Annotated in this window: 96 protein-coding genes and 1 riboswitch (2 of these 97 cut by a window edge); of the genes, 50 read left to right on the top strand and 46 right to left on the bottom strand. The window is 69.1% G+C overall.

Annotated features, from left to right (window positions below):
• Positions 1-299, bottom strand: the 5' portion of a protein-coding gene (locus OG300_RS25290) for a multifunctional oxoglutarate decarboxylase/oxoglutarate dehydrogenase thiamine pyrophosphate-binding subunit/dihydrolipoyllysine-residue succinyltransferase subunit (protein WP_405485528.1). Its footprint begins 3,457 nt before the window's first position; the window shows 299 of its 3,756 coding nt (coding positions 1-299); its start codon is at positions 297-299; its stop codon lies off the left edge, out of view.
• Between the two features lie 112 nt (positions 300-411).
• On the bottom strand, positions 412-4,128 hold the full coding sequence (locus OG300_RS25285) for an ABC transporter ATP-binding protein (protein ID WP_405485527.1): 3,717 nt from the start codon (positions 4,126-4,128) through the stop codon (positions 412-414).
• Positions 4,129-4,311: 183 nt separating this feature from the next.
• Here OG300_RS25285 and OG300_RS25280 point away from each other — a divergent pair, with 183 nt between their 5' ends.
• Positions 4,312-4,851, top strand: a complete 540-nt coding sequence (locus OG300_RS25280) for a VOC family protein (RefSeq protein WP_405485526.1) — start codon at positions 4,312-4,314, stop codon at positions 4,849-4,851.
• Positions 4,852-4,860: 9 nt separating this feature from the next.
• Here the strand turns inward: OG300_RS25280 and OG300_RS25275 are convergent, their stop codons facing one another.
• The 3 genes from OG300_RS25275 to OG300_RS25265 form a co-directional block, all read right to left on the bottom strand.
• Positions 4,861-5,649, bottom strand: a complete 789-nt coding sequence (locus OG300_RS25275) for a hypothetical protein (protein WP_405485525.1) — start codon at positions 5,647-5,649, stop codon at positions 4,861-4,863.
• Positions 5,650-5,758: 109 nt separating this feature from the next.
• Positions 5,759-6,742 carry an ABC transporter ATP-binding protein gene (locus OG300_RS25270; protein ID WP_405485524.1) on the bottom strand — a complete coding sequence of 328 codons (984 nt, stop codon included), beginning with the start codon at positions 6,740-6,742 and terminating at the stop codon, positions 5,759-5,761.
• Positions 6,739-7,455, bottom strand: a complete 717-nt coding sequence (locus tag OG300_RS25265) for a hypothetical protein (protein ID WP_405485523.1) — start codon at positions 7,453-7,455, stop codon at positions 6,739-6,741. Before OG300_RS25265 ends, OG300_RS25270 begins: the two co-directional genes overlap by 4 nt.
• 172 nt (positions 7,456-7,627) lie before the next feature.
• On the opposite strand from OG300_RS25265, the gene OG300_RS25260 reads away from it, so the two are divergent.
• Both OG300_RS25260 and OG300_RS25255 read left to right on the top strand, forming a co-directional pair.
• Entirely contained in the window at positions 7,628-8,467 is an 840-nt protein-coding gene (locus OG300_RS25260; protein WP_405485522.1) for a helix-turn-helix domain-containing protein, read from the top strand.
• A 5-nt stretch (positions 8,468-8,472) separates the two neighbouring features.
• A complete protein-coding gene (locus OG300_RS25255; protein WP_405485521.1) occupies positions 8,473-8,895 on the top strand; it encodes a VOC family protein in 423 nt (140 codons plus the stop codon).
• A gap of 3 nt (positions 8,896-8,898) precedes the next feature.
• On the opposite strand, the gene OG300_RS25250 is transcribed toward OG300_RS25255, so the two are convergent.
• Positions 8,899-9,924, bottom strand: a complete 1,026-nt coding sequence (locus OG300_RS25250) for a glutathione S-transferase family protein (RefSeq protein ID WP_405485520.1) — start codon at positions 9,922-9,924, stop codon at positions 8,899-8,901.
• Positions 9,925-10,017: 93 nt separating this feature from the next.
• On the opposite strand from OG300_RS25250, the gene OG300_RS25245 reads away from it, so the two are divergent.
• Together OG300_RS25245 and OG300_RS25240 are read left to right on the top strand one after the other, a co-directional pair.
• A complete protein-coding gene (locus OG300_RS25245; RefSeq protein ID WP_405485519.1) occupies positions 10,018-10,812 on the top strand; it encodes an enoyl-CoA hydratase/isomerase family protein in 795 nt (264 codons plus the stop codon).
• 319 nt (positions 10,813-11,131) lie between these two features.
• Complete coding sequence (locus OG300_RS25240) at positions 11,132-12,370, top strand: class I adenylate-forming enzyme family protein (protein ID WP_405485518.1); 1,239 nt, start codon at positions 11,132-11,134, stop codon at positions 12,368-12,370.
• A gap of 35 nt (positions 12,371-12,405) precedes the next feature.
• Here OG300_RS25240 and OG300_RS25235 read toward each other — a convergent pair whose 3' ends face one another.
• Entirely contained in the window at positions 12,406-13,140 is a 735-nt protein-coding gene (locus OG300_RS25235; RefSeq protein WP_405485517.1) for a tyrosine-protein phosphatase, read from the bottom strand.
• 492 nt (positions 13,141-13,632) lie between these two features.
• Between OG300_RS25235 and OG300_RS25230 the strand changes: the two genes are divergently transcribed.
• The gene (locus OG300_RS25230) at positions 13,633-14,115 is read left to right on the top strand and encodes a TetR family transcriptional regulator (RefSeq protein WP_405485516.1); all 483 of its coding nucleotides are present in this window, start codon (positions 13,633-13,635) and stop codon (positions 14,113-14,115) included.
• A 76-nt stretch (positions 14,116-14,191) separates the two neighbouring features.
• A complete protein-coding gene (locus OG300_RS25225; protein ID WP_405485515.1) occupies positions 14,192-15,367 on the top strand; it encodes an amino acid deaminase/aldolase in 1,176 nt (391 codons plus the stop codon).
• A 46-nt stretch (positions 15,368-15,413) separates the two neighbouring features.
• Here OG300_RS25225 and OG300_RS25220 read toward each other — a convergent pair whose 3' ends face one another.
• Positions 15,414-19,082 carry an AAA domain-containing protein gene (locus OG300_RS25220; RefSeq protein WP_405485514.1) on the bottom strand — a complete coding sequence of 1,223 codons (3,669 nt, stop codon included), beginning with the start codon at positions 19,080-19,082 and terminating at the stop codon, positions 15,414-15,416.
• Between the two features lie 330 nt (positions 19,083-19,412).
• Here OG300_RS25220 and OG300_RS25215 point away from each other — a divergent pair, with 330 nt between their 5' ends.
• Both OG300_RS25215 and OG300_RS25210 read left to right on the top strand, forming a co-directional pair.
• Positions 19,413-20,279: a class I SAM-dependent methyltransferase gene (locus tag OG300_RS25215; protein WP_405485513.1), complete on the top strand. Its 867-nt coding sequence runs from the start codon at positions 19,413-19,415 to the stop codon at positions 20,277-20,279.
• A gap of 159 nt (positions 20,280-20,438) precedes the next feature.
• Positions 20,439-21,161: an alpha/beta hydrolase gene (locus tag OG300_RS25210; RefSeq protein ID WP_405485512.1), complete on the top strand. Its 723-nt coding sequence runs from the start codon at positions 20,439-20,441 to the stop codon at positions 21,159-21,161.
• 26 nt (positions 21,162-21,187) lie between these two features.
• On the opposite strand, the gene OG300_RS25205 is transcribed toward OG300_RS25210, so the two are convergent.
• Together OG300_RS25205 and OG300_RS25200 are read right to left on the bottom strand one after the other, a co-directional pair.
• A complete protein-coding gene (locus OG300_RS25205; RefSeq protein ID WP_405485511.1) occupies positions 21,188-21,829 on the bottom strand; it encodes a phosphoribosyltransferase in 642 nt (213 codons plus the stop codon).
• 109 nt (positions 21,830-21,938) lie between these two features.
• Entirely contained in the window at positions 21,939-22,769 is an 831-nt protein-coding gene (locus OG300_RS25200; protein ID WP_405498668.1) for a carbon-nitrogen hydrolase family protein, read from the bottom strand.
• 233 nt (positions 22,770-23,002) lie between these two features.
• On the opposite strand from OG300_RS25200, the gene OG300_RS25195 reads away from it, so the two are divergent.
• A complete protein-coding gene (locus tag OG300_RS25195) occupies positions 23,003-24,796 on the top strand; it encodes a DEAD/DEAH box helicase (RefSeq protein ID WP_405485510.1) in 1,794 nt (597 codons plus the stop codon).
• A 94-nt stretch (positions 24,797-24,890) separates the two neighbouring features.
• Here OG300_RS25195 and OG300_RS25190 read toward each other — a convergent pair whose 3' ends face one another.
• Positions 24,891-25,715, bottom strand: coding sequence for a hypothetical protein (locus tag OG300_RS25190; protein ID WP_405485509.1), 825 nt, complete (start codon positions 25,713-25,715; stop codon positions 24,891-24,893).
• A 176-nt stretch (positions 25,716-25,891) separates the two neighbouring features.
• On the opposite strand from OG300_RS25190, the gene OG300_RS25185 reads away from it, so the two are divergent.
• The 3 genes from OG300_RS25185 (at position 25,892) to OG300_RS25175 (ending at position 29,540) form a co-directional block, all read left to right on the top strand.
• Complete coding sequence (locus OG300_RS25185) at positions 25,892-27,061, top strand: acyl-CoA dehydrogenase family protein (RefSeq protein ID WP_405485508.1); 1,170 nt, start codon at positions 25,892-25,894, stop codon at positions 27,059-27,061.
• A 9-nt stretch (positions 27,062-27,070) separates the two neighbouring features.
• Positions 27,071-28,195, top strand: a complete 1,125-nt coding sequence (locus OG300_RS25180) for an acyl-CoA dehydrogenase family protein (RefSeq protein WP_405485507.1) — start codon at positions 27,071-27,073, stop codon at positions 28,193-28,195.
• Between the two features lie 211 nt (positions 28,196-28,406).
• On the top strand, positions 28,407-29,540 hold the full coding sequence (locus tag OG300_RS25175) for a hypothetical protein (protein WP_405485506.1): 1,134 nt from the start codon (positions 28,407-28,409) through the stop codon (positions 29,538-29,540).
• 7 nt (positions 29,541-29,547) lie between these two features.
• Here OG300_RS25175 and OG300_RS25170 read toward each other — a convergent pair whose 3' ends face one another.
• A complete protein-coding gene (locus OG300_RS25170; protein ID WP_405485505.1) occupies positions 29,548-30,039 on the bottom strand; it encodes a hypothetical protein in 492 nt (163 codons plus the stop codon).
• Positions 30,040-30,339: 300 nt separating this feature from the next.
• On the opposite strand from OG300_RS25170, the gene OG300_RS25165 reads away from it, so the two are divergent.
• The gene (locus OG300_RS25165; RefSeq protein ID WP_405485504.1) at positions 30,340-30,588 is read left to right on the top strand and encodes a hypothetical protein; all 249 of its coding nucleotides are present in this window, start codon (positions 30,340-30,342) and stop codon (positions 30,586-30,588) included.
• A gap of 98 nt (positions 30,589-30,686) precedes the next feature.
• On the opposite strand, the gene OG300_RS25160 is transcribed toward OG300_RS25165, so the two are convergent.
• The 4 genes from OG300_RS25160 to OG300_RS25145 form a co-directional block, all read right to left on the bottom strand.
• Positions 30,687-31,613 (bottom strand): hydroxymethylglutaryl-CoA lyase, encoded by a 927-nt coding sequence (locus tag OG300_RS25160; RefSeq protein ID WP_405498667.1) that lies wholly within the window; start codon positions 31,611-31,613, stop codon positions 30,687-30,689.
• Between the two features lie 14 nt (positions 31,614-31,627).
• Entirely contained in the window at positions 31,628-32,839 is a 1,212-nt protein-coding gene (locus OG300_RS25155) for a CaiB/BaiF CoA transferase family protein (RefSeq protein ID WP_405485503.1), read from the bottom strand.
• Positions 32,840-33,109: 270 nt separating this feature from the next.
• Complete coding sequence (locus OG300_RS25150) at positions 33,110-34,075, bottom strand: TauD/TfdA dioxygenase family protein (protein WP_405485502.1); 966 nt, start codon at positions 34,073-34,075, stop codon at positions 33,110-33,112.
• 105 nt (positions 34,076-34,180) lie between these two features.
• Entirely contained in the window at positions 34,181-34,951 is a 771-nt protein-coding gene (locus OG300_RS25145) for a deoxyribonuclease IV (RefSeq protein ID WP_405485501.1), read from the bottom strand.
• 301 nt (positions 34,952-35,252) lie between these two features.
• Here OG300_RS25145 and OG300_RS25140 point away from each other — a divergent pair, with 301 nt between their 5' ends.
• The 5 genes from OG300_RS25140 to OG300_RS25120 all read left to right on the top strand — a co-directional run bounded on the left by OG300_RS25140 (position 35,253) and on the right by OG300_RS25120 (position 43,501).
• Positions 35,253-37,103, top strand: a complete 1,851-nt coding sequence (locus OG300_RS25140; RefSeq protein ID WP_405485500.1) for a serine/threonine protein kinase — start codon at positions 35,253-35,255, stop codon at positions 37,101-37,103.
• A 113-nt stretch (positions 37,104-37,216) separates the two neighbouring features.
• On the top strand, positions 37,217-38,971 hold the full coding sequence (locus OG300_RS25135; protein WP_405485499.1) for a protein kinase domain-containing protein: 1,755 nt from the start codon (positions 37,217-37,219) through the stop codon (positions 38,969-38,971).
• Between the two features lie 128 nt (positions 38,972-39,099).
• Positions 39,100-39,885, top strand: a complete 786-nt coding sequence (locus OG300_RS25130) for an ABC transporter ATP-binding protein (RefSeq protein ID WP_405485498.1) — start codon at positions 39,100-39,102, stop codon at positions 39,883-39,885.
• Between the two features lie 5 nt (positions 39,886-39,890).
• Complete coding sequence (locus OG300_RS25125; protein ID WP_405485497.1) at positions 39,891-42,416, top strand: ABC transporter permease; 2,526 nt, start codon at positions 39,891-39,893, stop codon at positions 42,414-42,416.
• A gap of 71 nt (positions 42,417-42,487) precedes the next feature.
• Positions 42,488-43,501: a PHP domain-containing protein gene (locus OG300_RS25120; protein WP_405485496.1), complete on the top strand. Its 1,014-nt coding sequence runs from the start codon at positions 42,488-42,490 to the stop codon at positions 43,499-43,501.
• Here the strand turns inward: OG300_RS25120 and OG300_RS25115 are convergent.
• The 5 genes from OG300_RS25115 to OG300_RS25095 all read right to left on the bottom strand — a co-directional run bounded on the left by OG300_RS25115 (position 43,491) and on the right by OG300_RS25095 (position 52,638).
• The gene (locus OG300_RS25115; protein ID WP_405485495.1) at positions 43,491-45,050 is read right to left on the bottom strand and encodes a protein kinase domain-containing protein; all 1,560 of its coding nucleotides are present in this window, start codon (positions 45,048-45,050) and stop codon (positions 43,491-43,493) included. The genes OG300_RS25120 and OG300_RS25115 overlap by 11 nt on opposite strands.
• Before the next feature lie 82 nt (positions 45,051-45,132).
• A complete protein-coding gene (locus OG300_RS25110; RefSeq protein ID WP_405485494.1) occupies positions 45,133-46,293 on the bottom strand; it encodes a VWA domain-containing protein in 1,161 nt (386 codons plus the stop codon).
• The gene (locus OG300_RS25105; protein WP_405485493.1) at positions 46,290-48,581 is read right to left on the bottom strand and encodes a DUF5682 family protein; all 2,292 of its coding nucleotides are present in this window, start codon (positions 48,579-48,581) and stop codon (positions 46,290-46,292) included. The genes OG300_RS25110 and OG300_RS25105 overlap by 4 nt, the downstream gene beginning before the upstream one ends.
• Entirely contained in the window at positions 48,578-49,678 is a 1,101-nt protein-coding gene (locus OG300_RS25100) for an AAA family ATPase (RefSeq protein ID WP_405485492.1), read from the bottom strand. The genes OG300_RS25105 and OG300_RS25100 overlap by 4 nt, the downstream gene beginning before the upstream one ends.
• The gene (locus OG300_RS25095) at positions 49,675-52,638 is read right to left on the bottom strand and encodes a DUF5691 domain-containing protein (protein ID WP_405485491.1); all 2,964 of its coding nucleotides are present in this window, start codon (positions 52,636-52,638) and stop codon (positions 49,675-49,677) included. Before OG300_RS25095 ends, OG300_RS25100 begins: the two co-directional genes overlap by 4 nt.
• A 261-nt stretch (positions 52,639-52,899) precedes the next feature.
• On the opposite strand from OG300_RS25095, the gene OG300_RS25090 reads away from it, so the two are divergent.
• Both OG300_RS25090 and OG300_RS25085 read left to right on the top strand, forming a co-directional pair.
• Positions 52,900-53,037 (top strand): hypothetical protein, encoded by a 138-nt coding sequence (locus OG300_RS25090; RefSeq protein WP_405485490.1) that lies wholly within the window; start codon positions 52,900-52,902, stop codon positions 53,035-53,037.
• A gap of 35 nt (positions 53,038-53,072) precedes the next feature.
• Entirely contained in the window at positions 53,073-53,354 is a 282-nt protein-coding gene (locus OG300_RS25085) for a SelT/SelW/SelH family protein (protein ID WP_405485489.1), read from the top strand.
• Between the two features lie 7 nt (positions 53,355-53,361).
• On the opposite strand, the gene OG300_RS25080 is transcribed toward OG300_RS25085, so the two are convergent.
• Positions 53,362-53,583, bottom strand: coding sequence for a zinc ribbon domain-containing protein (locus OG300_RS25080; RefSeq protein ID WP_405485488.1), 222 nt, complete (start codon positions 53,581-53,583; stop codon positions 53,362-53,364).
• Positions 53,584-53,729: 146 nt separating this feature from the next.
• Between OG300_RS25080 and OG300_RS25075 the strand changes: the two genes are divergently transcribed.
• Entirely contained in the window at positions 53,730-55,265 is a 1,536-nt protein-coding gene (locus OG300_RS25075; RefSeq protein WP_405498666.1) for a carboxylesterase/lipase family protein, read from the top strand.
• 13 nt (positions 55,266-55,278) lie between these two features.
• On the opposite strand, the gene OG300_RS25070 is transcribed toward OG300_RS25075, so the two are convergent.
• The 3 genes from OG300_RS25070 to OG300_RS25060 all read right to left on the bottom strand — a co-directional run bounded on the left by OG300_RS25070 (position 55,279) and on the right by OG300_RS25060 (position 58,844).
• The gene (locus tag OG300_RS25070) at positions 55,279-56,574 is read right to left on the bottom strand and encodes a cytochrome P450 (RefSeq protein WP_405498665.1); all 1,296 of its coding nucleotides are present in this window, start codon (positions 56,572-56,574) and stop codon (positions 55,279-55,281) included.
• Positions 56,575-56,676: 102 nt separating this feature from the next.
• The gene (locus OG300_RS25065) at positions 56,677-57,393 is read right to left on the bottom strand and encodes a TIGR03089 family protein (RefSeq protein ID WP_405485487.1); all 717 of its coding nucleotides are present in this window, start codon (positions 57,391-57,393) and stop codon (positions 56,677-56,679) included.
• A complete protein-coding gene (locus OG300_RS25060; RefSeq protein ID WP_405498664.1) occupies positions 57,381-58,844 on the bottom strand; it encodes an LCP family protein in 1,464 nt (487 codons plus the stop codon). Before OG300_RS25060 ends, OG300_RS25065 begins: the two co-directional genes overlap by 13 nt.
• 191 nt (positions 58,845-59,035) lie before the next feature.
• On the opposite strand from OG300_RS25060, the gene rfbD reads away from it, so the two are divergent.
• From rfbD to OG300_RS25045, 3 genes are read left to right on the top strand one after another with little or no spacing between them, the layout of a single operon-like run.
• Positions 59,036-59,911, top strand: a complete 876-nt coding sequence (gene rfbD / locus OG300_RS25055; RefSeq protein ID WP_405498663.1) for a dTDP-4-dehydrorhamnose reductase — start codon at positions 59,036-59,038, stop codon at positions 59,909-59,911.
• Positions 59,912-59,922: 11 nt separating this feature from the next.
• Entirely contained in the window at positions 59,923-60,843 is a 921-nt protein-coding gene (locus OG300_RS25050) for a glycosyltransferase family 2 protein (RefSeq protein WP_405485486.1), read from the top strand.
• A 42-nt stretch (positions 60,844-60,885) separates the two neighbouring features.
• The gene (locus OG300_RS25045) at positions 60,886-61,977 is read left to right on the top strand and encodes a sugar phosphate nucleotidyltransferase (RefSeq protein WP_405485485.1); all 1,092 of its coding nucleotides are present in this window, start codon (positions 60,886-60,888) and stop codon (positions 61,975-61,977) included.
• Between the two features lie 140 nt (positions 61,978-62,117).
• Here OG300_RS25045 and OG300_RS25040 read toward each other — a convergent pair whose 3' ends face one another.
• Positions 62,118-62,552, bottom strand: coding sequence for a DUF4267 domain-containing protein (locus tag OG300_RS25040; RefSeq protein ID WP_405485484.1), 435 nt, complete (start codon positions 62,550-62,552; stop codon positions 62,118-62,120).
• 90 nt (positions 62,553-62,642) lie between these two features.
• Here OG300_RS25040 and OG300_RS25035 point away from each other — a divergent pair, with 90 nt between their 5' ends.
• The 4 genes from OG300_RS25035 to OG300_RS25020 all read left to right on the top strand — a co-directional run bounded on the left by OG300_RS25035 (position 62,643) and on the right by OG300_RS25020 (position 66,400).
• Positions 62,643-63,221 carry a TetR/AcrR family transcriptional regulator gene (locus OG300_RS25035; RefSeq protein WP_405485483.1) on the top strand — a complete coding sequence of 193 codons (579 nt, stop codon included), beginning with the start codon at positions 62,643-62,645 and terminating at the stop codon, positions 63,219-63,221.
• Positions 63,222-63,296: 75 nt separating this feature from the next.
• The gene (locus OG300_RS25030; RefSeq protein WP_405485482.1) at positions 63,297-64,778 is read left to right on the top strand and encodes a phytoene desaturase family protein; all 1,482 of its coding nucleotides are present in this window, start codon (positions 63,297-63,299) and stop codon (positions 64,776-64,778) included.
• A gap of 147 nt (positions 64,779-64,925) precedes the next feature.
• On the top strand, positions 64,926-65,945 hold the full coding sequence (locus tag OG300_RS25025; RefSeq protein ID WP_405485481.1) for an alpha/beta hydrolase: 1,020 nt from the start codon (positions 64,926-64,928) through the stop codon (positions 65,943-65,945).
• A gap of 53 nt (positions 65,946-65,998) precedes the next feature.
• A complete protein-coding gene (locus OG300_RS25020; protein WP_405485480.1) occupies positions 65,999-66,400 on the top strand; it encodes a DUF3052 domain-containing protein in 402 nt (133 codons plus the stop codon).
• Between the two features lies 1 nt (position 66,401).
• Here OG300_RS25020 and OG300_RS25015 read toward each other — a convergent pair whose 3' ends face one another.
• The 5 genes from OG300_RS25015 to OG300_RS24995 all read right to left on the bottom strand — a co-directional run bounded on the left by OG300_RS25015 (position 66,402) and on the right by OG300_RS24995 (position 71,871).
• Positions 66,402-67,328, bottom strand: coding sequence for a cation diffusion facilitator family transporter (locus tag OG300_RS25015; protein WP_405485479.1), 927 nt, complete (start codon positions 67,326-67,328; stop codon positions 66,402-66,404).
• A gap of 108 nt (positions 67,329-67,436) precedes the next feature.
• A complete protein-coding gene (gene manA, locus OG300_RS25010) occupies positions 67,437-68,672 on the bottom strand; it encodes a mannose-6-phosphate isomerase, class I (protein WP_405485478.1) in 1,236 nt (411 codons plus the stop codon).
• Positions 68,672-69,856 carry a tobH protein gene (locus OG300_RS25005; RefSeq protein ID WP_405485477.1) on the bottom strand — a complete coding sequence of 395 codons (1,185 nt, stop codon included), beginning with the start codon at positions 69,854-69,856 and terminating at the stop codon, positions 68,672-68,674. Before OG300_RS25005 ends, manA begins: the two co-directional genes overlap by 1 nt.
• A 73-nt stretch (positions 69,857-69,929) precedes the next feature.
• Positions 69,930-71,306 (bottom strand): phosphomannomutase/phosphoglucomutase, encoded by a 1,377-nt coding sequence (locus tag OG300_RS25000; protein WP_405485476.1) that lies wholly within the window; start codon positions 71,304-71,306, stop codon positions 69,930-69,932.
• Between the two features lie 184 nt (positions 71,307-71,490).
• Entirely contained in the window at positions 71,491-71,871 is a 381-nt protein-coding gene (locus tag OG300_RS24995) for a DUF3499 domain-containing protein (protein ID WP_405498662.1), read from the bottom strand.
• A 183-nt stretch (positions 71,872-72,054) separates the two neighbouring features.
• Here OG300_RS24995 and OG300_RS24990 point away from each other — a divergent pair, with 183 nt between their 5' ends.
• Complete coding sequence (locus tag OG300_RS24990) at positions 72,055-72,534, top strand: metallopeptidase family protein (RefSeq protein WP_405485475.1); 480 nt, start codon at positions 72,055-72,057, stop codon at positions 72,532-72,534.
• Positions 72,535-72,590: 56 nt separating this feature from the next.
• Here OG300_RS24990 and OG300_RS24985 read toward each other — a convergent pair whose 3' ends face one another.
• Entirely contained in the window at positions 72,591-72,851 is a 261-nt protein-coding gene (locus OG300_RS24985) for a WhiB family transcriptional regulator (RefSeq protein WP_405498661.1), read from the bottom strand.
• 556 nt (positions 72,852-73,407) lie between these two features.
• Between OG300_RS24985 and cofD the strand changes: the two genes are divergently transcribed.
• The 4 genes from cofD to OG300_RS24965 all read left to right on the top strand — a co-directional run bounded on the left by cofD (position 73,408) and on the right by OG300_RS24965 (position 77,197).
• Complete coding sequence (gene cofD, locus OG300_RS24980; RefSeq protein ID WP_405485474.1) at positions 73,408-74,406, top strand: 2-phospho-L-lactate transferase; 999 nt, start codon at positions 73,408-73,410, stop codon at positions 74,404-74,406.
• The gene (locus tag OG300_RS24975; protein WP_405485473.1) at positions 74,403-75,791 is read left to right on the top strand and encodes a coenzyme F420-0:L-glutamate ligase; all 1,389 of its coding nucleotides are present in this window, start codon (positions 74,403-74,405) and stop codon (positions 75,789-75,791) included. The genes cofD and OG300_RS24975 overlap by 4 nt, the downstream gene beginning before the upstream one ends.
• 103 nt (positions 75,792-75,894) lie before the next feature.
• Positions 75,895-76,413, top strand: coding sequence for an NUDIX hydrolase (locus OG300_RS24970; protein WP_405485472.1), 519 nt, complete (start codon positions 75,895-75,897; stop codon positions 76,411-76,413).
• A gap of 85 nt (positions 76,414-76,498) precedes the next feature.
• Positions 76,499-76,670, top strand: a riboswitch (FMN riboswitch).
• A gap of 80 nt (positions 76,671-76,750) precedes the next feature.
• Positions 76,751-77,197 carry a 6,7-dimethyl-8-ribityllumazine synthase gene (locus tag OG300_RS24965; RefSeq protein ID WP_405485471.1) on the top strand — a complete coding sequence of 149 codons (447 nt, stop codon included), beginning with the start codon at positions 76,751-76,753 and terminating at the stop codon, positions 77,195-77,197.
• A gap of 191 nt (positions 77,198-77,388) precedes the next feature.
• Here the strand turns inward: OG300_RS24965 and OG300_RS24960 are convergent, their stop codons facing one another.
• Positions 77,389-78,756 carry a cation:dicarboxylate symporter family transporter gene (locus OG300_RS24960; RefSeq protein WP_405485470.1) on the bottom strand — a complete coding sequence of 456 codons (1,368 nt, stop codon included), beginning with the start codon at positions 78,754-78,756 and terminating at the stop codon, positions 77,389-77,391.
• A gap of 154 nt (positions 78,757-78,910) precedes the next feature.
• Between OG300_RS24960 and OG300_RS24955 the strand changes: the two genes are divergently transcribed.
• From OG300_RS24955 to ahcY, 4 genes are all read left to right on the top strand, one after another.
• The gene (locus OG300_RS24955; protein WP_405485469.1) at positions 78,911-80,467 is read left to right on the top strand and encodes an ATP-binding protein; all 1,557 of its coding nucleotides are present in this window, start codon (positions 78,911-78,913) and stop codon (positions 80,465-80,467) included.
• A complete protein-coding gene (locus OG300_RS24950; protein WP_405485468.1) occupies positions 80,464-81,156 on the top strand; it encodes a response regulator in 693 nt (230 codons plus the stop codon). The genes OG300_RS24955 and OG300_RS24950 overlap by 4 nt, the downstream gene beginning before the upstream one ends.
• A 193-nt stretch (positions 81,157-81,349) precedes the next feature.
• Positions 81,350-82,507 carry an alkane 1-monooxygenase gene (locus tag OG300_RS24945; RefSeq protein ID WP_405485467.1) on the top strand — a complete coding sequence of 386 codons (1,158 nt, stop codon included), beginning with the start codon at positions 81,350-81,352 and terminating at the stop codon, positions 82,505-82,507.
• 116 nt (positions 82,508-82,623) lie between these two features.
• Positions 82,624-84,099: an adenosylhomocysteinase gene (gene ahcY, locus OG300_RS24940; protein WP_405485466.1), complete on the top strand. Its 1,476-nt coding sequence runs from the start codon at positions 82,624-82,626 to the stop codon at positions 84,097-84,099.
• 100 nt (positions 84,100-84,199) lie between these two features.
• Here the strand turns inward: ahcY and OG300_RS24935 are convergent, their stop codons facing one another.
• Together OG300_RS24935 and OG300_RS24930 are read right to left on the bottom strand one after the other, a co-directional pair.
• Positions 84,200-84,475, bottom strand: a complete 276-nt coding sequence (locus tag OG300_RS24935) for a hypothetical protein (RefSeq protein WP_405485465.1) — start codon at positions 84,473-84,475, stop codon at positions 84,200-84,202.
• Positions 84,476-84,554: 79 nt separating this feature from the next.
• A complete protein-coding gene (locus OG300_RS24930) occupies positions 84,555-85,646 on the bottom strand; it encodes a glycerophosphodiester phosphodiesterase (protein WP_405485464.1) in 1,092 nt (363 codons plus the stop codon).
• A gap of 81 nt (positions 85,647-85,727) precedes the next feature.
• Here OG300_RS24930 and OG300_RS24925 point away from each other — a divergent pair, with 81 nt between their 5' ends.
• The 8 genes from OG300_RS24925 (at position 85,728) to OG300_RS24890 (ending at position 94,560) form a co-directional block, all read left to right on the top strand.
• Positions 85,728-86,375, top strand: a complete 648-nt coding sequence (locus OG300_RS24925) for a dTMP kinase (protein ID WP_405485463.1) — start codon at positions 85,728-85,730, stop codon at positions 86,373-86,375.
• Positions 86,376-86,453: 78 nt separating this feature from the next.
• Positions 86,454-87,131, top strand: a complete 678-nt coding sequence (gene mtrA / locus OG300_RS24920) for an MtrAB system response regulator MtrA (RefSeq protein ID WP_033090495.1) — start codon at positions 86,454-86,456, stop codon at positions 87,129-87,131.
• Positions 87,128-89,035, top strand: a complete 1,908-nt coding sequence (gene mtrB, locus OG300_RS24915; protein WP_405485462.1) for an MtrAB system histidine kinase MtrB — start codon at positions 87,128-87,130, stop codon at positions 89,033-89,035. The genes mtrA and mtrB overlap by 4 nt, the downstream gene beginning before the upstream one ends.
• Complete coding sequence (lpqB, locus tag OG300_RS24910; protein WP_405485461.1) at positions 89,032-90,831, top strand: MtrAB system accessory lipoprotein LpqB; 1,800 nt, start codon at positions 89,032-89,034, stop codon at positions 90,829-90,831. Before mtrB ends, lpqB begins: the two co-directional genes overlap by 4 nt.
• Before the next feature lie 15 nt (positions 90,832-90,846).
• Complete coding sequence (locus OG300_RS24905; protein ID WP_405485460.1) at positions 90,847-91,491, top strand: ComF family protein; 645 nt, start codon at positions 90,847-90,849, stop codon at positions 91,489-91,491.
• A gap of 246 nt (positions 91,492-91,737) precedes the next feature.
• On the top strand, positions 91,738-92,412 hold the full coding sequence (gene hpf / locus OG300_RS24900; protein ID WP_405498660.1) for a ribosome hibernation-promoting factor, HPF/YfiA family: 675 nt from the start codon (positions 91,738-91,740) through the stop codon (positions 92,410-92,412).
• Between the two features lie 223 nt (positions 92,413-92,635).
• Positions 92,636-93,928, top strand: a complete 1,293-nt coding sequence (locus tag OG300_RS24895; RefSeq protein ID WP_405485459.1) for an acetyl-CoA C-acyltransferase — start codon at positions 92,636-92,638, stop codon at positions 93,926-93,928.
• A gap of 200 nt (positions 93,929-94,128) precedes the next feature.
• Positions 94,129-94,560, top strand: coding sequence for a hypothetical protein (locus OG300_RS24890; protein WP_405485458.1), 432 nt, complete (start codon positions 94,129-94,131; stop codon positions 94,558-94,560).
• Positions 94,561-94,586: 26 nt separating this feature from the next.
• Here the strand turns inward: OG300_RS24890 and bluB are convergent, their stop codons facing one another.
• The 6 genes from bluB to OG300_RS24860 all read right to left on the bottom strand — a co-directional run bounded on the left by bluB (position 94,587) and on the right by OG300_RS24860 (position 101,674).
• Positions 94,587-95,306, bottom strand: coding sequence for a 5,6-dimethylbenzimidazole synthase (gene bluB / locus OG300_RS24885; RefSeq protein ID WP_405485457.1), 720 nt, complete (start codon positions 95,304-95,306; stop codon positions 94,587-94,589).
• 74 nt (positions 95,307-95,380) lie between these two features.
• Positions 95,381-96,634 (bottom strand): fatty acid desaturase family protein, encoded by a 1,254-nt coding sequence (locus OG300_RS24880; protein ID WP_405485456.1) that lies wholly within the window; start codon positions 96,632-96,634, stop codon positions 95,381-95,383.
• A 95-nt stretch (positions 96,635-96,729) separates the two neighbouring features.
• Entirely contained in the window at positions 96,730-98,229 is a 1,500-nt protein-coding gene (locus OG300_RS24875; protein ID WP_405485455.1) for a fatty acid desaturase family protein, read from the bottom strand.
• Between the two features lie 133 nt (positions 98,230-98,362).
• A complete protein-coding gene (locus OG300_RS24870; RefSeq protein ID WP_405485454.1) occupies positions 98,363-99,523 on the bottom strand; it encodes a ferredoxin reductase in 1,161 nt (386 codons plus the stop codon).
• A 161-nt stretch (positions 99,524-99,684) separates the two neighbouring features.
• Positions 99,685-100,200 carry a DUF6912 family protein gene (locus OG300_RS24865; protein ID WP_405498659.1) on the bottom strand — a complete coding sequence of 172 codons (516 nt, stop codon included), beginning with the start codon at positions 100,198-100,200 and terminating at the stop codon, positions 99,685-99,687.
• Positions 100,201-100,252: 52 nt separating this feature from the next.
• A complete protein-coding gene (locus tag OG300_RS24860; RefSeq protein WP_405485453.1) occupies positions 100,253-101,674 on the bottom strand; it encodes a WS/DGAT/MGAT family O-acyltransferase in 1,422 nt (473 codons plus the stop codon).
• Between the two features lie 485 nt (positions 101,675-102,159).
• Here OG300_RS24860 and secA point away from each other — a divergent pair, with 485 nt between their 5' ends.
• The 3 genes from secA (at position 102,160) to OG300_RS24845 (ending at position 108,333) form a co-directional block, all read left to right on the top strand.
• Positions 102,160-104,985, top strand: a complete 2,826-nt coding sequence (gene secA / locus OG300_RS24855; RefSeq protein WP_405485452.1) for a preprotein translocase subunit SecA — start codon at positions 102,160-102,162, stop codon at positions 104,983-104,985.
• Positions 104,986-105,262: 277 nt separating this feature from the next.
• Positions 105,263-105,502, top strand: a complete 240-nt coding sequence (locus OG300_RS24850) for a hypothetical protein (protein WP_405485451.1) — start codon at positions 105,263-105,265, stop codon at positions 105,500-105,502.
• Positions 105,503-105,714: 212 nt separating this feature from the next.
• Positions 105,715-108,333 (top strand): AAA family ATPase, encoded by a 2,619-nt coding sequence (locus tag OG300_RS24845; protein WP_405485450.1) that lies wholly within the window; start codon positions 105,715-105,717, stop codon positions 108,331-108,333.
• A gap of 27 nt (positions 108,334-108,360) precedes the next feature.
• On the opposite strand, the gene OG300_RS24840 is transcribed toward OG300_RS24845, so the two are convergent.
• The gene (locus OG300_RS24840; protein ID WP_405485449.1) at positions 108,361-108,678 is read right to left on the bottom strand and encodes a hypothetical protein; all 318 of its coding nucleotides are present in this window, start codon (positions 108,676-108,678) and stop codon (positions 108,361-108,363) included.
• Between the two features lie 563 nt (positions 108,679-109,241).
• Between OG300_RS24840 and OG300_RS24835 the strand changes: the two genes are divergently transcribed.
• Entirely contained in the window at positions 109,242-112,049 is a 2,808-nt protein-coding gene (locus tag OG300_RS24835; protein ID WP_405485447.1) for an AAA family ATPase, read from the top strand.
• 42 nt (positions 112,050-112,091) lie between these two features.
• Here OG300_RS24835 and OG300_RS24830 read toward each other — a convergent pair whose 3' ends face one another.
• The 4 genes from OG300_RS24830 to aroA form a co-directional block, all read right to left on the bottom strand.
• Positions 112,092-112,616: a nitroreductase family deazaflavin-dependent oxidoreductase gene (locus OG300_RS24830; RefSeq protein ID WP_405485445.1), complete on the bottom strand. Its 525-nt coding sequence runs from the start codon at positions 112,614-112,616 to the stop codon at positions 112,092-112,094.
• 26 nt (positions 112,617-112,642) lie between these two features.
• Entirely contained in the window at positions 112,643-113,032 is a 390-nt protein-coding gene (locus OG300_RS24825; protein WP_405485443.1) for a YbaB/EbfC family nucleoid-associated protein, read from the bottom strand.
• A gap of 182 nt (positions 113,033-113,214) precedes the next feature.
• Positions 113,215-114,252: a ribosome small subunit-dependent GTPase A gene (gene rsgA / locus OG300_RS24820; RefSeq protein ID WP_405498658.1), complete on the bottom strand. Its 1,038-nt coding sequence runs from the start codon at positions 114,250-114,252 to the stop codon at positions 113,215-113,217.
• On the bottom strand, positions 114,253-115,343 hold the 3' portion of the coding sequence (aroA, locus tag OG300_RS24815) for a 3-phosphoshikimate 1-carboxyvinyltransferase (protein WP_405485441.1). It continues 178 nt past the right edge of the window; the window shows 1,091 of its 1,269 coding nt (coding positions 179-1,269); its start codon lies off the right edge, out of view — the gene reads right to left on this strand; the stop codon is at positions 114,253-114,255.

Below are 115,343 nucleotides of genomic sequence, written 5' to 3'. Positions count from 1 at the left end.
TGCGGGGCTCGAACCTGCGCGGGCGCCGGGGCGGGCGCGACAGCGGCAGGGGCGGGAGCCGGAGCTGGGGTGGCGGCGGGGGCAGGCGACGCAGCGGCGGGTGCCGGAGCGACGGCCGCGGCCGTCTGGCTGTTACCAGTCTCGGCTGTGTTCTCCGGCGTGTAGTCCGCCAGGAACTCGTGCCAGCTTTCATCGACCGACGAGGGGTCTTGCTTGTACTTCTGGTACATCTCGTCGACGAGCCACTGGTTCTGTCCGAACTGGGATGTTGAGCTGCTCACAGCAGGTGTTCGCCTCATTTCGTTCTTCGCGCTGCGACGTTTGTGACGTGCCCGGCACGGGTAATCGGCGGATGCGCGCCGATGCGCCCTCTCTGAGGATATGCCCACCCCTGTTCACCAACGGGCATGGCTACCACCGAGCGGACACATTCTCGCGTGACGACTCGTCCTCGTTCGAGAATATTCCTTCCATCGCCCGTGCCGCAGCCCAGAGCCGGGAGTAGGCCCCGCGCGTCGCCAGCAGTTCTTCGTGCGTTCCGATTTCGGTGATGCGGCCGCGCTCCACGACGGCGATCCGATCGGCCTGCGCGGCCGTCGCCAGCCGGTGCGCGACGATCACGGAAGTTCGCCCGCGCGTTACCGATTCGCTCGCTACCAGCACCGATGCCTCGGCGGCCGGGTCCAGCACCGCGGTGGCCTCGTCCAGTAGCAGCAGGTCCGGACCCACCAGCTCGGCGCGGGCCAGCGCGATGAGCTGCCGCTGCCCGGCCGAGAGACCGCGTCCGCGTTCGCCGACCGCCTGCCGCATTCCGCGCGGTAGCGCGGTGATGGTTTCCAGTGCGCCCACCGCCGCGGCCGCCGCCCGGATCTGCGCGGCGGTGGCGTCCGGTTTCCCGAATGCAATGTTGCTGGCGATATCGCCGGTGAACAGGTGAGCTTCCTGAGGAACCACACCCAGCCGGGAACGGAACTCGGTGAGCCGATAGTCGCGAATATCCACGCCGTCCACCGTGATTGCGCCGTGATTCCCGTCACCAGCGGCCCGCGGCATGTCGTAGAGCCGGGCCAGCAGTTTCACGATGGTCGACTTGCCCGCGCCGGTCTCGCCGACCAGGGCCAGGCTGCCGCCCGCCGGAATGCTCAGGCTCACGCCGTCGAGTGCCGGTTCCCGGGCGCCGGAGTACCGGAAGCGGACGTCGTCGAAGACGACCTCGCCGTTCAAGCGGTCCTCGATGCGGACCGCGTCGGCCGGATCCGGGGCGATGGAGGACTTCGTGCGCAGCAGTTCCCCGATGCGCCGCAACCCGACCCGGGCCTGCTGGTAGCCGTCGAAGAGCTGCGAGAGCTGCATGATCGGGCCGAACAGCAACTCCAGGTACAGCACGAACGCCACCAGCGTGCCCGGCGAGGTGCTGCCGTGCGCGACCGCCCAGGCACCCGTGAACACCACGGTCGCCAGCGCCAGATCCGCCCACATGCCGACGAAGGCGAAGAACAGCGCGATGGCGCGCTGTGCCCGCATCCGGCTGACCCGGAAGTTGTTCGAGTACCCGGCGAAGCGGGCCGCGGAGGCCGCCTCGTGCCGATTCGCCTGCACCGCACGCAGACCCGCGACGTTCTCGGCGAAGTCGGCATTCACTGTGGCCGAATGTTCGCGCGCCGCACTGTAGGCGGAGTCGGAGATCTTGCGGAACCACCAGGTGGCCAGCAGCAGCGGCGGCAGCGTCACGAACACCACCAGCGCCAGGTGCACATCGATCACCAGCAGCGCCACCGCGATGCCGACCACGCTCAGCAGCGCGATCAGCGCGTCGGGCAGGCCGGTCTGCAGGAAGGTCGAGAGCGCGTCGATGTCGGTGGTCATCCGGGTCATGATGCGGCCGGACAGTTCTCGCTCGTAGAAGTCCAGTCCGAGCCGTTGCAGATGCGCGTAGCTGCGCACCCGCAGCCCGAACAGCACCCGTTCCCCGGCGCGGTTGCTCCACACCAGCGAGGTCGCGGCCACCACCCAGCCCACGACCACCAGCACGACGCCCATGGCGGTCGCCCACACCAGTGCTCCGGCATCGTGTTTGCCGACCCCGGAGTCCACCGCGTACCGCACGATCGACGGGAAGCCCACGCCGACAACGGCGTTCACCGCCAGCAGCAGGATGGTCCCGACGACCAGCCACTTCACCATGCCGAGCGCCCGCAGCAACCGGAATCCGGGATCGGGCTCCCGCAACTCCGCCGCGTCCATCCGGGGCTGTTCGGTGGCCGGTGGCAGGTGCCCCAGCACCCGCCGAACTTCTTGCGGCGTATCGCGATCCGGTTCGTCGTTGACCGATCCCGCTGCCGCCGAACCGGTTTCGAGCAGCTCGGGTGAGCCGGTCGCGGTGGGGCCGCCGTCCAGCTGCTCCAGCTCGTCGATCGCGTTCGGTAGTGCGTCCGGGGCGGGCAGGCGGATGACCCGGTCGGCATGCGCCAGGGTGGATTCGCGGTGCGCCAGGATGAGGGTGGTGCGACCGGAATCGGTGGGCAGAGCGTCGAAGATGGCGGCCTCGGTGACGGCGTCCACCGCGGAGGTGGCGTCGTCGAGGACCAGGATGCGCGGGTTGGACAGCAGGGCGCGGGCCAGGGCGATGCGCTGGCGCTGACCGCCGGAGAGGGTGAGCCCGCGTTCGCCGACCACGGTGTCGTAGCCGTCGGGCAGGGCGGCGATGAAGTCCTCGGCGGCGGCCTGTTCGGCGGCGGCGCGGATCTCCTTCTCGGTGGCGTCGGGACGACCCAGGGCGATATTGGCGGCGATGGTGTCCGACAGCAGGAACGCGTCGTCGAAGACCACGCCGATCGCGGACCGCAGGTCGGCGGCGCGCAGCTCGGCGATGTCGACGCGGGAATCCTTGCCGTACAGGCTGATCCGGCCGGAGTCGGGGGAGTAGAAGCGGGGCAGCAGCAGGCTCAGCGTGGACTTGCCGGAACCCGCCGGGCCGATGACGGCCACCGTCTCACCGGGCGCGACCCGCAGGTCGAGATCGCGCAGCACCGGGCGCCCCGGCTCGAAACCGAAACCGAGGGCATCGATTTCGATGCCGAGCGGACCCTCCGGCAGCGCCACCGGATGCTCCGGGTCGATGCGTGCGGGCGCGCTGTCGATGACCTGGTTCACGCGCTCGGAGGCGGCGCGGGTCAGCTGCGCCATCACCACCACGTACGACACGATCCGGGTGGAGTTGGTCATGGTGCTGACGTAGGAGACGAAGGCCAGGAAGGTGCCCAGCCCGATCGAGCCGTGGAAGGCGAGGAATCCGCCCGCCGCGATCACCGCGACCAGGCCCGCCTGCGGAATGGCATTCAGCGCAGGGCTGAATCCGGCGTCGATCTTGGCGGCCCGCATGCGTTCGGCGAACAGCTTGCGGCCGTGCTGCTCCAGCACGCTGACCATCCGGGCTTCCTGGCCGAAGCCCTTCACCACGCGCACGCCGGTGACGGTCTCCTCGACATGCTGGGCCAGATCGGCGGCCCGCTGCTGCGCCGACCAGGTGGCCGCGTAGAGCCGCGGCCGCACCCGGTAGACGACCAGCGCCAGCACCGGGACCACGATCAGCGCGGCCAGCGCCAGCGGCGGTGACAGCCACAGCATGACGCCCGCGGCGAGCACGAATTGCAGTGCGGCGACGGCCGACCACGGGCCCATCGACAGCAACCCCTGCACCAGGGTCAGGTCACTGATCGAGCGGGAGATCACCTGCCCGGTGCGCAGCGCGTCCTGTCCGCGCCCGTCCAGGCGCTGCAGCGCGCCCAGCAGATCGACCCGGAGTTCGTGCTGCACATCCAGGGCCAGCTGCCCGGCCAGCATGCGGCGGCCGAAGGAAGCCAGGAACCGCCCGATCGCCAGCACCGCGAGCCCACCGGCCACCGCGGCGATGATGCCGGTGTTCCCGGCGGTAGCGCCGTCCAGGGCCTTCTTGGCGAGCAGCGGCCCGGTCACCTCGACCACCGCGCCCAGCACAATGGCCGCGGCCAATCCGGCGAGCATCCACGGATGCCGCCTACATCGCTCCCACAACCGCCGCAGCCATCCGCGCGCGGCGTCCGACTCCACCGGTTTCACCATTGCCTCGTTCACATCGCTCGAACTCATCGCGCTGAACAACGATCACCCCACCCCCTGTTTGTTCCCGCCCGTGCCGGTGGCTCCCCGCGCCACCGCTGTCCAGTCTCCCCGCCGTCCGTATCCAGTCTCCCCGGGACGCCGCCTTGTGTCCCGTGCCGAGGCATGATCGGCTGGGGTTCGCACCCCTCCTCTCGTCGAAACGGAGTCGCCATGCCGATTCAGCGCCTCAACCACGCCGTCCTGTTCGTCTCCGATGTGGAACGTTCGGCCGCCTTCTACAGCGACGTGCTGGGTTTCCGGAAGCTGCCCGGCGGCTTCCCGGGCGCGGTGTTCCTGCAGGCCGAGGGGTCGGCCAACGACCACGATCTGGGCCTGTTCCAGTCGCCGGATCCGTCGGTGCCGCATCGCACCGGCCTGGTCGGGCTCTACCACCTGGCGTGGGAGGTGGACACGCTGCGCGAATTGCAGCGGGCCCGCGAGGCGCTGACCGCGGCGGGCGCGCTGACCGGCGCGTCGGATCACGCCTCCACCAAGGCGCTCTACGCCGCCGACCCCGACGGCATCGAATTCGAGGTCTGCTGGCTGGTTCCCGACAGCGCCGTCGAGGCGGAGCTGGCGGCCATGACGGTGCCCAGCGCTCCCCTGGACCTGCCCGGCCTCATCGAGAAGTACGGCGCCGACACCCCCGGCGGCCCGCGAGTGGACCACGAGGTGTGGCAGCGGGTGTTCGCCGGTAAGACCGGAAACTGAAGCGCGCGTTCAGAGTTCGCGAGAGGTGAGCGACCACCAGGCGGCCGCGCCCGCCGCCGCGGCCCACAGCAGCAGGATCGCCGCGGCGGCCGGTGACGGCGCGAAGAAGTTGCTCTTGGCATAGCGCCCGGCACTGAGCGCGGCCACCGTCGAGGACACCGGCAGGATCGCCGCGATGCCGCCGAATCCGATGGCGCGCGCGGTGATCCACACCAGCGGCTCCAGAATCGCGAGTCCGGCCACCGCGGCCAGCGCCTGCACCGGCGACCGCAGCACGAAGCCGAGGGACGCGCCGATCACGCCCCAGCACAGCGCCGCGACGGCCAGCCCGATCAGCACCCCGGCGAAGCCGCCGTCCATCGGCACCTTCGAACCGCCGGACAGTCGCATGCCGGCCCCGCCGAGCAGCTCCATCACCAGCACGGTGCCCAGCGAGAACCCGCCCGCCACCGCCAGTTTCGAGCCGAGCAGCAGATTGCGGTCGGGCGTGTACAGCGATCCGAGCGCCATCGACCCGTACCGGTACTCCGAGCCGATCCCCAACGCGCCGAAGGCGGCGGACCCGGCCACCGCCAGCACCAGTGCGGTGCCCACCAGCGGCACCGCCCAGCCGCCCGCCGCGCTGAATCCGTTCTCCTTGCCCACACCGGGCTGATATCCGAACCCGAGTGCCGTGAACGCGATCACCCCGGCCAGCACCACCACCGCGGCGATCAGCCAGTTGGTCCGCACCGAAGTCACCGCGCGCACTTCGGAATTCGCGGCCCGGGCCACCACCGGCGGCACAGTGCGGATCATCGAGCGTCCTTTCGTCGAAACCTCGCCGGTCCGTGGCCGTCACAGCGGTACGCCGGAATCACCTTCGCGCGCTTGCCGTTCCGCACGGGCCCGGTGCGCCGGTCGAGAGTCACCGCCGGGCCCCGTAGTGGGCCGGGGCGGCGGTGCCGAAGATGACCTGGCCGGGCGCGGCGGGCGGAGCCGGTTGCGCGGGGGTCGCGCCGCGGGTGAGCGCGGCGAGGACCTGGTCGGGGTGGATGTGCTCGGCGCCGACCTCGGTGAGCTGCACGCGCGCGGTGGCCGCGGCCGATTCCAGTTGGGCCGCAGTCACTTCGGCGATGGCGAGGCGGCCGTCGGGGCGCATCACAGCGTCGGTGACGCCCTGCGCGGCCAGTGCGGTGGCGAGCGCGATCGGGCTGGTGGATTTCACCAGCGTGCGATCGGGATGGTTGCGGCGCAGCCGGGCGGGACTGCCCTGGAAGACGATGCTGCCCCGGTCGAGGACGATGAGCTCGTCGGCGACCGGGAGCACGGCGGCGAGGGTGCGCGAGGTGAGCAGCACGGTGCCGCCGCGGCGGGCGTGGGTGCGCAGATACTCGAACAGCCAAGCGGTTTCGGGTCCGTCGAGTCCGGCGGCCGGATCGTCGAGCACCAGCAGCGGGGGCTCGCCGAGCAGGGCGACCGCCAGCGCCAGCCGGGTGCGCATGCCCTCGGTGAGGGATCCGATGCGCTGATCGGCGACCGAGTCGAGCCGGACCAGGGTCAGCAGCTCCTCGACTCGGCTGTCGGAAACGCCTGCGGCACAGGCGTATACACGCAACTGCGCCCGCACCCGGCGGGTGGGGTGCAGGCCGCGCGGTTCCAGCATCGCGCCGAGCACCTGCCGTCCGGCGCGCGCCCCGGAGCCCGGCCCGCCGACGCTCGCGGTGCCGGAGGTGGGGGTGAGCAGGCCGAGCAGCATGCGCAGCACCGTGGTCTTGCCCGCGCCGTGCGGGCCGACCAGTGCCGCGATCTTGCCCGCGGGCACCACGAAGCTGACATCGTCGACGGCGGTGACGGTTTCGAAGCTCTTGCTCAGTCCGCCGACCGCGAAGGCGAGCGCCCGGCTGCTCACTGCGGCGTCTTGCGGATCGGGGCTTCCACCGCGGGCAGCGGGTCGGCCTCGATGATCAGCGGCTGCGGCCAGTAGGCGGGCGGCGCGCCGAAGGCCTTGCGCGCGTTGTCGACCACGTTGCGGCCCAGCGCCCGATTGCCGAATCCGCCGATGGCAGCGCCGATTCCGGCCGGAATGATCTTGCCGACCATGAGCGCGCTGCGCTTGGCGATGAACCGCACCAGGAACTGCTTGAGCAGCGAATCGTTCATGGCGTTGATGCCGGGAGCCTTGGCGGCCATCAGACCGCCCCAGTTCTTGGCGGAGTGCCCGACGCTCTTCTGCACGATCTCCATGCCGCTCTCGCCGAGCACCACCGCCAGCACCAGGGCGCGGCGGCGTTCCTTGTCCTCGGGGGCGACGCCGTGCACGGACGCCACCGCGAGGGTGAACACCGCGGAAGCCTCCAGGAAGAACGCGGTCTCCGCGCTCATGGCAGCGAGCGCGGTCACGGTGCCGACGCCCGGGACGGCCGCGGTCGCGCCGACCGCGGTGCCGGAGCCGGTGACGGTGTTGAGGTAGAGCTTCTCGATGCGGGTGATGATCTGGGCGGGCGACTCGTCGGGATGCCCCTGCCGCAGCTTCTCGACGTATCTGGCGACTGCCGGAGCCTGCACCTGCGCCCCGTTCTCGAGCAGCGAGACGACCGCTTTCTCGAACCCGGACTTGAACATCGACACTCCTGCTCCTCGTGCGGTCTTCCGCTCCGAACTCTATGGCACCCGGACAACGATTCGCGAGATACGCCGGTTCCGCACGTGACGAGCGACAACCCGGACCCGACGGTCCCTTGCGGGGGTGAGCGGCGGGGTCCCATACCGGACAAGATCGGCCTAGGCTCAGAGTGTGGCTGGCGTGTCCGAAGGCGCGTCGGGGATCCCCGACCCGCGATTGCGCGCATACGTCCTCGGGTACGAGGGCTACCTGCTGCACGGCTTCGAACCCGGCACGCATGTGGGCATGCCCGCGTCGGTGCTCACGGTGATCATCACCATCGGTGAGTCGATCGAGGTGCCGGTGTCCTCGCATCCGGAGCAGGCGGGTGGGTGCTGGGAGATGCTGGCCAGTGGATTGACGGTGAATCCGGCGACCATCGCGCACAACGGGTTTCAACACGGTGTGCAGCTGGGGTTGACGCCGCTGGGCTGTCGCGCCCTGTTCGGCATCCCGGCCGCCGCGCTCGGCTCCTGGATCGTGGATCTGGCCGATGTGCTGGGTCCGCGCGCCAAGGAGTTGCGTGAGCGCCTGGAATCCGCGCCCACCTGGCCGCGACGCTTCGCGGTGATCGACGAGATCCTGCTGCGGCAGGTGGATCCGGTGCACTGGGATCCGGAGCTGACCCACGCCTGGGCGCTGCTGTCGGGTCCCGATCCGGCGGTGCGGGTGGGTGCGGTCGCCGAGGAGATCGGCTGGAGCCGTAGGCATCTCGGTCAGCGTTTCCAGGCCGAGTTCGGCATCACCCCCAAGGACGCCGCCCGCATCGCCCGTTTCGAACGTTCGCACCGCATGCTGCGCAACCCGATGGTCCCGGTGCTGGCCGAGGTGGCGGCCGTCGCGGGCTACTACGACCAGGCCCATATGGCCCGCGAATGGCGCGATCTGGCGGGCATGCCGCCGTCGGTCTGGTTCGAGCGCGAGGAGTTCCCATTCGTCCAAGACCCGCCGGGGGCCGACGCGGAAGGCTGAGTGCCATGACCGATTCGAAAACTTCAGCACCCACCGGAACGACAGTCGTCTGGCCGACCCTGGTCTACCGGGATCCCAAGGCGGCGATCAGTTTTCTGGAGCAGGCCTTCGGCTTCGAGACCGTGGCCTGCTACGAGAACGGCGAGACCGTCGCGCACGCCGAACTCGCCTGGCCGGGCGGCGGCGGGATCATGCTCGGCGGTGTTCGCGAGGACTCCGCGCTGGCCTGCCAGCCGCCCGGCGCGGGCTCGGTGTACATCGTCACCGCCGAACCCGACGCCCTGTATGCCCGCGCCCGGGCGGCGGGCGCGAACATCACCAAGGAACTCACCGACGAAACCGATTACGAGTCACGCGGTTTCGTCTGCCGCGACCCCGAAGGCGTCTATTGGAGCTTCGGCACCTACGGGGGCGAGCGCGCGGCGTGAGGCTCAGTCCGCCCCGTGTCCGGCCGGGACGCGTTCGGCGGACGGCGGCGGCCCGGGCGGGGTGCCCTTGCCGAAGGGGTTGCCGCCCAAGGCTTCCCGGCCGTGCGGGGTGAGCCAGTTGCCGAGCTCGGGCCCCTTCGGGACGATCCGGGTGGGGTTTATGTCGGTGTGCACGATGTAGTAGTGCTGCTTGATCTGCACGAAGTCGGTGGTGTCACCGAAGCCGGGGGTCTGGAACAGGTCGCGGGCGTAGGCCCACAGCACGGGCAGTTCGGTGAGCTTGTCGCGGTTGCACTTGAAGTGGCCGTGATACACCGGATCGAAGCGGGCCAGCGTGGTGAACAGCCGCACGTCGGCCTCGGTGATGGTGTCGCCCACCAGGTATCGCTGGGTCGAGAGTCGTTCGCTGAGCCAGTCCAGCGCGGTGAAGAGGCGGTCGTAGGCGGCGTCGTAGGCCGCCTGGTCGCCCGCGAAGCCGCAGCGATAGACGCCGTTGTTGACCTCGGTGTAGACCCGCTTGTTGACGGTGTCGATCTCGGCGCGCAGATCCTCCGGATACAACGCGGGCGCGCCCTCGCGGTGGTATTCGGTCCACTCGCTGGAGAAGTCGAGGGTGATCTGCGCGTAGTCGTTGGTGACGACCTCCCCGGTCCGCTCGTCCACCACGGCGGGCACGGTGATGCCGCGCGGATAGTCCGGGTACCGCTTCAGGTAGGCGTCGCGCAGGAAGTGGATGCCCAGCACCGGATCGACTTCGCCGGGGTCGAGATCGAAGGTCCAGCTGCGCTGGTCGTGGGTGGGGCCGCAGAGTCCCAGCGACAGCACGGATTCCAGTCCGAGCAGTCGCCGCACGATGAGGGTGCGGTTGGCCCACGGGCAGGCCCGCGCGGCCACCAGGCGGTAGCGGCCGGGTTCGACGGGATAGCCGTCGCGCCCGTCCGCGGTGATCCGCGTGGTGATGTAGTTCGTGTCCCGCTTGAATTCGCCCGGCTCGACGTAGCTGCCCGGCTCGGTTTTCGAGGTGGTCACGGAGTCCATCTTGCCCTGTCCTCCGGCCTGCCGGAGTTTGGAACATTCATCCGGGTCTGTCCCAAATTGCGACGGCCTAATAGATTCAGCGGCATGACTGACTCGAAGCCCACCCGGCTGGAACGCATCGTCACCGACGGGGGAGCGGAGGCGGCGGTGCTGACCATCGCCCACCCGCCGCTGAACCTGTTCGACAAGGCCCTGTTCGAGGCGCTGGCCGTGGATTTCGCCGAGCTGACCGCGAATCCGCCGCGCGCGCTGCTGCTGCGCGCCGAGGGCAAGCTGGTCTCCGGCGGCGTCGACGTGCATGTCTTCGACGGCCTGTCCGAGGCGCAGGGCGCGGACCTGTGGCGCGACCTGTTCGCCCGCATCATCCATCCGATCGAGGCGCTGCCCTGCCCGGTGATCTTCGCGGCCCACTCGCTGACCCTGACCGCGGCCTTCGAGATCGCGCTGGCCTGCGACATCATCCTGGCCGCGCCCAAGGCCAAGTTCGGCCTGGTGGAGACCGTGGTCGGACTGACCCCGTCGATGGGCGGCCCGCAGCGGCTGGCCGAGCGCGCGGGCTCCGGGCGCGCCCGCGAGTTCGTGATGACCGGTGACCTGTACGACGCCGCCACCATGGCCGACTGGGGTGTGGTGAACGCGGTACACGAGGATGTCGACACCGCGGCCCGCGCGCTGCTGGCCCGGCTCGCCGACGGCCCGACCAAGGCGCACGCGGCCACCAAGCAGATCATCGAGGGCTGGCGCTCCGGCGGTGTGGCGCACGCGGATTCGATCACCTCGGAGGTATCCGGGCAACTGTTCGGCACCGAAGACCTGAAGAACGCGGTGCGGAGCTTCCTCGAGGTCGGTCCCGGAAAGGCCACGTACACAGGCAAGTAGGCGGCAACCGGACGGTCGCCGCACCCGGCTTCGGGCGTGGCGACCGGTCTCCGGGCGTGTCGAGCCCCCTACCTGCACGGGGGTATTGCGGGGGTGGAACGAGACTGTCCGGCCGCGAATCTCGGCGCCGTAATGCGAAACGCACGCCGAATCCGACGTTTCCGCAGGTTCGGTCGGGGGAACCCCGGCTGCACGGGGTAACGATCTGTTTCTCCGGGGTCAAAGCCTGACAACCGTTTGCCGACAATCCGCCCAAGTCTGTGATCTGCATCATATAGTCACTCATGCCTGGCAGGGCTTCGAGGCACTCGGAGGGACGATGTCGCAGTTACTCGTGGAATATCCGCACTCGCGAAACGGCCGGTGCGACAACCCCCTTGCGCGCGGCGCGGACGGCGTCCTGCGCTACGGCAACCTCACCCCCGCGCTCACCGAACTCCTGGACATCCAGGTGCACACCCATGCCGCGCGCGAGGCGGTCGTCGAGATCGGCGGCCCCCGGCTCACCTATCGCGAACTCTGGTACTCGGCCTCGCGGATCGCGGGCGGACTGCAGGAGCACGGCATCGGTTACGGCGACCGGGTGGCGGTGCGGATGCCCGTCGGCGCGCGCTGGGTGCAGGCGTTCCTGGGCGCGCTGCTCTCCGGTGCGGTGCCGGTGCTGGTGCACGACGGCCTGCCCGACGCGGTCGCCGATCGCGTACTGCGCGATGCCAGTACCGATTTCATCCTCGACGGCGGCGGCCGGGCGGCCGGCTACCGGGGTCCGCTGCCCGACGGCGCGGCCTTCATCGACGACGGCGCGTCCCTGGGCGAACTCGCCCTGCTCTGCTACACCAGCCCGGGTTCCGAAACCGGCCCGCGCGGAGTCGAACTCACCAACGAGAACCTGCTGTCCGCGATCTGCTCGATGACCGGTGCGCTGAGCCTGCCCGGTGACGGCCTGCGCAATCTGGTCCTCGCGCCGCTCGCACACGCCAGCGGCTGCGTCGATCAGCTGCTGCCGACCTTCGCGGTGGGCGGCACCGTGGTGCTGGCCCCCGACCCGGCCGCGGTGCCGGAAACCCTGGTGGCCGAACGCATCGACATGGTCTCGGCGACCCCGCGCATCTTTGCGGGGCTGCTGCCGGAGCTGGCCGGGCTGCGCGTGGAGCAGGTGCGGCAGCTGTGCAGCGCGGGCCATCGCGCCGAGCTGGCCGCCGCAGGACCGGCCGCGGTGGACTCGGTGTCCGACACGCTGCGCGAGGTGTTCCCGTCGGCGCGGCAGTGGTCGGTGTGGGGCGCGACCGAGACCTCCGGCATCGGACTGGCCCGCGACGACGATTCCGCCGCCCGCGATGTGCTCGGATTCGCTTTCGGCGGAACCGAACTCGCGCTCTGCGGCCCGCACGCCGCCACCGGTCACGGCGAACTGCTGTGCCGCGGGCCCAATGTCACCCGCCGCTACTGGAACGACCCGCAGACCACCGAATCCAACTTCACCGGTGCCTGGTTCCGCACCGGCAATCAGGTCAGCATCGACGGCAACGGGCTGGTCCGGCAGGCTCCGGCCACCTGAATCAGGTTGCCGGGCAGCCGTTTCGAGTGATCGCCTCAGCCGACCAGTCGGGTCCGCAGCGCCGCGCGCTGTTCGGGATCGATGCCGACCTCGGCCAGATAGCCCTCGATGTCGCCGTACATCTCGAGCATGGAGGCGGTGGCCGACTCCAGGTACTCCGGGCGCACGCCGAGCAGATCGTCGGAGAGCTCCTCGTTCGACTCCTCGGTCATGAAGGAGCGCAGCGTCGGGACGGCGTCGTTGCTGAGCAGGTAGTCGGCGTAGATGTCTTCCTCGGTGACGTCCACGGCACGCAGCAGGGTCGCGACGGCCCAGCCGGTGCGGTCCTTGCCCGCGGCGCAGTGCACCAGGGCGGTGCCCTTCAGCATCGAGTCGGCGAGGGCCTTGATGGCGGCGTGCGCCTCGGGCATGGCCGGGAAGGCGCGGTAGACGCCGACCATGTGGCTGGCGGCGGTGGTGTGGCGGCGGGCCTCGTGCGGCGGGGTCTCGCCGATGTTGGGGTCGAAGGGGGTGACGTGCAGCCGCACCCCGTCCGGGACCACGTCGTGGCCGATGAAGTCGATCTCCTTGTAGCCGCGCAGGTCGTGGATGTCGGTGAGGCCGAGCTCGGCGAGGGTCGCGATGCCGTTCTCATCGAGGCGGCTGAGCTGGGCGGACCGTAGCAACACGCCGTCGCGGACCGTGGATCCCGCGGTGGTGCGGGCGCCGCCCACATCACGGAAGTTGAAGGTGCCGGAGATCTGGAGTTGGTCGTGGCGCGCTGAAGTCACCCGCTCAGGCTATAGCCGGGCGGGTGTCTCGATGGTGTCGTCGTTGGATCGAACCGGCGAATTCCGGGCGATTGCCCCGCTCAGTGGGACGGTGGCGCCGGATCGGCGGCCGGAATCTCGATCGTGCGATTCGAAGGCCGCAACGCGGGAGCGGCCGGACGGATTGTGTGTCCTCCCGCACAGTCGCTGTCTTTGCCGAGTGTGAGCTCCGTAAAATACCGCACGGTCCTAATGTTGTCTTTACCGGGCGATACTGCAATTCGGTCGTTCCTATTCGATCGCGGCCCTGTTCCGATTAGGTAACAAAACAATCTTCAGGTACGGAACTGGCCAACAAAGCTGGTTGCGAAGCCAGAAAACGACGTAGCATTGATACCCGTTGAACGGGTACGCCTTGTCTTGTCCTGCTGGGAAGATCAGCGCTGATCTGCAGCCCGTTGAGCGAGCCGCGCAGGCGAGGTGCGCGAGTTCTTTCGCCAAAGGGAGTCGTCGTTGAGCGCAAGTGGAGAAATCACCCAGGTCGGACTACGTCCGGCCATGATCGAGGCCATCGAGAAAACGGCCGGATCGCTCGACTTCGGTGGTAGTCGTGCTTTGCGAATCCTGCTGCACGCGGGTGTCAGTACGTTGTGGCCGATCTTGAAAGCCTCACCGGACAAGCAGATTCGCGCCTATGAATCCACCCTGGCGCTATTGCGGCAACGCTGGGAGAACCAGGCCGCCTGTGTACCCGATCCGGTGGCCACGGCCATGTTCCGCAATCTCGACGCCGATGTGACGGCCTTCCTGGAGCTGTGCGCGCGCCGCTCCGGAACCCAGTGGCTGGAGCCGGTGGATGCCATCGCCGCCTATCTGCTGGCGGTCATTCAGGGCATGGTGCTGCGCTGGCTGGCCGACTGCGACGACGAGATCTCACTCGTCGTGCTCGACGACCTGGTCTCGTACCTGTCCACGAAGGCGGTGGAGGGCGCCTGAGCCGCCGCCGAACCCGGTCGAAGAAATAACCGTCGCAATACTGGACGGGTGACCAAATAAGTGATCGAATGAAGGCGTGACGGATTCGTCGACGATCACCGCATTGCACGCTGCCACGGCCGACCTCGACCCGCCGCTGGCCGCCGTGGACCTCGCCGCCCTGCGCGCCAATGCCGCCGATCTGGTGCGCCGCGCGCGCGGCATCCCGATCCGGGTGGCCAGTAAATCCGTGCGCTGCCGCGCGGTCCTCGAAGAGGTGCTCGGCAGCGGGCTCACCGCCGCCGGCGGCTTCGCCGGAATCATGGGTTACTCACTGGCCGAAGCCATCTGGCTGGTGCGCCAGGGGGCCCGCGACGTGCTGCTCGGCTATCCCACCGCCGATCGCCACGCGCTCGCGACGCTGGCCGCCGACCCGCTGCTGCTGGACTCCATCACCCTGATGATCGACGACGTCGATCAACTGTCCTTCGTTCGCGCCGCCCTCGGCAGCGAAAAGGCCGCTCCCCGAGTGTGTGTCGACGTGGACGCCTCGCTGCGGATCGGCCCGCTGCACCTCGGTGTGCGCCGCTCACCGATCCGCACGCCCGAGCAGGCCGCCACCGTGGCCGCCGAGGCCGAGCGCCGCGGTTTCCGCGTCGTCGGCGTGATGACCTACGAGGCGCAGATCGCGGGCCTGCCCGACACCAATCTCGCTGTGCGCCTGGTGAAGAAGGCGTCCGCCGCCGAGATCGGCAAGCGCCGCCGGATGGTGGTGGAGGCGGTACGCGCGGCCGTCGGCGAACTCGAGATCGTCAACAGCGGCGGCACCGGATCCATCGAGGTCAGCATTGCCGATCCGAATGTCACCGAGGTGACCGCCGGATCCGGGCTGTACCTGCCGACCCTGTTCGACGGCTACCGCAATCTCGCGCCGCGCCCGTCGATGTACTTCGCGCTGCCGGTGCTGCGGCATCCGGCCCCGGGCATCGCCACCGTCTTCTCCGGCGGCTACATCGCCTCCGGCCCGGCCGGTGCCACGCGGGTGCCGAAACCGGTGTGGCCCAAGGGTTTGAAGCTGATCGGCACCGAAGGGGCGGGCGAAGTTCAGACCCCGCTCACGCATGCCGACGGGCTGAACATCGGTGACCGCGTGTGGTTCCGGCACGCCAAGGCCGGTGAACTCTGCGAGCGCTTCACCGACGTGCAGCTGGTCGACAACGGCGCTCGCACCACCGTGCCCACCTATCGTGGCGAAGGCCAGTGCTTCGGCTGATCGGCCAGTAGCCCGACGTCCTTCGCTGCCCGAAAACCGGTGCGGCTCAGACCCGATCGAGTTGCAGCACGGCCGCCAGATCGTGCAGCTCCGCCGACGTGGCGGGCAGGTATTCGGTCAGCAGCGGTGACCGCACGATGATCGCCGACCACATGGCCCGCGAGATGGCGGCGGTGAGCCAGTACCGCGACAGCAGCGAGCCGATGCCGTGCGGGGCGTTGTCGGGCGCCGAGGTGGTCATCGACACCAGCACCACGGCCGCCTCGCGACCCTGGAAATGATCGGGCGTGCCGACCAGCACGTCCTCGATCCGGGCCCGCGACAACAGGGTTCGGATGCGCGCCACCTGTGCGTGATACGGCGCGACCACCAGGATGTCGTGCGGGTGCAGGCGGCGGGTGACCGCGCCGGTGTGCCAGGGCAGCCCGAGCAGGGTGCGCACCTGCCGGACGATCTCTCTTGCCTCCTCGGCGGATTCGGTGCCGTTGCCGTGATGCTCGACCGCGATCGTCTGCACGCCCGGCGGGATGCCGTCGAGTTCGCGTGCCAGGGTGACGGTTTCGTTGGAGCGCAGCCGATTGTCGTAGCGCAGCCGCGAGATCGGGCCGCACATGCGCGGATGCATGCGCCAGGTGCGGTCCAGGAAGTAGCCGTGCGCGGCGGGCAGGGTGCGGTGCGCGCCGAGCAGGCGGCCCAGCACCGATTCGGTGATCGGTTCCGGATGGGTGCCGCGCGCCGACGGCGGCGCCGGATCGCCGACCAGCAGCAGATTGCGGGCCGACACGGCCACCGCCATCGCCTCGGCCAGCGGGAACTTCCCGGCGTCGAGGATCACCAGCAGGTCCAGGCTCGCCCGCCCGATGCGTTCGGGATCGGCGAAATCGCCCGAGAGTCCGCCCACCACACAGCCGTTCACGGCATTGTCCAGGAAGCGCGGGTAGCGGCCGGGCTCGATGGGCAGCCACTCCGGAGCCACCGAGCGGGCATCGGACTTGGCCACCAACTCCGGCAGCACGCCGACCTGCACCACCGCGTCCAGCACATGCTCGACCACGTGATGCGAGCGCGCCACCACACCGACCCGCCACCGGTGGCGGGTCACCAGTCGTTCGACGGCGCGGGCGGTGGTGTCGGTCTTGCCGGTGCCGGGCGGACCCTGCACGGCCACATAGGAATCGGCGAGTTGCAGCACGGCGGCGGTGACCGCGGCCGCGTGATCGCCGAACACCTCCGGCAGCGCGGTGCCGGAGCGCAGTCGCGGCGGGCGACGGCACAGGATGTCGAACACCGCCGCCTCGGGCACCTGCGGCAGGGTCACCAGCAGCTGATGTGCGGTGTCCTCCAAGGCTTCCGTGAGCCGCACGTGCTGTGCGGGCGGGCAGGGGGCCATCGCGGTGGGCAGTTCGGCGTACGGTTCGCAGCCCTCCGGCAGCATCTCCACGATCCGGACGGCGTCCTCGAAGGTGTTGTCCAGCGCGCAGCCCAGCACGGTCGCGGCGGCGATCGCGCGCTGCCCGGGCGCGGCGATCATGCCGGGCACCGGCCGGTCGTAGAGGGTGAGCACCGGGGTGCCGGGCGGGGGCGTGCTGCCGGTGCCGAGCCGCCCGGTGAGTGTCAGGTAGCGGCGCATCGGCAGCTGCCCGGCCAGATGCCAGTCGGTGTCCACCGATCCGGCGTCGGCGACCAATACCCCTGCGGTGTCGGCCCATTCGGCGACCGGATGGTCGAGGCGGTCGTCGTGCGCCCAGCGCAGCGGCCGTCGTTCGCGCCGGTGATAGCCGAGGGCCGCGGCGGTGAGCCCGGCCGCCACCTGCGCGTCGCCGCGGTCGGGGTCCTCGCCCTCGGCGAATTCCCGCAGGGCGGCCTCGATTTCGTCGGGGCCGGTCTCGGTGTAGTCGTAGGACCAGCGTCGCGCGGGCCGCACCCCGTGCTGGGCGGCCAGGTCCAGCAGCCAATCCCGCAGGCGCAGTACGGCTTCCGCGCCGTGCTCGGACTCCTCCTGATTCGGCGGCAGCTGATGCAGATCGTAGGAGCGTTCCCCGACCACCAGCGCCGCCCGCACCACCGGGTACAGATCGGCGACGGCGGGCAGCAGCTCGGCCACCACGTCCTCACCCTCGCTGTCGCGTTCGCCGATGCCGTTGAGCAGTGAGCGCAGGTTCCCGCGATAGTGGTGGATGCGCAGATCCGGACACTCCCGCTGCTGCGCGGTCAGGAATTCCAGCAGGGCGTCCGCGTCGTCGCGCGGCTGCGGCGGACGGCTGCCGGTGCGGTCGCCGAGCGCGCGTCGGGCACGAATCACGAAGGTGCGCACCGTCTTCGCGGAGCGAGGCAGCGCGGGGGCGGGGACGAAACCGAGCGAAACGGTGGACACGTCCGGGCCGGGCGCCTCGGCGGCCGACATCACGGTGCATCCGGCCGGCTCGCCGGTCTGGGCCGAAGTCGTTGCCGCCGTGCCGGATTCGCCACGAGCGCCGTCCGGGTCGCGATGGTCCGCGGCGGAGTCGGTCGCGATCCGGACTTCCTCGGCCGCCGCGGGGCGCGAGTCGGTACCGCCGTACGTTTCGCCGGTGCCGCGGTGCTCGGTGGCCGGCCGCTGTTCGCGGCTGCCGAACCGGCCGGAACCGCCACCCGCCACCCGGATGTTGACGATGAGATCGCCGGGCGCGGAGTAGCTTTCACTGTCGTGCGGGGCCGGGATCACGCTGACGAACAGGTCGCCCGCGGTGGGTGCGGGCAGCGCCGAGAGGGCGGCGGCGTCGACGAGCGCGTGCACGGGGCGGGCGGTGCGCTCGCGCAGGATCTGCAGTTCGGCTTGGCGGCGCAGCACGGTCAGCGCGGGGGCCGGGACACCGGAGACGGCGGCCTCGGAGACGGCGAGGCGATCCAGGGTGGTGACTCCGGCATCGCGGAGGTGAGCGCGGGTGGCGGGCCGCATGCCGGCCACCAGCAGCAGGTCGCGCCGGGATTCGAGTTCGGCGACGCAGGTGGGGCAGTGGCCGCAGGCCAGGAAGCGGCGGTCGCCCCACTGCACCGGCAGCAGTTCGCCGAGCTTGGTCTCGACGATCAGGTCCAGCCGTGCGCGCCGGGCCCGGTACACCACGGCCGCGTCGGCGAGGGTGTGGGTGGCGGGCGCGCCGTCCTGCCATAGGCGGGCGTGCGGGGCGGACTGGAAACCATTGTGCCGCAGGGCCTCCGCGGTGGCCGCCAGCGACAGCAGGGTGTCGATGCCGCCGGTGCGGGTCGCCACCCCGGCGGTCAGGTAGTCGTGGGTCTCGGGCGCGTGATCGCGCAGCAGGAAGTCGCAGCGGGCCGCGAAGTCGCCGTCCAGCACCACCGCGCCCGCCACCGCGTCGGCGTTCGCGCGCAGGGCCGCGAGGGTCTGCTCGTGGGCGGCGCGCACCGCCGCGACGGCATCGCGCTGCGCGTCCTCGCTCAGTTCCCGCGACTCGTCCAGGGCGGTGAGAACGGGGCGGGGGAGCCGCACGCGGACGACACCGGCACCCCAGCGGTCGCGCAGATCCGCCAGCCGCTGCTCGATCCGATCCGCGAACCGGTAGTCGACGGGATCCCCGGGGCGCGGGTCGGAGGTACGGGCGTGGCTGCCGTTGGACGCGGGCTCGGGCGCGGACACCAGGCCCACTTCGGCGTCGAGTGCGCGCAGCAGCGCGAACTCGCAGCGCGCGGCCGACACCAGGTCACCGGTGCTGCACACGACACGATCACCGAACAGAATCAACCGCGGCCCTCCTGTGTCTCGCCGCCGACACCCGCACCCGGCCGGGGCGTCGTTGCGTGGCCGAGTCGCGCCATAGCGTAGTGACTGGTGGGCGCGCGGTGTGTTGCCAGGTGCACCCGTCGCCCACCCCGGGATGCCGGGAAACCGTCGCACGTCAGCGCGGTTTCGCGGGCGATGTTGGGGGACAACACGACTCGCGTCCGCCGGTGCGGGCACCCGCCGGAGTGCGGCCGGTCGACGATGAGAAATCGCCTCGCGATTCCGGCGTGTCGCCTAATAGGGTGGGGGAGAAGAAGGGAGTCCCACGTGCAGAACGGTGGACCCAGCCGAACCGCCCTCGGCGCCGCCCGCTACCGGGCCGACCATCAACGCCTCGACGCCGCCCGGGTCTTCGCCGACCCGCTCGCCATCGCGGTCGTCGAGCCCGACAACGACCCGCAGGGCGGGCTCACCGGCGCCCGCACGCAGGCCGGTGACTACCTCGACGAGGACGCGCGCCGCCGCATGCGCATGTTCATCGCGGCCCGCTCCCGCTACGCCGAGGACCGCCTCGCCGACGCCTACCGCGCGGGCATCCGCCAGCTGCTGATCCTCGGCGCGGGCCTGGACACCTTCGCCTACCGCAACCCGCATCCGGGTCTGCGCGTCTTCGAGATCGACCACCCCGACACCCAGGTCTGGAAGCGAAAGCGTCTGGCCGACACCGGTATCGAGATCCCCGGCACCGTCTCCTACCTGGCCGCCGACTTCGAGCGCGACACCCTCGCCCAGGTGCTGGCCGCCGGTGACGTGAACCCGGAGCAGCCCGCCTACGTGATGTGGCTGGGCGTCACCGTGTACCTGACCGGTGAGGCCATCGACGCCACCCTGGGCACTCTCGGCGGGCTCGGGCCCGGCACCGAACTGGTCCTCGACTACGGCGTCCCGTTCACCGCGGTCACCGCCGAACAGCGCGCGGCGGTCGAGGTCCGCGAACGTCGCCTGGCCGCCATCGGCGAACGCTGGATCAGCTACTTCACCCCTGACCAAATGGCCGCGAGATTGGCCGCGGCCGGATTCACCGCCGCCGAGGACCTGAGCGCGGGCGCGGTCGCCGCCCGCTACCTCGGCGACCCGTCACCGGCCGACCGCCCCGGTCCACGGTTGGTCCGCGCGGTGACCCACCGGGCCTGACCCGATCACACTCGACGGCGTCGGATGCTTGGTTCGGTCCGGTCTCACAAAGTGCGATCGACCTGCCCGAATCCGGTCCGGTGCCAACCGGTTCGTCCTACTCGCGGGTTCGGTGAATCGAGCACCTCGCTCGCGGTCCGCGGCTGCGAGAATCTGCCGATGCCTTATCTAGCGGGCGCTCGCGGCCGCCTTCATTACCGTCATTGGCAGCTCGACCGCCCGCAGGCCGTGCTCGCTCTCCTCCCAGGGGTCGGCCAGCACAGCGGCCACTATCACCGCTTCGCCCGGGCGCTCGCCGCCGCCGATATCGAATTGTGGGCGCTGGACACCTCCGGTCACGGCCTCAGCGAAGGGGATCCGGAACGTCCGGGCATCCTCGCCGAACTCGCGACCGACGCCGGGAACTTCCTGGACCAGGTGCGCACGCGTGCCACCGCCCCGCTGTTCCTGATGGGCCACTCGCTCGGCGCGGCCACCGCCCTGGCGGTACTGCGCGAAGCCGAGCCCGGCGACTACACCGGCCTCGTCCTGTGCGGCACTCCGCAGGCCGTCCTGGAGGGTCGCTCCCCGAAGTCCGCGCGGGGCGCGGCGCCCTCGAATCCCGTTCGCACCCGGACACTTTCCCGCGCGAACGCCACCCTCGCCACCGAGAACGAATCGGACTGGCCCGGCCCCGCCCTACCCGCCGGGCTCCCGGTGCTGATCGTGCACGGCGCCGACGACCGCCGCGCCCCCATCGACCCGGTACGCGCCTGGGCCCACCAGGTCTCCGCCGAATTCCACCTCCAACCCGACGCCGGCCACGACCTGCTCCACGAGCCGGGCTACGCGGCGGTCACCACCCTTGTCGCCGACTGGATCGACACCCGCACCCACGGCTGAAACAGTCCAGTCCCCTTGGCAGCGAATCATTCCTGCTGTCGGGCGGCGTCGAGTATCGCCACCACCTCGGCGTCGTCGAGTTGGTGGAAGTCCTGGTAGGCGCCGCCGACGCCGCTGAGTTCACGCGGGACCAGCGGGCACACCACCTCGTCGGCGAGGAGGGTGCGGATGCGGTGCAGGGCCTCGACCGAGGAGACCGGGACGGCCACCACTATGCGGCGGGGTTCGTGGCGCCGGGCGATCTTGCAGCCCGCGGCGACGGTCGCGCCGGTGGCCATGCCGTCGTCGACGATGAGCACGGTCCGGTCCTGCAACGCGATGGGCGGCTGGGTGCGCAGCACGCGGCGGCGGCGTTCCAGTTCGGTGCGTTCGAGGATCTCGACCTCGGCGAGCTGGTGGACGGTAACGCCGGTGTGCCGCACCACATCTCGATTGAGGACCCGCACCCCGTCCTCGCCGATCGCACCCATGGCCAGTTCCGGCTGCCACGGCACACCCAGTTTGCGGACCAGCAGTACGTCGAGGTCGCCGCCGATGAGTTCCCACACCGCGGCCGCCACCGGTACGCCGCCGCGCGGTAGTCCGAGCACCAGGGGATTCGCCGCGCGCAGGTGCTCGAGCATCGCACCCAGCGCGCGCCCGGCGGCCCCCCGATCCGGATAGGTCATTGCCACCCAGTCTAGTTCCGCCGGTACCGAAAAAGCCCAGCTCGCAGCGGTTCGCACCCCGCGATCGAGCCCGACGGATGGTGTTGCACGAGCTGGAACCGAGCCCGGGCTATTCGCCGCGAATGGTGTAGCGGCGCAGCGACAGGCTCGGATTGGTGGCGCGGACCTCCGCCAGATGCGCCAGATCGACGCGGGCCGTGGCGATGCCGGGCTGGTCACCCAGCTCGGCCAGCACCGCACCGGTGGGGGCGATGATCATCGACGCGCCCGAGCCGCGCGGCGCGGCCTGGTCGGCGGCGGCCACGTACATGGTGTTCTCGATCGCCCGCGCGCGCAGCAGCGTCGTCCACTGATCGACCTTGCCGGGCCCGGGAATCCACTGCGCGGGCAGCAGCAGCACATGCGCGCCCGCGGCCGCGACACGCCGAATGCCTTCGGGGAAGCGCAGATCGAAGCAGGTCTGCATGCCGAACACGACACCGTCGACGGTGAAGGTCTGGGCCTGATCGAGCGCACCGGCCAGCAGCACATCGGATTCGCGCGAACCGAACGCGTCGTAGAGGTGCACCTTGCGGTAGACGGCCGCGAACTCCGCGCCCGGGGTGGCGGCCACCAGCGTGTTGTAGACGTGCTCGCCGTCCGCCCGCTCGACCACGCCCGCCACCACGTGCACCCCGAATTCCGCGGCGATGCCCCGCAACCCCGTGACGAACGCGCCGGTGAGCGGTTCGGCGGCGGCCAGGGCCCGCTCATCGAGGCGTTTGGTCGCGAACATGGCGTATTCGGGCGCGAGGACCACCTTCGCTCCGAGTTCGCTCGCCGCCTTCACCTCCGCGCGCAACGCGGTGAGATTGGCCACGGTGTCGGTGTGCGGCGCGAACTGCACGACGGCCACGTCCACCGCCGCGGCCGGACCCGGTTCGGCGAGTGTCGCGGCCAGCTCCGCGGCCTCGGGGACAGCGGCGGCCAGCGCTCCCGAGCTGCCCGGTTCGACGGTCCCGACACCCCCGGTGACGTAATTGCGCACCGGCGGGACTTCGGTGTGCGCGAGCCCGGAAGGCGGCGTCGGAGGTGTCGGAAGGGTGGGCGCGGGCGGGTTGTCCGGATGCACGACCCCCAGGGTATTCACCCGATGGTCGGGCCGACAGCTAGCAGGCAGTAAAATCACTGGCAATGAGCACCTCACCGGCCGACAGCGATCCCACTGACGACGAGAGGGACGCTACCGGCCCGTCCTTCGCCGAACTCGGCCTCGATGACCGCATTCTGCGGGCCATCGCCGATGTCGGCTACGAATCGCCGTCGCCTATTCAGGCCGCGACGATTCCGCCGCTGCTGGCCGGCCACGATGTGGTCGGGCTGGCGCAGACGGGCACCGGAAAGACGGCCGCGTTCGCCATCCCCGTGCTGATGGGCATGCACGGCGGCGGCAAGGCGCCGAAGGCGTTGGTGCTGGCCCCGACTCGTGAGCTGGCGATCCAGGTGGCGGAGGCGTTCGGCCGGTACGCCACCCATATGCCCGGAACGCATGTGCTGCCGATCTACGGCGGCCAGAACTACGCGGTCCAGCTGTCGGGTCTGCGGCGTGGCGCCCAGGTGGTGGTCGGCACCCCGGGTCGCGTCATCGATCACCTCGAGCGCGGCACCCTCGACCTGTCCGAGCTGCAGTACCTGGTGCTCGACGAGGCCGACGAGATGCTCAAGATGGGCTTCCAGGAGGACGTGGAGCGCATCCTGCGCGACACGCCGGACACCAAGCAGGTCGCGCTGTTCTCGGCGACCATGCCGACGGTGATCCGCAAGATCTCCAAGCAGTACCTGAAGGATCCGGTCGAGATCACGGTCAAGACCAAGACCTCCACCAACGTGAACATCACCCAGCGCTGGGTGCAGGTGTCGCATCAGCGCAAGCTGGACGCGCTGACCCGCATCCTCGAGGTGGAGCCCTTCGAGGCCATCATCATGTTCGTGCGCACCAAGCAGGCCACCGAGGAATTGGCCGAAAAGCTGCGTGCGCGTGGGTATTCCGCGGCCGCCATCAACGGTGACATCGCGCAGGCGCAGCGTGAGCGCACCATCGGCCAGCTCAAGTCGGGTCAGCTCGACATCCTGGTCGCCACCGACGTGGCCGCCCGCGGCCTGGACGTGGACCGCATCTCGCACGTCGTGAACTACGACATCCCGCACGACACCGAGTCCTACGTGCACCGCATCGGCCGCACCGGTCGCGCGGGCCGCACGGGTACCGCGCTGCTGTTCGTGGCGCCGCGGGAGCGTCGCCTGCTCGATGCCATCGAGCGCGCCACGCGCCAGCAGGTCACCGAGATGCAGCTGCCCAGCGTCGACGACGTGAACGCGCAGCGCGTGCAGAAGTTCGGTGACACCATCACCGAGAACCTGGCCTCGGCCAACCTGCCGCTGTTCCGCAAGCTCATCGAGGACTACGAGCGCGAGCACAACATCCCGCTCGTCGACATCGCCGCGGCCCTGGCCATCGGCTCCTACGACGGTGACAGCTTCTTCATGGAGCCCGACCCGGAGCCGGTGCCGCGTGAGCGTCGCGAGCGTGCCCCCCGTTCGTTCGACGACCGCCCGCCGCGCGATCGCGACGAGTCCGGTGGCCCGTCGCGGCACCGCCAGTCCGATGTGGAGCTGGCGACCTACCGCATCGCGGTCGGCAAGCGTCACAAGGTCGCGCCCGGCGCGATCGTCGGCGCCATCGCCAACGAGGGTGGCCTGCGCCGCAGCGACTTCGGGCATATCTCGATCCGCCCGGACCACTCGCTGGTGGAGCTGCCCGCCGACCTGTCCAACGAGACCCTGAACGCGTTGAGCCGCACCAGAATCAGCGGCCAGCTGATTCAGCTGCAGCTGGATTCGGGCCCGCCGGGAGGTCGCTCCATGAGCCGCGCCCCGCGCCGCGAGAGCAAGCGTCCGGACCCGACGCGCCGCAAGCCCCGCTTCTGAGTTCCGGCGTCCGGATGGACGCCGGTCCCGGACAGCACGACGCCCGCATTTCCGAAAGGGAATGCGGGCGTTCGTTTTTCGTACCGGGTGTGGGTCAGTTGGCGGGCGTGCTCGCGGCGCCCGAACCGCCGTCCGGGGCGGCGGCCGTGGTCGGCTCGGCGGGGGTGGCGTTGCCCGAGCCCGCGTCCGGTGCGGCGGCCGGGGTGGTCGGCGCGACCGGAGCGGTGGTGGTCGGGGCCGCCGGGGCGGTGGTGGTCGCGCCGGGCTGGGTCGTGTCCGGGGTGGCCGGAACCGCCTGCGGGGCCGGGGCGTCGGGGATGGAGAACAGGCCGACGGTGGGCAGCACCACGCAACGGGCGGCGGGGTAGTCGATGGTGCCCCACAGCGAGGCGACGACATTGCCCGGCCCGGCGTCGACGGTCCTGGTCAGCGCGGGCAGGTTGTAGTCGGTCTGGTCGTCGAGCGGGGTGATGCCGCTGCGGCCGTTGTTCACGTTCAGCCAGGCGACGCTGAGGCCCGACGCGGTCGGGAAACCGTTCTGCTGCGCCAGCACCTGGAAGGTGACATTGCCCGCGGCCTGCTGCGCGATCGCGCCGTTCGGGCTGTTGACGCCGGTGACGGCGATGGCCGAGGTGAGGCTGAAGGGCATGTTGTAGCCGCAGCCGAGGGTGGGTGCGCCGTAGGAGAAGGGTGCGAACTGCACGTTCTCCATCTTGGCGGCGGTGATGAGCTGGGCGGTCTTGACCGTGGCGGCGACGGCGGCCTTGGCGCCGTCATCCGTTGCGGCCGAGCTCAACTGGGCCGCGCCGGATTCGGCGGGCGTCTGCGGCTGATCGGCGGCGGCCGTGGTGGCACCCAGGGCCGCGATGGCGGCGATGGCGGCGACCGAGGCGGCGCGGCGGGTCACGGTCCGGTTCACTGGTGCTGCTCCTGCGGGGTCGGTGCGAATCGCGCCTGACGGGATATCACGGCAACGTACCAGCTCGGCTCGAGTGTCGCCGGACCACCCGGTCGGGATCTGTGATCCAGCCGACAACCAGGCCATTACCGGGGGGTAGGTTTGTAGCTGACACCACCGCACAGCTGGGAGATGCAATGAGGCTTACCCTGTCACCCGACGAGGTGAAATTCCGGGATGAACTGCGCGAGTTCTACTCGACCAAGATCCCGGCCGAGATTCGCGACCGGGTCAAGTACGGGCGGGAACTCTCGCGCGAGGACATCGTCACCACGCATCGCATTCTCAACGAGAACCACCTCGCGGTCACCAAGTGGCCGGTCGCCTGGGGCGGCCAGGACTGGACGCCCATGCAGCGGCATCTCTGGGAAGACGAGATGCAGCTGGCCTCGGTGCCCGAGCCGCTCACCTTCAACGCCCAGATGATCGGGCCGGTGATCGCGCAGTTCGGTTCCGAGGAACTCAAGCAGCGCTTCCTGCCGCCGACCGCCAACCTCGACATCTGGTGGTGCCAGGGCTTTTCCGAGCCCGACGCCGGATCCGACCTGGCCTCGCTGCGCACCACCGCGGTGCGCGACGGCGACTCCTACATCGTCAACGGCCAGAAGATCTGGACCACCCTGGCTCAGTACGCGGACTGGATCTTCTGCCTGGTGCGCACCGATCCCAACGTCAAGAAGCAGGCGGGCATCTCGCTGCTGCTGTTCGACGTGAAGACGCCCGGCGTCACCATCCGCCCGATCAAGCTCATCGACGGACACCACGAGGTCAACGAGGTGTTCTTCGAGAACGTGCGGGTGCCCGCCGACCAGCTCGTCGGCGAGGAGAACATGGGCTGGACCTACGCCAAGTTCCTGCTCGGCAACGAGCGCACCGGCATCACCGGCGTCGGCCGCACCAAGGTCAAGCTCGGCGTGGCGAAAGAGTATGCGGCGCAGGTCCGTTCGGGCAGCAGCACGCTGCTCGACGATCCGGTGTTCGCGACCCGGATCGCCGAGCTCGAGAACGAGCTGCTGGCGCTGGAACTCACGCTCATGCGCGTGGTGTCGAATTCCACCGACGGCAAACCGAATCCGGCGTCCTCGGTGCTGAAGCTGCGCGGTTCAGAGCTGCAGCAGGCCGCCACCGAACTGCTGCTCGACATCGCCGGACCGGACGCGCTGCCCGTCGACGCCGCCGATATCGCCTCGCCCGGCTGGGCGCAGCGCAGCGGCCCCGGCTATCTCAACTACCGCAAGACCACCATCTACGGAGGCTCCAGCGAGGTGCAGCGCACCATCATCGCCTCCACCATCCTCGGATTGTGAGCCGCCGCCATGGATTTCGAACTCACCGATGAACAGGTCATGCTGCGCGATACGGTCCGGGACCTGCTGGGCCGCGCCTACGACCCGGAGACCCGCCTGAAGGTCACCGACACCGAGCTCGGCTGGAGCCGTGACGTGTGGCGGCAGTTCGCCGAACTCGGCGTCCTCGGACTGGCTTTCAGCGAGGAGGACGGCGGCGTCGGCGCGGGGCCGGAGGAGACCATGGTGGTGATGGAGGAGATCGGCCGCCGCAACGCGCCCGAACCCCTCTTGGACGCCGTGCTGATCCCGGGCGGCCTGATCGCCGCCGCCGCAACCACCGAGCAGCGCCAGCGCGTGCTGGCCGGGGTACTCGAGGGGCAGACCCTGCTGGCCTTCGCGCACAACGAGCCCGGAACCCGCTGGCCCGCAGTCGAACTCGCGACCACCGCGGTGGCCGACGGGGACGGCTACCGGATCACCGGCGTCAAGAACCCGGTGCCGCACGGTGACAGCGCCGACCAGCTCGTGGTCAGCGCCGCACTGCCCGGCGGCGGTACCGGACTGTTCCTGATCGCCGCCGACGCCGAGGGTGTCACCCGCACCGCGTTCCGCACCTTCGACGAGCGCCGGGGCGCGCAGCTCGAATTCGCCTCCGCCGCCGCCGAACTGCTGGGCGAGGGCGACGCCAGCGCCGCCATCGACGCGGTGACGGTGCGCGCACAGGCCAGCCTGTGCGCGGAATCCCTCGGTGCGATGGAGGAGGCGCTGCGCCTCACCACCGAATACCTCAAGACCCGCAAGCAGTTCGGGGTCACGCTCTCGAAGTTCCAGACCCTGAGCCAGCGGGCCGCCAATATGTACGTCTCGCTGGAACTGGCCCGCAGCATGAGCCTGTACGCCACCGCCGCGGTCACCGACGGTGCAGTCGACCGGGTCGCCGCCTCGCGGGCCCGCCTCCAGGTCGGCCGCTCCGCGCGGCACATCGGACAGGAGGCCATCCAGATGCACGGCGGCATCGGCATCACCTCCGAATACCCGGTCAGCCACTATGTCGCCCGCCTCACGGCGATCGCCCGCACCCTGGGCGGCGATCTGGAACACCTGCGCATCCTCACCGACCGCGTAGCCGACTACACCCTGGTCGAATTCTGACCCGTCCCAACGGCACTCGCGCCCCGCTCCGGATTCCGGACGGGGCGCGAGTCCGTTTCCGGGCCGGGCCGCCCGGCCTGGAGCGGCGGAGCAGTGAATTGCGGGTGGGCGCGCGAGGGCTCGACGGGTGTGGGCGGAGTGGAGCTGTGGCTGGCCTGAGAAGTGGAAAATTCGGTGTGGCAAGGGTTTTGGCGGGCGTAGGGTTGCGGGAATGGGTGGAGACGAGGTTCGGCTGGACGGGAATACGCTGAAGCTGCCGGGCGGGGTGGGGGTGCGGTTCATTCGCACGCTGCGGTTGCCGGAGCAGGGGACCCACGGATTGCCGCCGGGGCTGGGGGAGTTTCCGGTGCGGCGGGTGTCGGACTACGCGGATTCGGTGCCGGATGAGTGGCGGGCGCGCGGCGGGGTGATGCTGCCGATGTACCTGCGCGAGGCGATGTGGCTGTCGTTCTCGGCGAGCGAGCCGTCGGCGTTGCAGGTCGGGGTGGGGAAGGTGTGCGCGGTATCCGGCAAGCCGTGGAGTGACCGGCTGGGGCGCGAACCGCAGAACTATGTGGTGCTGCCGCGGCAGCCCTGGCTGGACGGGATCAACTCCGGGGTGGGGACGATCCGCCAGTTCGTGGCGGTGCCAATGGGTTTGGGTGCCACGATCGAAGGACAGGTCACCGGAGAAGAGGTGTGGGGTGGCATCCAGTTGCAGACCTTCCCGCTCTCGGAATCCGAGCTGCGTGCCTGGCGCGCGAGTGAGCAGATGCTGAAGGCCCGCGCGATCACCGCCGATTCCGGCCCGATTCCCCTGGGCGGCATGCCGACCGGAGTGCCGCCGTTCCCGCCGTCCTACGGTGGCCCGATCCCGCCTCCGCCGCCCGCACCGGGCAGCGCGGCCGGTGGCGGCCAACCGTCCGGCCGCCGCCTGTTCGGGCAGCGGGCCCCCGGTGGTGCGCCGCGTCGGGCACGGATGGCCAAGGCGATGGGGCTCGGGGTCGGCGGCACCATGCGCCAGGAGATCTACCAGGACGACCGCGCGCTGTCGGTCTGGGCCGCAACCCCTTCCGGCCGGGTCTTCGTGCACCTGGTGACGCCGCCGGATTGGCATGCCATCACCGGTGAGGCGCCGCCGCCGTCACCGGTGGATCGGCGCGCGTACACCAAGGCGGGCCTGCCCTGGTTCGACTACTTCGATTCCGATGCCACCGATCTGGCTCCGGCCGCGCCACTCACGGACGTCGCCCCGGTCGGCGACTGGATCGGCGCCGATCACGAGCCCTGGCAGGATCCCACGTCAGGGCAGATCCATCAGCTGGGTGACGCGCCGGGAAAGCCGGTCGACGACGGCGAGTGGTGAAAGTCGCTCAGCCGTCGGTGTTGTCCGAGGCCGGGCGGTCGGTGGTGACCGGGGTCGTGGTGACCTCGGTGGTGACCGGCGCTTCGGTGGTGGTGCGGGTGGTCTCGGTCGGCCGGGTGGTGGAGGGCCGACTGGTGGTGGTGCGCGTGGTGGTCGTGGTCGCGAGCGGATCGTCCGGGGTCGCGGTGATGGTGGAGATGGGTGCGCGCCGGGACGGCATATCGGCGGCGACCCGCCAGGTGGGCGACGGCGGGATGATCACGCCGGTGGTGCTGGTGCCGGAGTGCGACGGGGTCGAAGTCTCCGGGGCCACTTGCAGATCCGCGTTGATCGGCGGCGGCGCCACGTAGGTGTCCTGGTGGCCGAGGCCGCAGGCGCCGATGAGGATGAGCCCCGCCGACACCGCGCCGACCGCGGCGACGACGCCGGCCACGTGCTTGGGCAGGCGACGCACCGGGAAGACCGCGCGATCGTCCGCGCCGGCGTTGCTGCCGTCCATTGGTGGCACTCCTGATTCGTCTCGAGTGGGCTCACCCTAACGGAGGCTTCGGGGTTGGGCCAGGCGGGTGGTCGGTTCGATAAGCCGACCGGATCGGACGATCGGTACGCGTCGGTAATATCTCAAACAGCCATGATTCAGATATCGAATCAGTAAAGTCGGCGCGTTTTGTGTTCGTGTCGACTGGACTTTTCGTTGCCGAGCCGTAATGTGTGTCCAAAGTTACACATGAGACGCTCGAAATTTGCCGAGGGACGCGCCGAAGAATCGCGAGAACCGGTGAGCGTTATCGAGGAGTGGATGATGGGTGCATTTTCGACATCTCCGCTGCGCGCATCGGCGCGCTCTGGGGAGACCGCGGCCACCGGCCAGCGGATGTCGGCAATCCTGTCCCGATGGGTCGCCTGGTTTATCTTCCTCGGCGGACTCACCGGCGCGGTCCTCGGGATCGCCGGTCTACGTACCGAAATCACCGTCGCGGGCCTGATTCTGGCCTGCACCGCCGGACTGGTGCTGCTGAAGCTGCGCGCCGACGCGGCGGGCGGCTGACGGTGATCGGGTGCCGACGGCCGATCACGATCGGCCGTCGATACTGATCTGCAGTTTGCCGATTCGCCCTATTCAGCCAATGGCTAATTTGTAGCGAATCAATTCCGGGGTGGAATTACCCATTCGAATGCTTCGGCTTTGGATCGACTGCCCTCGGCGGTGCGCGAACGATTCGGTTCGCCGAGTTCCGACAGCAAACTTTCGGAGATTTGCACCAGATCCGACAATACGGCTGGCGTGAACCATTCCGGTCGAGTCGCGAACAGCAGATCCTCACTGGAGGTATTGCCCGAAGCGCCCGGCGCGAACGGGCAACCACCCAGACCGCCCAGCGAACCGTCCACCACGGCCGCACCCGCGGCCAGCGCCGCGAGCGAATTCGCGACGCCCTGCCCCCAGGTGTCGTGGCCGTGGAACACGATTCGCTGCTCCGGCGTACCCCAGCGGCCGGTCGCGGCGACCGAACCCACCAGGGCCGCAACCTGTCCCGGGTACGCCTGCCCGAGCGTATCGGCGATCACGATGTCGGCCGCGCCCTCGGTGCGCGGATCGGTGGCGATGGCCAGCACCCGGGCCGGATCCACCGGGCCGTCGAACGGGCAGGTGAAAGCCGTTGCCAGACACAGTTGGATGCGCCCGCCCGCCTCCCGGGCGAAGTGCACCGCCTCCGGCATGGCGGCCAGGCTGGCCTCGGTGGTGCGGCCGATGTTCGCGGTGTTGTGCGCGTCCGACACCGAGAAGCAGTACTGGAAATTGCGCACGCCCACCGCAGCCGCCTTGGCCACGTGCCGCGGCGTCGCCACCCACAGCCAGCAGCGCGACAGCTCCTCCGGCGTCAGCGCGGCGACCAGGTCGAGGGTATTGGCCATGGGCGGCACCAGATCCGGCCGCGCCATCGAGCCGATCTCGAGTTCGGGCACGCCCAGCGCCAGCAGCTGGCGCACGATCTCCACCTTGCGCTCGGTGGGCAGCACCTTGCCGGTCAACTGGAGCCCGTCTCGCAGGGTCACGTCGCGCAGGATCATTTCCGTCGGCAGCGTCATGAGTTCGCCTCCAGCGCCGCGATATCGGTGTCGGACATGCCGAGCAGCCCGGAGAGCACCTCGCGGGTGTGCTCGCCCAGGTCGGGGCCGACATTGCGGATGGGCAGCGACTGCCCGCCGATGACCGGCACGATGCCCGGGAAGCCGACCTCCTTGGGCTCGGGCTCCCCGACGTCCACCCGGAAGGGCTGAATCATATTGCGCGACAGGTACTGCTCGTCGCGGACGATATCGGCGGCGGTGTAGATGGGACCGCACGGGATGGCGGCGGCCTCCAGCACCCGCAGCGCCTCCTCGCGGGTGTGCCGCACCGACCACTCGGCGATCGAGGCGTCGAGACGTTCGCGGTTGCGCCAGCGTCCGGCATTGTCGGCGAGTTCAGGATCGGCGGCCAGGTCCGGGCGCTCGATGACCTGCATGTAGCGCTGGAAGATGGCGTCCCCGTTGCCGCCGATGATGATGCTGAACCCGTCGCTGGTCGGGTAGGCGTTGCTGGGCGCGATGCCCTCCATTCGCCCGCCGACCCGCTCCCGGTTGATGCCGTAGGCCAGGTAGTCCGGCACCAGCGACTCCATCACCGACAGGATGGATTCGTTCAGCGCCACGTCGATGATGCGCTGGTCCAAGGGGACCCGCTGCACCCGCTCGCGCTGGAACAGGGCCATCACGGTGCCGAAGGCGGCATAGATGCCGGCGATCGAATCGCCGATGGAGACGCCTACGCGCACCGGCGGCCGGTCCGGATCGCCGACCAGTTCGCGCAGTCCGCCGACCGCCTCGGCGACCGCCGCGAACCCGGGCCGCTGCGACAGCGGACCGGTCTGCCCGTAGGCGGAGATGCGGGTGATCACCAGCTTCGGATTGGCCGCGTTCAACACCTCGGGCCCGAGCCCCCACTTCTCGAGCATGCCGGGCCGGAAGTTCTCCAGCAGTACATCGCAGTGCCGGATCAGATCCAGCACGATGCCCCGCCCCGCCTCGGTCCGCAGATCCAGCGTGATCGACTTCTTGTTCCGGTTCACCGTCCGGTACAGCATCGAGGTGTCACCACCGTAGAGCCGCCAATTACGCAGTTCGTCACCGGTTTTCGGCCGCTCCACCTTGATCACCTCGGCCCCGAAGTCTCCGAGCATCCGTCCCGCGGTGGGCGCCGCGACGTAGTTACCCAGTTCCAGAACCCGCACCCCGTCGAGCGGCCGAATTTCCATGCCCCCAGTGTTCCCCAGGCCACCGGCCACTGCGACCCACACCCCGGGTTCGCACCCCTGCACACACGAAAAGGGCCGGTGCGACGATCCGAAGAGGGTGGATCGTCGCACCGGCCGGAGGTCGGCTGTGGTGCACGCAAGAACATCACGACCGGCCACGTCGAGGCCCGGGCGGCGAGTGGCGGCGCTGCCCGATCTCGAATCATGGTGTGCCGCGCCGGTATCCGATTCGCCGGAGTATCGGAGACCGGCGCGGCGGGAGCGGAGAGCTCACGCCGCGCGGGGCGTGACCTCCTCGATGATCGAGTAGTGCTCGGCGTCGCCGGTGATGATGGTGCTGGGTTCGCCGTGCACGTCGACCGGGACGTCGCCCGCGAGGGTGATGCGGGTCAGGCGGCGCGGCTGGCCGTCGTAGTCGTCGATGGCGTAGTGCTGGGTGGCGCGGTTGTCCCAGATCGCGACATCGCCGAGCTGCCAGTTCCAGCGGGTGGTGTTCTCCAGCTTGGTGACCCGGTTCTGTAGCAGCCCGAACAGCGCCTGCGACTCGGCGGCGGAGAAGCCGGTGAAGTTCTTCACGAAGTGCCCGAGCAGCAGGGCGCGCTCGCCGGTGACCGGGTGCACGCGCACCACCGGGTGCTCGGTCTCGTAGTAGGTGGACTCGAATTCCGCGCGGTAGGCCTTGATGTTCGCGGTCACCTCGGCGTTCTCACCACGCGCGACCTCGGTGCGGTCGGCGGCGTAGTCGTAGGCGTTGGTGTGCCGTGCCCGCAGGTTCTCGACCAGCGCCTTGAGCGGTGCGGGCAGCGAGTCGTAGGCGGCGACGGTGGAGGCCCAGGTGGTGGAACCGCCGTAGGGCGGCAGGTGCACCGCGCGCAGGATGGAGGCCTTCGGGATGCGGTCGACGAAGGTGACGTCGGTGTGCCAGCTGTTGGCGCGGCCGTACTCCGAGTCGATCGGCAGCGTCTTCACGCCGCGCGAGGTGACGGTCGGGTGCGGGGTGGTGGGCGCGCCCAGCAGCTGCGCGAACTCGTGCTGGCCGTCCTCGGTGAGGTGCTCCTGGCCGCGGAAGAAGATCACCTTGTGCTTGTGCAGTGCGTCCTGGATCGCCTGCACGGTCGCCGAATCCAGGTCGCCGCCGAGGCGGACGCCGTCGATTCGCGCACCGATCTTGCTGCCCAATTGCACGACGGTGAGATTGGAGGTCGCGTACTCGACCGTTGCGTTATCGACGGACATGTCCAGCCTTTCGCCCGATGGTGTGCGGCCCGGATTCGAGCCGTGATCAGCACACCATCGGGCGCTCCGGCGAGACAGGTTTACGGTCAGCCGGATCGTAAGCCGTTACCCGACGTGCTCGCGCAGGTAGGCCAGATCCTCGGCGACACCCTCGGCGGGGGTCTCCAGAATCACCGGCGCGTCCGCCGTGCGGCACACCTCGGCCAGCAGCTGCGGATCGATGGTGCCGTCGGAGAAATTGGCGTGCCGGTCCGCGCCGGAGTCGAACTCGTCGCGCGAGGAGTTCAAGTGCACCAGGTCGATTCGACCGGTGATGCCCTTGATCCGCTCCACGATGCCGACCAGGTCCTCACCGCCCGCCCAGGCGTGGCAGGTGTCGAGGCAGAAGCCCGCGCCGTACTCGCCGACCGCGTCCCACAGCCGCCCGATATTGTCGAAATACCGTGCCATGGCGTGGTTTCCGCCCGCCGTGTTCTCGATCAGGATCGGGACCGCGAACCCGCCCTTGTCCTGCTGGCGTTCGAACAGCTTGCGCCAGTTGACGAATCCCTCCGCCATCTCCGCGTCCGAGCGCACATGCCCGCCGTGCACCACCAGGCCGAACGCGCCCAGGTCGGCGGCGGCCTTGGCCTGTTGCGCGACCGCGTTGCGCGAGGGCATCCGTAGCCGGTTGTTCAGGCTGGCCACATTGATCTGGTAGGAGGAGTGCACCACCAGATCGATATCGCTGGCCCTGATCTGTTCGGCGTCCGGATGCGGCGCGGGTTTGTCCCAGCTCTGCGGATCCACCACGAACATCTGGATGACGTCGGCGCCGAGCTTCTCAGCGAAGCCGATCGGGTCGCTGTCCGTTCGGACGTGAGCTCCAATACGCATTGCGCCAGCGTATCCCCGGCCACCGACAGCCGGGACGGCTCCACCCGGTCCCACCGGCGATCATGCATTGATCACAAGAGATCGTTCAGTGTTGCGTTAGCGGGCCGTGCGTAGATAGTTCGGTAGGAATCCGTAGGTCGTGACGATCGTGGGAGGTGAATACCGTTGCGGGCGAACACCGGGTGCATCGGCTACAGTTTCGATGTTTTACGGACCGGCTCGAGCGCGTTGTCGCCGGTCGTCCGTGGTAAGTCACGCGCTGGTGGGTCCCGGCGCGCGATGTGGGAAGTGGGAGCTCAGCATGCTGTCCAACGGTGACGTCTTCGCCGAATATGTCATCGAGCGGCAACTCGGCCGGGGTGGCATGGGTTCGGTCTACCTGGCCAAGCATCCGCGGCTGCCCCGGATGACGGCGCTCAAGCTGTTGAACCGGGAGATGGTCTTCGACAAGGAGATTCGCGCGCGCTTCGAACGCGAGGCGGATCTGGTCGCCCAGCTCGACCACCACAATATCGTCACCGTCTACGACCGCGGGCTCGCCGACGGCCAGCTGTGGATCTCCATGCAGTTCGTCGACGGTGTGGACGCCGCCGGGGTGAATCCGCAGACGCTGCCGCCCGAGCGGGCCGTGCAGATCGTCGCGGAGACCGCCGACGCCCTCGACTACGCGCACCGCAACGGCGTCCTGCACCGGGATGTGAAGCCCGCCAACATCCTGCTGGCCCGTTCCACCGGCGGTAAGGGTGAGCGGGTCTACCTGACCGACTTCGGCATCGCCCGGCTGCGCGACGACAGCGGCCACCTCACCCAGACCGGCACCTTCACCGCGACCCTGGCCTACGCCTCGCCCGAGCAGCTGACCGGTTCCGCCCTCGACGGCAGCTCCGACCAGTATTCGCTGGCCTGCACGCTGTTCTGGCTGCTCACCGGGACCGGCCCGTTCTCGGCCACCAATCCGGCCGCGGTCATCCAGGGCCATCTGCAGAATCCGCCGCCGCTGCTGAGCACCGCGCGGCCCGGCCTGCCGCCGAGCCTGGATCAGGTGATGGCCAAGGCGATGGCCAAGCGCCCGGAGGACCGCTTCGCCACCTGTAGCGATTTCGCGGCGGCGGCCAAACGCGCGCTGGCCAATCCGAGCGCGCCCGCGATTCCGCTGGTCGGTCATCGCACCGCGCCGCCGATGCCGGTGCAGCCGCCGCCGTACACCGGATCCGCGATGACCGCCGGCGCCCCGCAGACCTCGCCCTACACCGGCGTCCCGATGCAGACCCGGCCGCCGAGCACCGGCGGACCGATCCCGACCGCGGTGCCGCGCCCGCAGACCGCCGCGTCCGCGCCCTATCCGACGCAGCTCAATACCGCGACCCCGCCGCCGCAGACGCTGGTCGGCGGCTACCAGGGCCGCCCGCCGACCAACCAGTACACGCAGCCGCCCGCCTACTCCTACGCACAACCCCCCGGGCAGCAGCGTCCGCCGACGTCGCCGGTGGGCGCGCCGCACGGGATGCCGCCGAAGAAGTCGAACACCGGCTGGATCATCGCGGCCATCGTCACCGTGCTGGTGCTGATCATCGTGGTGGTCGCGGTGGTGGCCGCAGGCAGCGGGAAGAAGAACAAGGCGGCGGTCGTCAGCCCGGGCGGGACCACCCAGACCACCAAGCCCACCGCCGGTTCGCCGGGCACGGCGGCCGACAAGCAGGTGGACTGGTCCTCGCTGAGCAAGGAGTTCCCGAAGCTGTTGCCCGCCACCAAGTCCGGTGACAAGGGCTACGACAGTGCCAGCTGCTGGATGCCCGACAAGACGACGGCCGAGGACAAGAACGACGACGCCCCGGACTTCGGCAATTGGGCGGTGGAGTGGCGCTGCTTCGGCGGCAACGGCAACGACGACCCGTTCTACCGCCTCTACGCCTACTCCTCGGCGGCGGACCTGCAGTCGGTGGTGAGCGCCCTGAACCCGGCCTCCACCACCAAGGACGCCAACGGCGGCAAGACCTACACCAACTACCGCTTCACCGACAACAGCCGCCCGCGCATGGTGACGGTCTTCACCGGCGACAGCAACCGCACCCAGTTCCTGATGTACACCGACGGGGTCGCGGGCAGCATGGACAGCGTCGTCTCCTGGTGGAAGCAAGCGCCCCTGAACTGAGGAAGTAGCCGACCCCAGCCATTTCGCATACATTTGCGGCTGCCTGGACCCGCCTGGGAGCGACGCGGAAGGCAATCTGACAGAGAGAGGGCTTTGTGCTGCGCAGCGGAGAAGTGTTTGCCGGGTACGAGATCGAACGTGAACTCGGCCGTGGCGGCATGGGCTCCGTGTACCTGGCCCGGCATCCGCGACTACCTCGGCTGATCGCACTGAAGCTGCTGAATCGGGAAGTGGTCGGCGACACCGAGGTGCGCCGCCGCTTCGAGCGGGAGGCCGATGTGGTCGCCCAGCTCGATCACCCGAATATCGTGCCGGTCTACGACCGCGGCCTCGACGACGGTCAGCTGTGGATCGCCATGCGCTACATCGACGGCGTCGACGCGTCGGGCCTGGAGGCGGCGAATCTGCCGCCGCGGCAGGCGATCCGGATCGTCGCCGAGACCGCGCGGGCGCTGGATTTCGCGCATCGGCGCGGGGTGCTGCACCGGGATGTCAAGCCCGCCAACATTCTGCTGGAGCGGGTGGACGCCGAGGAGCGAGTGTTCCTGGCGGACTTCGGGATCGCGCGGCTGCGCGACGACGCCACCAAGCTCACCCAGACCGGTTCGTTCACCGCGACGCTGACCTACGCGTCCCCGGAGCAGCTGTCCGGGCAGCCGCTGGGCCCGCAGACCGATCAATATTCGCTGGCCTGCACCCTGTTTCGCCTGCTCACCGGCAATGTGCCGTTCACGGCCGAACATCCGGTCGGGATCATTCACGGGCATCTGAGCCAGACGCCGCCGCCGGTCAGTTCGCTGCGGCCGGGTCTGCCGTCGGCCCTGGACGCGGTGCTGGCTCGCGCGCTGGCCAAGCAGCCGCAGGCCCGCTTCGACAACTGCGTCGACTTCACCACCGCGGCCATGCAGGCGCTGGAGAATCCGGCCGGGGCGACCCAGGTGCTCGGCCAGCTGAACTACGGCGCACCCAGGCCGTACGCCCAGCCCGTGCCGACCGCGCAGCTGAGTGCGCCGTTGCGCGGCGTCGACCCGAATTCCGCACCGGGGCAGCAGTATTCGGAGCCGGGTCAGTATCACCCCGGTACCGCCCGCTACCCGTCGGACCCGTACGCGGCGGTGCCCGCGCAGGCCGAGCCGACCCGGGCCCGCACCCGGCAGCGTGCGGTGGCGCCGCCGAAGAAGAAGCGCTCCAAGCTGCGCGGCTGCCTGTGGGGCGCGGTGGTGATCGTGGTGCTGCCGGTGCTCGCGGTCGGCGGCTGCCTGGCCTACCTCGACCGCAACCAATCCTCGGGCACAGTGGCCACCACCACCGAGGCCCCGGTGACCACCACCGAGGACGCCGAACCCACCACGGCCGAACCGACTCCCACCGAGGCCGCGGTCCCCGACCACGCCGGGCAGGACGCGCAGGTGATCAGCAAGCGGTTCCCGGCCATGCTGCCGACCGCCGATCCCACCGCCGACGCCAATTCCGGTGCGGGATATCAGGGCATCGCCTGCACCACCTACGGGCGCACCACCCCGCCGCCCGACACCGGCGCGGGCGATCCGGACTTCGGCAATTGGGCACTGAGCTGGGACTGCCCCGCCGGTGCGGGCCGCGCGTCGTACCGAATCCTGATGTACCGCACGCCCACCGGCGCGGGTGACGCGGCGAGCGCGCTGCCCGCCAACACCCACACCGACCTCACCGTGAACGGCAGCAGCTACACCAATTACGCGCTGTCGGGCAGTACGCTGCTGCGGCCGCGGCTGGTGACCGAATTCCACGCACCGGACGGCGATTACTCGTTCCTGATGTACAGCACGGGTTTCCTGATCACCGACGATCAGCTGCTGACCTGGTTCAAGAGTGCTCCGGTGCACTGATACCCGGGTCGCGGCCGGGTAGTTCCGGGGTCGCGGACCGGGTGCGACTTTGTGTGGACTCCATGAGGACACGACACTCCGGGACTTCCCGGATGGCATGCGGCGGCGATCCTCGACACACTGGACCCATGACTTCGAACGTCTCGGATTCCGTCGCCCTGCAAGAGGGGGCAGCCGCGGTCGCCGCCAGTGCGACCGATCTGGTCAAGATCTACGGCTCGGGCGACACACAGGTCCACGCACTAGCCGGGGTGACGGCCGAGTTCGCGAAGGGTGAGTTCACGGCCATCATGGGCCCGTCGGGCTCCGGCAAGTCGACGCTCATGCACTGCCTGGCCGGTCTGGACGCCGCGACCGCGGGCGCGGTGCACATCGGTGACACCGACCTGACCAAGCTCTCCGACAAGCAGATGACCGCCCTGCGCCGCGACCGGATCGGTTTCGTCTTCCAGGCCTTCAACCTCGTCCCGACCCTGACCGCGCTCGAGAACATCACGCTGCCGCTGGACATCGCGGGCCGCAAGGCCGACGACGAGTGGCTCTCGACCGTGGTCAAGCGTCTCGGCCTGGGTGACCGGCTCACCCACCGGCCCAGCGAACTCTCCGGCGGCCAGCAGCAGCGCGTGGCGTGTGCCCGCGCGCTGGCGGGCAAGCCGGACATCATCTTCGGTGACGAGCCGACCGGCAACCTGGATTCGCATTCCTCCGGTGAGGTGCTCAGCATTCTGCGCGCCGCCGTCAACGAGTTCGGGCAGACCGTGGTGATCGTGACCCACGATCCGCGCGCCGCCTCCTACGCCGACCGGGTGGTGTTCCTCGCCGACGGCAAGCTGGTCGACGAATTGCGGGACCCCACCGCCGATTCCGTGCTCGACAAGATGAAGTCGCTGGAAACCAAGCGCGGGGAGGCGTAGCCCCGATGGCTTCCTCCGTCATGCGCAAGGTCGCCTTGCGCAATCTCGCCGCGCACAAGGTGCGCCTGGTGCTGACCGTGCTGTCGGTGGTGCTGGGCACCGCCTTCATCTCGGGTTCCTTCGTTTTCACCGATACGTTGCAGAGCACCTTCGACGGCATCTTCGCCAATCAGGCTCAGGGCGTGGACGTCCGGGTCAGCGGCAAGGAGCAGCAGTCGCTGGGTGTGCCGCTGGACGTGGTCGACAAGATCGCCGCCACCGACGGGGTGCGCACCGTCGCGCCGAGCGTGAACGGCCCGGTGGTGCTGCTGGAGAACGGCCACGCCGTGCAGACCGGTGGCGCGCCGAGCTGGGGCCAGTCGTATCTGCCGCCGGACCAGGCGGTGGCCAAACCGGATCCGTTCGTCGCGGGCGGGCCGCCGACCGCGCCGTTCCAGGTCGCGATCAACAGCGGCGGCGCGGACAAGGCCGGGTTGCACGTCGGCGATCACACCAAGGTGCTGATTCCCTCCAAGGGGACCATCGACGTGACCGTGTCCGGCATCTACGAACCCGCCTCCAACACCGGCGGATTCGTCGGCGTGCTGTTCGACGACACCCAGGCGCGGCAGCTGTTCACCGACGGCCAGCACGTCGCCTACGTCGACATCGCCGTGAAACCCGGTGTGAAGGCCGATGATCTGCGCGACAGCCTGGCGAAGGCGTTGCCGGACTACAAGGTTCAGAACGGCGACCAGGTCCGTGAGGAGATGAAGGAGCAGCTCGGCAACGCGCTGAAGTTCATCAACTACTTCCTGCTGGCGTTCGGTTCGATCGCGCTGCTGGTCGGCACGTTCATCATCTACAACACCTTCTCGATGCTGGTGGCGCAACGACTTCGGGAGTTGGCGCTGCTGCGGGCGGTCGGCGCGAGCCGCGGGCAGATCTCGCGCTCGGTGGTCGGTGAGTCCTTCATCGTCGGGCTGATCGGCAGCCTGCTGGGGCTGGCCGCCGGTGTCGGGCTGGCGTTCGGTTTGTCGGCGGTGCTCAATGCCTTCAGCCTCGGATTGCCCACCGGCACCATGTCGTTGGAGCCGCGCACCGTGCTGGTGGCGCTGGGTGTGGGCGTGGTGGTGACGGTCGCCAGCGCGTACGCGCCCGCCCGCCGCGCCGCGAAGGTGCCGCCGGTGGAGGCGATGCGCGAGGGCGCCAGCTCGGCCGGTGACTCGCTGCGGGTGCGCACCATCATCGGCGCGGTGCTGGCGGTGGCCGGTGTGGTGCTGGTGGTGCTGGGTGCGCGCGGGACCGGTGGCAACGCTGCCGCGGTGGTCGGAATCGGCGCGGCGGCTTTGATTTTCGCGGTGCTGTTCGCCTCCCCGGCGCTGTCGCGTCCGGTGCTGGAGGTGCTCAGCGTGCTGGTGCGCCCGTTCGGTCCGATCGGAAGGATGGCGCGCAACAACGCCATTCGCAATCCGCGCCGCACCGCGGCGACCGCGTTCGCGCTCACCCTCGGCCTGATGCTGGTGTCGGCGATCGGCATTCTCGGCTCGTCGGCCAAGGCCAGTGTCAGCGATCTGGTGGACAAGGGTGTGAAGGCCGACTACATCCTGGCCGGGCCGCCCGGCGGGCTGATCAGCGTGCCGTTGGCCGCCACCGACACCGTCAAGCAGGTGCCGGGTGTGAAGGACGTGGTGGCCTTCCACGGCCTGATCGTGAAGGTGGACGGCAAGCAGGTGGTGGGCACCGCGCCGGACGCGCCGATGAACACGGTGCTCAAGTACGACATGGTGCAGGGCAACGACACCCTCGGTGACGACGGCGTGCTGGTGTCGGAAACCTTTGCCACCGACCACAATTGGAAGGCCGGTCAGCACGTCGAGGTGACGAGCATGGACGGCAAGAAGTATCCGGTCACGGTGAGCGGCGTCTACAAGGACACCCCGCTGCTGCAGGCCATGGTCGCGCCGATGTCGTTGTACGACAAGGTGGTTCCGGTCAGCTACCAGTCCAGCTTCGTGGTGCTGATCGCCGCGCAGCCGGGCGCGGACCTGAAGGCCATGCGCACCGATCTGGAGAAGGCCACCGCGCAGTACGTGATCGTGCAGGTGCAGGACCGCGACGACTACAAGGGCGCGCAGGGCAAGCAGATCAATACGCTGCTGGCCATTCTGTACGGCCTGCTGGCGCTGGCGGTGGTGATCGCCATCCTCGGCATCGTCAACACCCTCGCGCTGTCGGTGGTGGAACGCCGCCGCGAGATCGGCATGCTGCGCGCGGTCGGCATGCAGCGACCGCAGGTGCGGCGCAGCATCTATCTGGAATCCATGCTGATCGCGATCTTCGGCGCGGTGGTCGGTGTCATCCTCGGCATCGGCCTGGGCATCGGATTCCTGCGCACCCTCAAGGATCTGGGCCTGGCGACCATCGCCATCCCCTGGACCCAGATCGTGCTGATGCTGCTGGCCTCCGGCGTGGTCGGGGTGCTGGCCGCGCTGTGGCCCGCGATCCGCGCGGCCCGGACGCCGCCGCTGGCGGCCATCGCGGACCTGTAGCCCCCGCCGGTCGACAACGACACAGGCCCGGTCCCCGGTGGTGGGACCGGGCCTGTGTGCACACTGGAGGGATGGATCCTGTCGAAGCGTTGCGCCGGATCGCGTACTTCAAGGATCGGGCGCGGGAGGAATCGCGGCGGGTGATGGCCTACCGCAATGCCGCCGATATCGTCGAGCGGCTCGATCCGGCCGAGCGGGAGCGGCTGGGGCGGTCGAACGGGTGGCAGTCGCTGCCGGGGATCGGGCCGAAGACGGCCGCGGTGATCGCACAGGCCTGGGCCGGACGCGAACCCGACGTGCTGGTCGAATTGCGTTCCTCGGCAAAGGATCTGGGCGGGGGAGCGGTGCGGGCCGCACTGCGCGGGGACCTGCACACCCACTCGAACTGGTCGGACGGGTCCGCGCCGATCGAGGAGATGATGGCCGCCGCGCGAGCGCTGGGCCACGAGTACTGCGCGCTCACCGACCATTCGCCGCGGCTGACCGTGGCCAACGGGCTCTCACCCGAGCGGCTGCGCCACCAGCTCGACGTGCTCGACGGGCTGCGCGAGCGGTTCGCGCCGATGCGCATCCTGACCGGTATCGAGGTCGACATCCTCGACGACGGCTCCCTCGATCAGGAGCCCGAACTGCTCGACCGTCTCGACATCGTGGTGGCCAGCGTGCACTCCAAGCTGAAGATGGACGCCGCCGCGATGACCCGCCGGATGATCCACGCCGTGACCAACGGCCGGACGAACGTGCTCGGACACTGCACCGGCCGCCTGGTCGAGGGCAGTCGCGGACTGCGTCCGGAATCCGCCTTCGACGCCGAGGCGGTGTTCACCGCCTGCCGCGACCACGGCACCGCCGTCGAGATCAACTCCCGGCCCGAACGCCGCGATCCGCCCACCCGCCTGCTCACCCTGGCCCGGGACCTGGGCTGCGAGTTCGCCATCGACACCGACGCGCACGCCCCCGGCCAGCTCGACTTCCTCGGCTACGGCGCGCAGCGCGCCCTCGACGCCGACATCCCGGTCGACCGCATCGTCAACACCTGGCCCGTCGACGAACTGCTGACCTGGACGAAGACCGTCAGAGGGTGATGCGGAACGGGCTCGGTGCGCTCGCGTCGTCCGGCGACAGATAGCTCGGGAACGACAGCGACACGGTGTCGGCGGGCAGCGGGGCGTCGGCCTTCGACTTGCCGCTCTTGATGATCACCGCGATCACGATGATCACCACCACCAGCACCGCGACGATGGCGGCGATGATCCAGCCCACCGGCATCGAACTACGTTGCGGCTGCTGATAGTTCGGCGGCTGCGTGGTGTTCCGCGGCGGATACGAGGACTGATTGAACCCGCCGGACTGATTCGTGTAGGACGGTCCGGAATTCTGCTGATGCGGATAGGCGGGCACCGCCGGCGACTGGTTGGTGTACGCCGGACCGGGCGCGGACTGCTGCGGATACGCCGGAGTCGACTGAGCCGGACCGGGATACGACGGATTCGCCTGCGACTGGTTCGGATACGCCGGATTGGCCGGAGCCGGACTGGGATACGCGGGCCCCGACTGCGAGGCGTTCGGATAGGCCGGGGCCGCCGACTGATTGGTGTAGGACGGGCCGGGCGCGGGTTGATGCGGATACGCGGGCACCGACGGGTTCGGATATGCCGGGCCCGCCAGCGGCCGGGGCGTGGATTGCTGCGCGGGCGGCTGCTGCTGGACCACCGGCTGCGGCCGGATCGGGGTCGGCGGGCGGGGCGCCACCAGCGGCTGCGGATGCGCGGGCGTCGGCGGGCGCGGCGCGGGAGCCGGGGCCGACAGCGCTCGTTCCACCGCCGTCGCGAACTCGACGCAGGAGCGGAAGCGGTCCGCGGGCCGCTTGGACAGCGCCCGCGACAGCACACTGTCGACGGCCCGGGGCAGGCCCGCGCGCAGCGGGCTGGCGGCCGGCGGCGTCTGCTGCAGGTGCCCGCGGATCACCGCGGCCGGGCTGGTGCCCTCGAAAGGCACCGCGCCGGTGAGCAATTGGAACAGCGTGCAGGCCAGCGAGTACTGATCGGAGCGGCCGTCGAGGGTCGCGCCGGTGAGCTGCTCGGGGGAGGCGTAGGCGAGGGTGGCGGTCACGGTGCCGGTCTGGGTCAGATGTCCGGTGTCGTCGCGCAGCCGGGCGATGCCGAAGTCGGTGAGGTACACCCGTTCGGCCGCACCGGTCTTGCTCGAGGAGCGGGCCAGCAGGATGTTCGCCGGTTTCACGTCGCGGTGCAGGACACCGAGCCCGTGCGCGTAGTCGAGGGCCTTGGCGGTCTCACCGGTGATCTGCGCGGCCCGCATCGGCGGCAGCGCGCCCGGGCTGATGGCCGACGCGTTCACCCCGTCGATGAACTGCATGGAGATCCACAGCTGCTCACCCTCGTCGCCGCGGTCGTACACGGTGACGATGTTCGGATGATCCAGGCGCGCGACCAGATCCGCCTCCCGGATGAACCGGGCCCGAATCTCGTCGTCGGAGAACATCTCCTGATTGAGCAGCTTGAGCGCGGTCATGCGCGGTAGCCGCGGATGCTTGGCCAGATAGACGGATCCCATACCGCCGCGACCGAGCTCGCGTTCGATGACGTAACCGGCGAACACATCACCAGAGCGCAAAGTCGAGCCCCCGTTTCCACGAGACAAATCCGCCGTAGCTTATCAGTGCGGTATGACGACCCATTGTCCTCGCAACCGGTCCTCAGCCCGCGTTGAGATGCGCCCACGCCTGTACATCGCCGCGATCCAGGGCGACGGCGAGCAGGTCGGGGAAGCGGTCGGGGGTGCAGGCGAAGGCCGGGACACCGAGGGCGGACAGGGCGGCGGCATTGTCGCGGTCGTAGGCCGGGGCGCCCTCGTCGGAGAGCGCCAGCAGCACGATGACCTGCACGCCGGACTCCTTCATGGCGCGAATGCGACGCAGCATCTCGGCGCGCACGCCGCCCTCGTAGAGGTCGGAGATGAGCACGAACATGCTCTCGGCCGGGCGGGTGATCAGCGACTGCGAATAGGCGATGGCGCGGTTGATGTCGGTGCCGCCGCCGAGCTGGGTGCCGAAGAGCACCTCCACCGGATCGGCCAGCTTCTCGGTGAGATCGACCACGGCGGTATCGAAGACGACCAGCGAGGTGCGCAGTGAGCGCATGGACGCCAGCACCGCGCCGAACACCGAGGCGTAGACGACGCTGGCCGCCATCGAACCGGACTGGTCGATGGCCAGCACCACATCCCGCTTCACCGCCTGCGCCTTGCGGCCGTAGCCGACCAGGCGCTCGGGCACCACGGTGCGATGCTCGGGCAGATAGTTGGCCAGGTTCTTGCGAATGGTGCGGTCCCAGTCGATATCCCGCAGTTTGGGCCGCGACACCCGGGCCGCGCGATTCAACGCCCCGCCCACCGCGGCCACCGTCTGCGCGGCCACTCGCCGCTCGATCTCCTTGACCACCTCGCCCACCACCATGCGCGCGGTGGCCTTGGTGGTCTCCGGCATCACCCGGTTGAGGCTCAGCAGCGTGCCGACCAGGTGCACGTCGGGTTCCACCGCCTCCAGAAGCTCGGGCTCCAAGAGCAATTCGGTGATATCGAGCCGCTCGACCGCGTCCCGCTGCATCACCTCCACCACCGTCGAGGGGAAGTAGTTGCGGATATCGCCGAGCCAGCGCGCCACCTGTGGCGCGGATCCGCCGAGCCCGGCGGAGCGCCGTCCGTTGCCGCCCTGGCCGGTGTTGTCGTAGAGCGCCCCCAGCGCCCGGTCCATCGCCAGATCGTCGGCACCCTGTAGGCCGCCGCCGAGTCCCGGCTCCCCGGCGCTGCCGAGTACCAGCCGCCACCGCCGCGCCTGCGCCTCGTCGATTTCGGTCATGACAGTCCTCCCCGAATGTCTGTGCTGCCCAGGATTTGGATCGCACCCGCCATGGCGAGCGTGCCCCGGTGAGTGTCGTAGCCGCCGCTGGTGGCGGCCGAAACCGTTGGCGCGCCGTGCCGTACGGCCTGGCCGATGGCCTGCCGCTCCCCGGACTCGAACGCGCCGAAGGTGCGGCGCAGCAGCGGCAGGGTGGCCACGAACTGGGCCTCGTCGAGACCGCACAGCCAGGAATCGATGAGCGAGAGCATGTTCCGGTCGTGCACCAGCAGCAGGCCGCGTCCACCGAGGAAGCCGTCGACCCAGGCCGCCTTGTCGGGTGCGGTGCGGCCCACCGACAGCGCGGCCGAGAGCCTGCGGCCGGATTCGACGGTGTCGATGCGTTCGGCGTCACAGAGCAGCCGGACCGCGCGGCCGACCAGCGCGCCGTGCGCGTCGTCCCGATCGGCCAGCAGTTCCAGCGCGGAAAGCCAGGTGGCGGTGGACCATTCGTCGTCGCGGGCCGACAGCGCCAGGTGCACGGCGTCGAGCTGGGTGCGCAGCGCGGTGGCGGAATCGGTGTCGAGGCCGGTGACCGCGCCGGGCAGGCCCGCGCAACTGCGGATCAGCAGGCCGTTGGCGACCATGGTCAGTGCCTCGGTGTCGGTGCCGCGGACATCGCCGTAGCGCAGCACGCGCAGCAGGCCGGGTAGCGCCGACAGCAGGTGCGTCACGTCGTGATCCAGTGCCGCAACCGATTCCAGCCGTGCGATCAGCCCCCCGGTCGCGCCGCCCAGATCGGCCAGCAGCGCCTGCTCGAGAGCGCCCGCCACGGTGGCCACGGTGGCATCCGGGTGGGCCGCGGTGTCGAGGATCTTCGCCTCGCCCGCCGAACTCAGCGTGGTGCCCCAGCGGGACGCCTCGACGATCGAGATCGCCAGTTCGGGTCGCCAGCGCAGCGTCCAGGTCTCGCGGAAGGTGCCGGTATTGCGCACCTGCCCCTCGGTGATCCGGCCCCAGCCGATGCCCAGCAGCCGAAGCCGGTGCAGCAGCCGCGATCTCGCCAGCCCGCCGTCGGTGCGCAGATCCAGATCCAGGGTCTGCTCGAGCGCCTGCTGCTTCAATCGCAGCGTCTTGATCTGCGCGCGCAGATCCGCCTCCAGCGGCACCGTCGGCGTCCCGTCGGGCACCGCGCCCAGCGCCTCACCGACCACCAGTTCGGAGCTGACCAGCCGCAGCATGGTCTCGTCGCCGTCGCAGAGCACCGCGCGGGTGGCCTCGGTGACCTCCGAGAGCCCGGCCAGCGGCCGCCCGCGCAACGTCGCGAGAGTGTCTGCGAGCCGGACGGATTCGATGATGTGCGCGCTCGAGACCGGCAGATCGTGGGTGCGCAGCATGCCCGCCACCTTGGTGAGCCAGCGTGCGATCGGCTGCTGGGTCTCGGTGAACAGGTGGTGATACCAGCCCGGCGAATCGATTCCGGCGCCGTAGCCGGAAGAGGTGGCCAGCCGCGAATGCGTCCACGGCACCCAGGTGAGCGTGGCCTTCACCTTGGGCAGGCCCTTGAGCAGCCGGGCATCGGCCGCGGCCGGGCCCAGCTTGCCCTCGAGTGCGGGCGCGTGCCACGCCCCGCACACCACGGCCAGCCGTTGTGCCCCGTCCTTCAACGCCTTTCGCATCACCTGCCGCATGTGCGCCTCGCGGCGCAGCGTCTGCGCGTCGATGACGATCCGCGGGTAATCCCTGTCGCTGCTGTCGTCCTCCGCTGTTCCGGACCCCACGACCGGGACAGCTGGGGCGTCCCCGGCGTGTTCGCGCAGCGCGCCCATCGCCTCGTTGACCGCGGCGAAAATATCGGCGTCCGAGGAGGATTCGATGACCGCGTCCCACCAGCGTTCGGCGTCGTCGTAGCCGCCCGCCGCGGCCAGCAGCGCCAGTGGGTCGGTGCGATCGCCCGGTTCGTCGGTGGCGGCGAGCGCGTTCGCGGCGGGCAGATCGCAGAAGCCCACGCGCACAGCGTTTTCCGTCGCGTAGCTCAGCGCCACCCACTCCGGGGAGAACGCGGCGAAGGGCCAGAACGCCGCCTTCGACGGCGCGTCGGGCTGATAGGCCAGCAGTGCGACCGGCGGCGTCATGCCTTCCGCCGCAAGGTATCCGACCAGCGGATCGGCGTCGGCCGGACCTTCGATCAGGATGGCGTCGGGGCGGAAGCTCGCCAGCGCCAGGGCCAGTGAGCGCGCGGAACCCGGTCCGTGATGGCGGATTCCGAAGATCCGGGTCTCGGTCGCGGTGGCGAGGGTGGCGGTCATCCGTTCACCTCGCGGCAGGCCCGGTAGAAGTCGGCCCAGTCGGCGCGCTGGCGGACCACGGCCTCCAGGTATTCCGTCCACACCACCTGGTCGGCGACCGGATCCTTGACCACCGCGCCCAGCACCGCGCCCGCGATATCGGCGGGCCGCAGCACGCCGTCACCGAAGTGCGCGGCCAGCGCGATGCCATTGGTGATCACCGAGATGGCCTCGGCGGTGGACAGCGAACCCGACGGCGACTTCAGCTTGGTGCGGCCGTCCTCGGTGATGCCCGAACGCAGTTCCCGGAACACCCGCACCACGCGCCGGATCTCCTCGGCGGCCGCGGGCACGTCGGGCAGTTCCAGTGCGCTGCCGAGCTGTTCGACCCGGCGGGTGACGATGGCGACCTCCTCGTCCTCACCGGCGGGCAGCGGCAGCACCACGGTGTTGAAGCGGCGGCGCAGCGCGGAGGACAGTTCGTTGACGCCGCGGTCGCGGTCATTGGCGGTGGCGATCACGTTGAAACCCTTGGCCGCCTGCACCTCCGTGCCGAGTTCCGGCACCGGCAGCGTCTTCTCCGAGAGCACCGTGATCAGCGCGTCCTGCACATCGGAGGGGATGCGGGTGAGTTCCTCGAGCCGGGCGATGGAGCCCAGCCGCATGGCCGTCATGATCGGCGAGGGCACCAGTGCCGCCTCGCTGGGACCCTCGGCCAGCAGTCGCGCGTAGTTCCAGCCGTAGCGGATGGCCTCCTCGGCGGTACCGGAGGTGCCCTGCACCAGCAGTGTCGAATGTCCGGCGATGGCGGCCGAAAGATGTTCCGACACCCAGGTTTTCGCGGTGCCGGGCACGCCGATGAGCAGCAGTGCGCGGTCGGTGGCCAGGGTCGCGACCGCGACCTCCATCAACCGGCGCGGGCCCACGTACTTGGGGCTGATCACGGTGCCGTCCGGCAGCGTGCCGCCCAGCAGATAGGTGACCGTCGCCCACGGCGAGAGTTTCCAGGACGGTGGGCGCGGGCGGTCGTCGGCCGCTGCGAGGGCCTTCAGTTCGTCGGCGTAGGCCTGTTCCGCGTGCGGGCGCAGCAGGGCGTCCTGTTCGGCGATGATGGTCACTGCAACTCCTCGAGCATCGTCTTGCGTTGAATGAGGTTCTGGGCGAGCTGGTCGAAATCCTGCTCCCAGTAGGGATCTCCGCATTGTCGGGCGACGGTGGCGACCGGTCCGGCCAGTTCCACCGGGAAGTGGGCGGACGCCGCGCGGAACAGCGTCCGATACGAGCCGGGCACCAGGCTGGGCGCGCCCGGACGGTCGGCCGAGAGCTGCGCGCGTTCCAGCAGCAGCCGCAGCACGTGCTCGGCCGTCGGGCCGGGCCAGGGCCGCGGCACCGCGCGCAACAGCGATTCGATCTCGGCCAGCCAGCTGGAGTCCAGGCCGCGCAGATGCCGCACCTGTTCCTGGGTCGGTTGCAGCGCGAACAGTTCGCGCAGCTTCTCGCTGTCGCTGTTGCGGGCCTCGGTGCCGGCGATCGCACCGAACAGCGCCCGCGCCCAGTCCGGATCACGTTGCGCCAGTGCGGCATCCGTCCAGCCCGCGAACATCGGTCCGCGCACCTCGGCGGCCGTGGACACCCGCACCGCCTCTTCCGGGGAGCCGAGCAGGCGTTCCCAGTGCCGCAGCGGGGTGGCCGCGACCACCCGGTGCAGCCATTCGGCGGCCAGGTCGGGTGCGCCGTCGGCGCGATACGCGGCGACGCCGTAGGCGGTGTAGCCGAAGGAATCTCCGACGCCGTCGCGGCGGGCGGCATCGTCGAGCACGCCGGGACCGGTGGTGACCAGTTGCGGCCGGATCGGCCGCCGCCCGAAGCCGATCCAGGCCGTGGCCCGCTCGCTCATGCGCCGCGCGAAATCCGAATTCGGCAGGCGGCCCAGCAGATCCGCCGCCAGCCGCCGCACCTCGGCGCGTCGATCGTCGAGCGCGCGCTCCAGCAGCGCCTCGTCGTCGAGGGTGAGCCCGTCGGCCAGCACCGCGAGCAGTTCCGCCTTGCCCGGCCCGGACTCCTTGCCCCACGATCCGGCGAGGATCTCGCGGGCCGCCACCGGATCTCGCCGCCGCAGCTGCGTGAGCCAGGCCCGGCGTTCGGCGGCACGGCCGTAGGACCACACGCTCTCGTCCGCGGCGGGCGCGCGCACCAGCGTGCGCCAGCCGGGATGCTGGGCGGCCAGCCAGCGGCCGCGCGCACCGGCCAGCGCCAGCAGCGGTTCCCGGTGCGGGGCAAGTGCTTTCGCCCGATCCAGCAGGGTGGCGACCAGCTTGTCCGGGGCCCGGAAGTCCCGCGGCCCGGCCATGGCGAACCACTCCTCCAGGAACGGCGAATTGTCGGTCAGCAGATCGACCAGGCGGGCCGCCGCGAGCTGCGGCAGCAGCGGCCGCGCGTCGTCGGTGGCGGTCTCGGAGAATTCGGCCGCCCCGGCCGTCACCCCGCCCCGCGCGAAACAGTCCTGCAAGGCCACGGTCCGCAGCAACATCGCCGCGGGATCCCCCTCGAATCCCGCGACCGCCGCGGCCACCGGCCCGCCCACCCCGGAGGTGTCGGCCACGCCGCGGGCGGTGCCGACCAGCGCCGCCGATACCAGCCCGGCGCTCCCGGCATCCGCCACCCCGGCGCGCACCTGGTTCGAATTACTTTCCGCCACAGAGACATCCACCATCGACGCGGCCGTGAACGCGGCGACCGGCACCAGCCCGTCCACCGTCCATTCCCCGACCACGCTCACCGGATGCCCACCCGAGAGCCCCAGCAGCCGCCACGGTTCCCCGTCCGCGATGGACACCGGCAGTGCATCGCCCCCGTCCTCGACCAGCTGCCAGCCGTCCTCCCCGCGCACCGGCACCACCTCGGACAGCAGCACCGGCCACGACCGCAGGAACGGATCCGCCCCCAGCGCCGCCGCCTGCTCGGTCAATGCCGCCGCGATACTGCCCTGCGGCGCGATGTCCTCGGCGAGATCGACTGTGCCGGTGGATGAATCGGATCGAGGGACCACCGGTTCGACGATGGTGCGGGGCAGGGTGGTGAAGGGTTCCGGCATCGCGTGCCTGGTGCCCCAGATGGCGCGCAGCGGACCGGCGGCCGGGTAGTAGTGGACCTCGGCGTCGACCTGGTGGCCCGGCGGCGGGGTGTCGGCGGGGAAGGACGGGCTGCCGGACTGATGGTCGACGAGCAGGGCCCAGCGGGCGGTGGTGCGGCCGCGCAGCCAGACCCGGCGGGTCCACAGTGGGCGGCTGTTGTGCGCGTTCTCGCTGGTGGTGCGGATGCCCAGCACCAGCCAGGTGTCACGGACAGCGGGTTCCTCGCGCACCGCGTCGACCTGGGTCGAATAACCGACATGGGTGCGGACGCTGGCTTGCAGTGCGGGGGAGAGGGATTCGAGCCGGGCGTGCGCCGTGGCCAGCAGGTGCAGCCGGGCGTATTCGCGCAGCAGCAGTCGCGGCCATTCCGAATGGCTTGTCAGCAAAGGTAACTGGCGAAGTGCGGTGGCCACACCGGGCGCCTTCGCATCGACCATGCGGGCGGCGACCCGCTCGAAGGCCGCCAGCGAGCGGTCGCTCTGCGCGAGCCCGGTGCGGACCTGATCGGTCAGCCAGATCTCGAGGTCGCCGAGGCCCGCGTCGACCAGTGCCCGCCGCTTGTCGGCGGTGGCGGCGCTGACCCGCACCGGCTTCGGTTGCGCCGCCGCCTTTTCCGCGCGGGCGCTGCGGCCGCCGAGCCAGTCGGCGGCGAAATCGGCGACCGTGTCGGTGGCGGGCACCTCGCCCGCGCTCCACGACAACAGCAGGGACAGTGCGTGTTTGCACGGAAACTTGCGACTCGGGCAGGTGCATTTGTACGCGGGCCCCGACAGGTCCACGATGGTCTGGTACGGGCGGCTACCGCTGCCCTGGCACAGTCCCCACAGTGCGGTGTCGTGGATTCCGGTGCCGTGCCACTTGCCGCGCAGCTTGCGGGCCGCGCTCAGCGACGCGGCGTCCGGTGCGAGCGAGCCGACATGATCGGCGGTCCAGGCGGTGGTCATCCGTTCCCCCTTCCTCGGTTGAGCAAAGTTGTATCCGAGCCCACCGACAGACCGGCCCGCCGATCCACCCGTGTGTATTTGCTGTGAATTTGCTGCGCGAGCCCACAGAAATCATCGAATCGTGATGTGAAAATCTCTGTCCCATTAGCGATTTCGGGGTTTTCCGCCTCTCGTGCGGAGTTACCGTTGACTCCTGTGGAGCGGCGCGTCTCGCGCACCACTGTCGTGGCCCGGACATCATCCGATCGAAGGAGCTGGACCGTGTATCCGAATCCCGGAATGGGCACCACCAACCCACTGAGTTCCACGCTCAACGCGCTCAGCCTCGGCTCGTCGTTCGCCCAGGGCGTCTTCGGCCTGATGGGCGATGTGCTCGGTCTCGTCGAAATGTTCGGATAGTCGCGAACGGGGCATGCGCCGGTAAGGTCCGGGGCATGCCCCGCGTCGCGATCGAATACTGCACCCAGTGCCGCTGGCTGCTGCGTGCGAGCTGGATGGCCCAGGAGTTGCTCACCACCTTCGCCACCGACCTCTCGGAGGTGGCGCTGATCCCCGGCGAGGGCGGCGTCTTCCGCATCACCGTCGACGGCGAGCAGATCTGGGAACGCAAGGCGGACGGCGGTTTTCCCGATATCGCCCTGCTCAAGCAGCGCGTGCGCGATCGAGTCGCGCCCGGCCGCTCACTCGGCCACGCCGATACGCGCGACCCCGAATAGACAGGCGCTAGCCGCAGCACCCGCCACCGCAGCAGCCGCCGCCGGACGGCGCGGGCGCGGACACCAGGCTCGGGCCGCCGCCACGCGTCACCGTCCCGAAGGTCGTCAGCAGCTTGACGGTGTCGTCGTGACCCCGCGGGCAGGACGCGGGCGCGGACGCCTCGGCCATCGGACGGGACAGCTCGAAGGAATCACCGCAGGCGCGGCATCGATACGCGTAGCTCGGCACCGGCCCAGCGTAGATCAGGCCGGAGGCGCGGTGGAGATCAACACCGCCACGCAGTGGGTGATCGCGGCGTAGCTGCCGTCCCAGCCAGTACCCTCGATTTACGGAGTACGAGGAGGTCTGGTGTGAACACTCGGTTCTTCGACACGATGTCGGATCTCGATGCCGCGCCCGTCGCGCGCATCAGCAGCGGCGATGTGTCCGGCCGACGCGAAGGCGAACTGGCGGTCTGGCGCGGCATCCCCTATGCCGCGAGCACCGGCGGCGGCAATCGGTTCCGGCTACCGCAGCCCGTCGAGTCCTGGTCCGGGGTGCGCGAATGCCTGACCTTCGGTGAGGTCGCGCCGCAGAGCGCGGGCTTCGTCCCGGTCGACCCCGCCTTCCGGGTGGGCGAGGACTGCCTCTGGCTCGACGTCTGGGCCCCCGCGAAACCTGCCGACGAACCGCGTCCGGTGCTGGTGTGGATTCACGGCGGCGCATTCTGCCTGGGCACCGCGGCCCAGGCCATCTACGACGGACGGCGGCTGGCCGAGACCGGCGACGTGATCGTGGTCACGGTGAACTACCGGCTCGGGGCCTTCGGCTTCCTCGACCTGTCCGCCCTCGGCGACGAATTCACCCCGAACCTGGGCCTGCACGATCAGATCGCCGCGCTGAAGTGGGTGCGCGACAACGCCGCCGCGTTCGGCGGCGATCCGGGCGACGTCACGCTCTTCGGTGAATCCTCGGGCGCGGGCTGCGTCACCGCGCTGCTCACCTCACCGCTGTCGGCCGGGCTGTTCCATCGCGCCATCGCCCAATCCCCGCCCGCCACCACGGTTTTCGGGCCGGAGCGGGCCGCGGTGGTCGCCAAGCGCTTCCTGGAACTGCTGGAACTGCGCGAGGACCGGGCGGTGGAATTGCTCACCATGCCGGTGGAGCAGATCATCGCTGCGGCGGGCACCCTGCTCGACGAGGTGCCGCTGCGCGAACCCGGCCGGCTGGCCGCCGCCCCGGTGGTGGACGGCGAACTGCTGCCCGCCTACCCGAGTGAGCGCTTCCAGCAGGGGCGTTCGCATCGGGTGCCGCTGATCATCGGCACCAACAAGGACGAGTCCTCGCTGTTCCGGCTGTTCCGCTCGCCGATCATGCCGGTCACCCCGGACGCGGTGAACGCCATGCTGCGCGGGGTCGCCGCCGAACACCCGGGCCTGTCGCCGGAACGGCTCGCCGGCATCGCCTCGGTCTACGAATCCACCACGCCGCGTGGCGCACTCACCATGTCCACCGACGCCGCCTTCCGGATGCCCGCGCACTGGGTGGCCGACGCGCACTCGGCGCACTCGCCGACCTGGATGTACCGCTTCGACCACGCCACCCCGATGCTCAAGGCGGCCCGGGTCGGCGCGGGCCACGCCACCGAATTGCCTTATATCTTCGGCAATTTCGGCTCTTTCGACTACGACCCGACCTTCTGGCTCGGCGGACGCAAAGCCGCACAGGAGGTTTCGGGCCGGATGATGCGCCGCTGGCTGGCCTTCGCCCGCTACGGCGTCCCCGCCGCCATCGACGGCTCCAAGCACTGGCCGCCCTACAACGCCGCCGCCCGCACCACCCTGGTCATCGACGCCGTCGACCGCGTCGTCGACGACCCGGACCGTGATCGCAACACGGTGTGGGGCGACCAGGTCGTCGGATTCTACTGAGCGACAGGACTTCTCACACCACCGCGGGTGCGTGCCTGCCGAGACTGGCGGGCATGCGCTCGTACCCGTGCAGGGTGTAGAGCGGGCGGCGCTGCGGGGCGCCGGCCAGGGTGAGGTCGGGGAACCGTTCGAACAGTGAGCGCAGCGCGTGCACACCCTCCATGCGGGCCAGGCTCGCACCCAGGCAGGTGTGGATGCCGCTCGAAAACGTCAGGTGTTCCCTGGTATTCGAGCGGGTGATGTCGAAGACGCCGGGATCCTCGAACTTCTGCGGGTCCCGGTTCGCGCCCGCCAGCGACATCACGATCACGGTGCCCTTGGGCAGCTGCTTGTCGTCGATCTCGGTGTCGCACAGCGCGACTCGCGCCGTCATCGTGACCGGCGGGTCGTAGCGCAGGATCTCGTCGACGGCCTGCGGCCACAGCTCCGGATCTTCCCGCAGCTTCGCCAATTGCTCGGGGTGCGAAAGCAATTGGACGACGCCGTTGCCGATCAGGTTCACCGTGGTCTCGAAGCCCGCGCCCATCAGCAGGCTGGCCGTCGCCTTCAGCTCCCGGTCGGTCAGGTCACCGGCCTGCACCAGGCTGCTCAGGATGTCCTCGCCGGGCTCGCGCCGCAGCTTGGCCAGATGAACGTCGAGGTAGCCGTCCATCGTCCCCATGGCGGTGTAGGCGTCGCGCCAGGTGCGCCAGGAGATGCCGATGTCCAGCAGTGGGCTGGCGGCATCGCCCCACTCCAGGAACTCGTCGCGGGATTCCTGTGGGAAGCCCAGCATTTCGGCGATGATCGCGATCGGCACCTGCTGCGCGTACGCGGCGATCAGGTCGGCGGAGCCGTCCGGCGGCAGCGCCGCGAGCAGTTCGGCGGTCACCTGCTCGATCCGCTCGCGCAGCCGTCCGATGGCCCGCGGGGTGAACGCCGCGGACACCGACTTGCGCAGCCGGGTGTGGTCGGGCGGGTCGATCATCAGCATCGACGGGGCCTCGACCGGATTGGGTGGGGTCTGCGCCTTCTTGATGCTGCGGTGCAGCCAGTCCGGGACCTCCATCCCGTCGGGGCCGAACGCGCCGAAACGGTTGTCGCGCAGGATGGTGCGGGTCAGCTCGTAATCGGTGGTGGCCCAGGTGATGCGGTTGTGCACCAGCCGCCCGCGCGAACGCAGCTCCTCGATGTACGGGTACGGATCGTGCAGGCCGTCCACGCTGGTGATCAGGCGCGCGAACGGGTCGTTGCTCCGAGCCCGCAGCCGCAACGCCTGGCGCGCCGCGCCGTGCTCCACCATCCAGCGGGCCCAGTACCGGGGGCTCATCATCACGGGACTCCCTCGTCGTCGGATGACTCCACCGTACGGAAATCGGTGCGGCCGAAAAACATCCTGTAGCGGGAATCCCGGCTCCTACCCGGGTAGGAGTCAGACCCGCCGAGCGGTCACCCGTTCGGTCCCGGCGCGTCGCTCCTGCGCGTCCGGATCCGGGTTGGCGACCTGCACCAGCGACGCACCCGCCGCCAGCACCGCCACCAGACCGTCGACCAATTCGGCCGGGGTGTCCCACGTGCCCGCCGCCAGCACCCGGTCCTCGGCCGTGAAGCCTTGCCGCGCGGCCGATTTGCGGGCCTGCTCGAGCACCTCCGACACGGACAAACCGTCCAGCGCGCAGCCCACGCCGTGCGGCCGGAACTGGTCGCCGTGCACGCGCACCGAGGTGGCGTAGTCGGTGACGCCGATCGGCAGCTCCCGCACCGGCATTCCCATCGGATCCAGCGACAGCACCGCGACCTCCGCGATGCCGTCGGCCTCGGCCAGCCGCTCGACGGTGACCAGCGCCAGCTCGGCGTCCGGGTCGGCGTGCAACACCACCTCCGCGCCCGCCCACCAACAGCCCAGCAGCACCGCCGCGGTCTGCCAGTGCGCGGGCAGCAGCACCGCCACCCGGGCGCCCGAGGACAGCCCGAACTCGTCGCGAATCATATTGGCGGTCTTGGCCGCCCAGTTGGCCAGCGTGAGCGCGGACAGCTCGATGCGAGCACCGCTGGCGTCGTCGTAGTAGGTGATGCGCGGCCCGGCCGGGTCGCGGGCGAGGATGGGGTCGAGCACCGCTTCGGTGAGGGTCTCGTTCAGTTCACGCATTTCGGTCCGTTCGTGCCGGCGTCGATAGGTGGGGCGGGTGGCACCGGCGTCGCCGTGGCGCTGGTGGAGAAGTCGAGACCGGTGGTGCCCGCCGCCGAACCCGGACCAGCGTAGTCACTCGCCAGCACGACGCGCACCGCCCCCTCGGGCATGCCCGATTCCGCCATCACCGGCAGCCCGCCCAGCGCGGCCGCCACCGCGCGGGCCTTCGGGTCGCCACCCGAGGCGGCCAGCACCCGGCTGCTCTGGATCGGACCGCCGATCCAGTTGTCGACCACACCGGTGCGGAATCCCTTGCCCGCCAGCGCCTGTGCGGCCTGCCCGGCCAGTCCGCCGGTGCCGCTGGCGTTGTAGAGATCGACGGTGATGCTCGACGGGGCCGGACCACCGTTGCCGCCGTCGTCGCCGTCGACCACCTGGGCCACGTACTTCTGCACCGCGGGCGGATCGACCCGCACCACCGATTCGCCGTTGTCGGTCCAGCCGTTGAGGTCCTTGACCGGAATCGTCTCGAACTTCACCTGCCCGCCGGACAGGTCCTGCAGCTGATGCAGGAAGCTCAGCACGTCCCAGCCGTCGTCGAGCACCACCGTGCGCCCGACCGCGTTGCTGAGTTCACCCAACCGGCTCGGGCTGGTGAGCACCTTGGCGCTGAGCACCTGGTGCACCAGCTGCGCCATGTAGACCTGCTGGCGCACGATGCGGTCGAGGTCGCCGCGCGGCAGCTCGTGGCGCTGCCGCACGAAACTCAGCGCCTGCGCGCCGTTGAGCCGCTGCTCCCCGGCCGGGAAGTCCGCACCCGAGAGCGGTTCGTCCACCGCGTTCTTCAGGCACACGTCGACGCCGCCGACGGCATCGGTGAGCAGCACGAACCCGAGCAGCCCGACCTCCGCGTAGTGGTCGACGGTGATACCGGTCAGGTTGGCGACCGTCTTCACCAGCGCCTGCCGTCCGGCCAGCGTGGAGCGGCGGTCGGCCTCGGCGGGCGTGACGCCCTGATCGACCAGCTTCTGCTGGGCGTTGAACTTGGTGACCCCGTACGCCGAATTGATCTTGCCCATACCGATTCCCGGAATGTCCACATACGAGTCGCGCGGAATCGAAATGGCCACCGCCGAACTGCCGTCGTTGGGCACCCGGATCAGCACGATGGTGTCGGTGTTGAGCCCGCCCTCGCCGTCGTCGCCCGCGTGCAGCATGGCGAGTTCGTCGGCGCTGAGCGAGTTTCCGTGCGCGTCGGTGCGGGAGTCGATGCCGACCATGAGGATGTCGGTCGCGCCGTCGGCATTGCCGCCGAGCCCGAGGTTGCCGATCCGCTCGATGCTCGACACCAGCTGATCGACGCTGTGCCAGCCCAATCCGGTCACCGTCAGCACCAGCACGGAGACCACCGCCGCGAGCACCCGCAGCGGGTAGCGGCCGAGGTTGCCCCGGCGTGAAAGTAGCGGCACGGATGCCCAGGTGCTGTCCGGCAACCCGCTGATCCTTTCCTTTTACGGCCGACGAGACCCCACGTTCAGGTCGAGTCGACTGGGAATGCCCCCACTGTGCAGGCTAATGGGGGTAACCGGTTTGTTGCCGTAGCCGGTGCTCAGTGAGTCGCGCCGGTCCTGTCAGACTGAGGCCCGTGAGCGCCGAAGCCGTGACCAGCACCACCGCCGCGCGGGCGGAGAGCATCGATCCGGCCCGCCTGCTGATCACCGGAGCACACGGTCAACTCGGCCGGGCGCTGCTGAATCTGGTTCCCGGCGCGCGTGCTCTGGCGCGTGCCGATCTCGACATCACCGACGCCGCCGCGGTCCGCGCGATCGTGAATCCCGGTGACGTACTGATCAACTGCGCCGCCTACACCGCGGTCGACCGCGCCGAGACCGACGCCGAGGCCGCCTTCGCGGTCAATGCCACCGGCCCGCGCGTCCTCGCGCAGGTCTGCGCCGACAGCGGGGCGCGGCTGCTGCACGTCTCCACCGACTATGTGTTCCCCGGCACCGCGGCACATCCGTATGAAACGGACGATCCGACCGATCCGGCCACGGTGTACGGGCGCTCGAAACTCGCTGGGGAGCAAGCGGTTCTGGAGCTCGCGCCGCAGGCCACGGTGGTCCGCACCGCCTGGGTCTACACCGGCACCGGCAGTGACTTCGTGGCCACCATGCTGCGGCTCGAGCGCGAACGCGACACCCTCACCGTGGTGAACGATCAACTCGGTTCACCCACCTACACGCGAGACCTCGCGTCCGGTTTGCTGGAACTCGCCGGATTGCCGGACGCGCCGCGAATTCTGCACGCCACCAATGCCGGACAGGCCACCTGGTTCGATCTCGCCCGCGCCGTTTTCGCCGCCATCGGGGCCGATCCGCAACGCGTACGGCCCTGTGGCACCGAGGATTTCCCCAGACCCGCTCCGCGCCCGGCATATTCGGTGCTTTCCGGCGCCGCCTGGCAGGCCGCCGGGCTCACCCCGCTGCGTTCCTGGAAGCTGGCACTGCAGGACGCACTGGCGGCCATCTCCGACTAGGCTCGGCGTCCGTGAGCCCCTCGGATTCAGTCGGACAGCCCCCCGCCGCGGAGAAGAAACCGCAGCTGGCAGTCGTGACGGTGACCTACTCGCCCGGCGAGCACCTGGAACATTTCATCAGCACCCTGGCCCTCGCCACCGGTGAGAAGCCGCAGGTCATCCTGGCCGACAACGGCTCGGTCGACGGCACCCCCGAACTGGCCGCCGAGGCCAACGCGCATGTGCGACTGCTACGCACCGGCGGCAACATCGGCTACGGCGGCGCCATCAATCGCGCTGTCGCCGAGATCGACCCGGACATCGAGTTCGTGATGATCGCCAACCCGGACGTGCGCTGGGGCAACGACTCCATCGACGAACTGCTGGCCGCCGCCCGCCGCTGGCCGCGCGCGGGCGCGCTGGGCCCGATGGTGCTGGAACTCGACGGCAGCACCTACCCGTCCGCGCGCCGGGTGCCCGGCATCGCCGACGGAGCCGGGCACGCCATCCTCGGCTCGGTCTGGCCCAAGAACCCCTGGACCCTGCGCTACCGCCAGGACAACGAGGAGATCTCCGAGCGCAGCGTCGGCTGGCTCTCGGGTTCCTGCCTGCTGGTGCGCCGCGCCGCCTTCGACTCCATCGACGGCTTCGACTCCCGGTACTTCATGTACATGGAGGATGTCGACTTCGGTGATCGGATGGGCAAGGCGGGCTGGCACAATGTGTTCGTGCCGTCCGCGGAGGTCACGCACGCCAAGGGCCACGCCGCGGGTCGCCACCCGGAGACGATGCTCCCGGCGCATCACGCCAGCGCCTACCGTTTCCAGGCCGACCGGCATCCGCACTGGTGGCAGGCTCCGCTGCGGGTCGCGCTGAAGGCTGGACTTGCGATCCGCTGCAGGCTTGCGGTTCGATCCGCACTGCGCGAACGCGATGCAAACGGGCAATCCTGATGATCGCGGCGCATTCCTGACAACCTGACCACAGGGGAGAAGATGGCGAACAGCGGTAGTACCGCCGGGTCTACGGATGCGGTGATTCTGGTCGGGGGCCAGGGCACCCGCCTGCGTCCGCTGACCCTGTCCGCCCCCAAGCCGATGCTGCCCACGGCCGGACTGCCGTTCCTGCAGCACCTGCTCGCTCGCATCGCCGACGCCGGTATCACGCACGTGGTGCTGGGCACCTCGTACAAGGCGGAGGTGTTCGAGGAGACCTTCGGTGACGGCTCCGAGCTCGGCCTCGAGCTCGAATACGTCACCGAGACCGAGCCGCTGGGCACCGGCGGCGGCATCCGCAACGTGCTGCCCAAGCTGCGGGCCGACACCGTCATGGTGTTCAACGGCGACGTGCTCGGCGGCACCGATCTGGGTGGCGTGCTCGACACCCACCACGAGTCCGGCGCGGACGTCACCCTGCACCTGGTGCGGGTCAGCGATCCGCGGGCCTTCGGCTGCGTCCCGACCGACGCGAACGGCCGGGTCACCGCGTTCCTGGAGAAGACCCAGGATCCGCCGACCGATCAGATCAACGCCGGCTGCTACGTCTTCCGGCGCGAATACATCGAGAAGATCCCGGCGGGCCGTCCGGTCTCGGTGGAGCGGGAGACCTTCCCGTCGCTGCTCGCCGAGGGCGCGCACATCCAGGGCCACGTGGACACCTCGTACTGGCGTGACATGGGCACCCCCGAAGACTTCGTGCGCGGTTCCGCGGATCTGGTCCGCGGCATCGCCCCGTCGCCGGCACTGCCCGGCCAGCGCGGCGAATCCCTCGTGCATCCGGGTGCGGGTGTCGCGCCGGGCGCGCTGCTGATCGGCGGCACGGTCGTGGGTCGCGGCGCGGAGGTCGGCGCGGGCGCCCGCCTCGACGGCGCCATCCTGTTCGACGGCGCACGCGTGGAAGCCGGTGCCACCGTTGAACGTTCGATCATCGGCTTCGGCGCCCGCATCGGCCCGCGGGCACTGGTCCGCGACGGCGTCATCGGCGACGGCGCGAACATCGGTGCCCGCTGTGAACTCCTGCGCGGAGCCCGCATCTGGCCCGGCGTGGACATCCCCGACGGCGGCATCCGCTTCTCCACTGACGTCTGACCCGAGCTCGATACCAAGATCAGGGAGCTCTCACCGCGAGAATCTGTCCGATTCTCGACGGTGAGAGCTCCCTGATCTTGTTGGGGGAGTGGGGGATCCAGCGCCCCCGCTTGCCGGGAGTCATCCCGCTGCGATCGGTGTCATGCGACGACGGGGGTGGAGATGGCGGGCTTGTCGGCGGCGCGGCCCTCGCCGACCAGCAGCGCGCCGGTGACGGCGACCAGGGCGGCGGTGAAGCCGTGGACGCCGAAAGCTGTTGCGGTGGAACCGTCGTGGCGCAGGATGGTGAGCATGTCGCCGGTGGGGATGGTGGCCATCACCAGCATGGCGATACCCAGCGAGTAGCGCTGACGAGCCGCCAGCAGGGCCACGATGAGCAGCCCCGAGGCCAGATCGCGCACGCCCTTCACGTTCAGGAAGTCGGCGGCCTCGCCGGTGGGGGAGACGCGCAGGCCGAAGCTGGGGGCCATGGCGGCGGGGTCGGTCACGTAGCGGTAGCCGATGTAGCTGATGAATCCGGCTCCCGCGAGAGCGAGGGCGGTGGCGATGCGAGAGGTGATCCGCGAGGTGAACATGTCTCGTGCTCCAATTTCTAGCGCTGCTAACTGATGAAGCAACGCTAACTGATGTATCGATAGTTTGTCTAGCGGTGCTAGAGTTTTTCCATGAACCCGATCCAGACCCGCAAGGAACGCGAGCGGGCCGACCGCCACCAGCGCATCATCGACAGCGCGCGCGACCTCGCCGAAACCGAGGGCTGGGACGCGGTCACCGTGCGCAAGCTCGCCGACCGCATCGAATACAGCCAGCCGGTGCTCTACAGCCACTTCACCGGCAAGGACGCCATCGTCACCGCCGTCGCCGAAATGGGCTTCGCGGAACTGGCCCGCGATATCCGGCCGCTGCGCGAGCGGGCCGAGACACCCGAGCAGGCGCTGCGCGATGTGGCTCAGGGCTACCTCGACTTCGCCCGCGACAAGGCCGCCCTCTACGACGCCATGTTCCTGCTGCGCACCGAACTCACCTTCGGTCCCGACGCCCCGCAGCTGCTCAAGGACGCCTTCGTCGAACTGCTGCTGACCTTCGCGCCCTTCGCCGCCCCGGACGACGCGGAGACCTTCACCGAGGTGGCGTGGAGCTCCCTGCACGGGCTGGCCACCCTGGATCGAGGTGGCCGTCTGCGGCCCGACTTTCGAGCCGACCGACTGGATATTCTGCTCGCGCAGTGGGTTCAGGGTCGCTGACCCGCACTCCGTCGCATCGAATCGTCTTGATCACGGTTGCGCCGGTGTCCCTCCGGACCGGCCTAGTCTGAATTCATGACTGACGCTGTGGTGGTCGGATCCGGTCCCAATGGGCTTGCGGCGGCGGTGATCCTGGCCCGCGCCGGTCTCGAGGTCGAGGTGTACGAGGCCGCCGACACCATCGGCGGCGGGTGCCGCACCGGCGAGGTGACGCTGCCCGGCTTCCATCACGACCTGTGCGCGGGCGCGCACCCCATGGCGCTGGCCTCCCCGTTCTTCCGCGCCTTCGACCTGGCCGCGCACGGCGTGGAACTGCTTGCGCCGCAGGTCTCCTACGCGCATCCGCTGGACGGCGGCCGCGCGGCGCTGGCCTGGCGCGACCTCGAGCACACCGTGGACGGCCTGGGGCGCGACGGCCGGGCCTGGCAGCGGCTGTTCGGTCCGCTGGTGCGCCGGTGGGAGGACGTGGTCGGGCTGATCATGTCGGATCTGCGGCATCCGCCGCTGGATCCGATGGAGCTGCTGCGCGGGCGTCCGGGGATCGAACTGCCGCTGGGCCCGCGCCTGCTGGAACAGGCCTCGCCGCTGTGGAATCTGCGCTTCCGGGAGGATCTCGCGCCCGCGCTGCTGACCGGCGTGGCCACGCACGCCATTCGCCCGCCGCGCAGCGTCGCGGGCGCCGGGGTCTCGCTGCTGCTGGGCACGCTCGCGCACGTGGGCGGCTGGCCGGTGCCGCGCGGCGGCAGCCAGGCCATCATGGACGCGCTGGCCGACGATCTGAAAACCCATGGCGGACGGGTGATCACGGGCCACCGGGTGGACTCGCTCGACGAATTCGCCGATGTGCGAGCCGTTCTGCTCGATATCGCACCCGCCGAACTACAGCGCATCGCCACCCTGCCCGCCCGCTACAACTTCGCCCTCGACCGCTTCCGCTACGGCGGCGCGGCCTGCAAGGTCGACTTCGCGCTCTCGGGGCCGGTGCCCTGGCAGGCGCGCGGCTGCGAGCGTGCGGGCACCCTGCACCTGGTGGGCTCCCGCGCCGAGGCAGTGGCTGCCGAAAAGGCCGTCGCCGCAGGACGATTGGCCGACAACCCGTACGTGCTGGCCATCCAGCCCGGCGTGGTGGATCCGACCCGCGCGCCGGAGGGCAAGCACACCCTCTACACCTACGCGCACGTCCCCAACGGTTCCACCGCCGATCTCACCGAGGCGGTCACCGCGCAGGTCGAACGTTTCGCCCCCGGCTTCCGAGATCTGGTGCTGGCCAGCAATGTTCGCACCGCGGCCAGCATGCCGGTGTACAACTCCAACTATGTGGGCGGCGATATCTCAGCGGGTGCGATGACATTGCGCCAGACCGTTTTTCGTCCCGCGCCGCGCTGGAATCCGTACTCCACGCCGATGCCCGGCGTGTACCTGTGTTCCTCCGCGACCCCGCCCGGACCCGGAGTGCACGGTATGAACGGGTATTTCGCCGCACGTCATGCCCTGCGCACCGAATTCGGTGTTCCCACCGACCCCTTCGAACTGCTGACCGATCACTGGCGTAATTGACCCGGCAGATACTCTTGGGCGATCACCGATGTAACTGAACGATTGTGTAACGGCGAAGATCAAATCGCCGATCAGTTGTCCAGGTTGTGTTACTGCCGTTGTCGACTTGGCGTGCCTTCGGGCTGCCGGAGCCCATGGAGTTCACTTGTGAATCGCCGATCCATCAGGCGGACGAGACTGTTCGCGATTCCCGCACTCGCTGTCATCACCGCATTGTCGACCGTGTTCCTGGGTGGCGTCGCCACCGCGGACGCGCCGAAACCCAGTGCCATCTCTTCCATCGTGAAGGATGGGCAGACCTGGCATATGAAGGTGTATTCGGCGGCGATGGCGCAGGACATCACCATCGACGTGCAGCGTCCGGTCGATGAATCCCAGCCCGCCCCGAACTTCTACCTGCTCAACGGCCTCGACGGCGGTTTGAGTGACGCGAGCTGGACCGCGCAGACCAATGCGCTGCAGTTTCTGGCCGCCAAACAGGTGAATGTGGTGCAGCCGATCGGTGGTTTCGCCAGTTACTACACCGATTGGGACAAGCCGGATCCGTCTATCGGAGTGGCCAAATGGCGCACCTTCCTCACCGAGGAACTGCCGCCGCTGCTCGACGACGCCCTGCATTCGACGGGCGTGAACGCGCTGGCCGGAGTGTCCATGTCGGGCACCTCGGTATTGCAGCTGGCGGAGGCCAAGCCGGGCCTGTGGAAATCGGTCGCCGCCTACAGTGGTTGCGCGCAGATCGCGGATCCGATGGGCCAGCAATTCGTCAAGCTGGTGGTGCAGCGTGGCCGCGGCAATACCGAGAACATGTACGGCCCGGACAACAGTCCGGAGTGGGCCGCCAACGATCCGGTGATCAATGCCGAAAAGCTGCGCGGTACTTCGCTGTTCGTCTCCAGCGGTAGCGGTATTCCGGTGCCCGACGACGTCAAGTACTACCTGACCATGGATCAGGATCCCGTCTCGAACGCGGAGAGCCTCGCACTCGGAATCCTCATCGAGGGCGCCGTCAACCAGTGCACCCACAACCTGAAGGCCAAGCTCGACAGCATCGACATCCCGGCCACCTACGATTTCACCCCGGTCGGCACCCACTACTGGCCGTACTGGAACGACGCCCTGCACGTGTCCTGGCCTCAGCTGGCCCAGGGCATGGGCATCCAGCCCTGAGCCACGTCCACGGCTGAGCTGTATTGCCATGCGGCGCTGTTACGCTCGCGCGCATGGCCGGGTATTCGGGGACTCCGCTGGCGCGCAAGCTCGGGATCAAGGCCGAGGCGCGGGTGCTGCTCGCGGGTGCACCGATGGGATTCGAGCTGGGTGAGCTGCCCGCTGGGGTCGAGGTGCACGCGCGGGCGGGCAAGGGGCCGTACGACGTGATCGTCGGGTTCTGTCCGGATCAGGCCACGTTGGCGCGGCGGTTCGCGGGGTGGCGGGAACGGCTCGTGATCGACGGTGGGCTGTGGGTGGCGTGGCCGAAGAAGGCCAGTGGTGTCGCCACCGATCTGGGCGACAACGCCGTGCGGGCATACGGATTGGCGCAGGGGCTGGTGGACAACAAGACCTGCGCGATCGACGAGGTGTGGTCGGGGCTGCGGTTCGTGGTGCGGCTGGCCGACCGGTGAGCTACTGGGTTACCGCGGGTGTGCGGTAGAGGTCGGGTTCCAGGTAGATGACCCGGGCGGCCGGGACCTGGCCGCGTACTCGCGCCTCGGCCTCGTCGATGGCGGTGGCGATGTCGGTGATCTCGAGGCCGGGCACGATGGCGATCTTCGCGGCGACCAGCATCTCCTCCGGGCCCAGGTACTGGGTGCGCAGGTGGATTACGCGGTCGATGCTGCGATGGTCGACCAGGGCCTCGCGGATCTTGCGGTCCTCGTCGGGGGTCGCGCCCTCACCGATCAGCAGGCTCTGCATCTCGACGATCAGGATGATCGCGATGACGCCGAGCAACAGGCCGATGGCCAGGGTGCCGATGCCGTCCCAGATCGGATCGCCGGTGATCTCGGTGAGGCTGATCGCCACGAACGCGAACACCAGGCCGATCAGCGCGCCGGAATCCTCCAGCAGCACCACCGGCAGTTCGGGATTGCGCGAGTTGCGGATGAACCGCCACCAGGACGCATCGCCCTTGAGCGGCTTGGACTCTCGCATGGCGGTGTAGAAGCTGAAGCCCTCGAGGCAGATCGCGATGCCGAGGATGACGATGGCGACGATGGCGTTGGACAGGTGCTCCGGGTGCTGGATCTTGTGGACGCCCTCCCAGATCGCGTACAGCGAGCCGAGCGCGAAGATCACCAGCGCGACCACGAACGAGTAGAAGTAGCGGTTGCGGCCGTAGCCGAAGGGGTGCAGTTGGTCGGCCTGCTGTGCGGCCTGGCGCTGTCCGAACAGCAGCAGTGCCTGGTTGGAGGTGTCGGCCACCGAGTGCACGGCCTCGGCCAGCATGGAGGCCGATCCGGTGATGGCCGCGCCGATGAACTTGGCCACCGCGATTCCGGCGTTCGCGCTGAGCGCCGCCAGGATCGCCTTCTTACCGCCGCCCGCAGACAAATGAACCGCCCCTTCCCGAGGTACTCGCCAACGCTGTGCTCACGCGCAAACGCTATGTCCGTTTTGTCCGCAAATCTGTTGGACCGGGAGAGCTTACAGCCCTACGCGTCAGTCTTCGCCGACGACGGCACAGAACAGCTGCGCCGAACCGTCCACCGCCTGCGCGCGAATTCCGCCGTCCACGGCCGAGATCCACGCCGCGTACCCGCACTCCACGATCAGTTCCTCGCCGGCCTGCAGCAGCCGGACCCGCCCGTGCGTGCACAGCGCGATCATCGGACCCGACCGCAGCACCGGCACCGGCTCGGCGTCGGCCGCCAATTCGACACGGCTGAGCGCGAATTCGGGCGCGGGCGTGTGATAGCGGAAGACGTCGTCGGGCAGCGCCTCCGGTTCGATCACCGGCAGGTCCAGAGGTTCGAAGTCCAGCACCCGCAGCAGTTCCGGCACATCCACGTGCTTGGGCGTCAGCCCGCCGCGCAGCACATTGTCGGAGTTCGCCATGATCTCGACGCCGACCCCGCGCAGATACGCGTGCAGATTCCCGGCATCCAGGAACAGTCCCTCACCCGGTTCCAGCGTGATGCGATTGAGCAGCAGCGCCGCCAGCACCCCCGCGTCGCCCGGGTACGCCTCGGACAGCTCCAGCGCGGTGCGCACCTCGGCCACGAATTCCTTGCGCTTGCCGCCGTTTCCGGCGTCGCGCTCGGACAGATAGCGCACGCAGCCGTCGAGGACCTTGGGCAGCAGCGTGCTCAGCGTGGCCTGCGGCAGCGCGATCCAGGTGGTGAACAGGGTGCGCAGCCCCGCCGAGTCGGGCTGCGCGGCAAGCAGATCGGCGAACTGACCGAGCTCGGGCACGCCGAGCGCGTTGAGCAGTCGCACGGTCTGCATCGGATCCCGGAATCCAGCGAGCGCTTCGAAACGACCCAGCGCCACCACGAGTTCGGGCTTGTGGTTCTCGTCGCGGTAGTTGCGCATGGGGGAGTCGAGCGCCACCCCGGACTGGTTCTCGCGGGCGAACCCGCCGCGCGCCTGTTCCAGGCTGGGATGCGCCTGCAGCGAGAGCGGTTCCTCCGCGGCCAGCACCTTCAGCAGGAACGGCAGCCGGTCACCGAATTCGCCCGCGATGGAACCGAGTTCGCGTTGCGGGTCGGCGTCGACCACGGCCAGCAGTGATTCGCTGTGTCCGTCGATCCGTACGTGCGCGGGATCGGCCGGGTGCGCGCCGAACCAGAGTTCGGCCTCCGGATGCGCGGATGGAACCGGTCGTCCGCACAGCTGAGCGAGCGCGGTGCGCGAACCCCAAGCGTAGGAACGCAGCGCACCAACGAGTTCGTGCACTAGTAATTGCCCCCGTCGTAGCGTCCCGGACCGGTGGCCGGGCGGGAACCCAGTAGTCGTAGATAGGCGGCCGCCATCTCCAGCCGGAGCATCAGCACCGCAAGGGTTTCCAGCTCGCTGCCGCGGACCGGCGCCGGCTGGCCCTCGGGCGTGCCGACCGCGGCCGTCGCGGCGGTGGGCTCGGGATCGACGGTCACCAGATCGACGTCCACCAGCCCGGCGTCGGCCCCGAAGACCCCGAGCCGTCGGCGCACCGTCATCTGATCCGGATCCGAACTCACCACGAACACTCGCACCTGCTCCACCGGCGCGGGCCCGTCCAGCTGTTCGTCGTGGAACAGCGGATCGAACCCGGGCGCGGACACCCCGGCTGCCTCCACCAGACGAGCATGCGCCGCAATGGTTTCCGAGAGGTTGGCGGCCGTCGAGATCTGCCCGGCGGTGGCCAGCAGCACCTCGCTGGCATGCGCGGCCAGCACCGCGGCCGCCGGTGAATCACCGGTCAGCACCAGGCGTTTGCGTTGCAGCAGGCGGGTGGCCAGGGTCTTGGCCGGATTGTGGAAGGCCTCGTTCTGCGGGCCGTCGCGCAACGCCTCGGCGTCGAGCAGATCGGCCAGCGCGTTCAGTTCGGGCACCAGCGGGCCGACCCGATGCGGATCGATCGCGGCCAGCACCGCCATCCCGACCGCCAGATAGCGCAGCAGCCGATTCTGGTCGAGCACCGGCACCCGCGGCGCGAGCACGGTGGCGCGGCCCGCGGCGGCGGCCCGGACCGGGCCCTCGTCGGGCGCGGCGACGATCACTTCGGCACCTCGGCGCAGTGCGCGATCGACCGATTCCGCGAGTCGCGGATCGCCCGCGTCGTCACCGGAGACCAGCACCACGTCCAGTGGGCCGACCCACGGCGGCACGGTGGTCGCCGGTACCACCGGCATGCTGGTGCGGTCACCCAGGGCCGCGATGAGCAGTGCGGAAGCGCGTGCGGCGCGGCCACTGCCGGAGACCAGGACCAGGCTGCGCGGCCGCAGATCGGTCAGGCGGGTGAGCGCGTCCTCGGCGATCGCCGCGGCGGTCGCGCGCACCTGGGCGCCCCCGGATGCGGCGGAGCGCAGTACACCCCCGGCGTCGGCCGCCTCCAGCGAGGCGACGTCATCGAGGTCGATTACCGGTGTCCCAGCGATCATCGGGCGTTGCCACCTCCCCTCATCGGGTCACCAGACGCTGGTGAATCCAAGCTCTGTCATTCCACTATTCCAGTCAGGCGCGGACGATGCTCAGGATCTCGGTTACGAGTGCGTCTACTTCGTCCTGCGATCGTGCTTCGACGTTCAGCCTGAGCAGGGGTTCGGTATTGGAGGCGCGCAGGTTGAACCACGCCCCGTCGGCCAGCTGGACCGTCACGCCGTCCAGCCGATCGACCGATTGTGCTGTCTTGCTGAATGCTTCGAGCACCGCGGTGGTGCGCTCTTTCGCGTCGGCCACTGTGGAGTTGATCTCTCCGGAGGCCGCATATGTTGCATAGGCGGATGCCAGTTCCGACATCGGGCGGTCCTTCTCGCCCAGTGCGGCCAGCACGTGCAGGGCCGCGAGCATGCCGGAGTCGGCGCCCCAGAAGTCGCGGAAGTAGTAGTGCGCGGAATGCTCGCCGCCGAAGATCGCACCGGTGGCGGCCATCTGCTGCTTGATGAACGAGTGCCCGACCCGGGTGCGCACGGGAGTGCCGCCCAGCGCGGACACCAACTCCGGCACGGCCTTCGAGGTGATCAGGTTGTGGATGACCGTCGCGCCCGGCTCCTTGGTCAGCTCGCGCTCGGCGACCAGACCGGTGATGGCCGACGGCGAGACCGGGTCGCCCTTCTCGTCCACCACGAAGCAGCGGTCGGCGTCGCCGTCGAAGGCCAGGCCGATGTCGGCGCCGGTCTTGCGGACGTAGGCCTGCAGATCCACCAGGTTCTTCGGATCCAGTGGATTGGCTTCGTGATTGGGGAAGTTGCCGTCCAGTTCGAAGAACAGCGGTTCGATCGTGTACTGCTCGAGGGTGCCCAGTACGGCCGGCACGGTGTAGCCGCCCATGCCGTTGCCCGCGTCCACCGCGATGCGCAGCGGGCGCGAACCGCTCAGGTCCACCAGCTTGTGCAGGAAGGTCGCGTAGGCGGCGAGCAGATCCACTTCGCTCTCGGTGCCACGCGGGCCGTCGAAGGCCGGGACCCCGGCGATGACCTCTTCGGAGATGGTGGCCAGGCCGGTGTCCTGCCCGACCGGCAGCGCCTTGGCGCGGCACAGCTTGATGCCGTTGTACTTGGCCGGGTTGTGGCTGGCGGTGAACATGGCGCCGGGGCAGTCGAGATGGCCGGAGGCGAAGTACAGCTCGTCGGTGGAGGCCAGGCCGATGTGCACCACATCGAGGCCCTGGGCCAGCACGCCCTCGGCGAACGCCGCGGCGAGTTCGGGGGAGGAGTCGCGCATGTCGTGTCCGATGACCGCGCGGGTGGCGCCCTCGGCGCGCATCAACCGGGCGAAGGAGCCCGCCACATCGCGGACGAAGGCCGCGTCGATCTGCTCGCCGACCACGCCGCGAACGTCGTATGCCTTGATGACTGCTTGAACGGACTCGGCGGACCGGGCGACTGTCATGGGCACCACCCTAGTAGCTGAGTCTGACGAGAAGGGACTTCCCCCGCCTGTCCCACCGGGACTGCTGATTTCGCGAGGCGCGGGCAACTTGTCGGATACGTCCGGAATTTGCGGGAGGCTGAATCGCTGCCACGGCAGTAGCCGCGCCGACGGATAGCACTGCGTCGCCGTGAGACCGGGAGGATCAGTTGGGCGGATCGGGTAGGACTCGTAGATGCCCTCTCCGGCCGGTGCGCGTCGGGCGCTGCGGGGCCGGGGCGTAATCGGCGGGGTAGCCGCGCGGGTCGGGTTCCGGTGTGCGGCGGCGCAATCCGGCTTCGCGGACCGCTTCGGCGAGCGCGGTGAGATCGTCGTCGTCCTGAGGGGAGGAAAACCCGCCCTCGTGCCGGACCAACTCCCAACCCTTCGGCGCGGTGATCCGAGACGCATGTGTTTCGCACAGATCCCAGGAGTGTGGTTCCGCGACCGTGACCAGCGGACCCACCACCGCCATCGAGTCCGAGTACACATAGGTCAGCGTCGCAACGGCCGGGTTTTTGCAGCCTGGACGGCAGCAACGACGCATGGGAATCACGCCAAGCAGGGTAACCCGCCGCACGCCCCGCGGGTAGCGGGACACGCTCAACAAGGCCTGTTCTACGTCGGAAGAAGGTGTGGCGCGCACCCCGCGGGGGTATCCCGACGAACCGCGGCCGGGCCACCGCGGGCGGAAGCGGGTGATCGCGCCGGCAAGGGTTAGATTCAAGGTATGACCCGTTCACGTAAGAGGCGGCCGCCGACAGCGCGGTCGGTCATCCGCCGCGGGCGGGGTGTGCGCGGGCCGATGCTGCCGCCGACGGTGCCGGCCCGGCGCACCCGCGGCCAGCAGTTCGATCGCCTGGTGTTGGAGGCGTTCGCGCCGCTGGAGAGCCGGTGGCACGAGCAGCTCACCAAGCTCGATATCGCGGTCGACGATGTGCCGAAAATCCGTCCGCTGCACCCGGATTCGGTGACCTGGCCGGACGAGGTGGTGGCCGACGGTCCGGTCCCGCTCTCCCGCCTCATCCCGGCCGGAGTGGACCGCTACGGTCAGGCCACCCGCGCCCGAGTCGTGTTGTTCCGCAAGCCATTGGAGCTGCGTGCGGGCGACCCGGACGACCTTGTGGATCTGCTTCGCGAGGTTCTCGTCCAGCAGATCGCGACCTACCTCGGGGTCGACCCTGATGTCATCGACCCCGAACCCGAGTAGCGACTCCGGCCGGTAACGGCCCGGAACTCTTTCCGCTACAAGGGTTTTCGTACCTCTTAAATGATGCCGCGCTTGAGGCGACGGCGTTCACGCTCGGACAGGCCGCCCCAGATGCCGAAGCGCTCGTCGTTGGCGAGCGCGTATTCCAGGCATTCGTCGCGCACCTCGCAGCCCAGGCAGATGCGCTTGGCCTCGCGAGTCGAGCCGCCCTTCTCGGGGAAGAACGCCTCGGGGTCGGTCTGGGCACACAGCGCCCGTTCCTGCCACTGTTCAGCTTCTGTCAGTTGGCGATTGCCGCGTGAGAAGCTGTCGAACATCTCATCACCACCGGTGACGATCAGGCTCAGCCGCGGTGGTTCTGGCTGGTACTGCGCACGCGCCCACTGGCCACCCCCTGGTCGCGGCGTCGTCATCGGTTCACCCCCCTCGTATCCGTTCCGATCATCGGCGCAGAAGTCAGGTGCTGCGCCAGTCATGGAATCGGATTGCGATACACCCGGAATGCCCGACGGGGCCAGCTCTTCGGCCATCGCTCCGCCTCCTCACTGTGTGTTAGCGCAGAATGATTAATCCGTCGGAACCGATTCGCCGACGGCACAACACCGCGGCGTAGTCCCGCGGCCATCCCCGAGCTCGACGTCACTCCAGCTCGAACGCATGTTCGAAATCCCGTCCGCGCCTTGCACTCTCACGCGGACCCGGAATGACATGCCTGTGATTAGACACGCCGGTAGCGGCGATGGTCAAGCTGCCGAAGCAATTCCGTTACCATCTGCGACCCCCTTCGGAGGCGTTCCCGCAGATCAAACAGCAAATTCACAGCAAATGAGGTGTGAACGGTCTTCTCGGTGGGAACGCATAGGCTGTGCGGATGTGACTCGAGAACAAGCGGACAGCGCGCCCGGCACCGGCCTCCGGATCGTCGTTCTGGTCGGCGGAGTCGGCGGTGCGCGCTTCTTGCAGGGCGTGCGGGAGCTGCTCCCCGGAGCCGACACCACGGCCATCGTCAATGTCGGCGACGACGTCTGGATGCACGGGCTGCGAATCTGCCCTGACCTGGACACCTGCATGTACACCCTGGGTGGCGGCATCGACCCGGAACGCGGTTGGGGCCATGCCGACGAGACCTGGCACGCCAAGGAGGAGCTCGCGAAATACAACGCGCAGCCCGATTGGTTCGGGCTGGGCGATCGGGATATCGCGACCCATCTGATCCGCACCGAAATGCTGCGTCAGGGATACCCCCTCTCGGCGGTCACCGAGGCGCTCTGCAATCGGTGGCAACCGGGTGTGAAACTGCTTCCGGCAACCGACGATCGTTGTGAAACGCATGTAGTTATCGGCGATCCGGAGAACCCTGGCGAACGCCGCGCGATCCATTTCCAGGAGTGGTGGGTTCGCTACCGCGCCAACGTAGAGACCCATGGATTCGTGACTATTGGGGCGGATGCTGCAAAACCGGCGCCCGGTGTGACAGAAATCATAGAGTCCGCTGACGTGGTTCTGCTGGCCCCTTCCAACCCCGTCGTGAGCGTCGGATCCATCCTTTCGGTACCGGGCATTCGGGGCGCACTGCGCACCACCGCGGCCAAGGTGATCGGCCTGTCTCCGGTGATCGGCGGAAAGCCGTTGCGCGGCATGGCCGATGAATGCCTGTCCGTGATCGGCGTCGAGACCACCGCCGAGGCGGTCGGCAATCACTACGGCGCGCGCGCGACCACCGGCATCCTCGACGGCTGGCTCATCCACACCGGCGACACCGCCGACGTCCCCGGCGTCGAGGTGCGCAGTGTGCCGCTGCTCATGACCGATCCGGCCACCACCGCGGAAATGGTGCGCGCGGCCCTCGATATCGCGGGAGTCAAACCGTGACAACAGATTCCACCGCTGCGCCGGTCGATCACGCTGCCGCTGGACTGGGCGACCACGCCACCGGCGGCGAGCTGCGCATCCTGCCGGTAACCGGTCTGCCCGAATTCCGGCCCGGTGACGATCTCGCGGAAGCCGTTGCGGCGCAGGCGAGCTGGCTGCGGGACGGGGATGTGCTGGTGGTGACGAGCAAGATCGTCGCCAAGGTCGAGGACCGCATCGTCACCGTGCCCAGCGATCCGGACGAACGCGACGCGGCCCGGCGCGAACTGGTGCTGAGCGAGTCGGTGCGGGTGCTCGCGCGCAAGAACCGGACCCTCATCACCGAGAACAAACTCGGCATCGTGCAGGCTGCCTCCGGCGTCGACGGCTCCAATGTGGAGCAGGGTGAACTGGTGCTGCTGCCGGTCGATCCGGACGCCAGCGCGAAAGCGTTGCGCAGCGCGCTGTTCGAACGACTCGGCGTGCGGGTCGCGGTCGTCGTCACCGACACCATGGGCCGCGCCTGGCGCAACGGGCAGATCGACGCCGCCATCGGCTCGGCCGGAATCCGGGTGCTGCACGACTACGACGGGGCCATCGACGCGCAGGGCAATGAACTGCACGTCACCCTCGTCGCCATCGCCGACGAACTGGCCGCCGCCGCGGACCTGGTGAAGGGCAAGCTCGGCGGCGTGCCGATCGCGGTGGTGCGGGGCCTCGAATACAGCGACGACGGCTCCAGCGCCGCGGACCTGCTGCGGCGCGGTGACGACGACCTGTTCTGGCTCGGCAGCGCCGAGGCCATCGAACTCGGCCGCCACCAGGCGGTGCCGTTGCGGCGCTCGGTGCGCCAATTCGCTGACGCTCCGGTCGAACCCGAGATCATCCGGGCCGCCGTGGCCGCCGGGCTCACCGCGCCCGCGCCGCACCACACCCGACCTGTCCGCTTCGTCTGGGTGCGCGACCGCGCGCTGCGCGAACGACTGCTCGAGGCGATGGCCGACAAGTGGCGCACGGATCTCTCCGGTGACGGTCGTCCCGCCGACAGCGTCGAACGCCGAGTCGCCCGCGGCCGCATCCTCTTCGACGCCCCCGAGGTGATCATCCCGTTCTGTGTGCCGGACGGCGCACACGACTATCCGGACGAAACCCGCCGCGCCGCCGAACGCACCATGTTCACCGTCGCGGTCGGCGCGGCCGTGCAGGGCCTGCTGGTCTCCCTCGCCGTGCGCGGCGTCGGCAGCTGCTGGATCGGCTCCACCATCTTCGCCCCGGAGGTCACCCGCGAGGTGCTGGGTCTGGAGGCGGACTGGAACCCGTTGGGCGCCATCGCCATCGGCTACCCGCTCGAAGAGCTCGCGGCCCGCGAAGCCCGCGACGCGGGCAGTGGCCTGATCGAGTTGTAGGACCCTCGCTCGACGAGGGTGACGGCGCACGGCGGACCTGCCGCCGTGCGCCCTTGGTATGGACGCGCCGGAATCCGGCGCGCACGACATCGGGAGGAAACGCGTGACCGCGGAGTCGTTGCACAAGTCGGCGACGGAGTTGCTCGAAACCTGGTCCCCGCCAACGGGACCGGAGCAGTCACTGCGGGAGGCCATGCTGGCCTTCCTGGGCTCCGCTCCGCGCGGCTGCCTGCGCGAGCACGCCGCAGGCCACATCACCGCCTCCGCCATCGTGCTCTCCCACGACGAGAGCGAAGTCCTGCTGACCCTGCACCCCAGGGTCGGCCGGTGGATCCAATTGGGCGGCCACTGTGAGGAATCCGACGATTCGGTCGCCGATGCCGCCTTCCGCGAGGCCACCGAGGAATCCGGCATCCCCGGCCTCACCCTCGAACCCGGCCTCTACGGCGCCCAGGCCCACCCCATCACCTGCTCGCTCGGCGTCCCCACCCGCCACCTGGACCTGCTGTTCAAGATAAAGGCCCCGGAAGGCGCGGTCCCGGTACGCAGTTCGGAATCCACCGACCTGCGCTGGTGGCCGGTCAACGCCCTCCCCGCCGACTCGGACGTGCTGCTGCACTGACCCGCGGCGTTGTGGACAAGGGTTTCGCGCTCACTGGAACAGACTCTTTCTCGCTCTCGAGCAGCCGTGTTACGGTGCGCTACGTACACGTTCTCAGGGCGGGGTGGAAATCCCCACCGGCGGAAATGGCGGTCCGGCAGATCCGGGGCGCACGAGCCCGCGAGCGCCACGGCTACCCGGCAGGGGAGCGGTGGGACGAGCAGATTCCGGTGTGATCCCGGAGCCGACGGTCAAAGTCCGGATGGAAGAGAACGCGGCACCGGCTCGTGCGCCTCGCGCGCAGGGGCCTGTTCGCGTCGTTTTCGCCCTGGGTGACATCGCGAACAGGAGGCACCCCATGTCACCCAACCCGAATCGCATCGCTCTCGTCGCCGCGCGCTGGCACTCCGACATCGTCGACAAGGCGGTCGAGGCCGCCCGCGCCGGACTGGCCGAGCGCGGCTACTCCGAGGTCGACGTCATCGAGGTTCCCGGAGCGTTCGAAATCCCTTTGCAGGCCAAGCGTTTGGCGACCAGCGGCGCCTACGCCGCGGTGGCCGCGGTGGCACTGGTCGTGGACGGCGGCATCTACCGCCACGACTTCGTCGCCTCGACCGTCGTCGACGCGCTGATGCGAGTCCAGCTCGACACCGACGTCCCGGTGTTCTCGGCGGTGCTGACCCCGCACCACTTCCACGAGCACGGTGAGCACCTCACCTACTTCTCGCGGCACTTCGAAGTGAAGGGCGCCGAGCTGGCCAACGCCATCGCGACGACTCTCGCCCTGGACACCGTGTCCGTCTGATCGGCAACCGGGCAAACGGCCCTTCGCGTATCGGATAGCGATGTGCGAAGGGCCGTTTCGTTTTCAGAACGATGGCCACGACCCTGTCCGCGCGGGCCGGAGGCGGCTCGCCGTGCGGACAGGGTCGTGGGGTTCGCCGGTGCGGGCGGGGGGAGAACGCACCGGCGAGCTGATTCCCGCCTGGGGTTGGGTTAGGCGGAAACCAGGGTCTTCTCGGCCGGGGGTGCGGCCGGGGTGGTGGGTTCGGGGGCGGGGTGGTCTTCGACCATGGAGGATTCGTCGAAGGGGATCTCGCGATTGAGGACGGCCTGGACGCGGACCGGGTCGATGGTCCTGGTCCAGGTGCCGACCAGCAGGGTGGCGACGGCATTGCCCGAGAAGTTGGTCAGGGCACGGGCTTCGGACATGAAGCGGTCGATGCCGACGATGAGGCCGACGCCGTCGAGGAGTTCGGGGCGGTGGCTTTGCAACCCGCCTGCCAGCGTGGCCAGGCCCGCGCCGGTGACACCCGCCGCGCCCTTCGAGGCGATGATCATGAACAGCAGCAGCCCGATCTGCTCGTGCCAAGCGAGGGGCTTGCCCATGGCGTCGGCGACGAAGAGCGTGGCCATGGTCAGGTAGATGGCGGTGCCGTCGAGATTGAACGAATACCCGGTCGGCACAACGACACCCACGGTGGTGCGGTCCACGCCCGCGTGCTCCATCTTGGCGATCAGGCGCGGCAGTGCGGATTCGGACGACGAGGTGGCGAAGATCAGCAGGTACTCCCGCGCCAGGTAGCGGACCAGTTTGAAGATGGACGCTCCGGTCACCGCGCGCAGCAGCACGCCCAGCACGCCGAAGATGAACACCACGCAGGTCAGGTAGAACGCGACCATCAGCAGCGCCAGCTGCTTGACCGCGTCGAGTCCGGTGCGCGCCACCACATTCGCCATCGCGCCGAACGCGCCGATCGGGGCCAGCCACAGGATCATCGTCAGAATCCGGAACACCAGCTTCTGCACCGAGGCGACGCCGCGCAGGATCGGTTCGCCCGCGGTGCCCATGGCCTGGATGCCGAAACCGACCAGCAGCGCGATGAACAGCGCCTGCAACACCTTTCCGGAGGTGAGCGAGGACAGCAGGCTGGTGGGGACGATGTCCTCCAGGAACTGCCAGGTGCCGCCCGCCGCCTTGGCGTCGCTGGCGTACTTGCTGATCTCCTTGGCGTGCGCGGCCACGTTCAGGCCGGACCCGGGATGCAGCAGGTTGCCGACCGCCAGGCCGATGCCCAGCGCCACCGTGGACATGATCAGGAAGTAGCCGATGGCCAGGCCGCCGACCTTGCCGACCTTGGCCGCGGCGCGCACCGAGCCGATGCCGAGCACGATGGTGCAGAAGATGACCGGGGCGATCATCATCTTGATCAGGTTCACGAACAAGGTGCCCAGTTCGCCGACGCTCTTGCCGAATCCGGGTGCCAGCCAGCCGACCAGCACGCCCGCGACCACGGCCACGATGACGGCCAGGTATAGCCAGTGGGTACGGTCTCGGCGCTGCCGGGTTGTCGTTTCGCTCATCTCGCGGGTTCCTCCGGGTGTTGCCCGCGTGAGGTCCTCTCCACGGGGTGTCGGGCAAAATCATGGCTGGGAACAGTGACGCCGGTCACTGTTGCGTACATTTTGTTCACGGCGCCCGCGGCGGACACGGCGGGCGCACAGGCTCGGAGGTGCAGTGAGAGGTCGGAGAACGCGGGCTCGCGGCACCCTGGCCGGGCAGGTGTTCGTGGTGCAGGTGCTGGTGCTGGTGGTGGTCATCGCGGCGGGTGCGGCGCTGGCGCTGCTGCAGACCCGGCGGGTGCAGGACGACGCCACCCGGGCGGAGGTCATCGATGTCGCGGTGGCGGTCGCGCAGACCCCCTCGACCATCGCGGCGGTGCAGGGCCCGAATCCGACGGCCCTGCTGCAACCGGTGACCGAGGCCATTCGCACGGCGGCCGGGATGGACTTCATCGTGGTGATGGCGCCCGACCGCACCCGCTACACCCACACCGATGTCAGCCAGATCGGAAAACCGTTCAGCGGCAACATCGATCGCGCGCTGGCGGGGGAGACCTTCACCGAGACCTTCACCGGCACGCTGGGGCCCTCGATCCGCGCGGTCACCCCGGTGCGCGCGGCCGACGGGCGCATCGTGGCGCTGGTGTCGGCGGGCGTCACCCGCACCCACATCCTGGCGCAGGTGATCGATCAGCTGCCGATCGTGCTGACCGCCGCCGCGGCGGGTCTGGCGCTCGCGACGATCAGCTCACTGCTGTTGCGCCGCAGGCTGTTACGTCAGACCCACGGGCTGGGATCGGCCGAGCTGCGGGTGCTCTACGAGCATCACGACGCGGTGCTGCACTCGGTGCACGAGGGCCTGCTGGTCTTCGACGCGGGCGGTGATCGGGCCGAGCTGGTCAACGATCAGGCGCGGCTGCTGCTGGATCTGCCGGACGGCCCGATCACCCGCGCCGAACTGCCGATCTCGCTGCAGCGCTTGGGAACCGGCGTGGTCCGCGACGAAATGCACGTCACCCCCGACCGGGTGCTGGTGGTCAATCAGGACCTGGTCGAACACGACGGCCGCCGCCTCGGCACCGTGCTGACCCTGCGCGACCACACCGAATTGCGGGATGTGCTGGGCGAATTGGATTCGGTGCGCGGATTCGCGGAATCGCTGCGCGCGCAGGCGCACGAGGCCGCCAATCGGCTGCACACCGTGGTCACCATGGTGGAGCTGGGCCGCCCGCACGAGGCGGTGAACTTCGCGACCGCGGAACTGGAGCTCTCGCAGGTGCTCATCGACCGGCTCACCGGCGCGGTCGCGGAACCGGCGGTGGTGGCGCTGCTGCTGGGCAAGGTGGAGCAGGCGGCCGAGTACGGCGTGGAGTTGACGGTCAGCGGTGACACCCTGCTGGATTCCACCGATCCGCTCACCCCCAACGAGATGGTCACGCTGCTGGGCAATCTCATAGACAACGCTCTGGACGAGGTCGGGCACGACGTGGACGCCTGGATGGAGGTGACGGTGCGACGCGACGAGTCGGAACTGTTCGTACGGGTCGCCGACAGCGGCCCCGGCATGTCGGAGGAGCTGTTCACCCGGGCCACCGAGCGCGGCTATTCGACGAAGACCGATCACCACGGTCTCGGGCTGGCGCTGGTGCGGCGGCTGGTGGCGCGGCACGGTGGCGAGCTGCGGGCGCGCCGCGAGCCGGAATCCGCGGTGATCGTGCGGTTTTCGCGATGATCCGGGTGCTGATCGTCGAGGACGAACCGAAAATCGCTGCGGCGCACCGGTCTTATCTGGAGCGGGTGCCGGGCTTCGAAACGGTGGCTGTCGTGCATACCGGGCGCGAGGCGATTTCGGTCGCGAAAAGGTCACAATCGGGCGGTGCGCCGGTCGATCTGGTGCTGATGGATATCGGCTTGCCGGATATGAGCGGTCTCGCGGTGGCCGCCGCGCTGGCCGGATTGCGGCCGCGGCCGGACGTGATCGCGGTCACGTCCGCGCGGGATCTGGCCATGGTGCGCGCGGCCGTCGCGCACGGGGTGGTGCTGTATCTGTTGAAGCCCTTCACCTTTGCGGCCTTCCGCGAGAAGCTCGAGCGCTATCTCGAATATCGGACCGCGCTGCCCGCCGGGGAGACCGCCGTCTCGCAGCAGGATATCGACCGCGCGTTCGGTATGCTGCGCACGCCGGACCAGCGGGCCACCTCGCCGAAAGGTATTGCGCCGCAAACGATGGACGAGGTTTCGCGGGCGGTGCGATCGGCCGCGAAGGGGCTGTCCGCGGGTGAGGCCGGGCGCGCCGTCGGCGTTTCGCGAGTGACCGCGTGGAGATACCTGGAGCGTATGGCCGAAGACGGCGTGGTGGAGCGCCGGACCGACTACGGTCGGACCGGGCGTCCGCAGGTGCGCTACGTGTGGTTGCGCTGATCTGTTGAACGCCACCGGTTTGCGGGTCAGGTGTTGTGGCTGGCATCACATGAGCAGGTGCACGAGAACCGACTGCTCATGATGTAACCGTTGCCACCTTTCAGGGGTAACAAGGTGCTGTAACAGCGATAAAGTCTGAAGATATGTAGCTGCGAAGTTCTAGAGGTCTCTAATTAGCGGGGCAAACGTGCAAATGATCGGCAAACGGTCGGGTTCGCCGGATCCCAAACGCCACCTGTGGATGTTGGGGCTCATCGCGCCTGGGTGTGCGCTGTTGCCGTCACAGCTGGTGCTGTGGACGAAGTTCACGGTGTTCTGGTGGATCGGACCGATCATCGTGCTCATCGTCATTCCGGTGCTGGACTGGGTCGTCGGGGAAGACGGCAGCAATCCGCGTGACGAGGACTACGAATTACTCTCGGGTGACCGGTTTTACCGGTGGTGCACCTATATGTTCCTGCCGATCCAGCTGGTCGGTTTGATCATCGCGTCCTTCATGTGGGCGGGCCACGATCTATCGACGATCAACAAACTCGGCCTGGCCGCGACGCTGGGTTTCGTCAGCGGCATCGGCATCAACGCGGCGCACGAGCTCGGCCACCGCGTCGAGCACATCGAGCGCTGGCTGTCGAAAATCGCGCTCGCGCAGTCGGGTTACGGCCACTTCTTCGTCGAGCACAATCGCGGCCACCACGTCCGCGTCGCCACTCCGGAGGATCCGGCCAGCGCGCGCATGGGCGAGTCGCTGTGGGAGTTCCTGCCGCGCAGCGTGATCGGCGGCTTCCGCTCGGCGATCGCCCTGGAGGGCGACCGGTTGCGGCGTAAGGGCCAACGCTGGTTCAGTGTGCACAATCACATCCTGCAGGCGTGGTCTATGACCGTCGTGCTGTTCGGCGCGCTGGCCGCGGTGTTCGGCCTCGCCGTGCTGCCGTACCTGTTGCTGCAGGCCGTGATCGGTGCCGCCCTGCTCGAAACCGTCAACTACGTCGAGCATTACGGCCTGCTGCGCAGCCGTCGGCCGAACGGCGCGTGGGCGCGCTGCTCGCCGCGCGACAGTTGGAACAGCGACCGCCTGGTCACCAATATCTTCCTGTTCCATCTGCAGCGGCACAGCGATCATCACGCCAATCCGGGTCGCCGCTATCAGACGCTCCGATCCACCCAGGAGTCCCCGCAACTCCCGGCCGGGTACGCGACAATGATTCTGCTGGCCGGGATTCCGCCGCTGTGGCGCTACGTCATGGATGACCGGCTACTGCAGCACTACGAGGGTGATGTCAGTCAGGCGAACATCCAGCCGCGCAAGCGGCAGCGGATTCTGGCCAGTCACGGCTTGACCGCGGCCGCCTGACCCGATCGACAAACCGCAGCCGACATGCGTACGCTGTACGCACGTCGGCCGTCGCGTGGGGGCACCAGGCCGGACCGACTAGCCTGAGGGCCAATACGCCGACCATGGAGAGGCAGATGACGACCGCTGTGTCCAGCATGATGACCGCCGAAGTCCGCAACGGGATCGACTTCAAGGTGGCGGATCTTTCCGAAGCCGAGTTCGGCCGCAAGGAGATTCGCCTCGCCGAGCACGAGATGCCGGGCCTGATGGCCCTGCGTCGCGAATACCACGACGTGCAGCCGCTGCGCGGCGCGCGCATCTCCGGCTCGCTGCACATGACCGTGCAGACCGCCGTCCTCATCGAGACCCTGGTCGCCCTCGGCGCCGAGGTCCGCTGGGCGTCCTGCAACATCTTCTCCACCCAGGACCACGCCGCCGCCGCGGTCGTCGTCGGGCCGCACGGCACCGTCGAGGAGCCCAAGGGCACTCCGGTTTTCGCCTGGAAGGGCGAATCCCTCGAGGAGTACTGGTGGGCCGCCGAGCAGATGCTGACCTGGCCGGGTGAGCCGGCCAACATGATCCTCGACGACGGTGGCGACGCCACCATGCTGGTGCTGCGCGGCGCGCAGTTCGAGAAGGCCGGAGTCGTCCCGCCCGAGGACGAGACCCACTCGGCCGAATACAAGGTGTTCCTGAACCTGTTGCGCGCCAGCCTCGAAGCCGACGCCACCAAGTGGTCCAAGATCGCCGACGCGGTCAAGGGCGTCACCGAGGAGACCACCACCGGCGTGCTGCGCCTGTACCAGTTCGCCGCCGCGGGTGAGCTGGTGTTCCCGGCCATCAACGTCAACGACTCGGTCACCAAGTCGAAGTTCGACAACAAGTACGGCACCCGCCACTCGCTCATCGACGGCATCAACCGCGGCACCGATGTGCTCATCGGTGGCAAGAAGGTGCTGATCTGTGGCTACGGCGACGTCGGCAAGGGTTGCGCGGAGTCGCTCGCGGGCCAGGGCGCGCGCGTCCAGGTCACCGAGATCGACCCGATCAACGCGCTGCAGGCGCTGATGGACGGCTACGACGTCGTCACCGTCGAGCAGGCCATCGCCGATGCCGACATCGTCATCACCTCGACCGGCAACAAGGACATCATCACCCTCGATCACATGAAGGCGATGAAGGGCCAGGCCATCCTGGGCAATATCGGCCACTTCGACAACGAGATCGACATGGCCGCCCTGGAGTCCTCGGGCGCCGACCGCCTCAACATCAAGCCGCAGGTCGACCTGTGGACGTTCAAGGAGACCGGTCGCGCGATCATCGTGCTGTCGGAGGGTCGCCTGCTCAACCTGGGCAACGCCACCGGCCACCCGTCGTTCGTGATGTCGAACAGCTTCTCCAACCAGGTGATCGCGCAGATCGAGCTGTGGACCAAGCCCGACGAGTACGACAACGAGGTCTACCGCCTGCCCAAGCACCTCGACGAGAAGGTCGCCAAGATCCACGTCGAGGCCCTCGGCGGCACCCTGACCAAGCTCAGCAAGGACCAGGCCGAGTACATCGGCGTGGACGTCGACGGCCCGTACAAGCCGGAGCACTACCGCTACTGAGTCGAACACCCGCATAGCGAAAATGACTGTGCCGCCGACCTTCTCGGGTCGGCGGCACAGTCATTGGGAAACGCCCCGGGCTCTCGGGGAGAGCCCGTCGCTACTTGAGGCAGATGTCGATCAGTGGAATCCACTTGCCGCCCTGCAGGGTGCAGAGGGCGGCGTTGATCAGTTCACTTGCGCTCGAGCCGGTGCCACCGACATTGCTGGAACCCGAACCGCCGGAACCCGAGGCGGGCTGACCGGCGACGGAGTCGGCGACGGGCGCCGGATCGAGCGAGACGGGCGCCGCGGTCGCGGTACCCGCCACCGAGAGGGTGGCGGCGGTGACGGCGACGGCGGCCAGGGTGGCACGCGTGGTGAAACGGGACTTCATCAGGTTGCGCTCCTTGCAGGGGGAGTGGTGGAACGGACCCTACAAGAGATGAACGATCAGTGTTTCAAATTCGCGAGTCTTACTTCCGGAAGGCCGGAGGCAGGGGGTAGCCCTTGTCTTTCATGACCTCGCGAGCCCGGTTCGGATAGTCGGTGATGATGCCGTCGACGCTCTGATCCAGCACCAGACCGATGGTCTCCTTGTCGTTCACGGTCCACGGAATCACCTTGATGCCGAGATCGTGTGCCTGGCGGACGTATTCGGCCGTCGTGGTGAGCTTGAAGTACTTGTCGCCGACCTTGGCCGCACTGTCCCAGGGATTCACGTACGCCGGCGACGAAATGTCCGCGCCCAGCGCCTTGATCGCGCCCAGCGGATCGGTCGCGTGCTCGTCGTAGCGAATCGGGCCCAGCCACGGGCTGTTCGGGGCGAAGGTGGAATCGTCGTAGAGGGCGACGGTGGGGATGCTCGCGTTCCTCGCCTTCACCAGCGGCAGGCTGCTCCAGTCGAAGCTCTGGATCTCGACCTTGTCGGTGGCCCCGGCCTGCGACACCGCGTCGAGGATGACATCGACGAATTCGCCCGGGGCGGCGGACTGTTCGGGATGCGCGGCCTCGATCTTGGTTTCGATGTTGTAGCGCACCGCCTCGAACGCGCCGGGATACGTCTTCACCAGATCGAACAATTCGGGCAGCTTGGCGATCTTGTTGCCCGGAAGCTCCTGTGCCTCCGGGAATCCCGCGAGCTTCTTGCCGCAGTCCAGGGTGCGGACCTGATCGTAGGTGAGGTCGTGGACCAGCTTGCCGACGTAGGGGAACTGCGGATCGTCGGGGAAGGCCGCCGCGGTGTCGGCGCACTTCTCGGCCTGGATCACCGGGTCGTGCCAGATGAGCGGGACCTTGTCCTTGGTCAGCACGATATCGAGTTCCAGCGTGGTGACGCCGAGTTCGACGGCCTTGGCGAATCCGGGCAGCGACTCCTCGATGGTCATGCCGCGGCCGCCGCGATGCGCCTGCAGATCGAAGGAACGGTGCGGATCGGCCGTCGCGGTGCTGGAACCCTGGTTGTCGGAACCGCTGCCGCAGGCGGTCAGCCCGACGGTGGCAACCGCTACTCCGAGGATGGCAAAAACATGCTTGAGCTGCAAATATTTGACACCTTGTGAGGTCATGAACCGGACTATAGCAATCTGGATGCAACGCGAATCGGGGCTCCGCAGCGGGTCGCGGGCCGGTTCGGTACCCTCGCGGGCATGGGTGCACTGATGGTCGTGGAGGGCCTCGACGGCGCGGGCAAACGCACGCTCACCGAGGCCGTCGTCGCGGAATTGCGCGCCCGCGGCCTGCGGGTGGCCACCCTCGCGTTCCCGCGCTACGGCGTCTCGGTGCACGCCGACCTCGCCGCCGAGGCACTGCGCGGCGGGCACGGTGACCTGGCCGCGTCGGTGAACGCCATGGCGGTGCTGTTCGCCCTCGACCGCGCCGACGCGCGCGAGGAGATCTCGAAGCTGCTGGCGGACAACGACATCGTGCTACTGGACCGCTACGTGGCCTCCAACGCCGCCTACTCCGCCGCTCGCCTCGAGCAGACCGCCGACGGTGAAATCGCCGCCTGGGTCGGGGAATTGGAGTTCGAGCGTTTCGCCCTGCCTGCGCCGAATGTCCAGATTCTGCTGGACGTGCCGGTGGCCGTCGCCGAGGAGCGCGCCCGCCTGCGCGGCGCCGCCGACACCTCGCGTGCGCTGGACGCCTACGAGAAAGACGGTGGGCTGCAGCGCCGCACCGGTAGTGTCTACCGTGAGCTGGCCGAAACCAACTGGCACGGAACGTGGTGGGTGCATCGGACCGGTGACGATCCGGCAACTTTGGCCGCGCGCCTGGCGGAAATTGTTGCTGGATAGGGTTGGATGTGCGCCGACAGGTCACGAGTGTTGGCGTGGCGGCCGAATCAGAGCCGGAGAGGTGACAAACTAGACGTTATGAAGCCGAAGATTCTGGTCGTCGACGACGACATGGCTCTCGCGGAGATGCTCACGATCGTCTTGCGCGGTGAGGGTTTCGACCCGCACGTCGTCGGGGACGGTACGCAGGCGCTGACCGCGGTCCGGGAGTTGCGCCCGGACCTCGTTTTGCTGGACCTCATGCTCCCCGGCATGAACGGCATCGACGTATGCCGGGTACTGCGTGCCGATTCGGGTGTGCCCATCGTGATGCTGACGGCGAAGACCGACACGGTCGACGTCGTCCTGGGTTTGGAAAGCGGCGCCGACGATTACATCGTCAAGCCGTTCAAGCCGAAGGAACTCGTTGCACGAGTGCGGGCTCGCCTGCGCCGCACCGAGGAGGAGCCGCAGGAACTGTTGTCCATCGCGGACATCGTCATCGACGTGCCGGCGCACAAGGTGACGCGTGGTGGAGCTCAGATCTCGCTGACTCCCTTGGAATTCGATCTGCTGGTGGCGTTGGCTCGCAAGCCGCGTCAGGTGTTCACCCGTGAGGTGCTCCTCGAACAGGTCTGGGGTTACCGGCATGCCGCCGATACCCGCCTGGTCAATGTGCACGTACAGCGGTTGCGTGCCAAGGTGGAGAAGGATCCCGAGAACCCCGAGATCGTGCTGACCGTGCGAGGTGTGGGCTACAAGGCCGGACCGCCGTGATCGCTGGTTCCAGAAACCGCGTTCAGCGGTGGCTGGCGGTAGTGGTGGCCTGGTTCCGCAATCTGGGCGAGCAACTGGGCCATGTGTGGCGGCGTTCGCTGCAGTTGCGGGTCGTGGTGTCCACCCTCACCCTGTCGCTGATCGTCATCACGATTCTCGGAGTCGTGCTGACGAGTCAGATCACCGACCGGTTGTTGGACTTCAAGATCAACGCGGCCGTCGAGGAGATGACGCGTGCCCGCACCACGGTGCAGAACTCCCTGACCGGAGTCCATGACTCCGGCACCCCACAGGGGCGATTGGACGATGCCCGCCGTTCGCTGTCCAACAGCGTCGGCGGGACCCAATCCGGTGGCGCCGCAGGCAGTTACGAGTCGGCGCTGGTGATGACCGGGGACGGTCAGGCCGAGACCTCCGCCGGACCCATCCAGGAGATCCCGCCCGAGCTACGGACTTTCGTGCAGCAGCGGCAGGTGTCCTATCAGTTCGCCACCATCTCCAGCGCGGACGGATATCAGGGGCGGGCGCTGATCATCGGCAGTCCCGCACAGGACATCGACCGGCTCGAGATCTATCTGATCTTCCCGCTCTCCAACGAACAACGCAGCCTCGACCTGATGCGCGGCACCATGCTCATCGGCGGCATCGTGCTGCTGGTCCTGCTGGCCGCGATCACCGCGCTCGTCACCCGACAAGTGGTGCTGCCCATCCGATCCGCCGCGCGCATCGCGAGTCGCTTCGCCGACGGACGACTCAAAGAGCGCATGCTGGTGCGCGGTGAAGACGACATGGCCAGGCTGGCCATGTCGTTCAACGAGATGGCCGAAAGCCTGTCCAACCAGATCACCCAACTCGAGGAGTTCGGAAATCTGCAGCGCCGCTTCACCTCCGACGTCAGCCACGAACTGCGCACCCCGTTGACCACGGTGCGCATGGCGGCCGACCTCATCCACGGATCCAGCGACGACCTGGACCCGGCCCTGGCGCGCTCGGCCGAACTGCTCGTCAACGAACTCGACCGCTTCGAGGGACTGCTCAACGACCTGCTCGAAATCTCCCGCCACGACGCGGGTGTCGCCGAACTCCAGGTGGAATCGCTCGACGTGCGGATGTGCGCGCGGGCCGCGGTATCCACGGTGCGGCACCTGGCCCGCGAGTCCGGCGTCGAACTGGTCGTCGACATGCCCGAGGAACCCCTTGTCGCCGAGGTGGATCCGCGCCGCGTGGAACGCGTGCTGCGCAACCTGCTGGCCAACGCCATCGACCACAGCGAGGGCAAACCCGTGCTGATGCGCATGCGCGGCGACGCCGACGCCAATGCCGTCGCGATCGTGGTGCGCGACCAGGGCGTCGGGCTGCGTCCCGGTGAAGAGAAGCTGGTGTTCAACCGTTTCTGGCGCTCGGACCCCTCGCGCATGCGCCGCTCCGGCGGCACCGGCCTGGGCCTGTCCATCAGCGTCGAGGACGCCAACCTGCACGAGGGCAAACTCGAGGCCTGGGGCGAAATCGGTGTGGGAGCGAGCTTCCGGCTCACCCTGCCGCTGGTGCGCGGACGCAAACTCGGCACCAGCCCGCTCACCCTGGAACCGCCGAAGGTGCGCGGCACCGTCTCACCCGAACAGCTGGCCCTCGACATCGCCGGATCCGACGCGTCGCCCGCGGCCATCGAATCCGCCGCCGCCGTCCTGGATTCCGCCGCCACCGCCGAGGAACTCATCGCGGGCATCCCCGAAACCGGGACCAGCCCACTGGGATTCGACACCCCGGCAGCCGGATTCGAGGCCGTCGACCCGGCATTCCCGTCCACCACCAACGGAACCGACGAGAGCACCGGCGAAAAGCCGTCCGGCAGTGACCCTTCCGGCGGTGATGTACCCGCCTCCCCGGGGGACAGCCGATCATGAGGACGCCGACGGCGGGCCTGCGGCGGGCCCTGGTGGCGCTCGGCTGCCTGCTGAGCCTGTCCGGGTGCGCCAGCCTGCCCGACTCCTCGGCACCACAGGCGCTCGGCACCCTGGACCGGCAACCCACCAGCACCGCGCCGACCCCGCCGGTCGCCGGGCGCGAACCCGAACAGCTGCTCCAGGACTTCCTGCAGGCCACCGCCGACCCCACCAACCGGCACCAGGCCGCCCGGCAGTTCCTGTCCCCGGCCGCCAATGTGCGCTGGGACGACACCGCCGCCATGAGCATCGTCGACTCGCAGCCCAACACGCTGCGCGAGTCGCGCAGCGGCGACAACGCCACCTACGTGATCCGGGCCCGCAAACTCGGCGAACTGGCCGCCGACGGCTCCTATCGGGCGGCCGACGGCACCCTGGAGAACAAGGTCGAACTGGTGAAGATCGACGGTGAATGGCGCATCGACGACCTGCCCGCGGGCGTCATCGTCGAACAGTCCGCCTTCGCCAAGCTCTATCACCGCTACTCGCTGTTCTTCCCCAATCTGGCCGGGGGCGCGATGGTTCCGGACCTGCGCTGGATCTCCGCACCCAAGGAACAGCTGCCGCAACGGCTGCTCGGACTGCTCGCCGAGGGGCCGCAGTCGGCGCTCGCTCCCGCCGTGCACAACTCCCTGGCCGCACCGGTCACCCTGCGCGGCCCGATCACCAAGGCCAACGGCGACGCCGACAATGTCGGAATCGGCGGTGGCGGGGTGGCCATCGACTTCGCGGGCGCGGGCGCCCTCGACCCACCCACCCGGGACCTGCTCGCCAGCCAGGTGGTGCTCACCCTCTCCAGCGCCGACGTGCTCGGTCCCTACGTGCTCGACGCCGACGGCAAGGCCCTCGACGACAAGTTCGCGGCCGGCTGGCAGCGCGCCGACGTGGACGCCAAGAGCCCGGAATCCGTCGCGCGCAACCGGACCGGGCTGCACGCGGTGCGCGACGGCTCGCTGGTCGCGGTCGCCGACAACGCCATCGCCGCGGCCCCGGGCTTCTTCGGCACCACCCACACGTTGCAGTCGGTCGGGCTGTCCCCGGACGGGCAGCTGGTCGCCGCGGTCGCCCGCTCCGGACTGCCCGATCCCGCGCCGGAACGCACCCTGATCATCGGAACCTATGACGGCCAGGGCTTCCCGGTCGCGACCGGCGGCACCTTCACCCGGCCGTCCTGGCCCGCAGACGGCGGCTCGGCGTGGTCGGTGGTGGACGGCGAACGGGTGATCCGGGCCGTGCACGACCGCAGCACCGGCAATGTCTCGGTGCAGGACGTCGACATCACGGATCTGGTTGCGGCGGCGGCCAATGCGAACTCACCGCGCGCACCCATCACCGAACTGCGCATCTCGCCGTCCGGGGCCCGGGCCGCGCTGATCGCCAACGGCAAGGTGTACGTGGCCGTGGTGACGCCGCAGCCGAACGGGAAGTTCGCACTGTCCTCGCCGCTGCCGCTGGCCATCGGGCTCAGCACCGCGGCGGTGTCCATCGACTGGCTCACCGACGAGAAGGTCGTCGTCGCGCGTGACGGCAATGTGGATCCGGTGGCCAGCGTGCTCGTCGACGGTTCGCAGTTCGCTCCGCTGTCCTCGCAGAACCTGACCCCGCCGGTGCGGGTGGTGAGCGCCTCGCCCGATCAGGAGTACGTCGCCGACTCGCGGGCCGTGCTCGAACTGACCCGCAGTACCGAAGGGCGCGAGGACTACTGGCGCGAAGTTCCGGGATTGGGCGCCAACGCGGCTCCCGTGCTGCCCGGCTAGGCGCACACTGGGGCCATGGGGGAGCTGCTGGATCTGATCCTGCCGCACACCTGCGGCGGCTGCGGGCGCGCGGGCACCAACTGGTGCGCGGAATGCGCTGCGGCGCTGGCCGGTCCGCCGATCCGGATCCGTCCGCGGGCCGACCCCGGCGTGCCGTGCTGGGCCCTGGCTCCCTATCGCGGGCCCGCGCGCCGCGCCGTGCTGGCCGTCAAGGAGTGTCGACGCCGAGACCTGACGTCTCCATTGGGTATCGGATTGGCCAGGGGGCTGGATCATTTGCGGGACACCGCCCGTCCGCTGATACTGGTGCCCGCGCCCAGCCGCCGGGCGGCCGCACGGCAGCGCGGCGGCGATCCGGTGGCACGTTCCGCGCACGTCGCGGCGAGTTGGCTACCGGGTTGCCGATCGATACGCACGCTGCGTCTGCGGCCCGGTGTGCGCGATTCGGTGGGGCTGGGACACCGCGACCGCCAGCACAATCTGCGCGGGCGGATCATGGTATCCACCGCCCGTCCGATCGCGGCCCTGTTTCCGGCAAATGCCGAGGTAGTGCTGGTCGACGACGTGTTGACCACGGGCGTCACGATGCGCGAATCGGTACGTGCGCTGAGAGATGCGGGAGTGACGGTTCGTGCCGCGCTGGTAACCTGCGCGGCTTGATTCTTCGAAATTTGCGTGAACACTGGCGGACAGGTCGCTGGCGTACTAGCGTCGCGATCAGACACCCGAACCGCAAGTTTGGAGGTGGCGCCTCGGACCATATGTGCCGAGCTGTCTCGACATGATCGAGCACGTCGATCTCGGCACACGTTTCAATCCCGCCGCACGAGCGGCTTGTGCGGCCAGATCCGGGAGGTACGCGTGACGACAACTTCACGACTCTCAGCGAAGAACGCAGACACCTCGGTGCTGCTCGACGACGAATTCGCCGTCGATGATTCGTCCCCCAGAGGGACCACCACCGCGGAAGTCGTGGTCAAGGGAAGGACCCTCGGTGAGGGTGGAGTTCCCGACCATTTCCGAATTCATGTGGCGGACAAGCTTTCCCGCTTGGAACGCCTCGATCCCAGCATCTACCTCTTCGACGTGGAACTCACCCACGAACGCAACCGTCGTCAACGCAAGAACTGCCAGCGGATAGAGATCACCGCGCGCGGCAAGGGACCCGTGGTCAGGTCCGAAGCGTGCGCCGACAGCTTCTACGCGGCCCTCGAGCTCGCGGTCGAGAAGCTGGAGAGCCGGTTGCGCCGGCTCAAGGATCGCCGCCGGGTGCATCACGGGGACAAGACGCCGATCTCGGTGTCGGAAGCGACGGCCGGCCTCATCGACGAATCCCTGTTCCACTCGAACGGATCCGTCGCCCACGATCACACCGACGCCGAGACGGACGATTCCGCCGGTCCCGGCCATGTCGTGCGGCACAAGCAGCACCCCGCGATCCCGATGACGGTCGATGACGCCCTCTACCAGATGGAGCTCGTCGGCCACGATTTCTTCCTTTTCCAGGACAAGGAGACCGACCGACCGTCGGTTGTCTATCGTCGCCACGCCTTCGACTACGGCCTCATCCGGCTCGCGTAGTGAAGGTCTGAACAATTCCGCCTCTCCGCGACTTCGGCGGACGGCTAAGAGCCGTCGGGGTCGCGGATCCGTGGTGCGGTCAGGTGGGACCCGAATTTTGGACGTACCCGGTGAGGTACCCCTGGCGCAACGAGATCAGTTGTCGCGTTCGAGACGCGCTCCACACGCCTTGCGCGGAGCGATGCACTTGCTGTGACGTTGTGTATCAGTTAATACTGGCCTCATGGCTACCAAGGGCGCTCGCCGTGCCGTCATCGTCGCCGGGGCTCGGACCCCGTTCGTGCGGGCATTCACCGATTACACGCGGATGGACTCCATCGACCTCGCGGACACCGCCGTGCGCGGGCTGCTCGAACGCACCGGACTGCCCAAGGGTGACGTCCAGGCGATCGTGTGGGGCGGGGTCATCCTGCCCAGCGGCGCACCCAACATCGCGCGCGAGATCGCGCTCGACCTGCAATTGGACGCGGGCTGCGAGGGATACACCGTGACCCGCGCCTGCGCGTCCGGGCTGCAGGCCGTGGTGTCGGCCGCCGCCGCCATCGAACGCGGTGAATACGACATCATGATCGCCGGCGGCAGCGACTCGACCAGCAATGCCGAGGTCAAGCTGCCGCAGAAGATCGTGCACGCGGCCGCGCCGCTGGCGCTGGGCAAGCCCAAGCCGAAGGACTACCTCTCGGCCGCAATGCAACTCGCGCCGTTCACCGACATCGTGCCGCGCCGCCCCAAGATCGAGGAGCGCACCACCGGCGAGGTGATGGGTGAGTCGGCCGAGAAAATGGCGCGCATCCACGGCATTTCGCGCGCCGCGCAGGACGAGTTCGCCGCGCGCTCGCACCATCGAGCCGCCGCCGCCATCGAATCCGGCCGCTTCGACGACGAGGTGCTGTCGCTGACCACCCCCGAGGGCAAGGCCGTCTCCCGCGACGGCCTGGTCCGCGCGGGCACCAGCGTGCAGAAACTCGCCACTCTCGCACCGGTTTTCGCCAAGGGCGGCACCGTCACCGCGGGCAATGCCAGCCCCCTCACCGATGGCGCGTCCGCGGTGCTGCTGATGAGCGAGGAGAAGGCGCGCGCCCTCGGCTACACGCCCCTCGCCGCCTTCCGCTCCTGGAGCTTCGTCAGCGTCGACCCCCGCGACCAGGTCCTCATCGGCCCCGCCATCTCCATGCCGCGGGCCCTGGACAAGGCTGGAATGTCGCTGTCCGACATCGACTTCGTCGACATCCACGAGGCCTTCGCCGCCCAGACCCTGTCCGTGGTCTCCGCCCTGGCCAGCGCCGACTGGGCCAAGACCCGCCTCAACCGCGACACCGCCGTCGGCGAGATCGACCCCGCCACCCTCAACGTCCACGGCGGCTCGGTCTCCCTCGGCCACCCCTTCGGCGCGACCGGGGCCCGCATGGTCACCACCATGGCCAACGAACTGGCCCGCACCGGCAAATCCGCCGCGCTGCTCGGCATCTGCGCCGCGGGCGGCATCGGCGCGTCGGCGGTGCTCGAACGAGTCTGAGCCGCAACGCCGAACGGCCCCGCCTCTCGACCGAGAGGCGGGGCCGTTTCGGCTCCCGCGATGGGGGTATGCGCGGTTCGAGTGGCAATCCGGTTCGGTGAGCTGGGCTTTCACGAGGTATCGGCGTGTCGTCGAAATTGGGGGAGATGTCGGGGTGGGAGTGGGTACTCCGGGGGAAACGAATTGGGCGGAGGCGGTACATGTTCGGGCGGGTGATGATGGTGGCCGCGGCGCTCCTGATGGCAGTCGGTGCGGGTAACGCGGGAGTGGCTGCGGCGCATCCGGTTCCGGTGACCGGGTCGGATGCGGGCGGGCAGACGATCGGCGGGAATCTGGATCCGATGCTGCGCGACGCGGACCGGCACGTGGGCGAGAAGTATCCGGTGTACGGGCTGGTGTACTCCGACGCGGCGGTGTGGACGCTCGCATTCGTCAGCGGGACGCCGACCGACTACTACACGATCGACGGTTCGCGGGTCGAGCTGGCGCGACCGGTCGTGACGCCGATCGCGCAGGGCGATGTGTTCACCGGGACCATGACCATCACCGGCAAGAGCGACTCCGGGGATCCCGTGGTCACCCTCGACAATGTGGCCGTGATCGGGCATCGGCCGGGCGAGGCGCTGCGCTGACGCGGGACTCGATGCGGGCCGGATGGCTAGTGTGCCGTGAGGTCGTCGGCGCGGTCGGTGAACCGGTCGAAGTGGATCGCGGATTCCAGCGGCCGCCGATTGCGCCAGCCGAAGCGTTCCAGGTCCGGCACCTGCTGGAACTCGTGCACCGGGCCGACACAGAGCCAGGCCACCGGTTTCACGCCGGGCGGCAGGTCGAGCAGGTCGGTGAGGAACGGCTCGTCGTAGAAGCTGACCCAGCCCACGCCCACGCCCTCGGCGGTCGCGGCCAGCCACAGGTTCTGGATGGCCAGGATGGTCGAGTAGATCCCGGTCTCGGGGACCGTGGCCCGGCCCAGCACATGGGTGCCGCCGCGAGCCTGATTGTGCGTCACCACGATCCCGGTGCCGCTCTCGACAATCCCCTCGATCTTGATCGGATTGAAGGTCTCGGCGCGGTCGGCGGGCAGCGAATCGTTGAACTGCTGCCGCTTGTCGGCGACATGGTCCGCGAACTTCCCGAGCATCCCCGGCTCGCGCAGCACCACGAAGTCCCACGGCATGGAATTGCCGACACTGGGCGCGCGATGCGCGGCCTCCAGAATCCGCAGCAGGGTCGCGTCGTCGACCACCTCGCCGGTGAATTCGGCGCGGACGTCACGGCGCAGGCGGATGGCGTCGTAGACGCTGAGACCTTCGGCAGAGCTGAGGGGACCTTCGGAACACACGGCGTCCAGTGAACCAGGCCCGATATTCGGTGTGTACATCAACCCATTTCGTGGCGGAAAACGTGGAACGCCCCCGCCGGAGTTCCGGCGGGGGCGTGCACGGGGATTCGGGATCAGCCGGCCATCGCGGGTTCGCCACGGCCGGTGATGCGGCGGCGGCCCTCGGCCAGGGCGGTGCGCAGGCCGCGACGGCGACCGGTCATCGGATCGATGGTGGTCTCACCGCCGAAGACCTTCTCCGACTTGGTTTCCGGGGCGTCGTCGGTGCCGCGGCGCAGGTACTTGTTGGGCAGCGACAGCTTCATGATGGTGCGCCACGACTTGGCGTACTGCACCGGCAGCGAACCGGTGGTGTACGGCAGGTCGTACTTCTCGCACAGCGCCCGCACCCGCACCGCGATGTCCTTGAGGTGGTTGGACGGGATGTCCGGGTACAGGTGGTGCTCGATCTGGTGGCTCAGGTTGCCGGACATGAAGTGCAGCAGCGGGCCACCGGAGATATTGGCGCTGCCCAGCATCTGGCGCAGGTACCACTCGGCCTGCGTCTCGTTCTCGCAGTCCGACCGGGTGAACTTCTCGGCGCCGTCGGGGAAGTGACCGCAGAAGATGACCGCGTTGGTCCACACGTTGCGCATCACGTTGGCGGCCAGGTTGGCGGTCAGCGTGCCCAGGAAGGCCGGGCCGGTGAGCAGCGGGAAGATCAGGTAGTCCTTGGCGGCCTGCTTGCCGATCTTCTTGAGGACGGTGTTGCGGTCCTCCTCGAACTGGCGGCGCTCGGGCGAATCGGCGGCCCACTTCTTCTTGGCGACCTTGCCCAGTTCCAGATGCTGGATGGCGACACCGTATTCGAAGAACATCTGCAGCAGCAGGTTGTAAACCGGCTGTCCGAGATAGAACGGAGACCAGCGCTGATCACGGGTGACGCGCAGCAGGCCATAGCCGATGTCGTCGTCCATGCCGAGCACATTGGTGTACTTGTGATGCAGGAAATTGTGCGTGATCTTCCAGTGTTCGGAAGGGCCCGCGTTGTCCCATTCCCACTTGGTGGAGTGGATTTCCGGATCGTTCATCCAGTCCCACTGCCCGTGCATCACATTGTGGCCGATCTCCATGTTCTCGATGATCTTGGCGGTGCCGAGCAACGCCACGCCGGCCAGCCAGGCCGGCGGGAAAAGACTTGCGAAAAGCACGGTGCGGCCGCTGATTTCGAGGCCGCGCTGGAGACGGATCACATTGCGGATGTAACGGGCATCCTGCTGCCCCAGGGATGATTCGACCTCACGGCGGATGGCGTCTAGCTCCGCCCCGATCGCTTCGACATCCTCCGGGGTGAGGTGCGCGTATTCCTTGACATCCGAGATCGCCATGGTGGTTACAGTACCGTAGGTTACGGTCCCGTAGGTTGGCGAGGATCGAATCGCCAATGTGTCGAATACCGCGTTGAAATAGCTATCCGACTCTGCTAGCGATTGCGCCGAATCTTCGGCTTTATCGACCTGCGCCGCTGCGAGAACCAGCCTTCGCGCTGAGCTTTCTCGGTCAGCAAAGCCTTTTCCGCCCTTGCCTTTTCCTGCAATGCGGCCTTGGCCTCGCGCAACACCTGCTTCTCGTGCGCCGCCTTCTCCTTCAGCGACACCTTGGCCTCCTGCATCGCCGAACGCAGCCCGCGCCGTTCACCCGTCACCGGGTCCACGCCCCAGTTCGGCTGATGCTCGGCCAGCCACTCGCTCGCCCCGTGCTCGTTGAACCATTCGCCGCCGTGCTCGGCCAGCCATTCACTGCCGTTGATGGTCGGCAGCGAGGCCAGGCTGATCCCCGCGAACTTGCGCTCCGAGGAGGTCTCCGGCGCGTCGTCGGAGGTGCGCTTGAGCCACTGATCCGGCAGTGCCAGCTTGTGAATGGTGCGGAACGCCAACAGGTATTGCTTCAGCAGCGAACCGGTGGTGTAGGGCAGGTCGTACTTGTCGCACAGCTCCCGCACCTTCACCGACACCTCCGGATACCGATTGCTCGGAATGTCCGGGAACAGGTGATGCTCGATCTGGTAGCTCAGGTTGCCGCTCAGGAAACCCATCGCCGGGCCCGCGTCGAAATTCGCGCTGCCCAGCATCTGCCGCAGGTACCACTCGCCCTGCGTCTCGTTCTCGAACTGGTCCTCGGTGAATTTCTCCGCGCCGTCCGGGAAATGGCCGCAGAAGATCACCGCGTATGCCCAGAGATTGCGCACCAGGTTCGCGGTGGCATTCGCCTTCAGCGTCGACTTCCAGGCCGGACCGGTGAGCGCCGGATAGATCACGAAATCCTTCGCGACCTGTTTGCCGGCCTTGCGCCAGAACGCCTTGTTCGGTTCGGTGAATACGTGCTGCGGCGGGAAGATCTTGGTCGCGGGCACGCCGAGCTGCTCCTTGGTCGCAGCCAGATCGTGCAGTGCGATACCCCACTCGAACAGCGCGGCCAGAATCAGATTCGCGAACGGCTGCGCCAGATTGAGCGGCTTCCACTCCTCGTCGCGCGTCATGCGCAGGATGCCGAAACCCAGATCGTCATCCATGTCGAGAATGTTGGTGTACATGTGGTGCGAGTAGTTGTGCGCGGCCTTCCACTGCCCCGACGTCCCCGTCATATCCCACTCCCACGAGGTGGAGTGGATCTCCGGGTCGTTCATCCAATCCCATTGCCCGTGGCTGATGTTGTGCCCGAGCTCCATGTTCTCGATGATCTTCGCCAGCGACAGCAGCGCGGTGCCGGTCACCCATGCCCAGCGCTTCTTGCTCGCGAACAGCGTCGCGCGCCCGGCCGCCTCGATGATCCGTTGCGCGGCGATGCTGCGACGGATGTACTTGGCATCCTTGTCGCCCAGCGACAGCTCGACATCGCGGCGAATCGTGTCGAGCTCCTGGCCCAAGGCTTCGATATCGGCTTCCGTCAGATGAGCGAACGCCTTGATGTCGGTGATGGCCACCGGCGGTCCTTCCGTGGGTTTATCTGCCTCGCAACCGCTGTGCGGATGGGCGGCTCCAAGGGGGCGCCGCGTCAGGCCCGATTGCTATCGAGGGTAGCTGCTGATCGCCCCTTCGGGGTTACCCGGTCGCAGGTCACACTTCCAGCGTGCAGTCGCCCGCCGCGGCCGAGATGCAGGTCTGGATCTTGTCGCCCGCGCGGTGCTCGCGGCCATTGCGGAGATCACGCACATGACCGTCGGTCACGGTCACCACGCAGGTCTGGCAGATGCCCATGCGGCAGCCGAACGGCATCTGCACGCCCGCGCCCTCACCGGCCTGCAGCAGCGTCGTCGCGCCGTCCACCTCGGTGCTGCGGCCGGTCTTGGCGAAGGTCACCGTGCCGCCCTCGGCGGTCGCGTTGCGCTCGATCTCGAAGCGCTCCACGTGCAGCTGCTTCTCGACACCGGCTGCGGTCCAATGCTTCTCGATCTCGTCGAGCATGGGCAGCGGGCCGCACGCCCAGGTCTCGCGCTCGCGCCAGTCCGGGCACACCTCGTCCAGATCGGTGAGCGCGAACTTGCCGTGCTCGCCGGTCAGGTGCAGGTGGGCGGTGAAACCCGGGTGCCGGTCGTGCATTTCGCGCAGCTCGTCACCGAACATCACGTCGTCGGGGGTGCGGGCGGAATGGATGTGCAGCGCGTCGGGGAACTCGGTGCGGCGGTCCAGGGTGCGCAGCATGGCCATCACCGGGGTGATGCCCGAACCGGCGGTCAGGAACAGCACCTTCGGGGGCGCGGGCTCCGGCAGCACGAATCCGCCCTGCGGGGCGGCCAGGCGCACGATGGTTCCGGCGGGCACGCCGGAGACGATGTGGCTGGACAGGAAGCCCTCCGGCATCGCCTTCACCGCGATCGAGATGAGCCGCTTGCCCTTTCCGCCGTCGCCGGTCCAATTGGGCGGGCAGGTCAGCGAATACGAGCGCCAGTGCCAGCGGCCGTCCACCAGCACGCCGATTCCGATGTACTGGCCGGGGGAGAACTTGAAGTCGAAACCCCAGCCCGGCTTGATCACCAGCGTCGCCGAGTCCGCGGTCTCCTTGCGCACCTCCACGATTCGGCCGCGCAGTTCGCGCGCCGACCACAGTGGATTCACCAGATGCAGGTAGTCGTCGGGCAGCAGGGGAGTGGTGACCCGGGCGGCCGCGCCGCGTAAGGCGTCCAGTGGAGTCCGTCCGGCGGTGCCACCCTCGGCCACGGGGGCCTCGAGCCATTCCCGCAGTCCCCGCACGGAGAATCCGCCACTCTTCGATGCCATATCCGCCAAACGCTTTCTGTCGTCGTGCACGCTGGTCAGCGCCTCGTCGCGCTTGTTCGCCCCTGTGATGGGCGACCGTCACAGCAAGGTTACGGCATCGTAGGTTAGCGGGCCGGGCCAGCTCGAGGGCGACCGGTCGGAATGATCTTGAAAGGCGAAAATCAGAGCAGTTCGAGCAGGAACGGCAGCTCCTGCGCGGCATACCAGGCCAGCTGATGATCCTCGGCGTCGCCGAGCACGAATTCGGCGTCGGTGTCGCCCATATCCGCGGCGTCGATCACGTCGACGGCCTTGGCCACCTCGGCCTCGGCCTCGGCCAGGTCGAGGTGCACGGAGGCGATGCGGTCGTAGGTGATCGGACCCGAGAGCCGGACCACGGCGTCGTCCAGATCGGGGCGCAGGGTGGCGGCGTCGACGTCGGCGGCGATGACCGCGCGGCGGAAGATCGGGCTGCCACCCGGGTCCGGCTCGTCGCCGGACCGTTCGTCGTGCAGATCGGTGCCCGCCTGATCCTGGGCCAGCAGCCGCAGCGAGGCACGCGCCGCCTCGGCCATCGCGACCTCGGCCAGTTCCTCGTCGTCACCGGAGGCGTAGGCCTCGCGCAGCGCCGGGGTCACCGCGAAGGCGGTGTCGTTGAGCGCGCGAATCTCGCGATCGGCCACCAGTTCCCGCAGCATCGGCACGGTGGCCGGTACATAGACGCGCAGCTTCTTCGAGACCCGTGACGACTCACTGGACGCAGGCACCGAGCATCTCCTCCATCGACTCGTGCACCGAAGCGGTCAGCACCGCGATATCCGCCATCGCGTCGCGATCGGCCGTGAGTCCGTAGAACACTCGCCCGTCGTAGGACGTGAGCCCGATGCTCAAGGCTTGAAAGCGCAGCAGCGGCGACACCGGGTACATCTCCAGCATCCGCGCGCCGCCGATGAACATGGCCTGCTGCGGACCCGGCGCGTTGGTGATCACCAGATTGAACGTGTGCTCCGCAAACGTACTCGCCGATCGCACGCTCATGGCATGCAGGCTCGCCGGAGCGAATCCGGCCATGTGCACCAGCGTCCGCGCCCGCACCCCGCGCGAATGCCGGTCGTGCGCCTCGGTGGCGTGCTTGATGTGCTCCATGCGGATCACCGGATTCGGTTCGCCCACCGGCAGATCCAGCAGCAGCGAGGTCACCTCGCCCGCCGGTTTCAGCTCACCGTTGGGGCCGTCCGCGTACACCGACATCGGCACCACCGCGCGCAACGCGTCGGCCTCGGTGAGCACCTGACCGCGCGAGAGCAGCCAATTGCGCAGCGCGCCCGTCACCACCGAGAGGATGACGTCGTTGATCGAGCAGTCGAAACGCTTGCGGATCTTGCGGTAGTCCTCCAGATCGGTGCGCACCACCTCGAAGCGGCGATTGCGGGAGGTGCGGGTGTTGAGGGGGCTGTCGGGTGCGCCGATGGTCGCCGCCCGCACCATCGACACCAGTTTCTGCACCGCCTTGCCGGTGGCGTCGACCATGGCGAACGCCTCGGCCGCGTGATGACGTGCCACCTCCAGGCCCTCGCGCGGCTGGGTCGTCAGGTGCAGCACCGCGCCGATCAGCAGTTCCAGATCGGCGGGTTCGCGATGCGCGACCCAGGCGTCGTCGGCCACATCGCGCGGCGCGGTGGTGGTGTCGAGGATCACATGCCCGATCTCGAGCGCGCCGTCCCCGTCCACCAGCGACGAATGGGTCTTGGTGAAGATGGCGCAGCGGCCCTCCGACAGGCCCTCCACCAGATACATCTCCCACAGTGGCCGGGTGTGGTCCAGGGGGCGAGACGCCAAGCGCGCCACCAGATCCAGCAGCTGTTCGTCGGTGCCCGGCTCGGGCAGCGCGGAGCGCCGGATGTGATAGCTGATGTCGAAGTGGCTGTCGTCCACCCACACCGGTCGCCCCAGCGCGAACGGGATCTCGCGCACCTTGCGCCGGTAGAGCGGCACCAGCGGCAACCGCGATTCCACCAGCGTGACCAGGCCGTCGTAGTCGAGCGGCCGGTGCCCCGAATTCCCCCGGGGTGCGGCGTTCCGCAGGATGGCGAGCGAGCCGATGTGCATTGGGTTGCTACTGGATTCCAGCCGGTAGAACGACGCGTCCTGCGGCGTCAGTCTGGTGATCACGCTGCCCGCTACTCCCTAAATCCATGCCTGCGCCCCGCAGTTGTCCCCCTGCCGAAGCGCACGCATTACCGAGGCATTCGCCGTCTGTGAGGCAAGCTATCGCAATTCGATCACCTGGGGGAATGGCCGAGCGCCGATGCCCGAGACCGTGCGCCGACGGCGGCGCCCCCGGCTCGGACGATGCGGGCTGAAGCCTCCGCACGCCGAACCCCCTACATGGTACTTCAGCGGTATCGAAACAGCCTCGGACGCAATGGCATTCGCTGAACAGTCGCTGGAGTGCGCGCGACGGTCCCGGCAACCACGCACCGCCGGACGGCCGTCGCGCCTTCACAGGTTTTCCTCAGTGCTCCCGACCATCGCCCTTGCAGTTCAGCACCTACGATCGGGGGCGGATTACCATGGCAAGAGATTGCGCACTTGTGCGCGCGTTCCCGCCGTGGTGGGGGCTACCGGACAACACCGACCAGAGGACTACAAGACCCGTGCCTGCGCTGAGTTTTTCAAGGTTGCTACGGATTGGTGAAGGTCGCACGGTCAAGCGGCTCGCGAGTCTCGCGGACGAGGTCATGGCCCTCGACGAGGAGTTCACGGCGCTCTCCGATGCCGAGCTCCAGGCCAAGACCGCCGAGTTCAAGCAGCGCTACGCCGACGGCGAGAGCCTCGACGAGATGCTGCTGGAAGCCTTCGCCACCGCGCGGGAAGCCTCCTGGCGGGTGCTGAACCAGAAGCACTACAAGGTGCAGATCATGGGCGGCAGCGCCCTGCACATCGGCAATGTGTCGGAGATGAAGACCGGTGAGGGCAAGACCCTGACCTGTGTGCTGCCCGCGTACCTCAACGCCCTGTCCGGCGAGGGCGTGCACGTGGTCACCGTCAACGACTACCTCGCCAAGCGCGACGCCGAGTGGATGGGCCGCGTGCACCGCTTCCTCGGTCTCGAGGTCGGCGTGATCCTCGGTGGTCTGACCCCGGCCGAGCGTCGCGAGGCGTACGCCGCGGACATCACCTACGGCACCAACAACGAGTTCGGCTTCGACTACCTGCGCGACAACATGACCCACTCGCTGGACGATCTGGTGCAGCGCGGGCACAACTTCGCCATCGTCGACGAGGTCGACTCGATCCTCATCGACGAGGCTCGCACCCCGCTGATCATCTCGGGTCCGGCCGACGCCTCCTCGAAGTGGTACGCGGAGTTCGCGCGCATCTCGCCGCTGCTGAAGAAGGACCTGCACTACGAGGTCGACATCAAGAAGCGCACCATCGGCGTGCACGAGGCGGGCGTCGAGTTCATCGAGGATCAGCTCGGCATCGACAACCTCTACGAGGCCGCGAACTCGCCGCTGGTGTCCTATGTGAACAACGCCATCAAGGCGAAAGAGCTGTACACCAAGGACAAGGACTACATCGTCCGCGACGGTGAGGTCATCATCGTCGACGAGTTCACGGGTCGAATCCTGGTGGGCCGCCGCTACAACGAGGGCATGCACCAGGCGATCGAGGCCAAGGAAGGCGTCGAGATCCAGCCGGAGAACCAGACGCTGGCCACGATCACGCTGCAGAACTACTTCCGCCTCTACGACAAGCTCTCGGGCATGACCGGTACCGCCGAGACCGAGGCTGCCGAGCTGCACCAGACCTACGGCCTGGGCGTGGTGCCGATCCCGACCAACAAGCCGATGGTCCGCGCCGATCAGTCCGACCTGATCTACAAGACCGAAGAGGCCAAGTACGCCGCGGTCGCCGACGACATCCAGGAGAAGCACGAGCTGGGTCAGCCGGTCCTGGTCGGCACCACCTCGGTCGAGCGCTCGGAGTACCTGTCCAAGCTGCTGACCAAGCGCGGCATCGCGCACAACGTGCTCAATGCCAAGTTCCACGAGCAGGAAGCCCAGATCATCGCCGAGGCGGGCCGTCCGGCCGCGGTCACGGTGGCGACCAATATGGCCGGTCGTGGTACCGACATCGTGCTCGGCGGCAACCCGGACATCATCGCCGACATCCTGCTGCGCCGGCAGGGCCTGGATCCGGTGGAGACGCCGGACGAGTACGAGGCGCAGTGGCATCCGACGCTGGACCGCGTCAAGAGCCAGACCGAGGAGGACGCCGAGGCGGTGCGTGACGCGGGCGGCCTCTACGTGCTGGGCACCGAGCGCCACGAGTCGCGGCGCATCGACAACCAGCTGCGCGGTCGTTCCGGCCGTCAGGGCGACCCGGGCGAGTCCCGCTTCTACCTGTCGCTGGGTGACGAACTGATGCGGCGCTTCAACGGCGCGGCGCTCGAGTCGATCATGACCCGGTTGAACCTGCCCGACGATGTGCCGATCGAGGCCAAGATGGTCTCGCGGGCGATCAAGTCCGCGCAGACCCAGGTCGAGCAGCAGAACTTCGAGATCCGCAAGAACGTCCTCAAGTACGACGAGGTGATGAACCAGCAGCGCAAGGTGATCTACGCCGAGCGCGCTCGCATCCTCGAGGGTGAGGATATGGAGGGCCAGGTTCAGGAGATGATCACCGACGTGATCACCGCCTACGTGCAGGGCGCGACCGCCGAGGGCTACGTCGAGGACTGGGATCTCGCGAAGCTGTGGACCGCGTTGAAGACGCTGTACCCCATCGGGATCGACTACAAGGAGCTCACCGGCGAGGGCGCCGACGGCGAGATCGGCGAGCTGGACCGCGAGGAACTCCTGGAAGCCATCCTCGACGACGCGCACACCGCCTACGCCAACCGTGAGACCGAGATCGACTCGCTGGCGGGCGAGGGCAGCATGCGCAATCTGGAGCGTCAGATCCTGCTGAGCGTGCTGGACCGCAAGTGGCGTGAGCACCTCTACGAGATGGACTACCTCAAGGAGGGCATCGGCCTGCGTGCGATGGCGCAGCGCGACCCGCTGGTCGAGTACCAGCGTGAGGGCTTCGACATGTTCGCGGCGATGCTCGAGGGCCTCAAGGAGGAGTCGGTCGGCTTCCTGTTCAACCTGCAGGTCGAGGTGCAGCAGCCGCAGCCGGTCGGTGTGAACGTGGCCGCGGGTCTGCAGTCCCCGGTGGGCAACCGCCCGCAGCCGGTGGTCGACGCCCCGCCCGCGGGCAACGGCGCTCCGGCGGCGTTGCGCGCCAAGGGCATCGACGAGTCGGGTCCGCGCGGCCTGTCCTATTCGGGCCCGGACGAGGGCGGCCACGCCGCGGTCCGCAGCGACGCCGACGAGTACGGCAACCCCGACGCCGACTCCGGCACCCGCCGCGAGCGCCGCGAGGCCGCCCGCGGTAAGCAGGACCGCGCGCCGAAGTCGAAGCGCCGCCACTGAGCCGGTCCCGCCTCCCCGGAACTTCAGCGGGCGGCTAGAGCCGTTGAAGTTCCGGACCCGTTCCTCGGTCGGGCGGGTACCGGATTTCGGGGGTACCCGGTGAGTTACCCCGGTCGCAACGAGATCGGTTGTCCAGTTCCAAGCGAACGCGTCCCGGTGAAATCGCCGGGACGCGTTCGTATTTCGGTGGGTGTGTTCATGAAACGGTCATAAGGGTTGGGGTGGAATGGGTTTCGGTTCGGTCGCCGTGGGGCGATCGGCTGGAAAGGAACACAACATGCGCAAGACTCTCGCCCTCACCGCTATGGCGCTGGGCATCGCGGGGCTGGGTGCCGCCACCGCGCACGCCGAGACGCTGACGGTGGACGGCAACTACGCCAGTTCGCAGGCGTGCGACGCGGACGGTAGCCACGGGTCGTTCTCGGCCGGCGGTGTGCAGTTGCGCGGTGAGGACGGCTGGCAGTACCGGTGCGATCAGGGTGACGACGGTCTCTGGTACATGACCATCTTCCGCTGACCCGCGGGCAGTTTCGAGGGGACCTGTGCCCCCGGCGAATTCGCCGGGGGCACTGTGATTTTCGGGTGATCAGGGAAAACGGACTTGCATATCGGGTGAAGTCGCCACCGCGTTAATGATATTCGCGCGCGGGAATTGTGATTTGCGTCATCCGTGCAGGAATTCGCCCCCCGCCTCGGTTGCCCTCTGTTAGCTAGTCTAAATTGCCGAATGTGCGCGAGATCGAGGTGCCGTACGGGCGGGAAGCGGAACGAATCCGATTACAGGGGATTCTGGACGCGGCACGCTCGGGGCGGGGGACGGCAGCTGTGCTGTACGGCGATCCGGCGATCGGAAAAACCGTCCTGCTGCGCGACACCATCGAGCGCGCCGACGACTTCCGGGTACTGCGCTGCCAGGGCGTCCGCGACGAATCGGGACTGAATTACGCGGCCCTGCACGAACTGCTGCTGCCGGTCTCCGACCGGCTGGACCTGCTGCCCGAGTCGCAGGCGCGGGTGCTGGGCTCGGTGCTCGGCCTCGATTCCGGACCCGTCGACGTCCTACCGGTCGGCGTCGCCCTGGTGCGGCTGCTGACGCTGCTGGCCGCCGAACGTCCGCTGCTGCTGGTGGTCGACGACGCCCGGCTGATCGACACCGAGACCGCGCGGGTGCTGACCTTCGCGGCGCGGCGGCTCTCGGACGCACCCGTCGCCCTGCTGTGCGCACTGCGCGACGATCCCGTCGGCAGCGTCTGGCGGGAACTGCCCACCCTGCCGATCACCGGCCTACCCGACGTGGCGGCCCGGCGCCTGGTCGCGGACCGGCACGGCACGGTGGTGCCGCTGCGGCTGTCTCGGGTGTTGGCGCTGGCGGGCGGCAACCCGCTCGCGCTGATCGAATTGCCGCGCACGATAGACGATCTCGCGGGCACCATTCCCGAACCCGCACCCCTGAGCCCGCTGCTGCGGCGCGCGTTCGAGGATCGGGTGACCGCGCTGCCCGATCAGGTGCGCATCCTGCTGACGGTGGCCGCCGGTGAGACCCGCGGCGTGCTGGGCACCGTGACCCGGGCGGCGGCCGCGCTCGGCGTGACCGCCACCGCCTGGGAGTACGCCACCGACACCGGACTGCTCAGCGTCGCCGACGGCCGGGTGGAGCGCGAGCACGCGCTGCTGTGCGCGGCCGTGCACGCCGCCGCGGGCGCGGCCGAACGCCGGGCGGCTCACCTGGCCCTGGCCGCCGCCCTACCCGAACCCGGCGACGCCGATCTGCGAATCTGGCACCACGCCATGGCTTCCGAGCGCCCCGACGAGCCGTTGGCGGCGGAACTGGCCGAGCGGGCGCGGGCGGGCGGACGCGGAGCCGTCGCCGCCGCGACCATGGTGCGGCAGGCCGCCGCCATCACCCCGGACCCGGTGCGGGCGGGACAGCGGCTGGCCACGGCCGCCCGATTCGCCTGGGCGGGTGGCGATGTCGCCTCCGCGCGCGGTCTGCTGAACCGGGCCACGCTGCGGCTGGGCGCGGAATCCGCGGCGGCGGCCTCGGGTGGGCTGGCCGGTCTGCTGGAATTCGTTGCGGGCGAACCGGACCGGGCCGCCCGGCTGCTGCGGCGCGACGCCGACCTGACGGATCCGGAGACCGCCGCGACGCTGCGCGCCGACGCCGAGCGGGCCCGCTGGGCGGCCGGTCACGATGTCATCGACCTCGACCCCGCCGAACTGATCATGCGGCCGGGCGGGCCGCGATTCCGCACCACCTTCCGGCCGCTGCCGCCCGCCCCGCTGATCCTGCTGTGGGGCATGGCCGATCGCGCGCTGGAGCCGTACACGCAGGCGGTGGCGGCGCTGCGCGGCGTCTCGGCCCCGGCCGCCGTCTGCCTGCTGCCGCAGCTGGCGATCGTGCAGTTCGCGACCGCGCGCTGGACCGAGGCGGAGGCCAGCCTCGCCGAAGCCTTCGAGATCGCCGGTAACGGCGGCGTCGAGAACGTGCTGGCGCACTGCTGGTCGTTGCGCACGAAAATCGCCGCGCTCAAAGGTGATTCGGACGCGGTCCTCGACAGTGCGGAGCGGGTGCTGACGCTGGCGCGGCCGCGCCGCTTGCACGCGCTGATCGCCTCGGTGCACTGGCATCTCGGCTTCCACGCGCTCAGCCTCGGTGATCCGGAGACCGCGTACCTGCGGCTGCGCACCATCGCCACGCCGGGCCACGACGCCCGCCACCCCACCTACGCGCGCCTGGCCGCGCAGGAGCTGGTGGAGGCCGCCTGCCGGGTGGGTCGCCGCGACGAGGCCGCCGAATACTATGCGGTGATCCAGGATTGGGCGCTGCGCTCGCGCGCGGACTGGGCGATCGCGGCCGCGTACACCTGCCGGGCGCTACTGGCCACCGACGAGCGCGCCGAGCGCGACTTCCGCCGTGCCCTCGCGGTCCGCCCAACCCGTCACGATCTCAATCACGCCCGCACCCAGCTGCTGTACGGCAAATGGTTGCGCCGGGCCCGCCGCCGCGGTGACGCCGCCGAGCAATTGCGGGCCGCCGCCGAGGCTTTCGAACGGATGGGCGCCACCCACTGGGTGACGCGGGCCCGCCAGGAGCTGGAACTCACCGGCCGCCGGGTCGCACCGGTCACCGGGCACACCGCCTCGGTGCTGACCCCGCAGGAGTCGCGGGTGGCGCGGCTGGCCGCGCAGGGGCTGACCAATCGGGAGATCGGCACCGAGTTGTTCCTGAGCCCGCGCACGGTGGGGCATCATCTGTCGCGGGTCTTCGGCAAGCTGGGGCTCAGCGGTCGCGCCGATCTGGCCGACATCGATTTCGACAACGGAATGCGAATCATGCGGCCGCGGTGAAGGATTCGCTGCCGCGGCGGGTGCGGCTCAATCCAGGTGGACGGCTTCGCCCCAGTAGCGCGGATCCCAGTTGATCAGGATCATTCCGGCGACGCTGCCCGCGCACGAGCCGCAGGCGTTCACCGAGATCAGATTGTCCACGTCGATATCCCCGGCCAGCACCGCCCGGGTGGACAGCCACACCGCACGCAGGTGCAGGGCGGCGGGTTTGCCGCAGCGAACGCATTCGGGCAGCGCGCTGCCCGAGTCGTTGCGGGCTATCCGGACCTCGGGGGTCACCGGTGCGCCGGGGCCGAGGTCGTCATCTAGGAGCGGCGAAAAAGCCTTGCGCTCACGGTCTTCCACCTCGGCAGGCTAACCGCTGCCCGGCCCCGGCCGCATCCGGTGCGCGGAGGCTCACGCTGGCAATTGCCTGCGGCGGGCCCGCGGCCCCGATCCCGCGCGTTTCCCGATGCGCCGAACTTGTCGTATTCGAACGCGGTAGTGGCGAAAGCCACTGTCCCGCGAAGTTTGTCATGGGCTCTTTCGGGAATGTAATGGAAGTGCTGCCGCGTTGACATCGGCCACACGGCAAGGGGATTGACGACTACTCGCTAGTACATTGCATCGAGTGAGTGGATCGATTGGTGTAGTCGGGTATTGAAGTGCCACCGCGGGTTCGACTTGTGTTGCGGTACTTTGGCTGGTCAGTGGGGTTTTCGAGATCGACTCGCAGTGCCTGGATGCGACTACGGCATTCGGCGCGCGTATTTTAGTGCCCGGATCCGATCCGATAATCGGTCGCTGTATCGGTCATCGTATCGGTCGCAATATGCAAGACTCGAAACGACATATCCACCCGGTCCCGACCGATGGGATTGTGAGAAAAAGAATTTGGTGCTCTCTCAGGATGCGAGGTAACTTGCGTCGTGCGCGAGATCCAGGGGCGGGAATCAGAACAGGGTGAGTTGTCTCGCCTGTTGCAGGAAGCGCGCATCGGACACGGCGGCGGACGACTGCTCTGGGGCGATCCGGGCATCGGCAAGACCGCGCTGCTGCGCGACGCGACCGCCCGCGCCACCGACTTTCAAACCCTCACCTGCCGCGGCTTCCCCGCCGAGACCGACCTGGAATTCGCCGCCCTGCACGAACTGCTGCTGCCGATCGCCGATCGCGCCGCGACCCTGCCGCCACCGCAGGCGCAGGCGCTGGCCGCCGCGCTCGGCCGCGCGCCCGGCCCCGTCGACCGGTTCCTGGTGGGCGCGGCCCTGGTCACGCTGCTCGACCAGAGCGCCGCCACCCAGCCCGTGCTGCTCGTCGTCGACGACGCCCAGTGGGTGGATGCCGCGACGGCGCAGGCGCTCACCTTCGCACTGCGCCGAGTACACGGCAGCCGGGTGGCACTGCTGGTCGCGCTGCGCGACAGTCACGCGGTCAACGCCTGGCAGGCGCTACCGGTGCTGCCGTTGGCCAGGCTGGCCGACGAGCAGGCGCGCCGCCTGCTGGACCGGCGGGCCGCCGACATCGGAGCGCCGCGCGCCGAACGCATCCTGCGGGTGGCCGACGGCAATCCGCTGGCCCTGCTGGAGATGCCGATCGACGCCGAGGACTTCGCCGGAATCGGCTGGGGCCCCGTTACTTTCGGCCCACGGCTGCGCGCCGCCTTCGCCGACCGGCTGGCCGAACAACCGGATCCGGTGCGGACGCTGCTGACCGTCGTCGCCGCCGAGGATCGCGGCAGCCTGGTGGTGGTGACCGCCGCCGCGGCCGCCCTCGGCGTCACCGACAGTGCCTGGGAGACAGCGCAATCGACGGGACTGCTCACCGTCGGCGACGGCCGGGTCGACTCCCGGCAGCGGCTGCTGTCCGGGGCCGCCTACGACGCCGCCACCCCGGCCGAACGCCGGGCCGCGCACCTCGCCCTCGCCGACGCGCTGCACGGCCCCGACGATCGCGACCTGCGGGCCTGGCACCTGGCCGCCACCATCGACGGCCCGAATGCCGAACTGGCACAGGCGCTCTCGGACGGATCCGGGCGGGTGCACGCCGACGCCGGTGCGCTCGGCGCGGCCGCCATGCTGCGCCGCGCGGCCGCCATCACCCCCGTCGCCGCCGAGGCGGGCCTGCGCCTGGCCGCCGCGGCCCGCTGCGCCTGGGACGGCGGCGATATCGAATCCGCCCGCCGCCTGCTGGCCCTCGCCGAAACCCGCACCACCCCCGCCGGGGCCGCGCGCGCCAGCGACGGGCTGGCCGGACTGCTGGAACTGGTCACCGGCGATCCCGTCAAGGCCCGCGACCTGTTCACCCGCGACGCCGCCGTACTCGACGCCGACACCGCCGAACGTGAAAGGGCCGCAGGGCTTCCCGGCAATCGCGCCCGGCTGCCCCGACTCGAATCGGCGATCGGCTTGCGCGCGGTGCGGGCAGAACTCGGCGCGCTGCGGGAATCCGGCGGTGTGGCAACGCTGTCGGCCAGCAGCGCTCCGACCATATCCGGCGAGGCCGGGCACCAGCGACCGGGTGGTGCCGAGGAACTGCGGGTGCTGGCCGATCTCGCGGGATGGGTTGGCGGCCAAGAGGATTCCGGACCCATTCGGCCGCGCCTGGACCTGGTGCGGACCGGGGCGGACCCGGCGCAGGCGGCGCTGCTGCTGCCGCCCGCGGCCCGGCTGCTGGAGTGGGGACTGGCGGAGGAGGGCCTCGACCCGTATCAACGGGCGGCGACGGCCATGCGGGGCAACGGATCTCGGGCGGCGGCCCTCGGACTGCTACCGCAGCTGGCGATCCTGCAATTCGCCAACGGGCGCTGGGAGGCGGGGGAGGAGACCCTGGAGGAGGCGTTCGAACTGGCGCGGGCCTCGGGCGCGGACCTGCTGCTGGCCCAGTGCTGGAATCTGCGCGGGCGGCTCGCCGCCCAGCGCGGTGACGCGGCCGCGGTCGCCGACAGCCTCGACCGCGGACTGGCGCTGTCGCGCGCGCACGGTGCCACCTCACTGATCGCCGGGGCCTACTGGCATCTCGGTTTCCACGCGCTGGGCGCGGGCGATCCGGAGGTCGCGTACCGGCGGCTGCGCGCCCTGCATCAGCCCGGCCACGAGGCCGCCCATCCCACGGTGGCCCGGCTCGCCGCCATCGACATGGTCGAGGCCGCCTGCCGGGTCGGGCGCTTCACCGAGGCCGCCGAGCACGCGGAACTCGGTCGGCAGTGGGCGCTGCGGTCCCGATCGCACTGGGCGCTCGCCGCCGCCTACACCTGCCGGGCGCTGCTGTCCGACGAGGACCGCACCGAGCACTACTATCTGCGGGCCCTCGCCGTCGGCGACGGCCGACATACCAACTTCGGCCGCGCCCGCACGCAGTTGCAGTACGGGAAGTGGTTGCGCAGGGTGCGCCGCCGCCGCGATGCCGCCGAGCAATTGCGCACCGCCGCCGACTCTTTCGACCTGATCGGCGCGAGCGCCTGGGCGGCCCGCACCCGAGGCGAACTCGAATTGACCGGCACCGGCACCAAATCCCCCGCCACCGGCAGCACCCCGCTCACCGCGCAGGAATCCCAGGTCGCCAAGCTGGCCGCGCAGGGCCTGACCAATCGGGAGATCGGCGCGGAACTGTTCCTGAGCCCGCGCACCGTCGGGCACCACATGTCCCGCATCCTGGAGAAGCTGGGTCTCACCAGCCGCGCGGAACTGCCCGGCATCGACTTCGACAACGGGATGCGCCTGACCCGCAAGCGCTGACCGACCCGCGAATACTTCTTCGGTGCGGCCCGCGAATCCCGTTCAGTCCCGCAGCAGTTCGAACAGCCGGAACCGGCGATCGCCCGCCAGCTCCTGCTCCATCGCGTAGCCCGGCCAGAACACCACCGCCCGATGCCACGCGCGTTCGCGTTCGACATCGGTCAGCTCGCGGGCCGAAACCTCGAATCGTTCACCCCGGACCCGCAATTCGGCCCGTTCCACACTGCGCAGATTGGCCGACCAGGCCGGCTGCTCCGGGCGACCCCAATTCGAGGAGACGAGCAGGAAACGCTTGTCGTCCAAGGGATCCGGCACATAGAGCAGGCTGACCGTGCGCGGCACGCCGCTGCGCCGTCCCGGCACCGTCAACTGCGCCGACGGCAGCCCCGCCAGATCGATGACGCCCTTGCGCCCCTTGGTTATTCGCCGGGTGTAGCGTTCGAGCGCGAAAACCGCCGGGGCCGAACGCATCACGAAGCGACGGCGGCCCAGAGTGCGACCGAGGGCGGGGAGCGGGTTGAAGCGGGCGGGGCCGCCTGGGCGGCGCTGCCATGCGGCGAAGGCCATCACTCATTATCACCGTTATCGCGGGGCTACGGAGCCCAACGCGCCCGGTCCCACTCGTTCTGCCATTCGTGCGGATCGGTCGGGCCGCCGCCGCCGTGCTTGCGCTTGGTCTCGCGTAGCACCGCGGTCGCGTAGGGGTCCTCGACGAGTTCGCGCTGCAGTTCGTCGATATCGGCCCGGACCCGCTCGCAGGCCGCCGTCTGTGCCCGGGTGACCAGGTCGGCCAGCTCGGTCATGGAGAAGCCCTCCAGGTCGTCGGCGATGTGCAGCTCGGTGAGGGTGCCGCTGGCGTCGACCTGTGCCCGCACCCGGCCCTCGGCGGCGTCACCCCAGGCGCGGATGCGGCCGACCCGTTCCTCGATTCGCACCGCCCGCACCAGCAAATCGGTCAAGGCGTCCTCCGCGGTGGCGTTCACGAGTCCTCCTGCTGGGCTGTCCGAAGTCGGTGCATCGGCTGCACCGGCTAGCTTGACCAGCAGTTTCAGGACAAAAATGAACGCGTGCAGGGTCGTCGGATCGACTTCCTCCGCTGCGCCCATCGATTCCCTCCGTGCCGGTTATGCACAAAAGGTATCGAATGGGCGATTATCCAGCTACCTCAGCCGTCGGCATGTCCGCGGAACCATGGATCATTCGTGTTCAGGGCGGTGAGCAGCAGGCGGATCGCGGCCACCCGCGCCTGCTTGCCGGGCAGGTTGTCCAGCGCGCACTCCGGATCGGCGGGCGGGCCCAGATGGGTGCAACCGCGCGGGCAATCCTCGATGGCTTCGGCCAGATCCGAGAACGCGCCGATCACATCGTCGGGCGTGATGTGCGCCAAACCGAAGGAACGCACCCCGGGGGTGTCCACCACCCAGCCGCCCTCCGGCAGCCGCAGCGCCACCGACTGCGTCGAGGTGTGCCGCCCCTTGCCGACCCCCGACACCACGCCCACCGCGCGATCCGCGTCCGGCACAAGACGATTCACCAGCGTCGACTTGCCCACCCCGGAATGCCCGATCAGGGCGGTGAGGGTGTCGTTCAGCAACTCCAGCACCGGTTCGAGCGGATCCTCGATCCCGGCGTACACGATCTCCAGATCCAGATCCTCGAAGGCGGCGGCGAATTCGGAATCCGCGGCCAGATCGTGCTTGGTCAGGCACAGCACCGGCTTCAGCCCGCCGACATACGCGGCCACCATGGCCCGCTCCACGAAACCGGTGCGCGGCGGCGGATCCGCCAGCGCGACCACGATGAACAGCTGCTCGGCATTGGCCACGACCACCCGCTCGAACGGGTCGGTGTCATCGGCGGTGCGGCGCAACACCGTTCGGCGATCGGTCACCCGCACGATGCGGGCCAGGCTGTCCGGCTTGCCGGACAGGTCCCCGACCAGATCAACCTGATCCCCGACCACGATCGGGGTCCGGCCCAGCTCGCGCGCCCGCATGGCGACCACGCCGCGCGGCGGATCCCCGTCCAGCACACAGCCCCAGCGGCCGCGATCCACCGAAACCACCATGGCCGCTTCGGCATCCAGATGCTGCGGCCGGGTCTTGGTGCGCGGTCGGGTGCCCTTGCCCGGGCGCACCCGGACATCGGACTCGTCGTACTCCCGCCGCCTCAGGAGTTCGCTCCCGGTCGGGCGGGCCCGCAGTCACTCACCGAGCATCCCCTCCCACAGGCCCACGAAGTTCGGCAGCGTCTTGGCGGTGGTGCCGATGTCCTCGATCTCCACACCCGGCACCGTCAGGCCGATGATCGCGCCCGCGGTGGCCATCCGGTGATCGGCGTAGGAATGCCACTGCGCGCCGGTGAGTGGGGCGGGCACGATGGTCAGGCCGTCCTCGGTCTCGGTGACCTGGCCGCCCAGCCGGTTGAGTTCGGTGGCCAGCGCCGCCAGCCGGTCGGTCTCGTGGCCGCGCAGATGCGCGATGCCGCGCAGCCGCGACGGCGAATCCGCCAGTGCCGCAAGGGCGGCCACGGTCGGCGTCAGTTCGCCGACATCGTGCAGGTCGATGTCGATGCCCGCCAGCCGCTCCGGCCCGCGCACGGTGAGCGTGTTCTCGAAGAAGCGGGCCTCCGCGCCCATCCGCACCAGGATCTCGCGGATCACGTCACCGGGCTGGGTGGTGATGCGCGGCCAGAACGGGATGCTCACCTCGCCGCCGGTGACGGCCGCGGCCGCCAGGAACGGGGTGGCATTGGACAGATCCGGTTCGACCTCCCAGTCCACCGCCCGGATCTTGCCGGGGGAGACGGTCCAGGTCTGCGCCTTGCGCGGATCTGTCGGCGCGTCCACCTGCACGTCGGCCCGGCGCAGCATCTCGACGGTCATTTCGATGTGCGGCATGGACGGCAGCGCCGCCCCGTCGTGATTGACGGTGACGCCCTGCTCGAACCGTGCCGCCGAAAGCAGCAGGCCCGAGACGAACTGCGAGGAACCCGAGGCGTCGATGGTGACCGGTCCGCCACGCAGCGTGCCCGTGCCGTGCACCACGAACGGCAGCTGATTGCCGTCGATGTCCAGACCCAGCGCCCGCAGCGCCTCCAGGATGGTGCCCAGCGGCCGCACCCGCGCCTGCTCGTCACCGTCGAAGGCGACATCGCCGCGCGCCAGCGCCGCCACCGGCGGCAGGAACCGCATGACCGTGCCCGCCAGCCCGCAATCGACCATGGCACTGGTGAATTCGCTGGGCGGGGTCACGGTGAGGGTGGTGTCCTCGCCCTCGATGGTGACGCCCATCG

Origin of the sequence: Nocardia sp. NBC_00511 (assembly GCF_045161165.1) — a bacterium.
Lineage (GTDB): Bacteria > Actinomycetota > Actinomycetes > Mycobacteriales > Mycobacteriaceae > Nocardia.
The sequence above is the reverse complement of the archived record's forward strand: the minus strand, read 5'-3'. Positions and strand labels throughout refer to the sequence as shown.

Bases quoted from the DNA above. Each gene is read 5' to 3' on its own strand.
- OG300_RS25285 (WP_405485527.1), bottom strand. From the start codon at position 4,128: ATGAGTTCGAGCGATGTGAACGAGGCAATGGTGAAACCGGTGGAGTCG.
- OG300_RS25280 (WP_405485526.1), top strand. From the start codon at position 4,312: ATGCCGATTCAGCGCCTCAACCACGCCGTCCTGTTCGTCTCCGATGTG.
- OG300_RS25275 (WP_405485525.1), bottom strand. From the start codon at position 5,649: ATGATCCGCACTGTGCCGCCGGTGGTGGCCCGGGCCGCGAATTCCGAA.
- OG300_RS25265 (WP_405485523.1), bottom strand. From the start codon at position 7,455: ATGTTCAAGTCCGGGTTCGAGAAAGCGGTCGTCTCGCTGCTCGAGAAC.
- OG300_RS25255 (WP_405485521.1), top strand. From the start codon at position 8,473: ATGACCGATTCGAAAACTTCAGCACCCACCGGAACGACAGTCGTCTGG.
- OG300_RS25245 (WP_405485519.1), top strand. From the start codon at position 10,018: ATGACTGACTCGAAGCCCACCCGGCTGGAACGCATCGTCACCGACGGG.
- OG300_RS25240 (WP_405485518.1), top strand. From the start codon at position 11,132: ATGTCGCAGTTACTCGTGGAATATCCGCACTCGCGAAACGGCCGGTGC.
- OG300_RS25210 (WP_405485512.1), top strand. From the start codon at position 20,439: ATGCCTTATCTAGCGGGCGCTCGCGGCCGCCTTCATTACCGTCATTGG.
- OG300_RS25205 (WP_405485511.1), bottom strand. From the start codon at position 21,829: ATGACCTATCCGGATCGGGGGGCCGCCGGGCGCGCGCTGGGTGCGATG.
- OG300_RS25195 (WP_405485510.1), top strand. From the start codon at position 23,003: ATGAGCACCTCACCGGCCGACAGCGATCCCACTGACGACGAGAGGGAC.
- OG300_RS25185 (WP_405485508.1), top strand. From the start codon at position 25,892: ATGAGGCTTACCCTGTCACCCGACGAGGTGAAATTCCGGGATGAACTG.
- OG300_RS25180 (WP_405485507.1), top strand. From the start codon at position 27,071: ATGGATTTCGAACTCACCGATGAACAGGTCATGCTGCGCGATACGGTC.
- OG300_RS25175 (WP_405485506.1), top strand. From the start codon at position 28,407: ATGGGTGGAGACGAGGTTCGGCTGGACGGGAATACGCTGAAGCTGCCG.
- OG300_RS25170 (WP_405485505.1), bottom strand. From the start codon at position 30,039: ATGGACGGCAGCAACGCCGGCGCGGACGATCGCGCGGTCTTCCCGGTG.
- OG300_RS25165 (WP_405485504.1), top strand. From the start codon at position 30,340: ATGATGGGTGCATTTTCGACATCTCCGCTGCGCGCATCGGCGCGCTCT.
- OG300_RS25160 (WP_405498667.1), bottom strand. From the start codon at position 31,613: ATGATCCTGCGCGACGTGACCCTGCGAGACGGGCTCCAGTTGACCGGC.
- OG300_RS25155 (WP_405485503.1), bottom strand. From the start codon at position 32,839: ATGGAAATTCGGCCGCTCGACGGGGTGCGGGTTCTGGAACTGGGTAAC.
- OG300_RS25150 (WP_405485502.1), bottom strand. From the start codon at position 34,075: ATGTCCGTCGATAACGCAACGGTCGAGTACGCGACCTCCAATCTCACC.
- OG300_RS25145 (WP_405485501.1), bottom strand. From the start codon at position 34,951: ATGCGTATTGGAGCTCACGTCCGAACGGACAGCGACCCGATCGGCTTC.
- OG300_RS25140 (WP_405485500.1), top strand. From the start codon at position 35,253: ATGCTGTCCAACGGTGACGTCTTCGCCGAATATGTCATCGAGCGGCAA.
- OG300_RS25130 (WP_405485498.1), top strand. From the start codon at position 39,100: ATGACTTCGAACGTCTCGGATTCCGTCGCCCTGCAAGAGGGGGCAGCC.
- OG300_RS25125 (WP_405485497.1), top strand. From the start codon at position 39,891: ATGGCTTCCTCCGTCATGCGCAAGGTCGCCTTGCGCAATCTCGCCGCG.
- OG300_RS25120 (WP_405485496.1), top strand. From the start codon at position 42,488: ATGGATCCTGTCGAAGCGTTGCGCCGGATCGCGTACTTCAAGGATCGG.
- OG300_RS25110 (WP_405485494.1), bottom strand. From the start codon at position 46,293: ATGACCGAAATCGACGAGGCGCAGGCGCGGCGGTGGCGGCTGGTACTC.
- OG300_RS25105 (WP_405485493.1), bottom strand. From the start codon at position 48,581: ATGACCGCCACCCTCGCCACCGCGACCGAGACCCGGATCTTCGGAATC.
- OG300_RS25095 (WP_405485491.1), bottom strand. From the start codon at position 52,638: ATGACCACCGCCTGGACCGCCGATCATGTCGGCTCGCTCGCACCGGAC.
- OG300_RS25085 (WP_405485489.1), top strand. From the start codon at position 53,073: ATGCCCCGCGTCGCGATCGAATACTGCACCCAGTGCCGCTGGCTGCTG.
- OG300_RS25075 (WP_405498666.1), top strand. From the start codon at position 53,730: ATGTCGGATCTCGATGCCGCGCCCGTCGCGCGCATCAGCAGCGGCGAT.
- OG300_RS25070 (WP_405498665.1), bottom strand. From the start codon at position 56,574: ATGAGCCCCCGGTACTGGGCCCGCTGGATGGTGGAGCACGGCGCGGCG.
- OG300_RS25065 (WP_405485487.1), bottom strand. From the start codon at position 57,393: ATGCGTGAACTGAACGAGACCCTCACCGAAGCGGTGCTCGACCCCATC.
- OG300_RS25045 (WP_405485485.1), top strand. From the start codon at position 60,886: ATGGCGAACAGCGGTAGTACCGCCGGGTCTACGGATGCGGTGATTCTG.
- OG300_RS25040 (WP_405485484.1), bottom strand. From the start codon at position 62,552: ATGTTCACCTCGCGGATCACCTCTCGCATCGCCACCGCCCTCGCTCTC.
- OG300_RS25035 (WP_405485483.1), top strand. From the start codon at position 62,643: ATGAACCCGATCCAGACCCGCAAGGAACGCGAGCGGGCCGACCGCCAC.
- OG300_RS25030 (WP_405485482.1), top strand. From the start codon at position 63,297: ATGACTGACGCTGTGGTGGTCGGATCCGGTCCCAATGGGCTTGCGGCG.
- OG300_RS25020 (WP_405485480.1), top strand. From the start codon at position 65,999: ATGGCCGGGTATTCGGGGACTCCGCTGGCGCGCAAGCTCGGGATCAAG.
- OG300_RS25005 (WP_405485477.1), bottom strand. From the start codon at position 69,856: ATGATCGCTGGGACACCGGTAATCGACCTCGATGACGTCGCCTCGCTG.
- OG300_RS25000 (WP_405485476.1), bottom strand. From the start codon at position 71,306: ATGACAGTCGCCCGGTCCGCCGAGTCCGTTCAAGCAGTCATCAAGGCA.
- OG300_RS24995 (WP_405498662.1), bottom strand. From the start codon at position 71,871: ATGCGTCGTTGCTGCCGTCCAGGCTGCAAAAACCCGGCCGTTGCGACG.
- OG300_RS24990 (WP_405485475.1), top strand. From the start codon at position 72,055: ATGACCCGTTCACGTAAGAGGCGGCCGCCGACAGCGCGGTCGGTCATC.
- OG300_RS24985 (WP_405498661.1), bottom strand. From the start codon at position 72,851: ATGTTCGACAGCTTCTCACGCGGCAATCGCCAACTGACAGAAGCTGAA.
- OG300_RS24965 (WP_405485471.1), top strand. From the start codon at position 76,751: ATGTCACCCAACCCGAATCGCATCGCTCTCGTCGCCGCGCGCTGGCAC.
- OG300_RS24960 (WP_405485470.1), bottom strand. From the start codon at position 78,756: ATGAGCGAAACGACAACCCGGCAGCGCCGAGACCGTACCCACTGGCTA.
- OG300_RS24950 (WP_405485468.1), top strand. From the start codon at position 80,464: ATGATCCGGGTGCTGATCGTCGAGGACGAACCGAAAATCGCTGCGGCG.
- OG300_RS24945 (WP_405485467.1), top strand. From the start codon at position 81,350: ATGATCGGCAAACGGTCGGGTTCGCCGGATCCCAAACGCCACCTGTGG.
- ahcY (WP_405485466.1), top strand. From the start codon at position 82,624: ATGACGACCGCTGTGTCCAGCATGATGACCGCCGAAGTCCGCAACGGG.
- OG300_RS24935 (WP_405485465.1), bottom strand. From the start codon at position 84,475: ATGAAGTCCCGTTTCACCACGCGTGCCACCCTGGCCGCCGTCGCCGTC.
- OG300_RS24930 (WP_405485464.1), bottom strand. From the start codon at position 85,646: ATGACCTCACAAGGTGTCAAATATTTGCAGCTCAAGCATGTTTTTGCC.
- OG300_RS24925 (WP_405485463.1), top strand. From the start codon at position 85,728: ATGGGTGCACTGATGGTCGTGGAGGGCCTCGACGGCGCGGGCAAACGC.
- mtrA (WP_033090495.1), top strand. From the start codon at position 86,454: ATGAAGCCGAAGATTCTGGTCGTCGACGACGACATGGCTCTCGCGGAG.
- lpqB (WP_405485461.1), top strand. From the start codon at position 89,032: ATGAGGACGCCGACGGCGGGCCTGCGGCGGGCCCTGGTGGCGCTCGGC.
- OG300_RS24905 (WP_405485460.1), top strand. From the start codon at position 90,847: ATGGGGGAGCTGCTGGATCTGATCCTGCCGCACACCTGCGGCGGCTGC.
- OG300_RS24895 (WP_405485459.1), top strand. From the start codon at position 92,636: ATGGCTACCAAGGGCGCTCGCCGTGCCGTCATCGTCGCCGGGGCTCGG.
- OG300_RS24890 (WP_405485458.1), top strand. From the start codon at position 94,129: ATGTTCGGGCGGGTGATGATGGTGGCCGCGGCGCTCCTGATGGCAGTC.
- bluB (WP_405485457.1), bottom strand. From the start codon at position 95,306: ATGTACACACCGAATATCGGGCCTGGTTCACTGGACGCCGTGTGTTCC.
- OG300_RS24880 (WP_405485456.1), bottom strand. From the start codon at position 96,634: ATGGCGATCTCGGATGTCAAGGAATACGCGCACCTCACCCCGGAGGAT.
- OG300_RS24870 (WP_405485454.1), bottom strand. From the start codon at position 99,523: ATGGCATCGAAGAGTGGCGGATTCTCCGTGCGGGGACTGCGGGAATGG.
- OG300_RS24865 (WP_405498659.1), bottom strand. From the start codon at position 100,200: ATGCTGCGGGAACTGGTGGCCGATCGCGAGATTCGCGCGCTCAACGAC.
- OG300_RS24850 (WP_405485451.1), top strand. From the start codon at position 105,263: ATGCGCAAGACTCTCGCCCTCACCGCTATGGCGCTGGGCATCGCGGGG.
- OG300_RS24830 (WP_405485445.1), bottom strand. From the start codon at position 112,616: ATGGCCTTCGCCGCATGGCAGCGCCGCCCAGGCGGCCCCGCCCGCTTC.